61 protein-coding genes, 1 tRNA gene and 1 pseudogene are annotated in these 84,151 nt (G+C 75.4%); 34 read left to right on the top strand and 29 right to left on the bottom strand.

Going from position 1 to position 84,151, the window contains the following annotated elements; all coding sequences use genetic code 11:
• Positions 1-51: 51 nt before the first annotated feature.
• Positions 52-1,019, top strand: a pseudogene (gene narI / locus ACZ7LB_RS30050) (respiratory nitrate reductase subunit gamma).
• Here narI and ACZ7LB_RS30045 read toward each other — a convergent pair.
• Positions 913-2,118, bottom strand: coding sequence for a globin domain-containing protein (locus ACZ7LB_RS30045; protein ID WP_471472558.1), 1,206 nt, complete (start codon positions 2,116-2,118; stop codon positions 913-915). The pseudogene narI and the gene ACZ7LB_RS30045 sit on opposite strands and share 107 nt — an antisense overlap.
• 602 nt (positions 2,119-2,720) lie before the next feature.
• Positions 2,721-4,412, bottom strand: coding sequence for a sensor histidine kinase (locus ACZ7LB_RS30040; RefSeq protein WP_471472572.1), 1,692 nt, complete (start codon positions 4,410-4,412; stop codon positions 2,721-2,723).
• 313 nt (positions 4,413-4,725) lie between these two features.
• Between ACZ7LB_RS30040 and ACZ7LB_RS30035 the strand changes: the two genes are divergently transcribed.
• Positions 4,726-5,181 carry a Crp/Fnr family transcriptional regulator gene (locus tag ACZ7LB_RS30035; protein ID WP_161225454.1) on the top strand — a complete coding sequence of 152 codons (456 nt, stop codon included), beginning with the start codon at positions 4,726-4,728 and terminating at the stop codon, positions 5,179-5,181.
• A gap of 179 nt (positions 5,182-5,360) precedes the next feature.
• Here ACZ7LB_RS30035 and ACZ7LB_RS30030 read toward each other — a convergent pair whose 3' ends face one another.
• Positions 5,361-6,044, bottom strand: coding sequence for a response regulator (locus tag ACZ7LB_RS30030; protein ID WP_471472555.1), 684 nt, complete (start codon positions 6,042-6,044; stop codon positions 5,361-5,363).
• Positions 6,045-6,256: 212 nt separating this feature from the next.
• On the opposite strand from ACZ7LB_RS30030, the gene ACZ7LB_RS30025 reads away from it, so the two are divergent.
• On the top strand, positions 6,257-8,035 hold the full coding sequence (locus ACZ7LB_RS30025; protein WP_471472552.1) for an ATP-binding SpoIIE family protein phosphatase: 1,779 nt from the start codon (positions 6,257-6,259) through the stop codon (positions 8,033-8,035).
• Positions 8,036-8,386: 351 nt separating this feature from the next.
• On the opposite strand, the gene ACZ7LB_RS30020 is transcribed toward ACZ7LB_RS30025, so the two are convergent.
• A complete protein-coding gene (locus ACZ7LB_RS30020; protein WP_471472569.1) occupies positions 8,387-10,261 on the bottom strand; it encodes an ABC transporter ATP-binding protein in 1,875 nt (624 codons plus the stop codon).
• Between the two features lie 279 nt (positions 10,262-10,540).
• Between ACZ7LB_RS30020 and ACZ7LB_RS30015 the strand changes: the two genes are divergently transcribed.
• Both ACZ7LB_RS30015 and ACZ7LB_RS30010 read left to right on the top strand, forming a co-directional pair.
• Complete coding sequence (locus tag ACZ7LB_RS30015; protein ID WP_471472550.1) at positions 10,541-12,760, top strand: NADP-dependent isocitrate dehydrogenase; 2,220 nt, start codon at positions 10,541-10,543, stop codon at positions 12,758-12,760.
• 148 nt (positions 12,761-12,908) lie between these two features.
• Positions 12,909-13,739 (top strand): N-formylglutamate amidohydrolase, encoded by an 831-nt coding sequence (locus ACZ7LB_RS30010; RefSeq protein WP_471472547.1) that lies wholly within the window; start codon positions 12,909-12,911, stop codon positions 13,737-13,739.
• A 168-nt stretch (positions 13,740-13,907) separates the two neighbouring features.
• On the opposite strand, the gene ACZ7LB_RS30005 is transcribed toward ACZ7LB_RS30010, so the two are convergent.
• The 3 genes from ACZ7LB_RS30005 to ACZ7LB_RS29995 form a co-directional block, all read right to left on the bottom strand.
• Positions 13,908-14,552: a hypothetical protein gene (locus tag ACZ7LB_RS30005; RefSeq protein WP_471472545.1), complete on the bottom strand. Its 645-nt coding sequence runs from the start codon at positions 14,550-14,552 to the stop codon at positions 13,908-13,910.
• Positions 14,549-15,124 (bottom strand): RNA polymerase sigma factor, encoded by a 576-nt coding sequence (locus ACZ7LB_RS30000; protein ID WP_471472543.1) that lies wholly within the window; start codon positions 15,122-15,124, stop codon positions 14,549-14,551. Before ACZ7LB_RS30000 ends, ACZ7LB_RS30005 begins: the two co-directional genes overlap by 4 nt.
• Positions 15,125-15,195: 71 nt before the next feature.
• Positions 15,196-16,626, bottom strand: coding sequence for a S8/S53 family peptidase (locus tag ACZ7LB_RS29995; RefSeq protein WP_471472540.1), 1,431 nt, complete (start codon positions 16,624-16,626; stop codon positions 15,196-15,198).
• A 187-nt stretch (positions 16,627-16,813) separates the two neighbouring features.
• On the opposite strand from ACZ7LB_RS29995, the gene ACZ7LB_RS29990 reads away from it, so the two are divergent.
• The 5 genes from ACZ7LB_RS29990 to ACZ7LB_RS29970 all read left to right on the top strand — a co-directional run bounded on the left by ACZ7LB_RS29990 (position 16,814) and on the right by ACZ7LB_RS29970 (position 29,671).
• Entirely contained in the window at positions 16,814-19,420 is a 2,607-nt protein-coding gene (locus ACZ7LB_RS29990) for a CHAT domain-containing protein (RefSeq protein WP_471472566.1), read from the top strand.
• Positions 19,421-19,561: 141 nt separating this feature from the next.
• Complete coding sequence (locus ACZ7LB_RS29985; RefSeq protein WP_471472536.1) at positions 19,562-20,377, top strand: hypothetical protein; 816 nt, start codon at positions 19,562-19,564, stop codon at positions 20,375-20,377.
• Positions 20,374-22,416 (top strand): CHAT domain-containing protein, encoded by a 2,043-nt coding sequence (locus ACZ7LB_RS29980; RefSeq protein ID WP_471472534.1) that lies wholly within the window; start codon positions 20,374-20,376, stop codon positions 22,414-22,416. The genes ACZ7LB_RS29985 and ACZ7LB_RS29980 overlap by 4 nt, the downstream gene beginning before the upstream one ends.
• The gene (locus tag ACZ7LB_RS29975; RefSeq protein WP_471472531.1) at positions 22,416-28,379 is read left to right on the top strand and encodes a hypothetical protein; all 5,964 of its coding nucleotides are present in this window, start codon (positions 22,416-22,418) and stop codon (positions 28,377-28,379) included. The genes ACZ7LB_RS29980 and ACZ7LB_RS29975 overlap by 1 nt, the downstream gene beginning before the upstream one ends.
• Complete coding sequence (locus ACZ7LB_RS29970; protein WP_471472529.1) at positions 28,376-29,671, top strand: hypothetical protein; 1,296 nt, start codon at positions 28,376-28,378, stop codon at positions 29,669-29,671. The genes ACZ7LB_RS29975 and ACZ7LB_RS29970 overlap by 4 nt, the downstream gene beginning before the upstream one ends.
• 299 nt (positions 29,672-29,970) lie before the next feature.
• Here ACZ7LB_RS29970 and ACZ7LB_RS29965 read toward each other — a convergent pair whose 3' ends face one another.
• Both ACZ7LB_RS29965 and ACZ7LB_RS29960 read right to left on the bottom strand, forming a co-directional pair.
• On the bottom strand, positions 29,971-32,310 hold the full coding sequence (locus ACZ7LB_RS29965) for a glycosyl hydrolase family 18 protein (protein WP_471472525.1): 2,340 nt from the start codon (positions 32,308-32,310) through the stop codon (positions 29,971-29,973).
• Positions 32,311-32,639: 329 nt separating this feature from the next.
• Complete coding sequence (locus ACZ7LB_RS29960) at positions 32,640-33,332, bottom strand: haloacid dehalogenase type II (RefSeq protein WP_471472523.1); 693 nt, start codon at positions 33,330-33,332, stop codon at positions 32,640-32,642.
• Positions 33,333-33,708: 376 nt separating this feature from the next.
• Here ACZ7LB_RS29960 and ACZ7LB_RS29955 point away from each other — a divergent pair, with 376 nt between their 5' ends.
• Positions 33,709-34,446 carry a TetR/AcrR family transcriptional regulator gene (locus ACZ7LB_RS29955; protein ID WP_471472521.1) on the top strand — a complete coding sequence of 246 codons (738 nt, stop codon included), beginning with the start codon at positions 33,709-33,711 and terminating at the stop codon, positions 34,444-34,446.
• Positions 34,447-34,492: 46 nt separating this feature from the next.
• Here the strand turns inward: ACZ7LB_RS29955 and ACZ7LB_RS29950 are convergent, their stop codons facing one another.
• From ACZ7LB_RS29950 to ACZ7LB_RS29940, 3 genes are all read right to left on the bottom strand, one after another.
• On the bottom strand, positions 34,493-35,905 hold the full coding sequence (locus tag ACZ7LB_RS29950; RefSeq protein ID WP_471472519.1) for a helix-turn-helix domain-containing protein: 1,413 nt from the start codon (positions 35,903-35,905) through the stop codon (positions 34,493-34,495).
• Between the two features lie 76 nt (positions 35,906-35,981).
• Positions 35,982-36,545 (bottom strand): cupin, encoded by a 564-nt coding sequence (locus ACZ7LB_RS29945; protein ID WP_471472517.1) that lies wholly within the window; start codon positions 36,543-36,545, stop codon positions 35,982-35,984.
• Complete coding sequence (locus ACZ7LB_RS29940) at positions 36,542-37,102, bottom strand: class II aldolase/adducin family protein (RefSeq protein ID WP_471472515.1); 561 nt, start codon at positions 37,100-37,102, stop codon at positions 36,542-36,544. Before ACZ7LB_RS29940 ends, ACZ7LB_RS29945 begins: the two co-directional genes overlap by 4 nt.
• A gap of 876 nt (positions 37,103-37,978) precedes the next feature.
• On the opposite strand from ACZ7LB_RS29940, the gene ACZ7LB_RS29935 reads away from it, so the two are divergent.
• From ACZ7LB_RS29935 to ACZ7LB_RS29915, 5 genes are all read left to right on the top strand, one after another.
• The gene (locus ACZ7LB_RS29935) at positions 37,979-38,965 is read left to right on the top strand and encodes a class I SAM-dependent methyltransferase (protein ID WP_471472513.1); all 987 of its coding nucleotides are present in this window, start codon (positions 37,979-37,981) and stop codon (positions 38,963-38,965) included.
• 48 nt (positions 38,966-39,013) lie between these two features.
• Entirely contained in the window at positions 39,014-39,283 is a 270-nt protein-coding gene (locus ACZ7LB_RS29930) for a hypothetical protein (RefSeq protein ID WP_471472511.1), read from the top strand.
• Positions 39,283-40,275, top strand: a complete 993-nt coding sequence (locus ACZ7LB_RS29925) for a DMT family transporter (RefSeq protein WP_471472509.1) — start codon at positions 39,283-39,285, stop codon at positions 40,273-40,275. The genes ACZ7LB_RS29930 and ACZ7LB_RS29925 overlap by 1 nt, the downstream gene beginning before the upstream one ends.
• 62 nt (positions 40,276-40,337) lie before the next feature.
• Positions 40,338-40,985, top strand: coding sequence for a class I SAM-dependent DNA methyltransferase (locus tag ACZ7LB_RS29920; RefSeq protein WP_471472507.1), 648 nt, complete (start codon positions 40,338-40,340; stop codon positions 40,983-40,985).
• A gap of 299 nt (positions 40,986-41,284) precedes the next feature.
• Positions 41,285-42,199 (top strand): PfkB family carbohydrate kinase, encoded by a 915-nt coding sequence (locus ACZ7LB_RS29915; protein WP_471472505.1) that lies wholly within the window; start codon positions 41,285-41,287, stop codon positions 42,197-42,199.
• A gap of 213 nt (positions 42,200-42,412) precedes the next feature.
• Here ACZ7LB_RS29915 and ACZ7LB_RS29910 read toward each other — a convergent pair whose 3' ends face one another.
• The 3 genes from ACZ7LB_RS29910 to ACZ7LB_RS29900 all read right to left on the bottom strand — a co-directional run bounded on the left by ACZ7LB_RS29910 (position 42,413) and on the right by ACZ7LB_RS29900 (position 45,476).
• Complete coding sequence (locus tag ACZ7LB_RS29910; RefSeq protein WP_471472503.1) at positions 42,413-43,699, bottom strand: polyprenyl synthetase family protein; 1,287 nt, start codon at positions 43,697-43,699, stop codon at positions 42,413-42,415.
• A gap of 326 nt (positions 43,700-44,025) precedes the next feature.
• Complete coding sequence (locus ACZ7LB_RS29905) at positions 44,026-44,883, bottom strand: hypothetical protein (protein ID WP_471472501.1); 858 nt, start codon at positions 44,881-44,883, stop codon at positions 44,026-44,028.
• Positions 44,880-45,476, bottom strand: a complete 597-nt coding sequence (locus ACZ7LB_RS29900; protein WP_471472499.1) for an ABC transporter ATP-binding protein — start codon at positions 45,474-45,476, stop codon at positions 44,880-44,882. Before ACZ7LB_RS29900 ends, ACZ7LB_RS29905 begins: the two co-directional genes overlap by 4 nt.
• A 547-nt stretch (positions 45,477-46,023) precedes the next feature.
• Here ACZ7LB_RS29900 and ACZ7LB_RS29895 point away from each other — a divergent pair.
• Complete coding sequence (locus ACZ7LB_RS29895; RefSeq protein WP_471472497.1) at positions 46,024-46,794, top strand: lytic polysaccharide monooxygenase; 771 nt, start codon at positions 46,024-46,026, stop codon at positions 46,792-46,794.
• 325 nt (positions 46,795-47,119) lie between these two features.
• Positions 47,120-48,739: a carbohydrate binding domain-containing protein gene (locus tag ACZ7LB_RS29890; RefSeq protein WP_471472495.1), complete on the top strand. Its 1,620-nt coding sequence runs from the start codon at positions 47,120-47,122 to the stop codon at positions 48,737-48,739.
• Positions 48,740-48,822: 83 nt separating this feature from the next.
• On the opposite strand, the gene ACZ7LB_RS29885 is transcribed toward ACZ7LB_RS29890, so the two are convergent.
• Positions 48,823-49,299: a hypothetical protein gene (locus ACZ7LB_RS29885; RefSeq protein WP_471472493.1), complete on the bottom strand. Its 477-nt coding sequence runs from the start codon at positions 49,297-49,299 to the stop codon at positions 48,823-48,825.
• Positions 49,300-49,398: 99 nt separating this feature from the next.
• On the opposite strand from ACZ7LB_RS29885, the gene ACZ7LB_RS29880 reads away from it, so the two are divergent.
• On the top strand, positions 49,399-50,022 hold the full coding sequence (locus ACZ7LB_RS29880; protein WP_471472491.1) for a DNA-binding protein: 624 nt from the start codon (positions 49,399-49,401) through the stop codon (positions 50,020-50,022).
• Positions 50,023-50,247: 225 nt separating this feature from the next.
• Here ACZ7LB_RS29880 and ACZ7LB_RS29875 read toward each other — a convergent pair.
• The 3 genes from ACZ7LB_RS29875 to ACZ7LB_RS29865 all read right to left on the bottom strand — a co-directional run bounded on the left by ACZ7LB_RS29875 (position 50,248) and on the right by ACZ7LB_RS29865 (position 51,981).
• Positions 50,248-50,321: transfer RNA gene (locus tag ACZ7LB_RS29875), tRNA-Pro, on the bottom strand.
• Positions 50,322-50,378: 57 nt separating this feature from the next.
• Positions 50,379-50,858 (bottom strand): VOC family protein, encoded by a 480-nt coding sequence (locus tag ACZ7LB_RS29870; protein ID WP_471472489.1) that lies wholly within the window; start codon positions 50,856-50,858, stop codon positions 50,379-50,381.
• 220 nt (positions 50,859-51,078) lie between these two features.
• Entirely contained in the window at positions 51,079-51,981 is a 903-nt protein-coding gene (locus ACZ7LB_RS29865; protein WP_471472487.1) for a sugar phosphate isomerase/epimerase family protein, read from the bottom strand.
• 140 nt (positions 51,982-52,121) lie between these two features.
• On the opposite strand from ACZ7LB_RS29865, the gene iolC reads away from it, so the two are divergent.
• From iolC to iolD, 3 genes are all read left to right on the top strand, one after another.
• On the top strand, positions 52,122-53,084 hold the full coding sequence (gene iolC, locus ACZ7LB_RS29860; protein ID WP_471472485.1) for a 5-dehydro-2-deoxygluconokinase: 963 nt from the start codon (positions 52,122-52,124) through the stop codon (positions 53,082-53,084).
• Between the two features lie 335 nt (positions 53,085-53,419).
• Positions 53,420-54,463 (top strand): 5-deoxy-glucuronate isomerase, encoded by a 1,044-nt coding sequence (gene iolB, locus ACZ7LB_RS29855; RefSeq protein ID WP_471472483.1) that lies wholly within the window; start codon positions 53,420-53,422, stop codon positions 54,461-54,463.
• Positions 54,460-56,331 carry a 3D-(3,5/4)-trihydroxycyclohexane-1,2-dione acylhydrolase (decyclizing) gene (gene iolD / locus ACZ7LB_RS29850; protein ID WP_471472481.1) on the top strand — a complete coding sequence of 624 codons (1,872 nt, stop codon included), beginning with the start codon at positions 54,460-54,462 and terminating at the stop codon, positions 56,329-56,331. The genes iolB and iolD overlap by 4 nt, the downstream gene beginning before the upstream one ends.
• Positions 56,332-56,502: 171 nt before the next feature.
• On the opposite strand, the gene ACZ7LB_RS29845 is transcribed toward iolD, so the two are convergent.
• The gene (locus tag ACZ7LB_RS29845) at positions 56,503-57,489 is read right to left on the bottom strand and encodes an aldo/keto reductase (RefSeq protein ID WP_471472479.1); all 987 of its coding nucleotides are present in this window, start codon (positions 57,487-57,489) and stop codon (positions 56,503-56,505) included.
• Positions 57,490-57,663: 174 nt separating this feature from the next.
• Here ACZ7LB_RS29845 and ACZ7LB_RS29840 point away from each other — a divergent pair, with 174 nt between their 5' ends.
• The 10 genes from ACZ7LB_RS29840 (at position 57,664) to ACZ7LB_RS29795 (ending at position 68,107) form a co-directional block, all read left to right on the top strand.
• Entirely contained in the window at positions 57,664-58,269 is a 606-nt protein-coding gene (locus tag ACZ7LB_RS29840; protein ID WP_471472477.1) for a histidine phosphatase family protein, read from the top strand.
• 984 nt (positions 58,270-59,253) lie between these two features.
• On the top strand, positions 59,254-59,925 hold the full coding sequence (locus ACZ7LB_RS29835) for a GntR family transcriptional regulator (protein ID WP_471472475.1): 672 nt from the start codon (positions 59,254-59,256) through the stop codon (positions 59,923-59,925).
• Positions 59,922-60,629, top strand: coding sequence for an SDR family NAD(P)-dependent oxidoreductase (locus ACZ7LB_RS29830; RefSeq protein ID WP_471472473.1), 708 nt, complete (start codon positions 59,922-59,924; stop codon positions 60,627-60,629). The genes ACZ7LB_RS29835 and ACZ7LB_RS29830 overlap by 4 nt, the downstream gene beginning before the upstream one ends.
• Before the next feature lie 64 nt (positions 60,630-60,693).
• Positions 60,694-61,761 carry an ABC transporter substrate-binding protein gene (locus tag ACZ7LB_RS29825; RefSeq protein WP_471472471.1) on the top strand — a complete coding sequence of 356 codons (1,068 nt, stop codon included), beginning with the start codon at positions 60,694-60,696 and terminating at the stop codon, positions 61,759-61,761.
• 11 nt (positions 61,762-61,772) lie between these two features.
• Positions 61,773-62,675, top strand: coding sequence for an ABC transporter permease (locus ACZ7LB_RS29820; RefSeq protein ID WP_471472469.1), 903 nt, complete (start codon positions 61,773-61,775; stop codon positions 62,673-62,675).
• Positions 62,672-63,499 (top strand): ABC transporter permease, encoded by an 828-nt coding sequence (locus ACZ7LB_RS29815; RefSeq protein ID WP_471472467.1) that lies wholly within the window; start codon positions 62,672-62,674, stop codon positions 63,497-63,499. Before ACZ7LB_RS29820 ends, ACZ7LB_RS29815 begins: the two co-directional genes overlap by 4 nt.
• Positions 63,500-63,589: 90 nt before the next feature.
• Positions 63,590-64,618: an ABC transporter ATP-binding protein gene (locus ACZ7LB_RS29810; RefSeq protein ID WP_471472465.1), complete on the top strand. Its 1,029-nt coding sequence runs from the start codon at positions 63,590-63,592 to the stop codon at positions 64,616-64,618.
• A 77-nt stretch (positions 64,619-64,695) separates the two neighbouring features.
• Entirely contained in the window at positions 64,696-66,021 is a 1,326-nt protein-coding gene (locus tag ACZ7LB_RS29805; protein ID WP_471472463.1) for an aminotransferase family protein, read from the top strand.
• Positions 66,022-66,034: 13 nt separating this feature from the next.
• On the top strand, positions 66,035-67,321 hold the full coding sequence (locus tag ACZ7LB_RS29800) for a flavin-containing monooxygenase (protein WP_471472461.1): 1,287 nt from the start codon (positions 66,035-66,037) through the stop codon (positions 67,319-67,321).
• A 48-nt stretch (positions 67,322-67,369) separates the two neighbouring features.
• Positions 67,370-68,107 carry an SDR family NAD(P)-dependent oxidoreductase gene (locus ACZ7LB_RS29795; protein ID WP_471472459.1) on the top strand — a complete coding sequence of 246 codons (738 nt, stop codon included), beginning with the start codon at positions 67,370-67,372 and terminating at the stop codon, positions 68,105-68,107.
• Between the two features lie 60 nt (positions 68,108-68,167).
• Here ACZ7LB_RS29795 and ACZ7LB_RS29790 read toward each other — a convergent pair whose 3' ends face one another.
• Entirely contained in the window at positions 68,168-68,926 is a 759-nt protein-coding gene (locus tag ACZ7LB_RS29790; RefSeq protein ID WP_471472457.1) for a CbtA family protein, read from the bottom strand.
• Between the two features lie 23 nt (positions 68,927-68,949).
• A complete protein-coding gene (locus tag ACZ7LB_RS29785) occupies positions 68,950-69,171 on the bottom strand; it encodes a CbtB domain-containing protein (protein WP_471472455.1) in 222 nt (73 codons plus the stop codon).
• A 581-nt stretch (positions 69,172-69,752) separates the two neighbouring features.
• Between ACZ7LB_RS29785 and ACZ7LB_RS29780 the strand changes: the two genes are divergently transcribed.
• Positions 69,753-71,228: a TolB family protein gene (locus tag ACZ7LB_RS29780; RefSeq protein WP_471472453.1), complete on the top strand. Its 1,476-nt coding sequence runs from the start codon at positions 69,753-69,755 to the stop codon at positions 71,226-71,228.
• Between the two features lie 56 nt (positions 71,229-71,284).
• On the opposite strand, the gene wrbA is transcribed toward ACZ7LB_RS29780, so the two are convergent.
• On the bottom strand, positions 71,285-71,887 hold the full coding sequence (wrbA, locus tag ACZ7LB_RS29775) for an NAD(P)H:quinone oxidoreductase (RefSeq protein WP_471472451.1): 603 nt from the start codon (positions 71,885-71,887) through the stop codon (positions 71,285-71,287).
• 290 nt (positions 71,888-72,177) lie between these two features.
• Here wrbA and ACZ7LB_RS29770 point away from each other — a divergent pair, with 290 nt between their 5' ends.
• Complete coding sequence (locus tag ACZ7LB_RS29770) at positions 72,178-72,636, top strand: GreA/GreB family elongation factor (protein WP_471472449.1); 459 nt, start codon at positions 72,178-72,180, stop codon at positions 72,634-72,636.
• A 386-nt stretch (positions 72,637-73,022) separates the two neighbouring features.
• Here the strand turns inward: ACZ7LB_RS29770 and ACZ7LB_RS29765 are convergent, their stop codons facing one another.
• The 6 genes from ACZ7LB_RS29765 to ACZ7LB_RS29740 all read right to left on the bottom strand — a co-directional run bounded on the left by ACZ7LB_RS29765 (position 73,023) and on the right by ACZ7LB_RS29740 (position 84,138).
• Positions 73,023-74,264 carry a pyroglutamyl-peptidase I gene (locus ACZ7LB_RS29765; protein WP_471472447.1) on the bottom strand — a complete coding sequence of 414 codons (1,242 nt, stop codon included), beginning with the start codon at positions 74,262-74,264 and terminating at the stop codon, positions 73,023-73,025.
• 416 nt (positions 74,265-74,680) lie between these two features.
• Positions 74,681-75,160: a diadenosine tetraphosphate hydrolase gene (locus ACZ7LB_RS29760; RefSeq protein WP_471472562.1), complete on the bottom strand. Its 480-nt coding sequence runs from the start codon at positions 75,158-75,160 to the stop codon at positions 74,681-74,683.
• Between the two features lie 427 nt (positions 75,161-75,587).
• Entirely contained in the window at positions 75,588-76,988 is a 1,401-nt protein-coding gene (locus ACZ7LB_RS29755; protein WP_471472445.1) for an MFS transporter, read from the bottom strand.
• Between the two features lie 19 nt (positions 76,989-77,007).
• A complete protein-coding gene (locus ACZ7LB_RS29750; protein ID WP_471472443.1) occupies positions 77,008-77,730 on the bottom strand; it encodes an SGNH/GDSL hydrolase family protein in 723 nt (240 codons plus the stop codon).
• Entirely contained in the window at positions 77,727-79,151 is a 1,425-nt protein-coding gene (locus tag ACZ7LB_RS29745) for a cytochrome P450 (protein WP_471472441.1), read from the bottom strand. Before ACZ7LB_RS29745 ends, ACZ7LB_RS29750 begins: the two co-directional genes overlap by 4 nt.
• A gap of 136 nt (positions 79,152-79,287) precedes the next feature.
• A complete protein-coding gene (locus ACZ7LB_RS29740) occupies positions 79,288-84,138 on the bottom strand; it encodes an SDR family NAD(P)-dependent oxidoreductase (RefSeq protein WP_471472439.1) in 4,851 nt (1,616 codons plus the stop codon).
• Positions 84,139-84,151 lie beyond the last annotated feature (13 nt).

Here is an 84,151-nt window from a genome sequence, read left to right as displayed (position 1 = left end):
TGGAACAACTCCCACAACTCGTCCGGCACCAGCCGCTCAACGATCCCCACCATGACTCACAGGCTACCGAGTCACCCAAATGAGATGTGCTCTAACTGTCCGGCCGTGTTCGCCGTCGGCCACGTCCGGCGCTGGCGGCAGGACCAGCTCGGCCGGACCTCGCGCACCGGCCGGCTGCTGGAGCACCGCCGGCTGCGCCGGGGCAGCCCGCTGTTCCGCCTCGGTGCCCTCATGGTGATCGGCGGCCGTGCGGTCGGGCTCACCGTGCCCGCCTCCTGGACGGCGGCGGCCGGGATCACCGAGCACGCCCACCACACCACCGCGGAGTCGGTGGGCACGGCGGGCGCCGCCATGGTCGCCGGGCTGGGCATGCCGTGCGCGCGGCGGTTGCTGAGCCGCCCCATCCGGCGGGTGAGCGACCGGAGCGACAAGGTCCTCTTCCCGCTGCTCGCGGCCACGGTGCTGCTCGGCATCACCGCGATCCCCGCGCAGATCCTCGGCGGCGGCTACGACTACCGGGGGACGTGTCTGTGTGGTTCCGGAACCTGTTCGTGCTCCGGCCGCGGCCGGAGGCGGTCGCCGGGGCGCCGCTCCTGTTCCGGCCGCACGCCCTCACCGCCCGCCTGCTCTTCGCGGCCTGGCCGTTCACCCGGCTGGTGCGTGTGTGGAGCGCCCCGGTGGGCCATCCGGTCCGCCCGTACCCGGCCATGCGGCGCCGCTCGCACACCCGGTCGCCGTCCGGGTGCGGCAGGCGCCCCGCGGAGCACCGGGGCGCAGGGCGCGCCCTCGGACGGCCCGCCCCGGCCCCGTACGGGCGGGACCGGGACCACGGGGAGGGCCCCCGGCGGCCGCGCGGTGCGGTCGCCGGGGGCCCTCCCGTACGGCCACGTCCCGTCCGCGGTCGTACGGTGCTCAGTCCTCGGTGTGGGCGAGCCAGAGGTCGGGGCCGAAGACCTCGTAGCGGACCCGGCGGGCGGGCACCCCGGCCCGCAGCACCTGGGCGCGGACGTTGCGCATGAAGGGCAGTGAGCCGCACAGGTACACGTCGGCGTCGGCGGGCAGTTCGAGCGCGCCGACGTCCATCAGGCCGGTGCGGGCGCCCGGTTCGGCGGCGGCGTCGCGCTCGTACCAGAACTGGGCCCTGGCGTCGACGAGTTCGTCCACGAGGCGGAGGGTCTCGGTGCGCAGGGCGTGGTCGGCGGGGCTGGTGTCGGCGTGCAGCACCCAGACCTCGCGGCCGGAGCCGGCGGCGGCGAGCTGTTCGAGCATGCCGGTCATCGGCGTGCAGCCGATCCCGGCGGAGACCAGCACCAGGGGCGCCTCGGAGTCGTCGAGGACGACGTCGCCGAAGGGGGCGGACAGGGTCAGCTCGTCCCCGGCGCACACGGTGCGGTGCAGCAGGTTGGAGACCTCGCCCTCGGGCGCCTCGCCGTCACCGGGGACCCGCTTGACGGTGATGCGGCGCAGCTCGCCCCCGGGGGAGCCGGACAGGCTGTACTGGCGCAGCTGGTGCACGCCGTCGGGCATGCGCACCCGGACGGTGACGTACTGCCCGGCCCGGGCGGGCGGCACGGCGCCGCCGTCGGCCGGGCGGAGCAGGAAGGACACCGCGTCCGGCGTCTCCTCGCGGCGCTCGGTCACGGTCCACTGCCGCCAGGGGTGGTGCGGGTCGACGTCGGCCTCGGTGTAGAGGCGGGCCTCGCGGGCGATGAGGGCCCCGGCCATCAGCCAGTAGACCTCGTCCCAGGCGGCGGCGACCTCGGGGGTGACCGCGTCCCCGAGCACGTCCGCGATGGCGCCGAAGAGGTACTTGTGGACGATCGTGTACTGGTCCTCGGTGACGCCGAGCGCGGCGTGCTTGTGGGCGATGCGGGACAGCAGGGCGTCCGGGCGGGCCCCGGGATCGGCGAGCAGGGCCTGCGCGAAGGCCGCGATGGAGCCCGCCAGGGCCCGCCGCTGCTCACCGCTGGCCTGGTTGCCGCGGTTGAAGAGTCCGTCCAGCAGCTCGGGCCGGTCGGCGAACATCGTGCCGTAGAACCGCGTCGTGATCTCGTCCAGCGCCCCGCCGACGGCGGGCAGGGTGGCGCGTACGACGGCGGCGGACTCGGGGGAAAGCATGGGACTCCCTCTGGAGTACGGAAGTGGGGGGCGGGCGCCCGGCTCGGCGCCGCTGCATTCCGTCTATCACCCGTTCGGCCCAACCGGAGGAGCCGGAGGAGCGATCGAGGCCGAACGGCTGTTCACATCGGGCCGGTTGGGACGGGCGGCGGCGGCGAACGGGGGCCGTACGGCCCTGGCGCGGTGCCCGATGGTCCCGGCCGCACCGGGCCCGGCGGCGGGGAGGACGGCGCCCGAAACGACCGGCCGGCCCCGACTCCCCGGGGGCCGGGGCGGGTTCGGGCGGCGTCCCCGGGAGGTCGGGGAGGAGCCGGGGAGGGGGCCGGGGTCCACCGCGCGACGGGAGGCGGGTGGGCCGGCAACGGAACGCCGGTCCGGGCGGGCCCCCCGGGGCGCCGGACGGGCGTCCGGGACAGGGGCCGCGGGGCGCGGGGCGGGTGGCCGCCGCGGTACCGGCGGGCGGTCCCGCGGTACCGGCGGACGGCCACCGATGGAGAGCGCCCGCGCGACCGGGGCCGACCGGGCCGCACGGGCCCCGGGGTACGGGCGGTCGCGCACGGCGTCCCGGCGCCCGGGCCCGCCGGGCGCCCCGCCGCGCGGGACTACGCCCCCGGCACCGGGACCTCCCAGACGAGGGTGGTGCCGCCGTTCTCCGGCGTGCTCCACTCCAGGTCCCCGCCGTGCGCGCGGGCCCGCTCGCCCATGTTGAGGAGCCCGCTGCGCCGACCCCGGACGGGGATGCCCACCCCGTCGTCGCCGACGGTGAGCCGCAGGGTGCGGCCGTCGGTCTCCAGGACCACCTCGGCGCGGTGGGCGTCGGCGTGCCGGGCGATGTTGGTCAGCGATTCGGACAGCACCGCCACCACGTCGTCCGCGACGTCCCGGGGCACCTCGGTGTCCAGCAGCCCCTCCATGCGCAGCCCGGGGGTGAAGCCCAGCACCGGCGCCGCCTCCCCCACGACCCGCACGACCCGGGCCCGCAGACCGGGCATCTCGTCGTCGTCGCGGGTGCGCAGGCCGAAGATGGTGGACCGGATGATCTTTATGGTCTCGTCGAGGTCGTCCACCGCCCGCAGGACGCGCTCCTTGGCGCCCGGGTGGTCGATGAACCGCCCGGCGCTCTGGAGGGTCATGCCGGTGGCGAACAGCCGCTGGATGGCCAGGTCGTGCAGGTCCCGGGCGATTCGGTCGCGGTCCTCCAGCACGGCGATCTGCTCGGCGTCCCGGCGCCGCTCGGCCAGCTCCATGGCGACGGCGGCCTGCGCGGCGAAGCCCAGCAGCGGGCTGGTCTCCTGCTCGTCGAAGGCGCTCCGGCCGGCCGCGCGGACCAGCAGGACCACCCCGCGCACGCCCTCGCTGGTGCCGATGGGCACGGCCACGGCGGGGCCGAGCCCGTCGAAGCGCGGCGGCCCGGCCGAGACGCGCCCGTCGCGGCCGACGTCGGCGCTGGTGACCGGGGCGCCGGTGGAGAAGGCGTGGCCGATCAGGCTGTCGTCGACGGGCAGCACCATGCCGCGGTGCGCCTCCGCCCGGCGTCCGATGGCCAGCTCCACGGTGAGCGCGTCGGTGTCCGGCATCGGCACCGCCACCACGGCCAGGGCCGCGCCGGAGATGTCCAGGGCGCGTTCCGCGATGAGCTGGAGCACGTCGGCCCGGTCGCCGCCGGACATCAGGGTGTGGGTGATCTCCGCGCTGGCCCGCAGCCAGCGCTCCCGGCGCCGGGACTCCTCGTAGAGGCGGGCGTTGTCGATGGCCACGCCCGCCGCCACGGCCAGCGTGGACAGGACGGACTCGTCCTCCTCGTCGAACTGGCCGCCGCCGCGCTTCTCGGTCAGGTAGAGGTTGCCGAACACCTGGTCGCGCACCCGGATCGGCACCCCGAGGAAGGTGTTCATCGGCGGGTGGTCCGCGGGGAAGCCGTACGAGGCGGGGTGGTCCGAGAGCTTGGCCAGCCGCAGCGGTTCGGGGTGCCGGATCAGCTCGCCGAGGATGCCGTGCCCCTGCGGGTAGGGGCCGATGCGGGCGATCTCCTCCTCGCTGAGGCCCACCGTGAGGAAGTCGGACAGCAGCCTGCCGTCCGGGCCGATCACGCCGAGCGCCGCGTAGTCGGCGTCCACCAGGACCGCCGCGGCCTCCACGATGCGCCGCAGCGCCTGTTCGAGGTCCAGCTCGCGGCCGACCGAGAGCACCGCCTCCAGCAGGCTGTGCACCCGGTCCCGGGTGCCGCGCGCCGCGTCCAGGCGGGCCTGCAGTTCCTCCAGCAGTTCGTCCAGGCGCAACTGCGGGAGCCGCATCCGGGCCTCCCCGGCCTCCCCCGCCTCTTCGAGGCTTCCCACCCGGTGATCCTCCCGGCCTTCGGCGCGGCGCCGGTCGAACGCCGCTGTCGGGTGCCACCGTAACGGCCCGGCGGGGCCGTACGGCACCCGGCCCCGCGGCCGCCCGTAGGGCCGAACGGCCCCCATCAGGGTCCGGGCGGCCCGTGGCGCCGCGTCGCGGACGGGCGGACCCTGGAGGGGAGAGGTTGTCCGCGGGACCGGAGCGAGCGGGGACGCGCGGACCGGTGTCCGCCGACCGGTCGCGGCGGCAGCAACGAGAGGAGTCGGCGCCATGAACTCCACCACCACCCTGGCCTCGGCCCTGCCCGCCGTGCACCGGGAACGGCTGATGGCCCTGGCCCGCGAGGTCTCCTTCGACCTGGGCAGCCGCCTGTTCGAGGAGGAACGGCCCGCCGACCGGTTCTGGATCATCCGGACCGGCACGGTGGACCTGGACGCGCGGGTGCCCGGACGGCCCCCGGCGGTCATCGAGTCCCTGGGCCACGGCGAGCTGGTCGGCTGCTCCTGGCACTTCCCTCCGTACACCTGGCAGCTGGGCGCGGAGGCGGTGAGCCCGGTGCGGGCCTGGGAGTTCGACGCGGACGCCGTGCGGACCCTGTGCGAGCGGGACGCCGAGTTCGGGCGGGCGGTCGCCGTCTGGCTCGGGCGGGTGATCGCCCACCGGCTCCAGTCGGCCCGCGTCCGGCTCCTGGACCTCTACGCCCCGCACGGCAGCGGCAGCCTCTGACGGACCCGGCCCCCGGGTCCTCCGGCCATGCGGGACCGGAGGACCCGGGGGCCGCTCGCGTACGCCCGGGCACGGACACCGGGCACCGCCGGGGACGGCGCGACACCGCCCGGGGGCCGCGGGGGCGGTCCGGGCGCGCCCCGGCGACGGTGCCGCCCGGCGGGTCCGGGCCCCGGGGGTCAGCCCCGCAGGCGGTCCTGGGCCTGGGTGGCGATGACGGCGGCCTGGATGCGGCGCTCCACGCCGAGCTTGGCGAGGAGCCGGGAGATGTGGTTCTTCACCGTCTTCTCGGCCAGGTAGAGCCGCTGGCCGATCTGCCGGTTGGTGAGCCCCTCCCCGATGAGCGCGAGGATCTCCCGCTCCCGGTCGGTCAGACCGGGCAGGGCGTCCGGCTTCTCCTCGGGCCGCCGGCCACCGCGCAGCCGGGCCATCAGTTTGGTGGTGGCGCTCGGGTCCAGCAGCGACTGGCCGCGGGCGACGGTCCGCACCGCCGAGACCAGGTCGGAACCCTGGATCTGCTTGAGCACGTAGCCGGACGCGCCCGCCATGATCGAGTCGAGCAGGGCCTCCTCGTCGTCGAAGGAGGTCAGCATCAGACACGCCAGCTCCGGCAGCCGGGAGCGCAGCTCGCGGCAGACGGTCACCCCGTCGCCGTCGGGCAGCCGCACGTCCAGGACCGCCACGTCGGGCCGCAGGGCCGGGACCCGTACGAGGGCCTGCTCCACGGTGGCGGCCTCGCCGACCACCTCTATGTCCGGTTCGTCGTCCAGCAGGTCGTGCACTCCGCGCCGTACCACCTCGTGGTCGTCGAGGAGGAAAACCCGGATCGGTGCATCCGGTCCGGCCTGCTCGGGGTCCGCCATCGGTGACTCCTTGTACTGTGATCGGTTTCCACGGAAATGGTCCCCGATGGCGGGCAGGGGGGCCAGGGCCGGTCGGCCCACGCTGCCCCCGACCCGGGTTCCGGCCCGGGTCAGGACGCCCGCCCGGTTCCGCTCTTCTTTCCCCCGGACAGGCGCGGGGGGCGTCAGGAGGGGCAGAATCGGAGCGAGGAGGCCCTGAGAGGAGACGGCGCGTGCGGGAGCGAGACTGGCTGCGCGGGGAGCGACGGCCTCCGAACCCCCTCGTAGGCGGGCGGCGGGCCGTACGGGCGGCCCTGCGGCCGATGACCGACGCGATCGCCTCGCGCCGCCGTCTCACCTGGCTGAACGAGGCGGGGCTGAGCATCGGGACCACGCTGGACCTGCGGCGCACCGCCGAGGAGCTGGCCGGGTTCACCGTGCCGGAGCTGGCCGACGGGTCCGCGGTGGACCTGCTGGACTCGGTGCTGCGCTTCCAGGAGGGCGACCGCGGCATGAGCCGGGGCGCGCCGGCGCTGCGGGCCATGGCGGTCGCGGAGATCGACGGGCTGAACCTCGCGCCCGACCCGGTGGGCGAGCTGGCCGTGCACAGCGCCGTCCGGGTCGGCCAGCGCTGTCTGACCAGCCGGGAGCCGGTGCTGATCGCCCGGATGGAGCGGTCGGACTTCGCCGCCGTGGCCCCCACCGCGGAGTCCGGGGAGATCATGCGCCGCGCCGGGGTGCACTCCTACATGGCGGTGCCGCTGATCGCCCGGGGGGTGCTGCTGGGCCTGGCCGACTTCATCCGGGCGGGCAGCCGCGCCCCGTTCACCCCCGCCGACGTGGCGCTGGCCGTGGAGCTGGCCTCCAAGGCCGCCCTGGCCATCGACAACGCCCGGCTCTACGGCCGCGAGCGCGACCACGTGGTCACCCTCCAGCGCGCCCTGCTGCCCCGCTCCAGCCCGGCCACCCCGGGGCTGGACGTCTCCTCCTGCTACACCCCCGCCGACGACCCGGCCGCCGTCGGCGGCGACTGGTTCGACGTGGTGGCCCTGCCCAGCGGGCGCACCGCCCTGATGGTGGGCGACGTGATGGGGCGCGGGCTGGCCGCCGCGGCGACGATGGGGCGGCTGCGCACGGTGGCCCGGACCCTGATGGCCCTGGACATCGCTCCCGAGCGGCTGCTGGCCCGGCTGGACCTGGCCGCCCGCGATCTGGAGGAGGACCAGGTCGCGACCTGTCTGTGCGCGGTCCACGATCCGCTCGACGGCACGTTCCGGATCGCGAGCGCCGGTCATCCGCCGCCCCTGCTGACCGCTCCGGACGGCCGGGCGGAGTTCCTGCCGGTGCCCGTGGGGGCGCCGCTGGGCACCGGGGTGATCCCGTACGACCCCCTGGAGTGGCCGGTGGCCGAGGGGGCGCGGCTGACGCTGTACACGGACGGGCTGATCAGGTCGCGGGCGCACAGCATGGACACGCAGCTGGAGCGGCTGCGGGAGGTGATCGGCCAGGGGGTGCCCTGCGACGGGACGGTCTGCCGGGCGATCACCGACCGCATCGGCGCCGACCGGTCCGACGACGCGATCGTCCTGGTGGCCACGGCCCGGCCGCCGGCCCCGGAGTGCGACGTGTACGTGCGCACGCTCCCGCCGGACGGCAAGGCGGCCGGGCAGGCCCGTACCGCGGTGCGCGAGCAGTTGCTCAAGTGGGGGCTGGAGGAGCTGGTGGACACCACGGAGCTGGTCGTCAGCGAGCTGGTCGGCAACGCCCTGCGGTACGGCAACGCGCCGGGCGAGCTGCGGCTGGTGCGCCACGAGCGGCTGTCGGTGGAGGTGTCGGACTCCGGTCCGGACCTGCCGCAGATCCAGCACGCGGACGTGAGCGACGAGAGCGGGCGCGGCCTGCAGTTGATCAACATGCTGTGCCGCCGCTGGGGGTCGTGCCGGACCTCGACCGGGAAGGTGGTGTGGGTGGAGCAGGACCTGCCGATGTTCCTGGGGGCCGACGTGACCTGACCGTCCCCGCCCGGCCGCCCCGGCCCTGCCGGGCCCCGCCCCGTGACCGCCGTCCCGTGACCGCCGTCCCGTCTCCCCCGGCATCCCCGCCCCCATCGCTCGGGTCCCGGTCTCCCCCGTCCGCCCCGGCCCCGCACCCCGGTCTCCCGGTCCCGGTCTCCCCCGTCCGCCCCGGTCCGGTCCCCCCGGCCTGCCTCGGTCCGCCCCGGGCCTGGCCTCCCCGGGCCTCCGGCGGCGTCCCGCCATCGGCCCGCGCCTCCTCCTCCGTCGGGCCCCGTCCTCTGGCCCCCGCTCCCGGCGCGGGCCCCGGGGCCGTCCCCGCGGCCCGCCCTGTCCCGCCGCCCGGGGCGGCTACGCCGCCTCCTCGACCCGGCGGTGCCCGAACTGGGTGCGGTGCAGTTCGGCGTAGCGGCCGTCGGCGGCGAGGAGCTCGTCGTGGGTGCCCTGCTCGACGATCCGGCCGGCCTCGACGACCAGGATGCGGTCGGCCGCGCGGACCGTGGACAGCCGGTGGGCGATGACCACGGCGGTCCGGCCCGCGAGGGCCTCGCCGAGCGCCTCCTGCACGGCCGCCTCGGAGGTGTTGTCGAGGTGGGCGGTGGCCTCGTCGAGGATGACGACGCGCTGGCGGGCCAGCAGCAGCCGGGCGATGGTCATGCGCTGGCGCTCGCCGCCGGAGAGCCGGTAGCCGCGCTCGCCGACCACGGTCTCCAGCCCGTCGGGCAGGGACCGCACGACTCCGGTGAGGCGGGCCCGGTCCAGCGCCTCCCACAGCGCGGCGTCGTCCGCGCCGGGGCGGGCCATGAGCAGGTTGGCGCGGATGGTGTCGTGGAAGAGGTGGCCGTCCTGGGTGACCATGCCGACGGTGTCGCGCAGTGAGCCGGCGGTCAGGTCGCGGACGTCGACGCCGCCGATCCGGACGGCGCCGCCGTCGACGTCGTACAGGCGCGGCAGGAGCTGGGCGACGGTGGACTTGCCGGCGCCGGAGGAGCCGACGAGGGCGATGGTCTCGCCGGGCCGGGCGTGGAAGGAGACGCCGTGCAGGACCTCCTCGCCGCCCCGGGCGTCGAGGGTCGCCACCTCCTCCAGGGAGGCCAGGGAGACGCGGTCGGCGGAGGGGTAGCCGAAGCGGACCCCGTCGAACTCGACGGAGACCGGGCCGTCGGGGACGGGGCGGGCGTCCGGCTTCTCCTCGATGAGCGGTCGCAGGTCCAGCACCTCGAAGACCCGCTCGAAGCTGACCAGGGCGCTCATCACCTCCACCCGGGCCCCGGCCAGGGCGGTGAGCGGCGCGTACAGCCGGGTAAGCAGCAGGGCCAGGGCGACGACGGCGCCGGCGTCCAGGGTGCCGCGCAGGGCGAACCAGCCGCCGAGCCCGTAGACGAGGGCCAGGGCGAGGGCGGAGACCAGGGTGAGGGCGGTGATGAAGGCGGCCTGGGCGGTGGCGGTGCGCACGCCGATCTCCGCGACGCGCCGGGCGCGGGCGGCGAACTGGGCGGACTCCTCCTCCGGGCGGCCGAACAGCTTGACCAGGGTGGCGCCGGGGGCGGAGAACCGCTCGGTCATCCGGGTGCCCATGGCGGCGTTGAGGGTGGCGGCCTCGTGCTGCATGCGGGCCATGCGGTGGCCCATCCGCCGGGCCGGGAGCACGAACACCGGCAGCAGGGCGAGGGCGAGCAGGGTGATCTGCCAGGAGAGGGTGAGCATGACGGCGAGGGTGAGCAGCAGGGTGACGATGTTGCTGACCACGCCGGAGAGGGTGTTGCTGAAGGCCCGCTGGGCGCCGATGACGTCGTTGTTGAGGCGGGAGACCAGCGCTCCCGTGCGGGTGCGGGTGAAGAAGGCGACCGGCATCCGCTGCACATGGTCGAAGACGGCCGTGCGCAGGTCGAGGATGAGCCCCTCGCCCAGGACGGCGGAGAGCCTGCGGGAGACGATGCCCAGCGCGGCCTCGGCGACCGCGATGAGCGCGATCAGCAGGGCCAGGCGGACGACGGTGCCCTCGTCGCCGCCGCTGACGATGACGTCCACCACCCGGCCCGCGAGGACCGGGGTGGCGACGGCGAGCAGGGCGGTCACCATGCCGAGCAGCACGAAGCGGACGATGCGGGTGCGGTGGGGGCGGGCGAAGCCGGCGATGCGGCGCAGCGTCGCGCGGGTGAAGGGGCGGCGTTCCGGCTCGGCGGTCATGACCGTGCGCAGCTGGCTCCAGGCCGTGGTTTCCATGCTCATGCCGGGGACCCTAGAACCTGAACTTTGATCGAGGTCAAGGCGATGCGCCCGCCGCGACAGGCGGAGGGTCCGCCTCCGCCGGAACGGGGGTACGGAGGAGCCCCTACCGCGCCGGGGACCCGGGGCCATACCGGGGCAAGGTCCTCTTCCCCGCCGGGAACGGGCGGCGCGCGGCTCCTTGGCCGGAATCTCGGCCCGGCCCCTGTCGAGCCCGGGGCGCTCACGAGATATCTTGATGTCGAGCAATGTTGCAGACGTGGAGCGGAGCACCCGGTGACTGACTCGACCATCATCTACACACACACTGACGAGGCCCCGGCCCTGGCGACGTATTCCCTCCTGCCGGTGATCCGGGCGTACGCCTCGCAGGCGGGTGTCGCCGTCGAGACCCGCGACATCTCGCTGGCGGGCCGGATCATCGCCGTGTTCCCGGAGTACCTCACCGAGGACCAGCGCGTCCCGGACGCCCTGACCGAGCTGGGCGAGCTGGCCAGGACGCCGGCCGCCAACATCGTCAAGCTGCCGAACATCTCGGCGTCCATCCCGCAGCTCAAGGCGGCCGTCGCCGAGCTCCAGGGCCAGGGCTACGCGCTGCCGGACTACCCGGACGACCCGAAGACCGACGAGGAGCGCGAGATCCGCGCCCGCTACGACAAGGTCAAGGGCTCCGCGGTCAACCCGGTGCTGCGCGAGGGCAACTCCGACCGCCGCGCCCCGGCCTCGGTGAAGAACTACGCCAAGACCCACCCGCACCGCATGGGCGCCTGGTCGGCCGACTCGAAGACCAACGTCGCCACCATGGGCGAGAACGACTTCCGTTCGACGGAGAAGTCCGCGGTGATCGCCGAGGACGGCTCCCTGCGCATCGAGCTGGTCGGCGACGACGGCACCACCACCGTGCTGCGCGAGTCCGTGCCGGTGAAGAAGGACGAGGTCGTCGACGCCTCCGTGCTGCGCGTCGCCGCGCTGCGCGAGTTCCTCACCGAGCAGGTCGCCCGCGCCAAGGCCGAGGGCGTGCTGTTCTCGGTCCACCTGAAGGCCACCATGATGAAGGTCTCCGACCCGATCATCTTCGGCCACGTGCTGCGCGCCTTCTTCCCGAAGACGTTCGCCCAGTACGGCCAGGCGCTCGCCGCGGCCGGTCTGAGCCCCAACGACGGCCTGGGCGGCATTTACAAGGGCCTGGAGGCGCTGCCCGAGGGCGCCGCGATCAAGGCGTCCTTCGACGCCGAGCTGGCCGAGGGCCCCGAGCTGGCCATGGTCGACTCCGACAAGGGCATCACCAACCTGCACGTCCCCTCGGACGTCATCGTCGACGCCTCCATGCCGGCCATGATCCGCACCTCCGGCCACATGTGGGGCCCGGACGGCCAGGAGCACGACACCCTCGCCGTCCTCCCGGACTCCTCCTACGCCGGTGTGTACCAGGCCGTCGTCGAGGACTGCCGCGCCCACGGCGCCTACGACCCCTCGACCATGGGCTCGGTGCCCAACGTCGGTCTGATGGCGCAGAAGGCCGAGGAGTACGGCAGCCACGACAAGACCTTCGAGATCCCCACCACCGGCACCGTCCGCCTGGTCGACGCCAACGGGGTCGCCGTCCTGGAGCAGACCGTCTCCGCCGGTGACATCTTCCGCGCCTGCCAGACCAAGGACGCCCCGATCCGCGACTGGGTCAAGCTGGCCGTCACCCGCGCCCGCGCCACCGGCGACCCGGCGGTGTTCTGGCTGGACGAGGGCCGCGCCCACGACGCCAACCTGATCGCCAAGGTCCGGGAGTACCTGGCGGAGCACGACACCGAGGGCCTGGACATCCGTGTCCTCGACCCGGTCGCGGCGACCCGGTTCTCGGTGGAGCGCATCCGCCGGGGCGAGAACACCATCTCGGTCACCGGCAACGTGCTGCGCGACTACCTGACCGACCTGTTCCCGATCCTGGAGCTGGGCACCAGCGCCAAGATGCTGTCGGTCGTCCCGCTGATGGCGGGCGGCGGCCTGTTCGAGACGGGCGCCGGCGGCTCCGCCCCGAAGCACGTCCAGCAGCTCGTCAAGGAGAACTACCTGCGCTGGGACTCCCTGGGCGAGTTCTTCGCCCTGGTGCCCTCGCTGGAGCAGTACGCCGGGACCACCGGCAACACCCGTGCCAAGGTCCTGGCCGACGCCCTGGACCGCGCCACGGCGACCTTCCTCAACGAGGACAAGTCCCCGACCCGCCGCGTCGGCGGCATCGACAACCGCGGCAGCCACTTCTACCTGTCCCTGTACTGGGCGCAGGAGCTGGCCGCCCAGACCGAGGACGCGGAGCTGGCCAAGACCTTCGCGCCGTTCGCCGAGACGCTCGCCGCCAACGAGGCGAAGATCGTCGAGGAGCTGAACGCGGTGCAGGGCGAGCCCGCCGACATCGGCGGCTACTACCAGCCCGACCCGGCCAGGGCCGCCGCGGTGATGCGCCCGTCGGCCACCTGGAACGAGGCGCTGGCGAACCTCGCCTGATCCCGCCCGCTCACCCGCCCCGCGCCCGGCCCCGGCCGGACCGGCGCGGGCCCCGGCACCCCGTTCCCGCTGCGGCGGGGGCGGGGTGCCGCCCGTTCACCCCGCCCCGGCGCCCGCCGCCGACACCCCTGGAGCCACCGTGGCCGCTGTGCCCACCACGTCCGGACCGCCGTCCGGCGGCGAGGACTTCGCCCTGCTCGCCGGCGCCCCCGACTCCCCGGTGATCCTGCACGTGCCGCACTCCTCACGGCGGATTCCGGCCAATGTCCGCCCCGGCATCGTGCTGGACGACGCGGCGCTGGAACGGGAGCTGGACCACATCACCGACGCGCACACCGACGCCGTCGCGGAGGCCGCCGCCGCGCTGGCCGCCACCACGCCCTGGCGGTTCGTGAACCGGACCTCCCGGCTGGTGACCGATCCCGAGCGGTTCCCGGACGAGCGGGAGGAGATGGCCGCCGTCGGCATGGGCGCCGTCTACACCCGGACCACGCACCGTGAACCGCTGCGGGCCGGCGGCGCCGATCCGGAGCCGCTGCTCGCCCGGTACTTCCGGCCGTACGCGCGGGCGATGGCCGACGCGGTCGCCGGGCGGCTGGCCGCCACCGGGCGCGCCGTCGTCCTCGACGTGCACTCCTACCCGGCCGAGCCGCTGCCGTACGAACTGCACGGGACGGGACCGCGCCCGCCGGTCTGTCTGGGCACCGACCCCTTCCACACGCCGCCCGGGCTGCTGGCCGCCGCGCGGGAGGCATTCGCGCCGTGCGGGGAGACCGGGCTCGACAGCCCGTTCGGCGGGACGTACGTGCCGCTGGAGTTCCACGGGCGGCATCCCGGGGTGAGCGCGCTGATGGTGGAGATCCGCCGGGACACCTACATGACGGAGCCCGGCGGTCCGGTGCGCGGCGGTCCGGACGGTCCGGGGCTGCGCCGCCTCGCCGCGGCCCTGGCCGCGCTGGCCGACGCGGCGTCCGCCTGACCGCGCGCCCACACCTCCCGGCCACGTGTCCGGTGCGGCCCCGGTGCGGCCGGCGCTGCCCGACCGGCCCGGCGGGGGCCCACCGGGGGCTCTTCCGCGCGACGGCGCGCCGGGGCGCGGCGGGGGTGGGGCATGGCGCGGGAGACCCGGCGCCGACCGGGCGGCCGGTCAGGCCCGCAGCCACTCCGTCACGACCACCTCTCCCCCGGTGCGCAGCCGCAGCGCGAACGGCCCGCTGGGCGGCGCCCCGCCGGTGAACCGGCCCAGTTCGTCGGCGGTGAGCGGGACGGGGGCCCGGGGCCCGCTCAGCACCTCGATCCGGGCCGGGCCGGGCGGCAGCAGCTGGCCGATGAGGCCGTCGGAGGTCACCTCGACGTCGACGGTCACGGCGTCCGTGCGGAAGGTCAGCATCCGCGGCGGGTCCGCCTGGCCCCGTACGGGGAGGGCGTCGACGAGCGAGTCGAAGGTCAGCTCCGCGATCCGGGCGTCCAGGTCCCGCAGGGCGTACGCCTCGACGGCGACGCGGCGCAGCGCGGCCGGGACCGGGTCGAGGACCGCGGCGGCCCGCCGCAGCTCCTCCTCCAGCAGCCCGTCGTCCGCGTCGTCCGCGGTCCCGGGGTACGACGGCGCCCCGTCCGCGCGCTCCCCGGCCGGCGGCTCCCGGTGCGGGAGCGGCCCGCGCCGGTGGCTCCCGTCCGGGCGCTCCCCGTCCGGGGCCCCGCCGCCCGGCTCCTTCCCCCCGGTGCGCGGGCGCGGCTCCGGGTCCCCGGGGCGTCCGCCCCGGCCGGGCCGGTCGTCGTGCGTGCCGTTCATGCGGTCCCCCGTGATTCCAGTCGGGCCCGCAGCCTGCGCAGACAGCGCTGGCGCATCGGCCCGATGCTGCCCACCGCGATCCCCAGGGCGGCGGACACCTCCTGATAGCTGGGCGGCGGCGAGGCGATCAGCACCCGCAGCAACTGGCGGCAGCGCTCGCCCAGCTCCTCGAACTCCTGCCAGAGCCGCCGGACCCGCTCGGAGCGGTCGGCGGCGTCCTCGGAGTCGAGGACCGACTCCTCCGGCGTGGGGTCCTCGCTCGGCCGGTCGAGCAGGTGCGGGTCGTCGGTCGGCGTCCACCGCCGCGCCGCCTTCAGCAGTTTCAGCGACTCGTTGCGGGCCGTGCTCGCCAGCCAGGCGCCGGTCTTCTCCGGCTCGCGGATGCGCTCCAGGTTCTGGGCGAAGCGGAACCAGGCGGTCTGGTAGACCTCGTGCGCGTCGGCGTCGGACAGCCCGTACGAGCGGGCCACCGACCAGACCAGCGGGCCCAGCCCGTCCACCAGAGACTTCCAGGCCGCGGCGTCCCCGCCGGCGGCCGACCGGACGAGCGCCCCGACATCTGCACGGTCCACGGCCCCACCCCTCGTGTACGACACGTCATCGTACGACGGCCGCCGGGCGGTCCCGGCCGGGGCGCAGCCGCTCACGAGGACCCCCCGGCGGCGCCGACGGGGACCGCGCGCCAGGTGGGCGGGAACAGGGCCGGCACATGGGCGCCGCGGACCTCGGCGTACCCGCTGGCCGCCAGCACCCTTCTGCGGGCGGTCCGCGGGTCGCGCATGCCGTGGGCGGTCATGTGGGAGGCGATCAGTCCGGCGGCGACGGGGGTGGCGAAGGAGGTTCCGCTCCACTGGGCGGGCCCCTCGAACATCACCTGATCGGGTTTGGCCGGAGCCTCGCCCGGCTCGCTCAGCAGCCCGTGGTGGCGCGGGTGGCGGCAGGTGCAGGCGTAGCCGAAGCCGTAGCGGCAGTCGTCGTAGGTGGAGTGCCGGTAGACGTACGGCACGGGCGCCGAGAAGCCGGTGAGCGCGCTGGTCAGCCGCTCGCCGGGGGCGTAGGCGCGCACCCAGCGGCCGTGGTTGGTGAAGCAGGCGCCGTACTCGCCGTCGGAGCGCAGCGCGCCGACCGACAGGACGCAGTCGCGCCAGCCGGGCAGGTCGGCGTAGGCGGCGGGCCAGAACGGGGTGGCGCCGCCGTTGTTGCCGGCGGCGGCGACCAGCAGGGTGCGCCGGGTGCGCAGCTCCTCCATGAAGGCGTGCAGGCCGAGCAGGCCGTCGGCGCGGCCGTTGGAGGTGCCGGCGGAGAGGCTCAGCACGTCGGGCCAGCCGTCGCGGTCGACGGCCTCGAACAGCCGCTCGCCGAACTCGGACTCCAGGACCGCCCCCGCGTCGTTGAGGCAGCCCCGGACGGTGACGTCGGTGTTGGGGGCGACGGCCGCGATCAGCCCGGCGATGAAGGTGCCGTGGCCCGCGTACTGGGCGAGGACGCCGTCCTCGCCCACCTCGCGCTCCTGGACGTCGCCGGTGGTGCGGGCGAGCGGCGGGTAGGACCGGTAGTCGTGGGTCAGCCCGTTGTCGACGACGAGGACGCGGACGGCGGTGGCCGGGTCGTACGGCGTGGCGGCGGGCGCCGGGTTGGCCGGCTCGCCCGGCGGCACCGGGACGGGTTCGTCGCCGGGACAGGCGTTGACGGCGATGGAGACGACGTGGTTGCGGCTGACCAGGCGGCGCCCGGCGCGGCCCTCGGCGGTGCGCAGGGAGCGCAGGGCCTGGGCGACGGCCGGGTCGCCGTCCCGCACGCCGCGGCCCGGATCGGCGACCCGGATGCGGGTGACGCCGGTGCGGCCGGGGCCGGGACCGGCCCGGCGGACCTGGTCCTCGGCCAGCTCGGGCGCGGCGGTGAAGTGCGCGCGGACGGTGTCCTCGACGAGCCGGGCCTCCTCGCCGTCACGGGCGAGGACGACGCCCTTCTCGTAGAAGAACTCGGCGGCGTCGTCGGGGCCCATGACCAGCGGGACGTCCGGCATCGAGCGCTGGATCTGGTCGAACTGCTCGCGGAATCGCTGCGGTGCCATGGCGTGTCCTCACTGGGCTGGGTCGTGACAGCGCGGTCGGGGCCGCGGCGGCGGCCGTGGGACGGTTCGTCAATCAGAGTGCGCCGGTGGTCGATTGATACAGACACCGCTCTGTGGGGCGCGGTTGCGGAGCACTACCATCCGTGGGGTGACAGCGGGAGACGAGCCGGTTCTCGAACTGCTGCCCATGGTCTTCGCCGCCCCCGGCGAGGCGCTGGCGCGGGCGGAGGAGGTGCTCGACTCCGCTCCGCCGCCGCTGCACGCGTCCGTGGCGCACCAGGTGATCGGCATCTGGCAGCGGGACTTCGGGGACCTGCGGCGCGCCCTGGACCATCTGCGGCGCGCCCGTGAGCTGGCGGCGCGGGCCGGGTCGGCCGGGCGCGAGGCGGACGTCCTGGCCACGCTCGGGGTGGCGCTGGTGCACAGCGGGCGGACCCGGGAGGGACTGGCGGCCTTCGAACGGGGCGTGGCCCGGGTCACCGGGCACACCAGGGCGCGGGTGCTGTTCCGGCGGGCGTACGTGTGGTGGGTGCTGGGGCGGCACGGGGAGGCGCTGGAGGACGTGCGGCGGGCGATCCCGGTGCTGCGCCAGGCGGACGACGTGATCTGGACGGCGCGGGCGCTGACCCTGCGGGCGACGGTGCACCTGTCGCTGGGGGCGGTGGAGCGGGCGGACGCGGACTTCACGGCGGCGGAGGCGCTGTGGGACACGACCGGCCAGGAGCACGACAAGGCGGACGCGGTGGAGAGCCGGGGGCTGGCGGCGTTCCGGTCGGGGGACGTGCCGGCGGCCCTGCGGCTGCTGGACGAGGCCGAGGAGCGGTACGCGAAGCTGGGCACGCCCACGTTCATGCTGACCATCCGGCGCTGCGAGGTGCTGCTGGCGGCCGGGCTGGCCCCGGAGGCGCTGGCGGAGGCGGACGCGGCGACCGCGGCGCTGGACGGCATCGGCGGGCAGTCCACGCGCCGGGCGGAGCTGCTGCTGGTGGCGGCGCGGGCGGCCCGGATCGCGGGCTTCCACCAGACGGCGACGGACCGGGCCGCCTCGGCGGTGCGCCGGTTCGCCCGGCAGCGGCGCTCCTGGCACGAGGCGCACGCCCGGCTGGTGCTGATCGAGGCCCGGGTGGCGGCGGGGCAGGGCTCCGCGCGGCTGGTGGCGGACGCGGCGGCGGTCGCGGAGCGGCTGGCCTCCTTCGGGGCACCGGCCGCGCCGGAGGCCTCGCTGCTGGCGGGGCGGATCGCGCTGGGGCTGGGCCGGACGGCGGCGGCCGAGCGGCATCTGGCGCGGGCGGCGCGCAGCCGGCGCAGCGGGCCGCCCCCGGCGCGGATGACGGGCTGGGCGGCGCAGGCGCTGCGGGCCCGCGCGGCCGGGTCGACGCGGGGGGTGCTGGAGGCCTGCCGCCGGGGGCTGGACGTGCTGGACGACCACCGGATGACGCTGGGCGCCCCGGAGCTGCGGGCGCGGGCCACCGCGCAGGGGGCGGAGCTGGCGGCGATGGCGCAGCGGGCGAGCCTGGTGACGGGCGGGGCGCGGCGGCTGCTGGTGTGGAGCGAGCGGTGGCGGGCGACGGTGCTGTCGGCGCCCCCGGCCCGGCCGCCGGCCGATCCGGTGCTGCTGAGCGCGCTGACGGCGTACCGGGAGATCGCCGCCCGCGCCCTGGAGGCCCGGACCGGCGGCGGCCGTCCGGCACCGGCGCTGGAGCGGGAGCAGCGGCGGCTGGAGCGGGAGATCCGCTCCCGCACCCTGCACATGCGCGGCGAGGCGCCCGGCGGCGGGGCCCGGTTCGACGTGGACCGGCTGCTGCGGCGGCTGGGCGAGGACGTGCTGCTGGTGGAGCTGGTGGTGCTGGACGGGAGGGTGCACGTCCTGCTGTGCGGGCGGGGGCGGGTGCGGCGGTTCACGGCCGGGACGCCCGCGGAGGCGGAGCGGGAGGCCGAGCACGTGCAGGCGGGGCTGCGGCGGCTGGCCCATCCCGGGGCGGAGGCCCGGCTGCCGCTGATCGAGGCGGCGGGGGCGCGGCTCCAGGAGCTGCTGCTCGGCCCGGCGGCGGCGCACCTGGGGTCCGGCCCGGTGGTGGTCGTGCCGCCGGGGCGGCTGCACCGGGTGCCGTGGGCGCTGCTCCCGGCGCTGCGGGAGCGGGTGCTGAGCGTGTCGCCGTCGGCGACGAGCTGGCTGCGCGCCCGGGGGACCGCCCCGCCGTCGGGTGGCCGCCGGGTGCTGGTGCGCGGCCCGGGGCTGGCGGGGGACGGGGCCGAGGTGCCGGAGCTGGCGGCGCGCCGCGGGGCGCCGGGCGGGGCCGGCGGGCGGGCGGCGGAGCGGGACGGCGTCGTGCTGGAGGGGGCCGCGGCGCGGGTGCCGGAGGTGCTGCGGGAGCTGGACGGCGCGGCCCTGGCGCACATCGCGGCGCACGGCACCTTCCGGGCGGACAGTCCGCTGTTCTCCTCGCTGCGGATGGCCGACGGGCCGCTGATCGTGCACGACCTGGAGCGGCTGGACCGCTCGCCGTACCGGATCGTCCTGTCGTGCTGCGACACCGGGCGGTTCGCCTCGGTGGGCGCGGACGAGCTGCTCGGGCTGGTGACGGCGCTGCTGCCGCTGGGCACCGCCGGGGTGGTGGCGTGCGGGGCGCCGGTCAACGACGCGGCGGTGGTGCCGCTGATGCTGGCGCTGCACAAGGGGCTGGACGCCGGACTCTGTCTGGCGGAGGCGTTGCGGGACGCGCGGGCGGCGCTCCCGGGCGACGCGACGCATCAGGCGACCGGATGGGCGTTCTCCGCCTTCGGCGCAGCCTGACGGGCCAGTTGACATACCGTCAGGGATGATCGATGGTCGGAACCGCCGCCCGGGCGCGCGGCGCACGGGTGGCCCGAACCCGTCGTCGGCGGGGGTACCGGGCAGTACTCTGCGACCACGGCACGAGGCACGGGGGACGTGATGAGCAACGAGTACGGTGTGTACCGCGACGCGATCCGGGGGACGTGGCAGGACTGGTGGGTGGCCTGGCCGCTCAGCCGCCGGATCGCCCTCGGCGACGTGCTGCACGGTGTGCGGGGGCGGATCCGCCCGGCCGGCACCCTGACCGACCGGGGCGTGCCCTTCACCGCGCGCCCCGGGACACCGCACAACGACTACACCTATGACACCCAGGGGTCGGCGACCGTCCGCTTCAAGGCCGTCGGCACCGCCGCGGCCGGATTCAGCGCCCTCGCGGACGCCGACGCGGGCGCCCTGGTCACCTTCAGCAGTACGCACGGCGTCCTCGTCGTCTTCCAGGGGCTCGCCGAGACGGGCGTCAGTGACGAGCCGGCGCTCGCCGCGGAGCTGGTCCGGCTCGGCTGGGAGAAGTGGGACGACTCCTACTACGCCGTCAGTCAGGTGGTCACCGCCGACACCGGAGCCGTGCTCAGCGCCGCGGGCACCGACGCCTCCGCCGAGCTGCGGCTGCGCGCCGCCGCGGGCCCGGCGCCGGTGGGCCTGGCCGATCTGCGGGGCGGGGTGACGCTCGCCCGCTCCTCCGCGCTGGGCCTGAAGTGGACGGGCCTCGAACCCACCCCGTTCTTCCGGGTGATCCGGCTCCGCCGGGACTGGCTGCGCCGGATCGGTTCCGACTACGGCCCGCCCCAGCCCGGCCGGGGCGCCGCGCCGGTGCCCGTGCCGCCGCTGCTGCTGGAGGAGGCGTGGGACGACCCGGCGGCGGTCGTGGAGCACGCCCCGGCCGCCGAGCAGCCACCGTCCGAGCAGGAGACGTGACGGTCGCGGCCCCGCGCACGGCCACGCACACCTCCGTCGGCATCCGCATCTCCCCCGGCACCGACGGGTCCGAGCCCTACCGGGCGCTGCTGAGCGTGGACGGGGGCTCGGCCGTGGACGTGCCGTTCCGCACCCCGGCGGACATGGAGCGGTTCGCCGGGGTCTTCGAGCGGGACGCCACTTCGGCCGAGCGGCAGGCGGCCGGGGAGGCGCTGTTCGAGGCGCTGCTCGGCGGGTCGCTGAACACGACCTGGCAGGAGGTGCTGGCGGCGGCCGATCCGGACCGTCCGGCCCGGCTCTGCCTCGATGTGCGCCCGGCGGAACTGCGGCACCTCCCCTGGGAGTTACTCCGTTCCGACGGGCGATGGCTGTTCCGCCGGCCGGATCTGCTGTGCCGCCGGGGCACGGTGGCGGACGGGCCGGTGGAACCCGGCCCGCAGGAGGAACTGGGGCCGCTGCGGGTCCTGGTGGTGCTCTGCAACCCGAGGGAGCACCGGCTGCTCGCGGAGAAGGAGCTGGCCTGGATCAGCGGCACCTTCGACGGACTGCCCGGCGCCACCCACGTGGAGGTGCTGGACGGGCCCAGCCGGGCCGAGCTGGCCGACGGCATCGACCAACTGCGGCCCCACATCCTGCACTTCATCGGCCACGGGATGCCCCTGCCGGGACGCGGGACGGCGCTGAACTTCAACTGGCGGGCGGCCCCGGACGGCCCCCGCGACTGGAGCCTGGACGCCGGCCAGATCGCCGACCTGACCCGCTGGCAGCCCCATCTGGTCGTCCTCAACGCCTGCCGCACCACCGACTCCGGACCCGCCGCCGGCACCGGTGAACGGGTGCGCGGCCTCGCGGACGCCTTCCTCGACGCCGGGGCGCGGGCGGCGGTCTCCGTCCAGGCGGACGTCGACTCGCCGGACGCGGTGGTCTTCTCGTCCCGCCTGTACCGGGCCATCGGCGGGGGCACCCCGCTGGACGAGGCCGTCGCCCTGGCCCGCACCGACCTCGCCCGGCACGAGGAACGGCCCGGCGACGCCTGGGCGCTGCCGGTCCTGATGACCCGGACGGCGCCGGAGGAGGTGCTGCACATCGTGCACACCCCGCCGCCGCCCTCCACGGTGGACGCGATCCGGCGGCACGGGACCTACGAACGGCTGCGCCGCTTCGTGGGCCGCTCGGCGGAGCGCCGGGCCGCCTGGTGGGCGCTGGACCCGCCGGTCCGGGGCGGCGAACCGGGCACCGGGCACCCCGTCCTGGTGATCAGCGGTCACTCGGAGACGGGCGCCCGCCAGACCGGCAAGAGCCTGCTGGCGGACTGGTGCCTGGCGGTCTGCTTCCTGCGCGGCCACCGCGCGGTCTCCGTCAACCTGTCCGGGGGCGCCAGGGACTGGCTGACCGTCCTGCGGGAGATCCGGCTGCAGGTGGTGTCCGAAACCCAGTTGACGCCGCTGCCCGCCGAGGCGTTCGCGGACTTCGACGCCGCCCTGGAGCGGCTGCTGCCCGCCGCCCCCGGGAGCGGCGGCACGGACGACGGCGACCTGCTGTCGGTGGGCGGACCCCGGTTCGACGACGAGGCCGGACGCGCCGACGAACGGCGGCACGAGATCGTGGACCGGCTGCTGGGCGGGCTCAGCAAGGGCGCGGGCGGCGCCCCCATGGTGATCACGCTGGACCAGGCCGACCGCATCCAGGCCCAGTTGTTCACCGGCTGGCTGTACGAGCGGCTGGTGCTGCCCATCGCCCGGGGCGACGCGGCACCGCTGCGGCTGGTCCTGGTCGCGTCCCGGGAGTGGGTCGCCGACGCCCTCCCCCGCGCCGACCGGCACCTGATCGGCGAGGTCTCCCTCGGGGACTTCGAGAGCGCCCAGCTGATGCGCCTGGTGCGGGCCTTCGGCAACCGGCTGGGGTACCCGGTGGACGAGCGCGTCCAGAACGTCGTCATGCAACTGCAGGAGATGAATCCGTACACCCGGGTCGATATCTTCGGCCTGCTGATGAGCGTCTTCTCGGATTGGTACTCCGCCGCGGAGCGGGGCGCGTGATGGCCGACGCGGAGGAGGGGGGCACGATGGCCGGAGCGGCCGACGACATCGTCCGGCGCCTGGCGGGCGGGGAGAGCCTGGAGCAGATCGGCCGGTCGCTGCGCCCTCACGCCTGGCGGCCCCTGCTGCGTGCCTGCGCCGTGGCCCACACCTTCAACGGCACTCTTTTCGAGGGCGTGCTGCGGCCCTTCGCCGCCCGGTCCGGCGACGCCGGTCCGCCGACACTGGCGGAGCTGGTGGCGGCGCGCGCCGTGATCCCCGCCGAGGACGGCACCGGGGCCTACTGCCTGCCCGACTCCGACCGCGCCGCCTACTTCCTGGAGTGGTTCGAGCCGCCCGCCGACGGCGTGTTCGACCCTCCGGAGGAGAGCCCGGGCCGACTGGACGTGCCGGCCGAACTGGAGCGGCTGGAGGAGCTGATCGCCGGGTACCGGGCCGCCGCCGGGGACGAGGTGCGGGAGCTCCGGCATCTGCTGCTCTCCGATCCCGAGGGCGCCGAGGCGCTGTTCCGGGACCGGTTCGCCGCCGCCGACGAGCGGCGGGACTTCGCGCTCTGCCAGGACCTCGTCGACGTGCTCGGCGACCCGGACCGGCTGCCGCTGGCCGCGCCGGGACTGGAGCGGCTGCGGCTGGACCGGGCCGGGCACGTCCGGGTGCGCGCCTACTGGGCCGCCGACTACGCCCGTTCGGCGCAGTTCCTCAGCCCGCCGGGGCTGGAGCGGGACGCCGGGCGGCTGCTGAGCGGGCGCGACCGGGTCTGGCAGGTGCACGCGCCGGGCGGCACCGGCAAGACCATGCAGTTGCGCTGGCTGGTGGCCCGGCACTGCGTGACCGCCGAGCGGGACGTGCCGTGCGCCCGCATCGACTTCGACGTGGTCAATCCGCACACCGCCGGGAACCACCCCTGGCTGCTGCTGCTGGAGATGGCCGAGCAGTTCGGCCGGCGGCTGCCGGGCAGCCCCTTCGCCCGGCTGGACCAGTTCGGCGCCTTCCGGGTGCTGCTCGGGCGCAGTCCCGGGGACGCCGCCCGGACGGCGGCGCGCAACATCGCCACGCTGAACCGCGAGGGGGTCCAGGAGGAGGTCCTCGACGTCTTCGCCACCCGCCTCAACCTGGCCCTCGCGGAGGCGGGGGAAGTCGGCGGGACACCGGGGGCGGGGCCCTGGCCGGAGGCGGCGTCCGGCGCGGGGACGGACAGCGGGGCGGAACGGACCGGGGACGGGGACACCGGCGGGGACGGGGACGCCGGCGGGGGCACGGGACCGTTGGGGGGCGCGGCCACGGGGTCCGACGCCCGGGCGGTGCCCGACGACTGGGACGACGAGGCCGAGACGCAGCCGGGGACGGCGGCGGGCGGGAGCACGGAGCCGGACCGGAGAGGACCGGCCGGTGCCGGGACGGGGTCCGGGCCCGCCGGCGGGCCCGGACCGGACAGCGGAGCCGGACCGGACGGCGGGGCGCGGGACGGGGGCGAACCGTCCTCCCCGGACGGCGTGACGGCGGGGGCCGGGAGACCCACCGGGGCCGCGGCCGGGACGGAGACCGCGGCGGGGGCGCAGAGCGGGTCCGGGACCCGGGCCGCCGGTGGTGCCGGAGGCGAGGCGGAGGCCGGGACCGGGACGCGCGCCACGGACGGGACGGCGGCCGGGGCCGGGACGGACGCGGGGCCCGGAGCGCCCGCCGGAACCGGGACGGACGCCGGGGGCGGAAGGCCCGCCGTCCTGGTGCTCGACACCCTGGAGGAGGTCCTGCTGCGCGGGCAGGACGGGCTGGCCGCCCTGCTGGACCTCCTGGGGCGGCTGCTCGACCGCTGCCCCGGGCTGCGCGTCGTCCTGTCCGGACGGTACGACCTGCGGGAGCGCGCGCCCGAAGCGCTGGCCCGGCTGGGCTCCCACCCGTCGTGCCACCGCGAGGTGCGGCCGTTCGACTCCGGCCAGTCGCTCGCCTACCTGACCGGCATCCGCCGCGTCCACGACAGGGACATCGCCGTGGCCGCCGCGCGCAGGTCCCGGGGCCTGCCCTTCGTCCTCGCCCTCTTCGCGGATCTCATCGAGCAGGACCCCGAGCTGACCGCCGGGGACCTGGCCCGGTGCGACGAACCGCTGGTCCGCTACCTCATCGACCGGGTGGTGCGGCGCATCGACGACCCGGCGGTGCGCTGGCTGCTGCGCTACGGGGTGGTGCCCCGGCGGCTGCGGCTGGAGGACGTGCGGACGGTGATGCGCCCCTGGCTGGTCCGGGGCATCACCGGCGACCGCCCCGCCGACGACGACCCCCGCCGGGACCGCCACCATCTGCGCGGCCGGTCCGACGTGTTCCCGCAGGACCCGGCCGGGCTGACCGACGCCGAACTGGACCGGGCCTGGCGGCGGTTGCTGGACTACACGGCCGGATCGTCCTGGGTCTCCCGGCCCGCCGGGGACGACTCCATGGTCGTCTTCCACCCCAACGTCATCGTTCCGATGCGGCAGTTGATCTCCGACAAGCCGGTCTTCCTCTCCCTGCACCGCGACTTCGCCGCGCGCTTCGCCGAGCTGGCCGGCGGCGACCCGGCCCAGTGGGTGGCGTACACCCGCGAGGCCCTCTACCACCGGTTCCAGGGCGGGGACGCCGAGGCGGAGGAGGACTGGGTCACCGCGCTGACCGGTCTGACCGGCGAGGACAACGCCGCCGCGCGGGCGCTGGGCGAGGAGGTCCTCGGCGAGGAGTACGTCGAGGAGGGGCTGCCGCGCCGGGGGCGCGACGGGCGGCCGCTGATCAGCCACCAGGCCGTGGCGCTGGCGCATCTCACCATCGCCTTCTGCCTCCTGGAGGTGGCCGACCGGGAGTCCCCGCCCAGCCCCGACGACCCGCTGTGGGGGGAGATCGAGAGCCGGCTGCGCGGGGTCGACCTGCTGCGCGAGCACGGTGACGTCTCGGACCGCACCAAGGGCATGGAGTCGCTGCTGCGCGCCAACGTCCTGCTCGCCCGGGGCCGCCGCCCCGAGGCCCTGGAGCTGATCGACGGCGCCCTGCGGACGGAGGACGACGGGAGCAGGCTCAAGCGGATGCTGCTGCTGATGCGCGCCCGCGCCCAGCTGGCCGCGGGCAGCGTGGACGCCGCCGAGGACACCTTCCACGAGGTCCTGCTCAGCGCCCAGGGCGGCGGTGACGCCCAGTACGCGGCCCGGCTGGCGCTGGAACTGGCGGACGAGAGCACCACCCGGGGGCGTCACGACCGGGCGGCCGAGCTGCAGGGCGCCGCGCTGGCCCAGGACACGCCCGTGCCGCTGCGCATCGAGACGGTGTTCCGCGAGGCCCGGACCCGGCTGTCGGTCTTCGCCCCGACGGCCGCCCTGCGGCTCCTCGACGGGCTCGGCCACACCCTGGCCGAGCAGCCGGACCGGGCCGCCGAGGCGGACTCGCTGCGCGCCGAGGCGCTGCGGATGCTGGGCCGGAGCCGCCGCGCCCTGGCCGCCCTGGAACGGGCCGACGCCCACGGCGCGGCCGCCGGCGGGCCCGAGGCGGAGCCGCGCGCCGCCGGGATCGTGACGGCCCGGGCCCGGCTGCACGGCGAGTGCCTGGAGGTCGAGCAGGCCGAGTCGTGTCTGGAGCGGGCCGCCGCCATCGAGGCCGGGATGGGCTTCACCTTCGGCCGCCCCCCGCTGCTGCTGACCCTCACCCGGTTCCTGGCCCGCGACGTCGGCGACCTGCGCCGCGCCTCGGGGGTGCTGGACCAGGCGGACGAGGCCGACACCACCGGCGAATGGGCGGTGTACCGGGGGCTGCTGCGGCAGGAGATCGCGGCCAGGAGCGGCGCCCCCGCCGACGACGGCGCGCCGGCGGTGCCGGGCGGCTCGGACCGGGACCTGGTGCTCGGCGGGGTGGCCGCCGCCCTCGGCGACCCCGGCCGCATCCCCGGCCTGGCCGCCGCGCTGGCCGCCGTCGAACCGCCCGCGGCCCGTCTGGCCGCCCTCTACGACCTCGTCGAGATGCCGCTGCCCGCGCCGTCCGTCCGGGCCGGACTGGCCCGGCTGGTCCCCCTGTTCGACGACGCCGTGGAGCAGCCCCCGCCCACGCCGGAGGACCGCGCGCTGCGCCTGACCCTGCGCGCCCGCCTGCACGCGGTCACCGGGGACGCCGAACGGGCCGGGCGCGACCTGAACGAGGGGTTCACGATCCTGGCCCCGGGCCACGAGGACGACCCGCTGGTCCTCTGGCGGCACGTCAAGTCCCTCCTCTGGCTGGGCGGTCGTCCGGACGCCGCGCTGCTGGCCCGCCTGGAGGGCGCGCCGACCCGCCCGTCCGGGCTGCTGCCCGGCGTGGCACGGGTGCTGCGGGCCGTCGACCGGCCGGGGACCGAGGGGATCGTCCCGCTGCTGCTGGACTCGGTCACCACGGCCAACACGGTGCTCACCGACACCGTCTGGGAGACGGCCCTGCTGTGGTGCACGGCCCGGCTCAACGACGACGCGTCGACGATGGCCGCCGCCGGGCAGATGGCCTGGAGCCTCGGCTCGCCGCTGCCGCCCGCCCCGGACGGCGCCGAAACCGCCGGGCGGCGCTTCGGACTGCCGGTCCCCCACCCGCTCGACGGCCCCGCGCGGCCGTACGGCGACGCCGGGGAGGGTGTCGGCGGCCACGAGGACCGGGCCGGGACGGCGGACCGGGACGGGCGCTCCACCGGGTCAAGGAAGCGGTTCCCCCGGGTGGTCCGGACCCTGGAGGCGGTGGGCCGGCTCCCGGCCCTGCGGGGGCAGGACGACGGGGAGGACCGGGAGGACGGGGCGGCGCCGGAGCACATCGGTTCCGTCGCGGCCGCCACCCCCTCGCTGGAGTCGCTGCTGACCGCGCCCGGCGGCGACCGGATCGTCGCACTGGGCCGGCCGCCGCTGCTCGACCGGTCGTTCGCCCCCCGGCGGATCGCCGACGCCCTGCTGTCCGACCGGGCCGGCGCCCAGCACGACCTGCGCCACGCCACAGCACCGCTCCTGGACCGCGGCGCGCCCCCCGGGCGGCTGCGGCTGGAGGCCGAGGACCCCCGGGTGCACGCCCTGCCCTGGGAGCTGCTGGCCGGGCCGGACGACGTGCCGTACCGGACGATCCCGTCGGCGGCCGTCACCGCGGACGTCCGGACGCTGCAGAGCGCCCTCAACCAGTCGTCCCGGGACCGGCTGGTGACCGACGGCGTCTGGGGCAGGCTCACCCAGGACGCGCTCGCCGCCGCCGTGCTGGGGCCGCTGTTCCTGCCGGTCACGGGCGGCCACCTGGCCCTGCGCGCCGTGGAGGCCATCCGGCAGTACCGGGACCGCTCCTCCCGCGCCGACGGCCGCACGGCGTGGCTGGTCCGGCCGCCGTACGGGAACGAGGAGTCGGCCCGGCGGGGCGGCGGCCTCCCGCGGGCCCAGCACGCCTACTCCCGGGCCGGGTTCGTGTCGATGGTGACGGCGTCCCTGGGCCGCACCCGCCAGTCCGGCACCCCCCGGGTCCTGCACATCGCCGTCCCGCTGGCCCAGATCGGCCAGGCGCCGTGCCTCGACTTCGACTCCGAGCACACCCCGTACCCGGGCGGCACCCGGGTCGGTCCGGGGGAACTGGCGGAGGTGCTCTCCCGGTTCGCCGGGCGCCCGCCCCTGGTCGTCCTCGACCCGCCCTGCCCGGGCTCCCCCGCCGACATCCCGCACCAGTTGGTGCTGCGCAACCTCTTCGCCGCCCAGTTGTTCGCCTCGGGCACCGCCCCGGTCGTGCTGGGCACCGGGCTGTACCGCAGGACGCACGCCTATCAGGTGCTGCTGGCCCGCGCGCTGGCCGCCGGGGAACCGGTGCTGGAGATAGCGCGGCTGCTGCGGCACGGCGTCCCGCGCGACGAACCGGCCGGTCCCGCGCCCTCTCTCGCCTGGGACGACGACGGCATGGCGGCGGCGATGACGGCGCTGTTCATCGCGCCGTCCCTGGTCAACGGCGATGCCGGGGAGGACGGGTGACGGCGGCGGAGCCCGGGGCGGGGCGGGCCCTGCGCCGGGCGGTGGAGCTGGGTCACCGGACGGCGAGCCTCCGGGAGGAGCTGGCGGAGTGGCGGGGCGAGGCGGCCGACGACGGCGACCTGATCCGGCACCGCTCCCAGGTGGAGAGCGTCGTACGGATCCTGTCGGCCGGGCTGGACCGGCTGGAAGCGCTGCCCGACGGGCCCCGCCGGGACCTGCTGGTGCCCGAGGTGGTTCTCGACCTGCACCACGTGGCCGACTTCCTGCGCGGCAAGCTGCTGCTGCGCCGCGTCCCGCGCTACCGGGACTTCCTGACCGTGGCGGACGAACTGGCCTGGTCGGTCTACGATCCGGCGCGGCGCGCCGCCGGGGGCGCCCGGGCACTGCGGGAGCCGCCGCTGACCTTCCTGAGCCGCGAGCCGGTGCCCTTCGCCGCCCCGCGCGGCAGCGGCTTCGCGCATCTGCTGCCCCCGGGCGGGCTGCGGACGCGGGGCGGGCTGGAGGCCGGGGCGCGGCTGCCGTTCCCGGTCATCGGCGTGCCCTGGTCCACGAGCCGCCATCTGCCCGCCGTGCTGGCGGTCGCGCACGAGGCGGGCCACCACGTGGAGGACGACTTCGGGCTCGCCCCGGCCCTGGCCGGGCGGCTGCGGACGGGGGCCGGACTGGACGGGGAGCGCGCGGCGGTGTGGGAGCCGTGGCTCGGGGAGGTGTTCGCGGACGTGTGCGCGACGCTGGCCTGCGGGGCGGCGTACGTGTGGACGCTGGCCGACGTGCTGGCCGCGGCGGGGGACGGGGGCGGCGCGGGTGCCGACCGCTATCCCCCGGCCGGGGCGCGGCTGGCGGCCTGCCGGGCGGCGCTGCCCCCGGACCCGGAGGCGCGGCTCCCCGGGGGTCCGCCCGGCGACGGGGCGGAGGACGGTGCCGGGGAGGAGGCGGCCGCGGTGGTGCGGGCGCTGCTGGCGGACGGTTTCGAGGAGCTGGGCGGGGCGCGGCTCGGGCAGGTGCTGCGGCCGGCCGGTCCGGCGGAGCTGGCGGACGCGGCCGACTCCCTGCTGGCCGGGCTGTCGACGGGGCGCGGCGATGTCCCCGGCGTCCTGGCCGCGGCGGCGCTGGCCTTCGTCCGCGATCCGCGCGGCTACGACGCCGCCGACGTGGACGGCCGGGCGCGGCGGGAGGTGCTGCGGCTGGTGCCCCGGGAGCCGAGGTCGGCGCCGGGCGGGGCGGCGGAGGTGGCCGAGCGGGACGCGGCGGCGGCGACGGACCTGCTGGTCCTGCTGGGCATCGGGTCCTGACGGCCGGCCGGGTCGGGGCCCGCGAACCGAGCGGGGGCGCGGGCGGACCGGCGGGACGGCGGGGCCGGGGATCCGGCGGTCCGGGGGTCCAGGGGTCCGGGGTCGCAGGTCCGGCGCGCGACCGTGAGCCGTGCGCCGTGGACGTGGGTCGTCGGCCACGGCCGGGGCGCGTCTCACGACTCACGGCTCACGGCTCACGGCTCACGGCTCACGGGATGGAACGACCCGGGTGGGCGGTCCGCCGACCGTCCACCCGGGCCCGGTGCACGGCCCGGCGGGACCCGGGCCGTGTGCGCGCCCTACTTCAGTCCACTGTCCAGCGCGGTCATGAGCGTGCCGTTCGGGGTGTCACCGGACATCTCCCAGACGAAGCCGCCCAGCAGCCCCTTGGACTTGACCCAGGCCGTCTTCTTGGAGATCGCCCAGGCGTCGTCGAAGGACCACCACTGGCCGTTGGGACCGGTGTAGCCGTAGGTGGAGATCGACTGCTCGTCGTGGCGGACGGTCATGGTCGGGTAGCTGGTGATCAGGTTGTTGTAGCCCCTGACTCCCGCCTCCGTGTCGAACTGGCCGGGCGCCACGCCGGTCGCGCTCTGCCACTCGCCGTTGACGCCGCCGTCGGCGACGCCCTGCCAGCCGCGCCCGTAGAACGGGAAGCCCACGGTCAGCTTGCGGGGGTGGACTCCGGCGTCGAGGTAGGTGTTGATGGCGTTCTCGACGCTGAAGTGGAAGGAGTACGGGTCCTGTTGGTCCGTGTAGAGGTTGGACGCGTGTCCGACCCGGTTGGGCTCCCAGGAGTTGTCGCTGCCCGCGCCGTGGAAGTCGTACCCCTGCACGTTGGCGTAGTCGAGGGAGTCGAAGATGCGCCGGATGTCCCAGCCGGCCTCGATCTTCGCCGGGTCGGCCGGGGTGAACGCGGTGAGCAGCCGGTGCTCGCCGCCGAGCGCGTCGAGCTGCTTGCGGAACTCGGCGAGCAGGGCGGTCAGGTTGTCCTTGTCCTGCGGACCGTAGTGGTTGCCCGGGTGGCCCTCGGCGCCCGGCCACTCCCAGTCGATGTCGATGCCGTCGAAGATCCCGGCGCCGGTGCCCGGTCCGCCCGCGCCGTTGTAGACGGGCAGGTTGCCCTTGATCCACACGTCGATGCAGGACTCGACGAACTTCTTCCGGGACTGCTCCGTCGCGGCCGCGTCCGAGAAGAACTTCGAGTACGTCCAGCCGCCGAGCGAGACCACGACCTTGAGCTTCGGGTACTTGGCCTTCAGCTTCTTCAACTGGTTGAAGTTGCCGCGCAGTTTGCCCCAGCCGTCGTCGGCCACGCCGTCCACCGACTGGGCGGAGGACATCGGACGGGCGTAGTCGGCGTCCGCGTCACCGGCGCCGGTGCCCTCGTCCGGGTCCTGCGGGTTGCTGGAGACGCCCTTGGTCACACCCGCCTGGCAGGTGAGGTTCTTCGGGTCGATGTTCTCGAACGAGTAGTTGATGACGTCGAGCTTCGCGGCGGCCCCGGAGGTGTCCAGGTTCTTCACGAAGTACTGGCGTCCGTAGATGCCCCACTGCGCGTAGTAGCCGACCTTGAGCTGCTTGCCCGCTCCGGCCACGTCGTCCGTGGTCACGGTGAGGGCGTTGGAGGCGGCCGACGGGTTGTCGGCGGTGTCCCGGGCCTTGACGGTGAAGGTGTACTTGGCGGCCGGGGCCAGCCCCTCCACGGTCGCTGCCAGGGTGTCCGCGCCGACGGACTTGACCAGGGTGTCACCGCGGTAGACGTCGTAGGCGGCGACGGCGACGTTGTCGGTGGCCTTGTCCCAGGCCAGGGACACCGTGGAGGCGGTCTTGCCGGTGGAGCGCAGGTTGCCCGGCGCGGTCGGCGGGGTCGGGTCGGTCGCCGGGTCCACCGTCTTGACGGCCAGCGGGTCGCCGGCCGGTCCGAGGTTGCCGCGGACGTCCTTGGCCCGGACGGTGAAGCTGTAGTCCGTGGCCGGGGTCAGTCCGGTGACGGTCGTCGCGGTGCCGGTCGCGGTGGCGACGGTCCTGCCGCCGCTGAGCACCTCGTAGCCGGCCACGGGGTGGTCGCCGCCCTTGGCGGCGGCCCAGCTCAGCGCGACGGTGCGGGAGGTCACCGCGGTGGCCTTGGGCGCGCCCGGCGCGGTCGGCGGCACGTCGGGGCTGCCGTCGCACTTGTCGCCGTTGATCGTGCAGCCGGTCGGGGCGCCGGGGGTGCCGGTCGCGGTGAACCAGTAGCTGTACGGCTCGGTGGAGCCGCCCGCCGGGACGTTGGCGTTGTAGAAGGCGTTCTTGACGGTCACGTGGCGTCCGTTGACCGTCGCCTCGCCGTTGTAGTTGCCGGACAGGGTGACCCCGGTCGGCAGGTCGAACTCCAGGGTCCAGCCGCTGACCGCGGCCGTGCCGGTGTTGCGGACGATGTAGGTGCCCTTCCACCAGGAGCCGCTGTCCTGGGTGGTGAAGGTCGCCGTCAGGGTGCCGGCCGCGTGGGCGGGTGCCGCGAGGGCGGTGAGGCCCGCGAGCGGCAGCAGCAGGGCGGTGCCGAGGACGGCGACGCGACGCCGCAGCCGTCGTGCGTCAGCGGGGGCGGAGGGACGTGCTGCGCCTCCGGAGAGGGGTGGTCTGCGCCTGTGGAACATGGTTCTCCCTGTGATGGTGGGGTGGTACAGGGGTGAGGTGAACCGTGCGCTTGGTGCCTGCGTGACCGGACGAAGGCAGGCCGGAATGCGGGTGGGGCCGGGGTGCAGGCCGGACACCGCCGTCCGTCAGGACGCCCCACAACGTAGAAGGTCTGGACCAATGCGTCAACAGGTCCGCACCGCTGACGCCCGCTCGGGCACACCCCCGTCCGGCCCCGGGGACCCACCGCCCGGGTCCGCCGGACCGGCGCTCCGCGGGGCGCCCGGGGCCGGTCCAGGAGCGGTCCGGGGCCGGTCCCGCGCCGGGCGCTCCCCGGGGAGCGCCGCCGTCACGCCCCCGTCAGCGCCGCCGCCAGGTCCTCCAGGCCGTCCGCCTCCCAGTCGAAGGAGTCCCCCGGCCCCGGCGGGTCCCCGGCCGGGCGCCGCACATGGGCGGTGCGCATGCCGACCGCCCGTGCCCCGCGCAGGTCCCAGGCGTGCGCGGCCACCATCAGCACCCGGTCGGCGGGGCAGTCCGCCGCGTCGAGCGCCAGCCGGTACACCTCCGGCGCGGGCTTGTAGGTCCGGGCGTCCTCGGCGGACAGCGCCTGGTGCCAGCGCAGTCCGGCGTGCGCGCTGAGGCGGAGCAGGGTGGCGCGGGCGGCGTGGGAGAGCGCGACGACGGGGAAGTGCCGTGCCAGCCGGGCCAGTCCGGCGGCCGAGTCCTCCCAGGGCGGCAGCCTGCGACCGGCGGACGCCAGCCGGGCGAGGGCCCCGGGATCGGTGACCCCGGCCCGTGCGGCCACGTGCCGGGCCGCCTCGGCGTCGATGGCCCCGGGCCCGGCGTAGGGGCGGTCGCCCGACAGCACCCGTTCCTGCTGTCGCCGGACGTACTCCTGCCAGAGGCCGGCCAGCCCGTCCACGGCCGCCCCCTCGGCGGAGGGCACCGCCTCGCGCACGGCCGCGCGCAGTCCGGCGGGCTCGTTCACCATCGTCCCGAGGACGTCGAGGACGACGACCTCGACGCGGCCCGCCCCTGCCATACGCACTCCCTCGTCCGGAGCCGCGCGCCGACGGGCCCGCCGCCGCCGGCACCGGTCGGCGGTCGCGACGGATCTGCTCGACGCCGCCCACCGTGCCCCGGCCGGGCGGGACCGGCCCCGCATTGCGCCGTTCGCGGCATGTCACGCCCCGCGCGGCCCCGCCCGCACCCCCGCGGAGCCCCGCCCGCACTCCCTCCGGGACACCGCCCGCACTCCCTCCGGGACACCCCGGCGCGGACCGGACGCCTTGGCGGCGCGCGACCGGGAACACCCGCTCCCGGGGGCGCGCCCCGGCAGTCTCCCGGCAGGCGTCACGGGCCCGAACGGCCCCTGGGGCAAAGGACATAACCATACCGCTGGGTGTACCTTCGGGGGCATGACGACGACGAAGGCCGGGGCGCCCAGACGGAGTGGTCGGCAGCGCGGCGCGCAGCACCTGACACCGGCCAGCGTGAAGATCCTCGACACCGCCTCCCGGCTCTTCTACGACCAGGGCATCCGCGCCGTCGGCGTCGAGGCGATCTCCGAGGAGGCGGGCGTCACCAAGAAGACCCTCTACGACCGGTTCGGGTCGAAGGACGGCCTCATCGTGGCGTATCTCCGGGCCCGTGACGGCCTGTGGCGGTCCACGCTGGTCAAGCACGTCAACGGGCACGAGGGCACGGCGGAGGAGAAGCTGGTCGCCACGCTGGAGGCGCTGCGGGAGTGGATCCGCGAGCGGAACCCCCGGGGCTGCGCCTTCGTCAACGCCTCGGTGGAGCTGCCCGAGGGGCATCCCGGCCGGGAGGTCGCCCGCGAGCAGAAGGCGTGGCTGCTGGCGTACATGACGGACCTCGCGGTCCAGGCCCGCGCGGAGGACCCGGGGGGCCTGGCCGCCCAGTTGATGATCCTGCACGAGGGGGCCTGCGTCGCCGACTCGATGGGCTCGGTGGACCGGGCCCTGGACCGCGCCGTGCAGATGGCCGTCGCCCTGGTCGGCGGCGCGGTCGCGGGGCGCGGGAGCGCGGCGCCGGCGACCGGTGGGCCCCTGGTTGCCGCGGCCGGCGCGGCGGACGACGGTGCCGGGGCGGCCGGCGAGGCTCCCGGGACCACGGCCACCGCTCCCGGCCGCTGACGAAGGGGTGGCCGGTCCGCCCGGGACCGGTCCCGGCCCCTCGTCCTCACCGCTCCGCCTCCCGCGCCGGAGGGACCCCCTCCGCCCGCAGGGCGTCGGCCGCCCCGCGCACGGCCCGGACGCGTTCCGGCCTCGCGTCCGCGCGCCGCGCCAGCCGGGTCGCGTACGCGCCGAGCAGTGGGTCCAGCCGGTAGCTCTCGCCCTCCTGGTGCCGGATCAGCCGGGCCCCGGCGAGGTCCCGCAGCGTCCGCGCCGCCTCGTCCCGGCAGACCCCCGCGGCGGCGGCGGCCGAGGCCGTGGTGACGGCGCCGTCCGGGAGCAGCCCCAGCAGGCGGAACATGCGGGCGGCGGGTGCGTCGAGGGTCCGGTAGGAGGTCTCGAAGGCGTCGCGCAGGACGAGGTCGCCCGCGGCGAGGCCGAGCCGGACGTGGTCGGACCGCAGCTCGGCGGCGAGGGTTCGGGCGCTGTGGTGGGCGTGGCCGACGATGTGCTCCCCGGCCAGGACCAGGGCCAGCGGGAGCCCTCCGCAGCGCGCGGCCAGCAGGTCCAGGGCGCCCGGGTCGGCGTCGGCGCGGCGGTCGCCGATGACGGAGCGGACCAGCAGGGCCGCCTCCGCCCCGGGCAGTTCCGGCAGGGTCAGGGTCACCGCGCCCGCCAGGGCCATGAGGCCGGGCAGTGCCGCGCGGCCGGTGACCAGCACGGCGCAGCCGGGCGAGCCGGGCAGCAGGGGCAGGATCTGCCGGGCGTGCGCGGCGTTGTCGAGGACGAGCAGGATCTCCCGGCCGTGCAGCGCCGAGCGGAGGGTGGCGGACCGCTGCGCCGGGTCGGCCGGTATGTGCTGCGGGGGGACGCCCAGGGCGCGCAGCATGTCGGCCAGGACCTCGAACGGGTCGGCGGCGGTGTCGGCGCCGGGGCCCCGGAGCCCGACGAAGAGCTGTCCGTCGGCGAAGCGCCCCCGGGCGACGGCGCGGTGGGCCCAGCGCACGGCGAGGGCGGTCTTGCCGACGCCGGGCGGTCCGTCGACGACGGCGACGGGGACCCCCAGGCACCGTTCGTCGCCGCACAGCACCCGGTCGAGAGCGTCGAGTTCGGCCGGCCTCCCGACGAAGCCGGGCTTGGCTGCGGGTAACTGGGCGGGGCGGATCCAGCCCTGCCGCTGGGCCGCCGCCTCGAGGGCGGTGGCGATGGCGGTGAAGGTGTCGCCGACGTCCAGCGCGCGGTCGCAGGCCTCCGCGAAGTTGACGGAGGGCGACCTCTTGCCGGTCTCGACCTTGCTGACGTGGCCCCGGTCGAAGTGGACGCGCGAGGCGAGCTGCGCGAGCGACAGCCCCTCCTGCTGGCGGTGGGCCCGCAGGAGCTGGCCGAACGTCGCGGGCGGGGCGTCGACGACCGACGCCCGCTCGGCGGTCCCCCGGGGGGACCGGGCCGCCTGTGCGTGCCGCGCTGATTCCAACGACATGGGGTTCCCCTCGGAACGGGCCGCGTCAGCGGCCGGCTGATTCGGGCCGGATGGGCCGGGCGCGGTCACCGCCCGGTCAGGTCATCGCCAGCAGATCGTCGAAGCCCGGGAAGCGGGCGGCGATGCCGTCCGGCGGGAAGCCGCTGGTCCAGCGGCCCTCCCTGGGGAAGAAGCGGACCGCCGTGTACGACGGCCGCGCTCCGGTGTCGAACCAGTGCCGGGTCCGGCCGGGGACGGAGAGCAGGTCCCCGGCGGTGCACAGGAGCGCGTACACCCGCCCCGCGGCGTGCAGGGAGAAGGAGTCGGCGCCCGCGACCAGGAAGCGCACCACGTCCTCGTCGTGGTGGTGCTCCTCCCGCCAGTGGCGGTGGGGCGGGGGCGCGGCGCCGGGCGCCCCGGGGGCGGCGCGGACGATGTCGACGAATCCGTAGCGGCCCTCGGCGCAGGTGTGGTCGATGTGGCTGCGGTACGCCTTGAGGATGGCGGTGTCCGGTGCTCCGGCCGGGAGCCGGCGGGCGGCGTGCCAACGCTCCAGGCGCACCCCGATGTTGAGCAGTTCCCCGCGGATGGTGTCCGGGTCCCCGGTGCGCAGCAGCACGGAGCGCGGGGCGTCCTCCGGCATGATCTGCAGGAGCGTCACCCGGTGAACTCCAGGGCGCCCCCGGCGGGGATGCCGTCCGGCGGCAGCAGCCGGCCGAGTCCCTCCAGACACTCCATCCGGGCGCGGGCCTCGTCGAGGTCGCGGCCCCAGGCGGTGACGCCGTACCGGTCGATGAGCACGGCGGGCGCGGTCCCCGCGGCGCGGTCGGCTCCGCGCGGGTCCGGGCAGAGCCGTACGGCGACCGGCGCGGAGGCGGCGAGGGCGCCCAGCGCCCCGCCGGGCGCGGGCCGCGCGTGGAGGACGGCACCGCAGCCGGGCACCCGGCGGTGGACCGCGAGGTGCGCGGGGGTGTCGGGCGAGGGCCACTCGGTCTCGCCGGCCAGGGGCAGCCCCTCGACCGGGTCGACCAGGACCGTGTCCCGACGGGACGTCACCCCTCCCCCGGTGGCGGCGGTGACCAGCAGGGCCTCCCCGGCCCGCACCGAGGCGCTGCCGTCCGCCCCGAACACCCCGCCGCTCCGGTACAGGGCGCGGCAGACGGTCACGAGGAGGTCGCGCAGCGACTCGGTGTCCTCGGGGACGTGCAGGGGCTTCACAACGGGCTCCTTCGGCGTCGGCCCGCGCGTCCGGACGGCGCGCGCGGGCGCCGGAGGGGTACCACCGCGACCGGCCGGGGGACATGGGCCAGCAGGTATACCCACCGGTATAGCTACATCCTAGGGAGGCGCTCTTCCGAGCGTCAACCGGCCCCCGGAGAGGGTGGCTTGAACGGGAGCGCTTGCGCTCCACCGGGGTGTTCGCTATCCCCGGACCATGAAACGGACGCATATCATCCGCTTCATGACGGTCTGCCGGAACGTCCCCGGCGGGGCCGATCTGACAGGAATCCGGGGGACGCACGGGCCCGGTCCCGGTCCCCTCCGGCCCGTCCACCCCGTCCGCCCGGTACCACCCGTCCCACGCGCCCGCCGCGTCCCGCCCTCGCGATCCGCCCCGTGTCCCGGCCCCGGGTCCCGCCGCGTCCCCCGGGCCCCGCCCGGCCCCGCCCGTCTCCGACGCCGTGCGGCGACCGCCTCCCGCCCCGCTCCGGACACCCTGCACGGGACGGTGTGACCGTGGCCGGTGTGAGCGCGGACAGCCCGTGCCGGACAGGGTGTGCCGGGCGGGCGCCCGGGACAGGGTGTGCCGGGCGGGCGCCCCGGCCCCGGCGGCCCGGAGCGGGCGGGGCCGGGGCGCTCGTCCGCTGTTGCCTGGCAACAGACAACAGGGCGTCCCTGTACAGCGCCTCGCCGGGCCCTCGATAGTGAAACCGCTTCCCCTCACGGGGACGGCGTCCGCACCGGACCGCCGCCGCCCCGGCCGCCGCCGGGCACCGGCCTGCGCCCCGGACCGGCCCGGCCGCCCCCGCCGCGCGACCCCCCGCGCGGGGCGCCCCGCACCAGCCGCACCCACGCACGTCGTAGGAGGCATGGATGGACCCTCAGCCCGGCCGGGCCGACATGACGGTGTCATCGACCGCGTTCTTCGGACTCGACGCGACGGCCCGCATCCGCCCGTCCCTCGCGCTCACCCTCTCCGACCACTCCTATCGGCCCAAGCCCGACGACCCGCGCGCCGACTGGGTCGCCAGCGTGGCGGCCCCGGCCTTCCGGACGCTCGCCCGGATGGGCGTCCTCGCCCCGCGCTTCTGCACGGTGGGAACGGGCGCCGGGCTCGACGCCCTGGCCGCCGTGGAGATCCTCGGCGCGCGCATCGTCGGCTTCACCGACCTCCACGAGGACGTGCTCGCCCACGCGCGGGAGAACATCCGGAGCAACGTCGTCGCGCCGGACGTCGAACTCGTCGGCGGCGCCGGGGACCTGCTCGCCCCGCTGGCCGGCCGGGTCTCGCAGGTCGACGTGGTCTACGAGAACCTGCCCAACATCCCCGTGGCGGGCTCCGGCGACCTCGCCGACGGGCAGACCAGTTCGACGTTCATCGGGGAACGCGGCGAGGAGATCCCCGGGTTCGCCGAGAAGAACCTCCTCAGCCTCCACTACCTCGCCCTCCAGCAGGCGCATCCGCTGCTGCGGACCGGCGGGCGCGTCCTGTCGTCGATCGGGGCCCGGGTGCCGCTCCCGGAGATCCTGAGCCTCTCCGGCGCCGCCGGGTACAACGGCAGCGTCCTGACCTACACCTGGAAGGTCCAGTCCGAGCCGCACGAGGTGGTCGGCGGCTACGCCCGCTGGGAGCGCGAGGGGCTCGGCCCGTTCCACTTCTACCCGGTGGAGGTGCTGCGCGAGGCGTTCGACGGCGTCTCCCCGGCGGCTGCGGGCGCGCGGGCCCTGCGCACGGAGGCCGAGCTCGCCCCGTACGGGATCAGCGCGGCGGACGCCCTGGCCCTGGTCGAGAAGGGCGAGCGGGTGGGCCACACGGTCGCGATGCTCGACTCGGTCCGGATCCCCGACTCCGCGCTCTGACGGCGGCGGCCCGCACTCTCCCACCGTGACACTCACCAAGGGGTCGCATTGAACCTCCAGCCGTTCACCGGCAACACCCCCCTCGTGGAACCCGGGACCCCCGACGCCCGGGCCCGGGTCCGTGTCCTCCCCGAGGCCGGGTTCCTGAATCCGGGGGGCGGCGGGGACCGCGCCGTCGGCCACGTCCTCGGCGACGCCGAGCGCCGCGGTCCGCTCCGGCCGGGCGCGGCGATCGCCGGGAACACCTCCGGCGCCACGGGTGCGGCCCGCACCGGCACCGGCACCGGCCCGGCCCGCGCCCCGGAGCCCGCCGGCTGATGGGCAGCACGCACAGGAACGTCGCCGCCGCGCTGGCCGCCGCCCTCCTCTGGGCCTTCGCCTTCGTGGCACCGGCCGCCGTGAAGCCCGCGAGCGAGCTGCTCCTGGTCACCGGCCGGTACTCCCTGTTCGGCCTCTGCGGCCTGTACGTGCTCTGGCGCGGGCGCGACCGGCTCCGGGCCATGCCCCGGCGCCGGGTCCTCTTCGGCCTGTACATCGGCTTCGTCGGGTACTTCGTCTTCTACGTCTGCGTCTCGTACTCCGCGACCATGGACAGCGGCTTCATCACCGCCGTCGTGGTGGGATCGTCACCGATCACCATCGCCGTGGCGGGCAACTTCGCCGAGAAGCGGATGCGCTGGCACGAGCTGATCGGCCCGGTCGTCCTGATCCTCACCGGTCTGGCGCTGCTCAGCACGGCGGACTACCTCCAGGGCGAGCGCACCGAGGTGGCCAACGACTCGCTGCTGGCCATCGCCCTGGCCCTGATGGCGATGCTGACCTGGTCCTACTTCGTGGTCCGCAACGCGCAGTCGCAGCGCACCTGGGAGACCAGGCCCGATCCGACCATCTGGGCCGGGCTGGTAGCGATGGGGGCGGGCGGCGCCTCCATGGTGCTGCTCCCCTACGCCGTCGCCACCACCCCGGACGCGACCTTCGACCCCTACCCCCTGTTCAAGATCATCGCCTGGTGCGTGTTCCTCGGCGTCCTCGGATCGTGGTGGGGCACCTACATCTGGGTGAAGGCGGCGCAGGGCATCCCGGTGCCCCTGGTCGGCCCCCTGCTCGCCACGGAGACCATCTTCGGGGCGCTCCTCAGCCTGCCGGTGGAACGGCGCACCCCCACCTGGACCGAGGCCGGCGGCGCCCTCCTCATCCTCTGCGGCATCGGCCTCTACTTGCTCCTCGACGTGAGAAACGCGCGGTCCCGCGACCGCGGCGGCGGTGCCCGGAGCGCGGACGACGCGTCCGACGTACCAGCGGTGACCTGAGCGGGACGGGAGCGAACCGCCCCGGCGGTCCAGTCCGGCATGTTCCGAAACGGAGGACAACCATGAGCAACTCCTTCTCGAACATCCAGCAGTCGCACGTCTTCTTCGACGACGCCCCCGGGCTCAAGAACTACTACGAGGGCTGGGCGTCCCGGTACGACGTCGACCTGGCCGACCAGAAGTGGGTGGCGCCGCGCGTCGCCGCCGACTTCGTCCACCTCCTCGCCTCCGCCTACCTCTCGCGGGACGCGACCGTCCTCGACGCCGGCTGCGGCACGGGACTGGTCGGCACCGTGCTGCGGACCCTCGGCGACTACGTCATCGACGGGGTCGACCTGTCGGAGAACATGGCCGCCGAGGCCATCAGGACCAACGCGTACCGCACGGTGCACGGTGGCTTCGACCTCGCGGTGCCCGCCCGGGACCCGCGGCTGGACACGTACGACATCGTCGTCAGCAGCGGGGTGTTCACCCTCGGCCACGTCCGCCCGACGGCGCTGTTCACCCTCATCGAGTACGCCCGTCCCGGCGGCCTGGTCCTGGTCTCCACCCGCGGCAGCTACGCGGCCGAGACCGGCTTCGAGGACTTCGCCCTGTCGCCCGAGGTGAGGGTGCGGGCGGCGCTGGAGTCCAGGCTGCGCAACGCCCACTACATCGCCGAGGAGCGGGCGGACTACTGGGTCTTCCGCAAGGCGGGCGGGGTGGACTGACGGGCCGCACACCCCCGCCGCGCCGCCCGGCCGGGCCGCCGCCCCGCCCCCACCGGGCGGCCCGGCCGGTACCGGGGCACCGGACGGCGGACGGTCGACGCCGGGCGTCCGCGCGGGCGGGGTCGGTGCGCGGCACACCCCCGGGCCGCGCACCGTCCCCGCCCGCGCGGGCGCCCGTCCCGGCCGCCGGGCCCCGGGACGCCGGGACGCCGAGCCGCCGAGCCGCCGAGCCGCCGAGCCGCCGAGCCGCCGAGCCGCCGAGGGGGTGGTCCCCCTGCCCCCACACCACCATCCGAGGCGTGCCGTCCGTGCGTGTCGTCGTGACCGGTTCGATGGTGACCGAGCATCTGACGGTGTTCCCCGGACGCTTCGCCGGCCGGTTCCTCGACAACCGGCTGGAGCGGGTCTCCCCGCCGTTCCTCACCGACCGGCTGGAGGTGCGCCGGGGCGGGGTGGCCGCCGACATCGGTTTCGGGCCGGTCCCGCTCGGTCTCCACCCGCTCCCGGTCGGCACGGCGGGCGCGGACTTCGCCGAGGACGCCGCCCGGCTCCGCGCCCACGGCGTCGACACCTCCGCCGTACGGATCAGCGACCGTCCGCGCACCGCGCGGTCCGGCCGCACCACCGACGAGGACCGGAACCGGATCACCGCCTGCTACGCGGGCGCCATGGCCGAGGCGCCCCGGATCGACCTCGCCGACGTCACCGCGCGCCCCACCGGACCCGCCCTCGTCCTGATCGGAGCCGGCGATGCCGCCGCGACACCCCGGCACACCGGGACCGCCCGACTCCTCCGCCTCCCCCTCACCGCAGCCCCGTCCCGGCGAGTCGCCGGTCCGGTCCGGCCGCGGGCCCGTGAACCCGTCGACGGGGCCCACTGGTTGTTCACCAGCGAGTACGAGGCGGCGCTGCTGCTGGAACGCACCGGCTGGACGGAACGGCACCTCCTCGGCAGGGTCGGCACCTGGATCACGACGCTCGGCGCCGACGGGGTCTCCCTGGCCCCGCTCGGGCGCGCCCCGGCCGCGCGTATGGGCCGTCCCCGCCGCCGGGATCGCGGACTCCGCGGGCGACGCCTTCCGGCCGGGTTCCTGGCCGGTGCGGCCTGGCACTGGCCCGGCGAACGGGCCGCCCGCCTCGGCCGCGCCCCGGCCACCACCGCGCTGGAGTCGGCCTGGCGCCAAGGGGTACGCCGCTGCTCCCCTCCGGTCTGATCGCCCGCGTGGCGCGGGCCTAGGGAATCGAAGCGGCCCGTGCCGTCGAGCCCCGCCCCTCGGCCGTGCCCTGAGCCCCGGGGCGGCGGGGATCTGCGGCGCCCGGCCCATGGCCGCCGGACCCTCGGCGGAACGGGAACCGCCGCCGGCCTCCCGACCGACGGGGCGACAGGGCGGTGCCTTGCCCGGGTTACGGCGAACGGCCGCCCCGCGTCAGGCGATCCGGGAGCGCAGCGCCTCGGCGCAGAGCCGGCCCAGCGAGAGCGAGGACGGTGAGACGGGCAGCAGCGCCGCGGCCACCTCCCAGGCGTCGCGGACCATCCGGCGTGCCTCGGCCGCGCAGAGGTCGAGGGCTCCGCTGTCCGCGACGCGGCGGGCCGCCCGGGCGGCGCCGTCCGGATCCGGGCCGGAGCGCACCTCCTCCCAGAGGCGCCGGGCCTCCTCCCGGGGCAGCAGGGCGACGGCGCGCACGAGGGGGTGGGTGACCTTGCCGTTGAGGAGGTCCTCGCCCGGCCGCTTGGCCTCGGTCCCCCCGGGCCCGGCGCCCCGCAGGTCGGCGACGTCGTCGGTGATCTGGTAGGCGGTGCCGACGGCCCGGCCCAGGGCGGCGAGCGCGTCGCACTCCGCCGGACCCGCCCCCGCGACCAGGGCGGCGATCCGGAAGGACGCGGCCACCGGCTCGCCGGACTTCAACCGGTGGGTGAGGATGACGAGTTGCTCAAGTACGGCGGTGTCCCCCGTGTCCAGCGCGGCGGCCATCTCCTCGTGGTGGCCCTGGATGTCGAGCGCCTGGCCGGTGTGCGCAGCCTGGAGGGCGTCGAGGTAGGTCTCGTACACGGCGGTCCGCAGCGGCCCGTCGGCGGGCAGGGTCAGGCGGACGGCCCGGTACATGCTGAAGTACGCCATGGTGCCCGCGTTGATCGCGGTGGCGGTGCCGTGGACGAGGTGGGCGCTGGGACGGCCGCGGCGCAGCGGGGCGTCGTCCTGGATGTCGTCGACGATCAGCGATCCGGTGTGCAGGAGTTCGCAGGCCGCCCAGAGCGGCCCGTAGCGGCGGCCGTCCACGCCCAGCGCCTCGGCCGCGGTGGCCGCGAGCCTCGGCCGCCACCGCCGCCCGCCCTGGTCCACGGTCCCGCGCACGGGGGCGATGAGGGCCCTGTGCACCCGGTCCTGGAGGCGGCGGGCCGTCTCCTGCAGGAGGGGCCCCGCCGCCTCGGCGGTCAGCAGTTCCTCGGCGGTCCCGGGGTGCGGACGGGCCGGGTAGAGGCGCTCGATGTCGGGTTCCGGCGTCCACGGGGCGCCGGTGCCGGGACCGTGCGGGACCGTGTCCGGCCCGGCCGGGGCGGCCTCGTGGCCCTGGGGGCCGGCGAGCGGCCGGTGCCGACCCTGGTGGGGGTCGGTGCGGGGGCACGGAGTGCCGGGACGGGTGTCCCCGGCGGGCTGCCGCCCCTGGGGCGGAACCGTCTCGTGGGTGAGTTCGCCTTGCTGCCCGGCGGGCATCCGTCTCTCCATCCGTCTGTTCGGGGGAAGCTGTCCGCGGTGGCCGCCCGGTCGGGCGGCACCGGAGAGGGTGCGGGGCCGCGATGGGGGTGGTCCGCCGTTGAGCCGGGCCCCGCCGGGGGGTCGACGCCCCACCAGGTCCGGCCCCGGGGAGATCCGGGTTCCGGGGAGATCCGGGTTCCGGGGAGGTCCGGGCGCCGGGGTGACCACCCCCGCCCCGGTCCCGCCCGGTGAGCACCTCCCTGGCCGGCCCTCGGCATGGACCCTGCGTGCGGGTCCGCCGTGCCCGTAGGGGCCGTAGGGGCCGTAGGGGCCGTAGGGCCATGTCACCCCCCGGTGGTCCTCTCCATCGGTCCCCCGTCCGCCCGCGCCGCGCCCTCCGGGGGCTGTGCCGGGACGGGTGCCGCCGCGCCGTGGCGGTGCGGCCGGTGGTAGGAGCGGGTGCGCAGCCGCAGGACGGCCAGGGCGGCCGTCGCGGTCAGCGCGAACCACAGCAGCCCCCGGGCCGCGTAGGCGCCGGGCCAGGTCCCGGTAAAGGAGGCGGCCCAGGCAGCCTGGGACGGACCGTGCAGCGGCAGGAAGGGCAGGCCGGGCTGGTCGGCCGGGGGGTTCATCCCGGGGTTCTGGAGCCCGTTGTCGATGATGCTGGCCATGATGATCGCGAAGAAGCCCTCCAGCTCCCCCTTCAGCAGCGAGCCGAGCATGATCCCGATGCCGCCGAACGCGGCGTTCGCCGTGAAGAACGCCAGGACCAGCGCCCCGTACTGCCGTTGACCGAAGGACAGGTGCAGCAGCGTGGCCGCGTACAGCGCGAGCGCGGCGGCGATGACGAGCGCCGCCGCCACCTTCGCCGCCGTCAGATGGCGCCGCCGGTAGCCGGCCAGGACCAGGCGCCGGTCCATCGGGCCGGACTTGAACGCCTCCATGAAGGCCATGAACCCGGCGGTGACCGTGACCGCGTTCATCGCGCTGTTGATCTGCATCGTGCGGTTGTTGTCGGCCTCGATGTAGCCGCCGGCCGGGAACACCTGGAAGCGCAGCGTCACGTGGTACCCGCAGGTCCGCGTCATGAAGATCCACACCAGTGGGAAGGCGACGGCGAGCAGCAGCGCGAGGCGGTTGCGCGCGTGGGAGGCCAGGACGAAGCGCAGCGCCGTGGCGAAGGGGCGGCGCGCGGCGTTCATCCGGCCCGCACCCCCTCGGTCAGCCGTCCGTCGCGCAGCGCGTGGACCGAGTCGAAGTGCCCGAGGTCGTGCAGGAGATGGGAGACCACGACGAGGGCCTGGCCGTCGTCCCGCAACTCGCGGGCGAGGCGCCAGAACCGCTGGTGGGTGTCCCAGTCGAAGCCCTGATAGGGCTCGTCGAGGACCAGCAGCGCGGGCCGGTGCATCAGCGCCAGGACGAGGTTCAGCTTCTGCCGGGTGCCGCCCGACAGGGTCCCGGCCCGCCGTCCGAGGGCGTCCCGGCAGCCGAGCGCGGCCAGCAGCGCCGACGCCCGCCCCACGTCGGGCAGCCGGTAGGCCACCTGGAAGATCTCCAGGTGCTGGGCCACGGTCAGCAGGGGGTTGACGACGGTCTCCTGCGGGGAGTAGCCCACCTCGCCGTTCCGGCGCACCGAGCCCCGGTCGGGGGCCAGTTCGCCGACCATGGCCCGCAGCAGGGTGGTCTTCCCGGCGCCGTTCTCACCGACGACGCCGACGAGGCGGCCGGGTTCGACCACGAGGTCCACTCCGCGCAGCACGGCGCGCTTCCCGTAGGACTTCCACACCCCCTCCATGGACAGCGGCGGTCCCGCCCCGGGTACGCCCCGGCCCCTGTGCGCTCCGTTCCTCACGGAACTGCCAACGAGCGGACGGCGCACGGGACACGGGCGTCGCGCCGGACCGCCCGCGCACCACGTCCCCCGTCCCCCGTCCCGCTTGCCGCATCCAACTCCCATGGAAATCAAGGCGCTCCCGGATCGACGGCCTCCGGTCCCACCGGGCCGCCCGGCCCGCACCGGGCGGAGGACCGCCCGCTCCGACGGCGGCCGACACCCTGACCTGCGGTTCCCATCTCCGTTGCCACCGGGGGCCGTTGATCGGAACACCCGGTTCCGGCACCGTCCCGGGGCCGCGGCGCCCGCGGATTCACCCTCTTCCGGCACCCCGCCCCGCCGTCGCGCCGCCGACCCGACCGCGCCCGACCCCTTGACGGGGCCCGCCGCGCGGCTAAGGTCTAGACCTGCGTACGTAGGTCTAGACCTGCGCGGTGGGGCCGCCGGACCGGCGGCCCCGCGTTCCGGGGCGGGGCGGTTCGACGTGTATCGAAGAGAATGGAATGTCATGAACATGAAGAGGAAGGCGGCCATCGCGATCGGAGCGCTGGCCGCTCCGATGATCGCCCTCACCCTTCCGGTGAGCACGGCCAACGCCCACGGCTGGGTGGTCACCCCGAACAGCCGTCAGGACCAGTGCGCGACGGGCACGGTCAAGTGCGGCCAGATCAAGTACGAGCCCGCGAGCGTCGAGGGCCCGAAGGGCCTGCGCACCTGCAGCGGCGGCGACGCCCGCTGGGCCGACCTGGACGACGACAGCAAGGGCTGGAAGGTCCTGCCGGTCGCCACCAACCAGACCTTCACCTGGCGCATCGAGGCCCGGCACGCCACCTCCAACTGGCAGTACTTCATCGGCAACACGAAGCTCGCCGAGTTCTCCGGGCGGGGCGCCCAGCCCCCGGCCGAGGTCAGCCACCAGGTGAACTTCGGCAACTTCACCGGCAAGCAGAAGGTGCTCGCCGTCTGGAACATCGCCGACACCACCAACGCCTTCTACGCCTGCGTCGACGTCAACATCGGCGGCACCGGCGGGGGCGGCGGCGACAACGGCGGCGGTGACAACGGCGGCGGCGGCACCGGTGGCGGCGGCGACAACGGCGGCGGCGGCGAGCAGCCCGGCGACTGCACCGTGACGCCCTGGAACCGCGGCTCGGTCTACACCGGCGGCCAGACCATCTCGCACAAGGGCCACAACTGGCGCGCCAAGTGGTGGGTCCAGGGCGAGGAGCCCGGCACCACCGGCGAGTGGGGCGTCTGGGAGGACCTCGGCCCCTGCTAGGACCGGCCCTCGGACCGCCGCCCGCCGTGCGGCGTCCGGCACGCCCGCCCGGCGCGCGGCCGGAGCCGTCCCCGTCCGTCCGGTACGAGGACCCCGCTCCGCCGCGCGACGGCACGCGCCGCCGGACGCCGCACGGCCCGGCCACCGGCCGGACGACGGCACCGTGACGACAGGAACGGGCCCGCCGTGACCCCGTGTCACGGCGGGGGCCGGCGCGCCCCTCCGGGTGCGCGCCGGCCCCGCGCGCCCCCGGCGCCCCCACCGCACCGCCGCTTCTCGCACCGCCACCCCACCGGCCGACTCCTCCACCCCACAAGGAGCCCTCATGAGAACCCGACACCGCGTACTCGCCTGCGCCGTCGCCGCCCTGTTGGGCGGAGCGGGTGCGATGGCCACCCCCTCCTCCGCCGCGCAGGCGGCCAACCTGCTGGCCAACCCCGGCTTCGAGTCCGGAACCCTGTCGGACTGGTCCTGCTCGGGCGGGACCGGATCGGTCGTCAGCAGCCCGGTCCACGGCGGCACCAAGGCGCTGGCCGGCGCCGTGAGCGCCGGTGACAACGCCAAGTGCGCCCAGACCGTCGCCGTCGAGCCGAGCACGCAGTACACCCTGTCGGCCTGGGTGCGCGGCAACTACGCGTACCTCGGCGTCACCGGGGGCACCTCCACGTGGGCCGCCTCCGCCCCCGACTGGAAGCAGCTCAAGGTCACCTTCACCACCGGTGCCTCCCAGCGCACCGCCGAGGTCTTCCTGCACGGCTGGTACGGCCAGGGCACCTACTACGCCGACGACATCAGCCTGGACGGGCCGGGCGGCGGCGACGACCGCGAGGCCCCCTCCGTCCCCGGCTCCCCACGCGTCACCAGGACGTCCGCGACCAGCGTCTCGCTCGCCTGGAACGCCTCCACCGACAACATCGGTGTGACCGGCTACGACGTCTACCGCGACGGGGTCCTGGCGACCTCGGCGACGGGCACCAGCGCGACCGTCCAGGGCCTGACGCCCAGCACCGAGTACCGCTTCACCGTGCGGGCCAAGGACCGGGCGGGCAACGTGTCCGGGGACTCCGTGGTCGTCACCGCGAAGACCGGTGAGAAGGGCGACGACGGCGGCCGCTTCATCCAGGCCGCGCCGTACCTCTACCTCGGCTGGGGCAACCCGCCGAGCGCGACCGAGGTCATGAAGTCCACCGGCATCAAGTGGTACACGATGGCCTTCATCCTCGCGCAGAACGGGTGCAACCCGTCCTGGGACAGCCAGCGTCCGCTGACCGGCGGCGTGGACGAGACCACCATCCGGGCCATCCGGGCGGCCGGCGGCGACGTCGTCCCCTCGATCGGCGGCTGGAGCGGCAACAAGCTCGGCCCGAACTGCACCACCACCGAGGCCCTGGCCGGCGCCTACCAGAAGGTGATCGACGCCTACAAGCTCAAGGCGATCGACGTCGACATCGAGAACACCGACGAGTTCGAGAACGCGGCGGTGCAGGACCGCATCCTGGGCGCCCTGAAGATCGTCAAGCAGAACAACCCCGGCCTGCGGACGATCCTCACCTTCCCGACGCTCAACACCGGTCCCAACTCCTGGGGCAACCGCCTCATCGAGCGCTCCCAGGCCCTGGGCGCGGACATCGACAACTTCACCATCATGCCGTTCAACTTCGGCGGCCAGTCCGACATGTACGGCCACACGGTGCGGGCCACCGAGGGGCTCAAGACCAAGCTGATGTCGACCTTCGGCTGGACGGAGGCGGAGGCCTACGCCCACGTGGGCATCTCCGGCATGAACGACAACAGCGACGCCGGTGAGGTCACCACCGCGCAGATCTGGACGCAGATCCGCGACTGGTCCAACTCCCACCACATCGGCCGGCTGGCCTTCTGGGCGGTCAACCGCGACCGTCCGGAGTGGAAGTTCACCTCCATCACCGCCGGCTTCACCGGCTGATCCGAGGCGCGGGCCCGCGGGGCCGCCGGACCGTCCCCAGGTCCGGCGGCCCCGCTCCGCCGTGACCGCGGGACGGCCCGGCGTCAGGCGGCGGCGAGCGTGAGGATCACGCTGTCGCCGGTCGTGGTGATCTGCACGGCGGTCTCGCCACCGGTCGCGGTGAAGGTGCCGCCGATGTCGATCACGGTGTACTGGGCGCCCTTGAGGGCGGACCGGTAGGCGTCGAGCGTGGCCTCCGGGTCGTCCGTGCGGTACATGAGGACGTACGCGCCCTTGCCGCCCGTCACGGAGGTCAGCTCGCCCTCGGGCAGCGGCAGTCCGGCGGGCAGGTCGTCCGGGGCCTTCACCGCGGCGGGGGCGGCGTCGGAGGAACCGCCCGTACCTCCGGAGGCGTCGGTCCCACCGGTGGCGCCGGTGTCCGCGGCGCCGGCCTCCGAAGCGGTGGCGGCGGGCTTGTCGTCGCCGCTCCCGGTCGCCGAACCGTCACCGCCGCAGGCGGTCAGGCCGAGGACGACGGCGGCGGCGAGGGCGGCGAGCGGGGTGGTGCGCTTCCAGGACACGATGACTTCCCGTCAGATGGCGGATGGGTCGGTTCCGGGGAAGGCTGACACAGCGAATTGCTTTTTGACAAGTGTAAACTCCGCTCCTAGCGTGGGCCCATGGACCGGACTTCCACGACGCGCAACCAGGATCTCCAGCGCCAGTGGTACGGCACTCCGCTCGGCGAGCTCTGCCGGGACCTGTGCTCCCTGTTCGGGGTGACCCAGTCCGGTCTCGCGGAGATCCTCGGGGTCTCACCGGCCATGCTCAGCCTCGTCATGAGCGCCCAGCGCGCCCGGATCGCCAACCCCGACGCCGCGGCCCGCCTCTCGGCGGTGCTCCATCTCGCCCACGGCGTCCGCAGCGGCACGGTGCCGGCCGACGGCGTGCGGGAGCGGCTGGCGGCCATCCGCGTCAGCCGCACCCCGGGCCGGGACTCGCTGCGCACCGCCCCTCCCCCGCCGGTACCCACGCGGCCGGGTCCGTCCGCCGCGCGCGGTCCGGCCCGGGACGCCGACACGGGCTTCGTCCTGCGGCTGCGCTCCCTGCTCGGCTCGCGTTCCGGCCCGGCGGGGATCGAGGCGGCGGCGGCCCTCCTCGACACCGACCACCCCGGTCTGGCCGACCTCCTCCGCACCTGCGGCGCGGGAACGACCGACGAGGCCGTGGCCCTCGTCCGGTCCCCCGGCACCGGCGCGCCCGACAGGGACCGCGACGGGAACGGCCACGGACCGCACGACTGAGCCCCGGCGACCGGCGGGAGCGGCGGGAGCGCCCGCCGGAGACGCCGGGGCACGACGGTCACCGTCGTTGCGGCGGGAAACGGACGCCCCGCGCACGGCGCGTGGGCGCGGTCCCCGTGTGCCCCTCGCCCCGGTCGGGGCCCCGGCCCCCCGTACGGGTCCGGAAACGGCCGAGGGCCGGTTCGGATGTCCTCCGAACCGGCCCTGACCGACGACTCCCACGAGTCGGGACGACAGGATTTGAACCTGCGACCCCTTGACCCCCAGTCAAGTGCGCTACCAAGCTGCGCCACGTCCCGATGCGTGTACGGCGGCGGGGCGGGCCCCGGATTCCGTGTGATCACGCAGGTTGAACCCTACCCCATGGGGAGGCGCCGCCGGGCCTCCGGCCGGGCACGGTGCCGCGCGGGTCCGGCGGGGTCGCCCCGGCTCTGCCCGCTGATGTCGACCACCCGGGTCACGCCGAAGCGGTCGGCGCACATCCCGACGGTGTCGCCCCGCATCCGCTTCCCCGGCGGCGCCCCGGCGCCGCCGTCCGCCGAGAGCCCCTCCCCGTGGCCGCGCGGCTCGGCCTCGTCGTCCCCGCCGACGCCCATCGGGAAGGTGGTGCCGGGGCGGCGCTCCGGCCCGGGCGGGACGTCACCGGCCATCAGGGCGCAGCCGCTCGGCGTCTCCGGCACGGCGCGCACGACCCGCGCCGCCTCCGGGGCGCCGGCCCGCCCGAAGTCGCCATGGGTCCTGAGCGCGAGGGTGGCGCCGAGGACCTCCCGGTGGAACTCCCCGGCCGGGCGGGCGTCACCGTCGAACGGGACGTACGGGTAACGGCGCGAGATCATCGGACCGTCCGCGATCGGAATGAACGGTCCGTGCCCCGCACGCCGACGCGCGGCACCGGCGACGGCTCGGCGGAAGGGGCCGCGGGGCGCCCGGAAGAGGCGGCATGGCGTCGGCGGAGGCCGCCGTGGCCTCCCCCGCGCCGTGCCTGCCCGCGTCACCCCGCCCGTCCCGCCGCGCTCCGTCCTCCTTCCGTCGCGCCCCCTCCGTCACCCCCTTCCGTCACGCTCCGCAGGAGCGCAGGAAGCGGCGGGTGCGGACCGCGATCGGCAGGGGTGCCTCCGGGGCGCAGGGGTACATGTCCTGCTCGACGATGGCGAACAGGTCGGTCCCGAGTCCCTGGGCCGCCGTGAGCACCGGCCCCAGGTCGGGCACGCCGGACGGCGGCTCGCACATCACCCCGCGCGCCACGGCCGGGCCGAAGGGCACGCCCTCCGCCCGGACCCCGGCGAGGATCTCCGGGTCGACCTGTTTGAGGTGGAGGTAGCCGAGGCGCTCGCCGTAGGTCTCGATCAACTCGACGCTGTCGCCGCCGCAGTAGGCGTAGTGGCCGGTGTCCAGGCAGAGGCCGACCAGGTCGGGGTCGGTGGCGTCCAGGAAGCGGGTGACGTGCTCCTCGGTGTCGATGTGGGTGTCGGCGTGCGGATGGACGACGACCTCCAGCCCGTAGGCGTCCCGGACCTCGCGGCCCAGGCGTTCCATGCCCCGGGCGAGGTGGGCCCACTGCCCGGCGGTCAGCTCGGGCGGTTCCAGGATCTCGGCGGTCCGGTCGTCGCGCCAGAAGGAGGGGATGACGACGAGGTGCCGGGCGTCCACGGCGCGGGTCAGGGCGGCGACCCGGCGGACCTGCTCCCACGCCTCGTCCCAGGCGTCGGGGCCCCGGTGGAGCCCGCAGAAGACGGTGCCCGCCGAGACCCGCAGGCCGCGCCGGGCGACCTCGTCGGCGAGGCGGGCCGGATCCGTGGGGAGGTACCCGTAGGGGCCCAGTTCGATCCAGGCGTAGCCGGCCTCCGCGACCTCGTCGAGGAAGCGTTCCCAGGGGACCTGGCGGGGGTCGTCGGGGAACCAGACGCCCCAGGAGTCGGGCGCCGAGCCGACGCGGATGCGGTCCAGGGCGGAGGACATGTCGGGTCTTCCCTTCGGCGTGCGACGGACGGGGGCGGGACCCGGACGGATCCGGTCGCCGCCACCCGGCGTCGACCGGGCCCTTCCGGGGGACCTACTGGAGGGACGGCAGCCACCGCCCGGTCCGAGGAGCCCCGTACATGACCGAGTCAGCGCAGGTCTTCGATCTGATCACGATGGGACGGGTGGGAGTCGATCTCTACCCCCTGCAAACGGGTGTACCCCTGGCCGAGGTGGAGACGTTCGGCCGGTTCCTCGGCGGCTCGGCCGCCAACGTGGCGGTCGCCGCCGCCCGGCTGGGCCGCTCCGTCGCACTGATCACCCGCACCGGTGACGACCCGTTCGGCGGCTATCTGCGCCGCGCGCTGGCGGAGTTCGGCGTGGACGGCCGCTGGGTGCGGGCGGTCGCCGCCTACCCGACCCCGGTGACCTTCTGCGAGATCTTCCCGCCCGACGACTTCCCCCTCTACTTCTACCGCCGCCCCAAGGCCCCCGACCTGGAGATCAACCCCGGGGAGCTGGACCTCGCGGCGATCCGGGCGGCCCGGGTGTTCTGGGTGACCGGCACCGGTCTCAGCGAGGAGCCGAGCCGTACGGCGACGCTGGAGGCGCTCGCCCACCGCGCGAAGTCCGGCACCACCGTCCTGGACCTGGACTGGCGGCCGATGTTCTGGAGCAGCCCCGACGACGCCCGGCCGTACTACGCGCGGGCCCTGCGGCACGCGACGGTCGCCGTCGGCAACGTCGCCGAGTGCGAGGTCGCCACGGGGCTGCGCGAGCCGCGCGCCTGCGCCGAGGCGCTGCTGGCGGCGGGGGTGGAGCTGGCCGTCGTCAAGCGGGGGCCGGCCGGGGTCCTGGCCGCGCACCGGGACGGACGGACCGTCGAGGTGCCGCCGGTGCCGGTGGAGGTCGTCAACGGGCTGGGCGCGGGCGACGCCTTCGGCGGCTCGCTGTGCCACGGGCTGCTCTCCGGCTGGGACCTGGAGCGGACCGTGCGCCGGGCCAACGCCGCGGGCGCGCTGGTCGCCTCGCGGCTCGCCTGCTCGTCCGCGATGCCCACGGAGCCGGAGATCGACGGCCTCCTCACGGGCGCGGCGCCGTGAGGCGCACCGGCGGACGGGCCACCGCGCGCGAAGACGCGCGCCGGAGCGCGGGCCATGACGCGCCGTGACGCGCACCCGCGAGTGGGCCCCGCACCGTGCCGTCCGGGACCCGCCGTGGCGGCGCCCCAGCGGTGCCCGTCCCCCGAACCGCACTGCCGGACTCGCCGGGAGCCCGGGCAGGACCCGTCCGGGACCCGCCCGGGAGGGCCCCGCCACGCCGCCGCGGCGGCGGCACAGGGCATGGTGGGGGCGGGGCACCGCGCCGCCCGGACCGGGCCGGCGCGGAAGGGGCCGCGGCCGCGGCCCCCGTCCCGCCGTGACCGAGGAGAGGACCGATGACGCACCACCTCCCCGCGGGCAGCGCCGCGAGCGGCCCGTATCTCGTGGACGTGACGCCCCGTACGGCCGACTGGGGCCACGCGTCCCTGCGGGTGATCGGCCTTCCGCCGGGCGGCAGCCACCGCTTCGACAGCGGCGGCAGCGAATGGATCGTCCTCCCGCTCAGCGGCGGCTGCACGGTCACCACCGGGCCCGCCACCACCGGGCCGGCCACCGACGCGGCGGACACCGCCCCCGGCAGCCTCATCCCGGCGGACACCACCGGGACCGCCCCCGCGGTGGCCTCCCCCGGGCCCGGCGCTCCCCCGGACGCCGCCCGCCCGGGGCCCGCCGCCGGGGCCGGGCCGGACGCGCGGCGGACCATCCGGCTCACCGGCCGCGACAGCGTCTTCGACGGGGTGAGCGACTTCGCCTACGTGCCGCGCGACACCCGCGCCACCGTGGCCTCCGAGGGCGGCGGACGGTTCGCGCTCGCCGGGGCCCGCTGCGACCGGCGGCTGCCCGCCCGCCACGGCCCCGCGCACCGGGTGCCCGTCGAGCTGCGGGGCTCCGGGAGCTGCTCGCGGCAGGTCAACAACTTCGCCGCGGCCGACGCCTTCCCCTGCGACCGGCTGATCGCGGTCGAGGTGCTGACCCCCGGCGGCAACTGGTCCTCCTTCCCGCCCCACAAGCACGACCGGCACCGCCCCGGCGAGGAGTCGGAGCTGGAGGAGGTCTACTACTTCGAGTTCGCCGCCCACGACGGCGTCCCCGGCCTCGGCTACCAGCGGGTCAGCCCGTCCGGGGCGGGCAGGGGGACGGACGTGCTGGCCGAGGTCCGCGACGGGGACGTGGTGCTGGTCCCGGACGGCTGGCACGGGCCCTCGATGGCCGTGCCCGGCCACCACATGTACTACCTCAACGTGATGGCCGGGCCCGTCGACGAGCGCGCCTGGCTGATCCGCGACCACCCGGACCACGCCTGGGTCCGCGACACCTGGCCCGGAACGCCGGCCGACCCCCGGCTCCCCCTCTACAGCGCACCGGAGCGTCCCGCATGAGCACCGCCACCCACCGGCTCACCACCGCCCAGGCCCTCGTGCGCTTCCTGGCCGCCCAGTACACCGAACGCGACGGCGTGCGGCACCGGTCGATCACCGGTATCCGGGGCATCCTCGGCCACGGCAACGTGGCCGGGCTCGGCCAGGCCCTGGTCGAGTACGCCGGGCTGCTGCCGTTCCACCAGGGCCGCAACGAACAGGCCATGGTGCACGCGGCCGTCGGGCACGCGCGGCGGCTCGGCCGGCTGTCGGCGCAGGCGGTGACGACCTCCATCGGTCCGGGCGCCACCAACCTCGTCACCGGGGCCGCGCTCGCCACCGTCAACCGGCTGCCCGTCCTGCTGCTGCCCGGCGACTACTTCGCCGCGCACCCCGCCGACCCGCTGCTCCAGCAGCTCGAACACCCGGTCGGTGCCGACGTCTCCGTCAACGACACGCTGCGGCCGGTGTCCCGCTACTTCGACCGCCTCACCCGCCCCGAGGCGCTGCTCGCCTCCGCCCCGGCCGCGATGCGGGTGCTGACCGACCCCGCCGAGACGGGCGCGGTGACCCTCGCGCTCCCCCAGGACGTCCAGGTCCAGGCGTACGACTGGCCCGCGGAGTTCTTCGCCGACCGGGTCTGGCGGGTGCGCCGCCCCGCGCCCGATCCCGTCGAACTCGCCGACGCCGTACGGGCGGTGCGGTCCGCGGCGCGCCCGCTGATCGTCGCGGGCGGCGGGGTGCGGCACAGCGGGGCCGAGGCGGCGCTGCGGGCCCTGGCGGACGCCACCGGCATCCCCGTCGCCTCCACCCAGTCCGGGAAGGGCTCGCTGCGCCACGACCACCCGGCCGACATGGGCGGCATCGGCCACACCGGCACCGCCGTCGCCGACGAACTGGCCCGCACCGCCGACCTGGTGATCGGTGTCGGCACCCGGTACACCGACTTCACCACCGCCTCCGGGACGCTGTTCCGGCGCCCGGACGTCCGCTTCCTCAACCTCAACATCACCGCCTTCGACGCCCACAAGCTCGCCGCGCGCACCCTGGTGTGCGACGCCCGGACGGGGCTCATCGCGCTGGCCGAGGGGCTGTCCGGGCACCGGGTGGCACCGGTCTACGAGGCGGAGTACCGGGCGGGCAGGGCCCGTTGGGAGGAGACGGTGGTCTCCGCGTTCGCCGCCGGCGACGGGAGCGGGGTGCCGACCCAGACTCAGGTGCTCGGCGCGCTCGACGCGGTGGTGGGCGACGAGGACGTGGTGGTCAACGCGGCCGGCTCGCTCCCCGGGGACCTGCACCGGCTCTGGCGGGCCCGCTCCCCGCACCAGTACCACGTGGAGTACGGCTACTCCTGCATGGGCTATGAAATCCCGGCCGCCCTCGGGGTGCTCCAGGCGGCGCCGGGAACGCCGGTGTGGGCGCTGGTCGGGGACGGCACCTATCTGATGAACCCGACCGAGATCGTGACCGCCGTCCAGGAGAACCTGCCGCTCAGGCTGGTCCTGGTGCAGAACCACGGCTACGCCTCCATCGGCGGGCTGTCGGAGGCGGTGGGCGCCGGGGGCTTCGGCACCGCCTTCCGCCACCGCGCCGCCGACGGCTCGTTCACCGGGGCGCCGCTGCCGGTCGACCTCGCCGCGAACGCGGCCAGTCTGGGCATGGCGGTGCTGCGCGCCCGCACGGTAGGGGAGTTGCGCGAGGCGCTGGCGGTGGCACGCGACGCCGACCGGCCGACCTGCGTGTACGTCGAGACGGCGCCGGACCCGGCGGCCCCCGGCGCCCACGCCTGGTGGGACGTGCCGGTCGCGGAGGTGTCGGCGCTGCCGTCCACCACCGCCGCGCGCGCCCGCTACGAGCGGGAGGCCGCGGCCCGGCGGCACCGTCTCTGACCCGGCGGGCGAAGGGCGCCGCCCGGTCCGCGCGGACCCTCCCCGTGCCGTGACCCGGCGCTCACGCGCCCGCACCGCCCCCGCCCGGCGTTCGCGGCCCCGAGGCCCGGCGCCCGCGTCCACCCCCGTGGGCCGCGGGTGCCCGGTCCGGGACCGGCGCCGGGGCGCGGGTCAGTGGGCCGCGTCCAGCCGGGCCCGCTGGTCGGCGGTCAGCTCCAGGTCCACGGCCGCGAGGTTCTCCTCCAGCTGGGCCGTCGTCGAGGCCCCGGCGAGCGGCACGATGGGCAGTTCCGCGCCGATCTGCCAGGCCAGGACGACCTGGTTGGCGGTGGCGCCGGTCTCCCGGGCGATGTCGCGGAGCACCGCGAGCCGGGCCGGGGTGCCCGGGTGGTCGTAGTCGGGCGCCGGGGGCTTGTCCTCGCGGACGTAGGCCCCGGCCAGCAGGGGCGAGTACGCGACGAGCGTGAGACCGGGCTCGGCCCGCAGATAGCCGATGAGGTCCGGGCCCGCGTGGCCGAGGCTGCCGTCCGGGAACAGTCCGCTGGGCACGTCGAAGCGCGGGCGCAGCAGGCTGTGCTGGTACTGGAGCACCTCGTAGCCCGGCAGTCCGGCCGCGGCGGCCAGGGCGCGGGCCCGTTCGACGCGCCAGGCGGCCTGGTTGCTGACGCCGAGCAGCCCGACGGTGCCCTCCTCGACGAGGGCCCCGAAGGCCGTCACGGTCTCCTCCTGGGGGACGGAGGGGTCGTCGATGTGGGCGTACAGCAGGTCCAGCCGCTCCACGCCGAGCCGTTCGCGGCTGCGGTCGGCGGCCTCGCGGATGATCCCGGCCGACAGGCCCTCCGGGTTGTCGAGGAAGCCGGTGCCGGGGGCGAGGGGGCGGGCGCCGAGCTTGGTGGCGACGAGGACCTCGTCGCCGACGCCCCGGCTGCGCCGCCAGCGGCCGAGCAGTTCCTCGCTCTGCCCGCCCTGGCCGCCGTCGTGCCAGTAGGCGTAGTTGTCGGAGGTGTCGATGAGGGTGCCGCCGGCCTCGACGTAGCGGTCCAGCAGCGCGAACGAGGTCCGCTCGTCCGTGAACGACCCGAACAGCATCGCGCCGAGGGCCAGCACGCTCACCTCGCGCCGGCGTGCCGGATCGGTGCCGATGACGCGGTACTTCATAGCGGTTCCTCCGTGGTTCTCCGGCCCGGTCCTCCGGGCACGGGAGGAGTCTTCAGGCTGGAGCGCACTCGAAGTCAAGCCCCGTCCGGGGATGCTATGTTCGCGGCGGTTCACGCCCTTCCGGCGCCGCACCGGCGCGCCGTCCCGGAACGGGTCCGACAGGGAGGGACCCTCTTGACCAGCCGTGTGTTCCTGGTGGCGCCCGCGCTCAACTCCTCGGCGCGGCAGGCCCGGTTCGACGACGATGCGCCGCTCGACGAGGCCGGCCGCGCCCAGGCGGCACGCGCCGCGCGGTCGCTGCCGTCCGCCCCCGTGGTGGTGGTCTCACCGACGGCGCGGGCGCGGGAGACGGCGGCGGCGCTCGGGCTCGCGGGCGAGGAGGTGGCGGCGCTCGGTCCGCTGGACGTCGGCGCCTGGCGGGGCCGCACCCTCGACGAGGTCACCGGGGCGGACCCCGGGGCGGTGGCCCGCTGGCTGGGCGATCCGGAGTCGGCGCCGCACGGGGGCGAGTCGTTGGCGGAGCTGTGCGCGCGGGTCGGGGACTGGCTGGCCGGGGTGGGGGCGACGGACGGCCGGGTCCTCGCGGTGGTGGAGCCCGATGTCGTGCGGGCCGCGGTGACCCGGGCGCTGGGCGCGCCGCCGCCGGTGTTCTGGCGGCTGGACGTGCTCCCCCTGACGGTGACGGTGCTGACCGGCCGGTCGGGCCGCTGGAACCTGCGCCCGGGCACGGCCCTGTGCCCACCGGGAACACGGAGGGAGGAGCCCGGAGGGTCCTCCTGACCGTCCTCTCGGTCCTCTCGGTCCTCTCGGTCCTCTCCGTCCTCTCCGCCGTGTCCGTACTCTCCACCGTGTCCGCCATGTCCGCCGTGGGCACGGAGCGCCGGGCGGGTGGTGCGACGGGGCGCGGACCGGACCGGGCGGGATGTCGGCCCTCGGGTCGCGCGGGTGGCACTTCCCGAGGGTGACGCGCCTCCGGCCCGCTCCGGCGGCGCCTCGGCCGGCAGCGGGTTGAGCCGCGGGGTCCTCTCCCGGTTCCCACCGAAGCGCTTCTCCGGCGCGATGCCGCTGCCCGCCGGGAGGCCCACCTCGTACAGCGCCGTGCCCGCCCGCGGACAGAGGGCCGGAGGCGGGGCGGCGTGGACTCCGACAGGACTGCCCCCGGCGACGGCGGCGGCGGCGGCTCGACCGGGTGGGGCGGCCCTGATCCGGTCCGCGGGCCGGAAGGCCGGGCCGGAGGCCGGCAGTCGGGCCGGGGACCGGTCCCCGCCGGTGGCCGACCGGGGCGGTGGGCCGCAGCGGCCGGGCCGCCGCCACCGCCGCGGGACCACGGTCCCCCGGGCCGCCCCCGCACCCGCGCTTCCAGGAGCCCGCCCGGCCACGATCCGGCGACTGTCCCACCGCCCCACCGCTCCGCCACGGCCGCCGCCCGCCAGGGCCGGCTTCCGGCTCCCGGCTCCCGGCTCCCGGCTCCCGGCTCCCGGCTCCCGGCTCCCGGCTCCCGGCTCCCGGCTCCCGGCTCCCGGCAACGGTGTCGTCCTGCGGCGCCGAAGGTGGCGGCCCGGTCCGGCGGTCACGGCGGGCGCCGTCGGGGACGGACACCGGCGGATGGGGCGTTCTCCGACCGCCGCACGGCGCTGACCTGCGCGGCCCCCCGGCCGCCGGGCCGGGCCGGGGAAGCCGGGCACCGAGCGGGGCAAGGTCAAGAGTTGATTACGGGCGTCCGATCCCTTGCCAGGAGATATTTGATCAAAGATCATCGCTCCCATGACCCACACTTCTCCCCTCCGCCAGGAGGTGCGATCGATCGAGAGCCAGGTCTACGAACTGATCCGGGACCGGATCGTCCGTGCCGAGTACGCCCCCGGTTCGAAGCTGCTCCTCATTCCCCTCTCCGAGGAGCTCCAGGTCAGCACCATGCCGGTGCGTTCGGCGCTGAAACGTCTCAGCGGTGAGGGGCTGGTGGCCTACCGGCCCAACAAGGGCGCGACGGTCGAGCCCCTCGAACTCGACGCGTTCCTCGAACTGCAGGAGATCCGCGTGGCGATCGAGGTGCTCGCGGCCCGGACGTGCGCGCGGCGGGCGGCCCCGTCCGTGATCACGGAGATGCGCGCCGTACTGGAGAAGCTGCGGACCGGCGCTTTAAGCCTGGAGGAGCTGATCGCCCTCGAGTGGCAGGGCTACCTCGTCTGCTACCGGGGATCGGACATGCCCCGACTGGTCGAACTGATCCTCGAACACGGCCGGCTCGTCGAACGCTATTCGCGGGCCGCGATCGGCGAGGTGTTCGACCGGGCCACGAGTGCCGCCGAGTACAGCGGTCTGATCGCCGCCTGCGAGGCCCGCGACGAGGACGCCGCGCAGCGGGCCGTCGAGGCCGGTCTCCGACGCCACATCAGGACCCTCTCCGCCCGACTCCAGAAGAAGGAAGACGAATGAGCGTCGCAGTCATCACCGGAGCCGCGAGCGGTCTCGGCCGCGTGCTGGCCTCCGCGTTCGCCGAGGCCGGCCACCGGGTCGCCGGCATCGACGTCCGCGCCCAGGAGCCGCCCGACGGGGTCACGGCGTGGAAGGCGGACCTGACGGACCCGGCGGCGGTCTCCACCGCGTTCAGCGAGATCCGCGCGGCGCTGGGGGCACCGACGGTCTGTGTGACCGCTGCCGGGATCTATCCCCGCTCGACCCTCGGCGACGCCACCGTCGAGACCTACCGCGCGATCTTCGACGTGAACGTCCTCGGCACGCTCCTCGCCGCCCAGTCGTTCGCCGCCGTGGCGGACCCGTCGGCCCGCAACACGCTCGTCACCGTCTCGTCGGTCGACGGGATCGCGCCCCTCGCCAAGTCCGTCCTCTACAGCGCCTCCAAGGCCGCCGTCATCAACCTGACCGCGGGCATCGCCGGTGAACTCGCCGGCCGCGGCATCCGCGTCGTGGGCATCGCGCCCGGCTACATCGCGACGGACCGGGTGATCGAGCTCAACGGCGGCCGGGACAACCTGCCCGCCGACGCCTCCGACCCCGCCGAGATCGCCCGGGCCTGCGTCGGCCTGACGCGGGACGGCGGCATCCCGTTGCTCACCGGGCAGACCGTGACGCTGCGCCGCAGCGCCCTGGAAGCCCCCTCCCTCGCCGAATCCGAGTGAACCCGCACGCGCACAGCCGTATCCGCCGTACCAAGCACAGACGAACCTGAACGAAGGACTTCCCATGGCTCTCCTCAGAAGTAGAAGGCCCCGCTGGATCCGCGCACTCGCCCTGGGCGCGTGCATGACGGTCGGCGCGCCGCTGCTGGCGGCGTGCGGCAGCGGCTCGGACGGCGGTTCCGGCGGCGGACAGGTGGTCTTCGCCGACTACGGCGGTGTCACCGACGAGGGCTTCAAGGCGGCCTACTTCAAGGACTTCACCAAGGAGACGGGCATCAAGGTCGTGACGGCCAACGCCGACATGGCCCGGTACATCGCGATGGCCAAGGCCGGCAAGTCGCAGTGGGACACGATCGACGCCGACGGCTTCGCCGTGGTGAGCCTGGCCGACCGCGGCCTCGTCCAGAAGCTGCCGCCCAGCGTGCCGCGCAGCGACGCCGTGACCGGGAAGTACCGCGACTACTCGGCCGGCGGGTACACCCAGAGCTTCGTGCTGACGTACCGGAAGTCGGCGTTCAAGACCGCCCCCACCTCCTGGGCCGACGTCTGGGACACGAAGAGGTTCCCCGGCAAGCGCGGCTGGCCGAACTACTACATCGCCACCGCGGAGGCCGCCCTCCTCGCCGACGGCGCCCGGGAGACGGACCTCTACCCGCTCGACCTCGACCGCGCCTTCGGCAAGCTCGACAAGCTCAAGCCGGCGATGACGATCTACGACTCCTACGCCGCCGTCACCCAGGGGCTCCAGGCCGGAAGCGTCGACATGGCGCTGCTGCCCAACGGCCGCGCCGCGGTGCTGGCGAAGGAGGACCCCGACATCGCCCTCATGTGGGAGCAGAACATCTTCTACCCCTGGAGCGGTCTGACGATACCCAAGGGCGCGCCCAACACCGAGGAGACGGCCAAGCTGCTGGCCCTCATGCAGGACCCGAAGCGCCAGGCCGCGTTCGCCGAGAAGACCTACTACGGCCCGACCATGAAGGCGGCCTACGACCTGATCGACCCGGAGGTCGCCGCCGAACTGCCCGGCACGCCGGAGCACGAGGCGCTCGCCGTCACCGTGGACACCGTGGCGCTCGCGGCGCAGACCGACGAGTACATCAAACGCTACTCGGCCTGGGTCGCGAAGTGACCCGTACCGGCATGGACGCCGTGACGACGGCGGCCGGGCCCTCCGCCCGGCCGCCGGCCCCCGCCCCGGTTCCCACCCGCGCCCGGCGCCTCGGCCTCGGCCGGGGAGCCCCGCCGCTGCTCGCCGTCCCCCTCCTGTTCCTGACGGGCTGCCTGGTCGTCCCGCTGTTCTTCGTGCTGAGGACCGCGTTCTCCGACGAGAGCGACGTGACCTTCCTGAGCACCGTCCAGGACCCCCTGTTCCGCGCGGCGCTCCTCAGGACGATCGTCATGGCCGCCGTCGTGACCGTGATCTGCGTCGTCCTCGGCCTGGTCTTCGCCCTGGCCCTGTCGATGACGCGCGGGGCGGTGCGGGCCGTGCTCGGCGCCGGGCTCGCCGCGACCTTCGTCATCTCGCTGATGGTGCGCACCTACGGCTGGATCATCCTGATGCAGCCGAAGGGCCTGCTCGCCGACCTCCTCAACACGCTCCACGTCCTCGACGGGCCGCTGGACCTCCTCCAGACCGCCCCGGCGATGTACCTCGGCATGGTCCATGTGATGCTGCCGTACTCGGTCCTCCTCACCTACTCGGTGATCCAGGGCCTCGACCCCAACCAGCTCAAGGCCGCGCGCGGCATGGGCGCTTCCGGGCTGCTGACCTTCCGCCGCGTGGTCCTGCCCCAGATCATGTCCGGTGTCGCCGCGGGCGCGATCCTCGTCTTCATGATCTCGCTGAGCTTCTACGTGACGCCGGCGTTCCTGGGCGGGCCGACCCAGCTCACCATGGGAACGCTCATCGGCCGCGAGATGGGCGAGATCTTCGACTTCAAGTCCGCGGCGATCATGGGCACCATCCTGCTCGCGGTCGTCGGAGCCCTCTATCTGCTGGCGGAGCGCCTGTTCCGGATCAGCGAGATGTGGGAGAACACATGAGCGCCACCGATCTCGAGAGCAACCTCCGGCGGGGGATGCGCCGTCAGCGGCCGTGGCTGGTCGGTGCCGGTCTGCTGATCACGGTCTACCTGGTCGTCCCGATGGTCATCGTCGTCCCGGCGTCCTTCACCTCCGGCTCGTTCCTCCAGGTACCGCCCGACGGATTCTCCTGGCGCTGGTACCGGGCGGTCTTCGAGGGCGACGACTGGACGCGCGCGTTCGCCTCGTCCGTGCGGGTGTCCGCGACGGCGGCGACCGCGGCCATCGCCGTCGGAACGCTCGCCGCACTCGGCCTGTCGCGGGTCCGGCGCTTCGGCCGCGTCCTGCGGCCGGTGTTCTTCCTGCCGATGGTGCTGCCGTACGTCGTCTTCGCCCTCGGCCTCGGCCAGGTGGCGATCCCGCTCGGCGTGGACGACACCCTCTGGCCGCTGCTGGCCGGCCAGGCGGTCCTGTGCCTGCCCATCGCCTTTCTCACCGTGGCCGGCGGCATGTCGAAGATCGACCCGGCGTACGCACGCGCCGCGTCCAGCATGGGGGCGAGCTGGTGGCGCACCGTGTGGAAGGTCGAACTCCCGCTGCTGCGCCGGAACATCCTCACCGGCTGGCTGCTCGCGTTCGCCTTCGGCTTCGACGAGGTCGTCCTCGCCCTCTTCCTGTCACCGCCCGGCCGGGAGACCCTGCCGGCGAAGTTGTACACGGAGGCGTCCCAGAACGTGTCGCCGCTGCTCGCGTCGGTCAGCGGACTGGTCGTCGCGCTGACCGTCCTCGTCGCCCTCGCGGTGCTGGTCACCCGCAGGGTGAGCGCCGGCAGACCCCGTTCCTGACACAGCACACGCTTCGTCGCGGCGGGCGTTCGGCCGGCGGCGGAGCCCGCGGCCGGCCTGCCCGAGCCGACGGCGCAGAAGGAGAACCACATGAGCCTCGACGTGGAAATCAAGGACCTGTCCCTGTCCATCGGCGGCACCCGCATCCTCACGGACGTGAACCTGCGCGTCCCCCAGGGCAGCTTCGTGACGCTGCTGGGCCCGAGCGGATCGGGCAAGAGCACCACCCTCAACGTCCTGGCCGGCTTCCTGACCCCGGACCGGGGCCAGGTCCTCTTCGGCGGGCAGGACGTCAAGGACCTGCCGCCCGGTGCCCGGCAGCTCGGCATCGTGTTCCAGAACTACGCGATCTTCCCCCACATGACGGTGGGTGAGAACGTGCGGTTCCCGCTCGTCGCACAGCGAATCGCCACCGACCACGACAAGCGCGTGGCGGACATGCTGGAACTGGTGAAGTTGGGCGGATTCGAGAAGCGCAGGGCCTCCACCCTCAGCGGTGGCCAGTTGCAGCGGGTGGCGCTCGCCCGCGCGCTGGCGGCACGGCCGCAGGTCCTGCTGCTGGACGAGCCCCTCTCCGCCCTCGACAAGCAACTGCGCGAGGCCATGCAGAGCGAGCTGAAGGCCATCCAGCGCGAGGTGGGCGTGACCACCATCAGCGTCACGCACGACCAGGCCGAGGCCCTCTCGATGTCGGACCTCGTCGTCGTCATGAACGGCGGCCGGGTCGAACAGGCCGGTACCGCGGAGGAGATGTACTGCCGGCCCGGTACCGAGTTCCTCGCCCGCTTCCTCGGCGAGGTGAACCTCCTGCCGGTGGCGGAGGACGGCTCGTGCCGCCCCCTGGACGTCCGGGCGACGGACGCGACCGGCCGTCTCCTGGTGATCCGCCCCGAGGACTTCAGGATCGGGCGGACCGACGGGCCGGGCTTCGACGCCACCGTCACCGACGTCCAGTTCCAGGGGGGCACACTGCGGCTGGAGGTCTCCGTCCCGGAGTCCCCGCTGCCCCTGGTCGTCCGGTCCTCCTACGCGGGCTACGGCTCGGTCCCGCGGACGGGCGAGAAGGTCCGCCTGTCGCACGACTTCTCCTTCCTCCACTTCGTCGACCCGGCGGCGTGAGCCGGGAATCGTCCGGCGAACCACCGCAGCAGACCCACCACTCGACTTCCGGTCCACCCGCCGGAGAAAGGTCCGCCATGCCCGCGGCACTCATACCGTCCTCGGCCCGTGCCCTTCCCCTGGCCGTCCGGGGGCAGGGGGCACGCATCCACACGGCCGACGGCCGCGACTACATCGACGGGTCCTCCGGACCACTCGCGGCGAACCTGGGCCACGGCCACCCCGCGATGCTCGACGCGCTGCACCGCCAGTCGCACGAGCTGGTGTTCGCGCACCGCGGCCAGTTCCGCAACGCTCCGGCCGAGCGCCTGGCGGTCGAGGTCGCCGCCCGGCTCGGCCCGGGCTTCGGACGGTCCTCGTTCGTCTGCGGCGGCTCCGAGGCCGTCGAACTCGCCATGAAACTGGCCCATATGACCTGGGCGGCCGAAGGGCGGCCGGGCAAGCACCGGTTCGTCTCGGGCGCGGTCAGCTACCACGGCAACACGCTCGGCGCGATGAACCTGAGCGGACAGCCCCGGTATTCGTCGGCGTTCAGGCCCCTGGTGCGCGGTGAGCAGACCATCACCGTGCCCCAGACCTTCCGGCTCGACGTTCCGGACGGGAGCACCGCGGCGCGGCGGGCCGTCGCCCGGCTGCGCGACGAGTTCGCCGCGCTCGACGTCGAGCACACGGCGGCCGTGGTGCTCGAGGGCGTCGGCGGCTCGTCGTCCGGGGTGGTCGTTCCACCGCCCGGGTTCTTCGAGGAGCTGCGGGCGCTGTGCGACGAGCACGACGTGCTGTGGATCTGCGACGAGGTGATGTCCGGCTTCGGCCGCACCGGCAGGTGGTTCGCGTTCCAGCACTCGACCGCCGTCCCCGACATCGTGTGCTTCGCCAAGGGCGTCGCGGGCGGATACGCGCCCCTGGGCGGCGTCACCGTCTCCGACAGGGTCTGGGAACGCGTCAGCGTCGCCTTCCCCTCCGTCGCGGCGGGCCACACCTTCACGAACTTCCCGCTCAACTGCGCCGTGGGTCTCGCCGCGCTGGCCGTCATCGAGGAGGAGGACCTGCTCCGGCGCGTCACCGAACGGGGGGAGCGGCTCGGCCGGCAGCTCACGGCCGTCGCGGAGGGGTCCGGGATCATCGGCGACGTCCGCGGCACCGGCTACATGTGGGGGCTGGAGTTCACCCTCCCCGGCACCACGGAGCCCTTCGACCCCGCCCTGGACGTCACGGCGCGCGCGGTCGCCACGGCGGCGGAGCACGGTCTCCTCGTCTATCCCGCGCGGCTGTGCGCGGGCGACGGGCTCGGTGACGCGCTCATCGTCGCCCCGCCCCTCAACGCGACCGACGACGAACTCGACGACCTGCTGAGCCGCCTCGACGACAGCCTCCGCTCCATTCGCGCATCTCTCGACATCTGACTGGGACCCACTGATGAAGAACACCTCCCCTCGCACCGTCGCGGTCATCGGAGCGGGAGCGGCCGGCCTGGCCGCCACGCGCGAACTGGTCGAGCGCGGGTACGCGGTGACCTGCTTCGACCGGGACGACCGCGTCGGCGGCCACTGGAACCACGACTACGAGGCGCTGCACCTCATCACGCCGAAGTCGACGTCGATGTTCCGCGGCTTCCCCCAGCCGGCCGACTACCCGGCCTACCCCAGCCGCGACCAGATCATCGCCTACATGGAGTCGTTCGCGCGACGGTTCGACCTGCTGCGGCACATCCGGCTCGGGACGGCCGTCGCGGACGTCCGGCCCGTCGGCACCGGCGACGGCCTGAACGGATGGGAGGTCGAGCTGGGCACGGGCGAGACCCTGCCGTTCGACGCCGTCGTCGTGGCCAACGGCCACCTCCACCACCCGTACGTGCCCGAACTGCCGGGCGAGTTCGCGGGAAAGGTCCTGCACTCGGTGGACTACCGCAACACCGGTGACCTGGACGGCGGACGGGTCCTCGTCATCGGCTCCGGAAACTCCGGCTGCGACCTGGCGGTGGACGCCGCGCAGGCCCGCCACGAGGTCAGCATCTCCATCCGGCACGGGTTCGTCTTCATGCCGAAGTCGATCCTGGGCCGCCCGCGCGCCGAACTGCCCACCCAGAAGCTCCCGCCGAAGCTCGCGGCGCTCGTCCTGCGCTATCTGGTCCGGGTCAGCGTCGGCCGCCCCGAGCAGTACGCCGGGCTGCCGAAGCCCCCGTCGCGCGACCTCACCAAGCAGCGCTCGATCGTCAACGACCTCCTCCCCTACTGGATCCAGCACGGCCGGGTGCGGGTCCGCCCGGCCGTGGCCGAGGTGCGGGGCACCACGGTGACCTTCGACGACGGGACGAGCGACGACTTCGACACGATCCTCCTCGCGACCGGGTTCCGCTACGAGGCGTCCTTCCTCTCCGAGAGCGTGATGAGGCGGGAGAAGGACATGCCGCGCCGCTGGGCCTCCGGCACCCTCGTCGACGGGCTCTCCAACCTGTTCCTCGTGGGGCTCATCGCGCCCATGGGCGCGCAATGGCCGGTCTACGACCAGCAGGCCGCGCTGATCGGCGATCTGATCGAACTGCAACGGGCCGCCCCCACCACGCCGATCGTCCGCGAGTTCCAGAAGGGCGACGAGGGCTTCGGCGACCTCGAACTCCAGCGTCCGGCGTGGGACGCCATGCACCGGTCCACGCTCGGCACGGTCGCCCGCGTCCGCCGGGGTCTCCTCGGCGCCACCGCCTGACGCCACCGCACCCGAGCGAACCGACCACCCCCGAGAGAGGACCAGATCATGACCACCGACTTCACCGGCAGGACCGTCGTCGTCACCGGCGGCGCCCGCGGCCAGGGTGCCGCGCACACCACCCTGTTCGCCGAGCGGGGCGCCACCGTCTACGCCCTCGACCTGCTCGACGACCTCGGCGCGGCCCTCCAGGAGGAGCTCACCGGCCGGGGCCTGAAGGTCGTGTACCGCCACCACGACGTGACGTCCGAGGCCGACTGGGACGCGCTCACCGCCCACCTCGACGAGGCGCACGGCGCCCTCGACGTCCTGGTCAACAACGCGGGCATCGTCCACACGGCGGAGATCCCGGAGGAGAACCTCGCACGGTTCGAGCGGGTGCTCTCCGTGAACACCACGGGGGTGTTCCTCGGGATGAACAAGTGCTGGGCCCTGCTGGCCGACGCCCGCGGCGCCATCGTGAACGTCGCCTCCGTCTACGGCCTGCACAGCAATCCCGGCTACGTCGCGTACACGGCGAGCAAGGCGGCCGTCGTCGGGATGACCCGCACCGCCGCGGTCGAGGGCGCGGCGGTCGGCGTCCGCGCGAACTGCGTGTCCCCGGGAACCGTGCAGACGCAGCAACTCGCGGACGAGGGACGGTCCTACGTCCGTGAGGCGACCCCCATGGACCGCGGCGCCGACCCCTCCGAGATCTCCAGCGTGGTCGCGTTCCTCGCGTCACCGGCGGCCTCGTTCGTCACCGGGGTCGAGGTCCCGGTCGACGGGGGCTTCTCGGCGCACTGACCGCCGGGCCCGGGCGTCGCGAACCGCGCGCCCGGGCCCGGACCGGCTGCCTCCGGTGGTTCAGCCAGCGGTGGTGGCCGCCGCGGCCGGGGCCCGGGGCGGGGCGGTGGCCGGATGGAGCAGGCGCTGGGCCAGTTCGCCGAAGGCGAGGCCGAATCCGGTCCAGAAGGTGATCTGGAGGGCGAGCGCCGAGACGCGGAACCGCCAGAGCAGGGCGCCCGGGAACCCCGCCGGCACCTCGTTGACCGAGGGCAGGAAGGCGTACGCCAGCCCGGTCACGACGACGAAGGCGGCGACCCCCGCGACCGTGGCCCACCAGGTGCCCAGGACGGGGGCGAGCCGCCGGCCGAACAGGGTCGCGGCGACGGCGAGGAGCACCGCCAGGACCATCATCAGGAGGTACAGGCCGGTCCGCCGGGCGATGGTGTCGCCGTCGCCGACGGCGGGCGGGTTGGCCGGGTACTTCAGGAACGGGACGACGTAGAGGACGAGCAGGGCGCAGCCGGAGAGCAGCAGCGCCGTGGCCCGGGGCGAGAAGCGGCCGAGCCGGCCCAGCGCGAAGCAGTACACGAGCGCGGCGATGCCGCCGAAGGCGACGCCGTAGAGCAGGATGCCGGTGGCGAGGCCCGCGGTGGACTGCACCGAGCGGGAGACGAGTTCCTCCTCGCCGTGCTCGTGCGCGTGGGCCTCCTCGAAGCCGATCGCGCTGTCGATGTGCGGCTCGCCGAGGAAGTAGGCGACGACGAGGGCGAGCACGCCGGCGGCGAGGCCGGCGAGCATGCCCCGCACCAGGAGGTTTCTGACCGTTGCGGAGTTCATGATGTCTGCTGGTTCCGCCCCGGTCAGTGGCAGGGGAAGCCGAGCAGGTGGCGTGCGTCGTGCACCCACTCGTGGACACCGGTACCGCTGAACACGGAGGTGGCGCCCTGCTCGGCGCCGACGAAGTAGAGCACGATCAGCATGAGGACGCCGAAGAAGACCGCCCAGGGGGCGATGGACTTCACCGGAATCGTGGCGGGAACGACGGGAGTCGTGACGGTCGGCTGAGCGATGTGCTGCGCCATGGCGGGTTCCTCCTCGGGGAGTTCGCGTCCCATCTCAGGGTGTGCATGACGACGGCCACGGGTCTGACTCACGCCTCCCCCGAGGGGGTGGCGCACACAGTGGCGCGACCGTGCCGGTTTCCCACCGGCTTCCGTTGCGCCGTCGTCGGTAACGGGGCGACGATACCCCTTGGCGGGGACATGGCCAATGGGCCCGGCGGCCGGGAGACCGTTCTCACAGCGGAACCCGGCCCGCGCCTCCCCCATCGCGCCCTCGGGTCGGGGAAGTTGACGAACCGGGGCGACTGGCCCTTTCCGGTCGCGTTTCGTACCGGCCGCCGCCGGGCCGCGCCGCCCGCCGGGAGCGCGCGACCGCAGGCCGGGGCGGCGACGGGCGGTGGCGCGGGCCCTGCGGCCGGGCGGCGGAGCGGCGGGTTGTGGCCGTGCCCGGGCCAAAGGGGCGTTGACCGCGCGGAGCCTGCGGGAGTTGGCTTCCGCTGTCCGACTGCCAAAACCGCCCGGCGCCCGGGAGGTGCGCGCCGAGCGAACGGCGCCCCGCGGGACGCCGGCCGGAGCACCGGCGCTTCACGGGAGGGGCGGCCATGAGCCGGAGAACGGATGGACGAACGCACGGGGGAGCGGCACCGCGCGGCCGGAGGGCCCTGTGGCGGTGCTCGGTCCTGTCGGCGGCGCTGCTGACGGGGGCCGCGGCGGCACTGCCCGCGACGGCGGCGCCCGGCGCGGGCCCGGTGCGGGTGAGCACGGGCGCCGGGGGCGCGCCCTCCGACGGCGACTCGTACGCCTACGGGCTGAGCGGGAACGGGCGGTACGCGCTGTTCTCCTCCGATGCCGCCAACCTGGTGCCCGGGGACACCAACGGCGCCACGGACCTCTTCGTCCGCGACCTGCGCACCGGGCGGATCGAACGGGTCGACGTGGGGACGGGCGGGAGGCAGAGCGCCGCCGGGGCGGCCGAGGGGGCGATCAGCGGCAACGGCCGCTACGTCGCCTTCGTCGCGGCCAACGACGGGCTGGTCACCGGTGAGGCGGACGGCGGCACGGACGTCTACGTCCGCGACCTCGCCACCCACCGGACCCGGCGGGTGACCCGTCCGGCCCCGGGTGCGCCGGCCGACCACGAGGGCTCGATGGGCCCGCTGGTGATCAGCCGCGACGGGCGGTACATCGCCTTCCAGTCCAAGCGGCAGGACCTCGATCCGGGACGGACCAGGACCTACCCGGTGCTGAACATCTTCGTCGCCGACCGCACCACCGGGGTGTCACGGGTGGTCAGCATCGGGGCCGACGGCTCGCCGTCCAACGGGCCCTCGGTGGAACCGGGCATCAGCGCGGACGGCCGGAAGGTCACCTTCACCTCCAGGGCCACCAACCTGCTCCCCGACGACGGCTCCGGGACCTCCGGGGAGGACCCCGGCGGGACGGGCGGGTCCGGCACCACCGGGCCCGGCGCCATCGGGACGGCCAGGCACTCCGGCGCGGGAGCGGACGCCCCGGGCGTCCTCAAGCCGCGCGCCTACCCGCTCTACCTGTACGACCTGGACTCGGGCCGGACCAGCGGGGCGAGCGTGAACCCCGACGGCAAGCTGACCGGGGTGGCCCCGGCGAGCAGCTCGGTGGCCCCCGACGGACGGCACGTGGTCTTCATCGGCTGGGAGATCGACCGGAGGGCCGTCACCACCCACCGCTACGTCGCCTACCTGCGCGATCTGCGCACCGGGACGACGACCCAGGTCGGGCGGGGCCTCGGCGGCGCCGACGGCACCGGCGAGGACACCTCCGCCGTGATGAGCGCGGACGGCCGCTGGGTGTACTTCACCTCCGACTCGGACAACCTGGTGCCGGGTGACACCGACGGCCGGCTCGGCGTCTTCCGCCACGCTCCGCGCGGCGGCCGTACGGAGGCGGTCCGCACCCCGTCGGACACGGCGGACGAGTTCCTGCCGCCGCTGGTCGACGCGCACGGCCGGACGCTGCTGTTCACGGAGTACCAGGACACCGCCCCGGACGACGCCAACGGCTTCTCCGACGTGTTCGCCCTGCGCACGCGCCGCCGCTGACGACGGACCGCGCGGCGCGGCCGGGCGCTCCCCGGCGGCGCCGCGCGGAACCGGGTTCAGCCCGCGAGCTGGGTGGTGATGTCGGCGAGGTGGCGTCCCTGGTAGTGGGCCGCGTCGAGGGTGGCCCCGTCGGGGCGCTCGTTGCCGCCGCTGGGCCAGCTCGTGCCGTAGGGGTTGCCGCCGGCCGCGAACAGCAGCGGGTCGGTGTAACCGGGCGGGACGATGATGTTGCCCCAGTGGTAGAAGACGTTGTTCAACGAGAGGATCGTGGACTCCTGCCCGCCGTGCCGGTTGAGCGAGGACGTGAAGCTGGTGGCCGGCTTGTTGTGGAACACTCCCGCCTGCCACAGTCCGCCGGTCTGGTCCATGAACTGCTTGAGCTGGGAGGACACGTTCCCGAAGCGGGTCGGGGTGCCGAAGGCGTAGGCGGAGGCCCACTCCAGGTCCTCCAGGGTCGCCACCGGCACGGCGTTCCTGGTGGCGTCCACATGGGCCCGCCACGCCGGGTTGGCGTCGATCGCCGAGTCGGGGGCGAGTTCCTCCACCCGGCGCAGCCGCACCTCGGCGTTGCGGCTCTCCGCCCCCTTCGCCAGGGCCTCGGCCAGGGCGTGGACGTTCCCGGTGGCGCTGTAGTAGATGACGGCGACGCGGATGCTCATGCGGGGTGCCCTTCCGGACGGAGACGGGACGACAGCCCCACTGTGCGGCCGGGCCCGGCGCCCCGCCCCCGCAGGCGCCGCTGCCTGGTGCGCCCGGGTGACGGGCGCGCCGGGGGCGTCCCTCGGGTCCGCGCGGGGCGGGGCGGTGTGCCGCTGCCCCACCGGGAGGGCCGCGGGGGATTCCTCCCGGTTCGTGCGCCGCCCTCCCGGCGCCTACGCTGGTAAGGGCGGCCGCGCTGCCGTATGCCGTCCGACCGTGCCGTTCCGTACGACCACCTCCGGGAGCGACCATGAGCGGTGAGCCGGAACCGATCAGTGCCGAGGCCCGCCGGGCGGTGCAGCGGGAGCGCGACGAGCTGCGGACGGAGCGCGACGCGGTGGCCGCGACGCTCGGTGACGCGGACGCCCCGGGCGACGAGGCCGACCGGGCCGACGAACTGGAGCGCGCGGACCGGCTGCGGCGGATCGACGACCGGCTCGACGAACTGACCGAGCGGCTGCGCCGGGCCGACACGGCGGGACCGCCGCGCGAGGACGTGATCGCCGTCGGCACGACCGTCCGGGTGCGTTTCGGCGACGGCACCGAGCGGACCCTGTCCATCGGGGAGACCGCGACACCGGAGGACCTGGACGTGGTCACCGCGGACAGCCCGCTGGGCCTGGCGCTGCTCGGGCACCGGGCCGGTGCGCGCGTGGACTACCGGACCCCCGGCGGACCGGACACGGCGACGGTGCTCTCGCTGGGCTGAGCGCGGGGGCTTCCGGGGCCGTCGTCAAGGGGCGGCTGCCGTGGGGCGGATGCCCCGGGCCGTCTACGGGACCTCACCCGGGGCCGTCCTTGGCCCCTCTTCCCCTCCCCCTCGCCCCCTCCCCTCGCCCCAAGGGGGAATTACTGCCGGATTCGTCGCGGTCCCCGCGGGGCGGCGCGGTACGCCGGGCGGCGGCCGAGGGACCCGGCGACGGGCGTCGCGCGTGCCGGGGCCGGTCGGATGCGCGGGCCGGTGCACGGATGGCCGGTACACGGGCAGCCGGTGGCCCGGTGCCCGGGTGGTGGCACCGGACCGGTGGCTCCCCGCGCCGTTCCACGGGGATCCGACCGGCCCGACGGGGGCGACCACCGCGCCCGGCCCCCTGGTCAGCGCCGGGCAGCCGCCACGCCGAGGATCGCCCGCACCTGGGCGATGATGTCCACCCGGTTCCGCACGAACCCGGCGTCGGTGACCGTGCCCGTCGCCGGGTCGGTGTTGCCCGCGCCGAACTCCAGTACCGGGGTGTGCAGATGGCCGCCGCGCAGCCGGGTGAGGCCCAGGCGGTCCCGCAGCAGGGTCGCCCGGTAGGCGATCTCGTTCGACAGGTAGTCCCCGCCGGCGCCCGCCCTGGCCCGCGAGCCGGGCGTCGGCCCGTCCGGGCGCACCGTCGGGGTGTCCGAGCCGGCCGGGATCTCGGTCACCGCGGTGTTGTCGAGGACCGGGAAGCGGCCGGTCCGCGCCGCCGCGATCGCCGCGTACGGGAGCGTCGTGGTCGTCCACTGCGGCTGGGAGGCGGGGTCGCCCACCGGCACGGTCCCGGTGGACGAGAGGTTGTCGTTGTCCGGGAAGCCGCCGCGCCAGGCGCCGTTGGTGCGCTCCACGTCGAAGCGTCCCGGGCGGCCCTGGCTCACCGTGGTGAACAGGTCCACCTCCGGCAGGTGCGGGCGCAGGGCCCGTTCCACCGTGCCGTCGGCGAAGTCCGCCCAGCGGACGGGGAAGACGGCCGTCTCCACCCGGGCCAGGGAGCCGTCGGCGGTGCGCAGCAGGGCGCCGTCCAGGGCGAGGGCGGTGGCGCCGGAGGGGTTGCTGATCCGGATGTCCCGGTCGAGCGTGAACGGGTCGAAGCCGGTCAGCAGGATCCGCTTGACTCCCTTGCCCCGGGGGAAGCGGATCGAGTCCTGGCCCCGGGAGGAGCGCTCCAGCCGGTCCAGCAGCCGCGCGCGTCCCTCGTCGGAGAGGCGGAACCGGGCCTGCCAGGACCGCAGTTCACGGGTGAGGGAGAGCCGCGCCCAGTACAGCGGGCGGTCGTCGTCGCGCGAGAGGTCACCGCGGGCGGGCCCACGGCCCTGGGCGCGGTCGACGGCCCGCTGCCACAGCCGCGCGCCGTGCCGGGCGACGGTCCGCTCGGCCTGCGCGAAGGAGTGCGCCCGGGCGAGTTCGGCGCGCAACTCCTCGTCCACGGAGGCGAATCCGCCGCGCCGCAGGATCTCCTGGGGCTCGGCCCGGTCCAGCCGCGCCTCCTCGACGGTGTCGCGCGGAGCGGGTCCGGGGCTGGCCGCGGCCTGCGGGACGACACCCGCCAGGGCGGCGGCGAGGGCGACGACGAGGGCGCTGCGTATCGATGACACGGAGAGGTCCTTCCCGGTGGGGGGTGTGACGGGCCGTCGGCAGTATTCCGCCCCACGCACCCCTCCCGCTACGGCTTCTCCCGGTCCCGGGGAGGACCGTGCGCTTCCGGGGCGAGGGAGGCGGCACGGCGGGCGGCCGGGAGCCGTACGGGGTGCCCGTCCGGCCCCGGACCGCCCCTTCGGGACGCGTCCCCGACCGGCCTGCCACCGGACGCCGGGCCTGGGCCGCCGACCGCGAACACCACGGGAGCGCCCACGCCGCCGGCGGCGGCGGGACCGGCCGCTTCCGGCCCCCGCTCCGCGCACGAGGGCGCCCGCCGTCCCGGCGTACCGTCCTCACCGACGGCACACCGCCACCGCGGCCGGACGCGGGACGGCGGGGAGACCGGCGCCGGGCCGTGCCGCTCCGCCCGCCGTCAGCGCGCCGGGCGGAGGCGGTCCAGTTCCTCGCCGACGGCCCTGCGCAGCGGGGCGTGCCGGGGGCCGAGGGCGTACCGCTCGTCCGTCCACCGGTCTCGGGGGTAGCACCACACCGGCCCGCTCACCAGGCCGGGCGGCTCCCATCCGAACCGGGGCCACACGTGCGCGTGCAGGAACCCGTCCCTGTTGCCCAGGATCTCCAGGTTGACCCGCAGGAAGGCCGCGTCCAGGCGGCGGGACGCCCGCTCGACGGCCTCCCCGAGGCGGTCCATGTCGGAGAGGAAGGCCAGCCGTCCCGCCCGGGGCAGGTCGGAGAGCCGCTCCACCCCGGGGTCGTCCGTCAGGAGGACCGAGTAGCCCGGGAGGAACTGCACGTCGCCGATCACCGCGAACCCCGCGCCCAAGCGCCGGAGCACCGTGGGGTTCTCGCCTCGCAGGGCGCTTCCGATCCGGTCCGTCCGCCAGTCGTCGACCATGGCGGTCATCCAACCGGACGCGACCAGCGTCCAGTTGGGGGGACATGGGAGCGCGACCGAGTGGCGCTCCCGGTCCGGGAGCGCGCGGCGCCCTGCGCGGAGCGGTCGCCGTCGTGGCGGTGCCGTACCGCACGGTCCCGTGCGGCCGGGTGCCGCCCCGCCCGGGCCCGTCACCGCGGTCCGGCCCGGGACCGTGCCGGTGCGCGTACGGTGCCGGTGCCGCGGCGCCCGGACCCGGCGGCGTAAGGGCACCGGTGCCCGGGACGTCGTACGGCGCGGACGGGGAGCGGGACGGCGGGAGAACCGGATCTCGCCGGCCCCTCCGGACTCGCCGGCCCGTCCGGCCCCTCCGACCGCTCCGGTCCCGTCGCCCTCGTCGATCCCCTCGTCCTCCCCCGCCGTTCCCGGTCCGGCGAGGGAGACCGGGTCACCGCGCGACGGCTCCGGCCGCCGGGACCAGCCGCGGGCCGGTGTCGCGGACCCCCAGCATCGCCACTCCGCCCGCCAGTCCGCAGGCCGCCATGAAGTACCAACTGGCGTGGAAGGCGGCCAGATCGGGGCGGGTGCCGATGAGGGCGGCCACGACGGCCGCACCGAGCGCGAGGCCGATCTGCCGGCACATGGAGACCATGGCCGTGCCGGTGGCGAAGCGTTCGGGCGGCAGCGGCAGCGTCGCCGCTCCGGACAGACAGGGCAGGGCCAGGCCCGAGCCGATGCCGGCGATGATCCCGGCGGGCAGGAAGTCGGCCGCGTAGGCGGGGTCGACCCCGGTGGCCGTCGCCCACAGGAGGCCGCCGCCCGCGAAGAGGAGACTGCCCACGCAGCCGACCAGATGGTTGCCGTACCTGGTGGCCAGCAGCCCGCCCGGGATGGCGCACACCGCCGCCATGAGCGGGCCGGGGGCCATCTCCAGCCCGGCGCGCAGCACCGAGTGCTGCCAGATCCGGGTCAGGAACAGGACCGCCCCGAGGGCCATGGCGCCGAACCCGGCGAAGAACAGCATGGTCGCGACGTTGGCCAGGGCCACGGCGCGGATGCGCAGGATCGCGGGTTCGATCACGGGGGCCGGGTGGCGGACGGCCCGGACGGCGCTGAGCGCGATGCCGGCCAGCCCGGCCGCGCCCAGCCCGAGGACCCGCCCGTCGGTCCAGCCCCAGGTCTCGCCCTGGACGATGGCCGCGACCAGGGCGCCCACGGTGACGGCGAGGACCAGCGCGCCCAGCACGTCGGGCGAGGTGCGGGACTCCTCACGCACCTCGCGCAGGGCCCACGCCCCGACCAGGACCCCGGCGACGCCGACCGGCAGGTTCACCAGGAACACCCACTGCCAGCCCGCGTCGACGAGGAGCCCGCCGACGGGCGGGCCGAGGGCGGCCGCGGCGCCGCCCATCGCCGACCACAGCCCGACCGCGGCGCCCCGCCGCTCCAGCGGGAACAGCGGCAGCAGCAGCCCCAGGGAGCTGGGCAGCATCAGTCCGCCGCCGACGGCCTGAAGGGCCCGCGCGGCGACGAGCCACCCCAGCGAGGGGGCCGCGGCGCACAGCGCCGAGGCCAGGGTGAACAGGGCCAGTCCGGCCAGGAAGGCGCGCTTGCGGCCGGACTGGTCCGCCCAGCGGCCCGCCGGGGCGAGGAGCGCCGCGAAGGTGATCGCGTAGACGCTCAGCACCCAGGACAGGTCGCTGAGGGTCGCCGTGGGGAAGGACCGGGCCAGGTCCGGGAAGGCGATGTTGACGATGAACAGGTCGAGCGAGGAGACGAAGACGCCGGTGAGGACGACCGCGATGCTCCAGCCCCGCCGCGGGACCGTCCCGCTGTCGGGTGGGGTCATGCCCCGGGCCTCCTGTCGGTCATGCGGTCCCTCCCGGCCGGGACCCGCCCGGGCTCAGATGGTCGCAGACGGCCCGCGCCCAGCGGCCGTAGCCGAAGGCGGAGGGGTGGAATCCGTCGCGGGCGAAGAACTCCGGGGTGATCTCCATGATGTCGGTGGAGCCCATGAAGGTGGTCCGGGGCCGTTCCGCGCACACCGTCCGGGAGACCCGGTCGGCGGCCGCCGCCCGCTCGGCGCAGTAGCGCGCCAGGGCGGACGGCAGCGAGGGGAAGTCCGCGAACGGCGGGATGCCCACGACGACCACGGAGGCGGAGCGGTCGGCGAGTTCGTCGAGGATCGCGGCGAGGTCCTCGCCCCACTCCTCGGGGGCCCGCCGGCCCAGCACGTCGTTGGAGCCGGCGAGCAGCACCGCGAGGTCGTAGTCCCGGCCGAGCCGCGGGAGCAGCCGGTGGCGGACCCGGCGGCCGGTCGCCCCGTGCTGGCCGACGACCTCCCAGGTGACGGGGGCGCCGTGCCGTTCGGACAGGGCGCGGGCGAGGCTGCCGGGGAAGCCCTCGTCGTGGGAGTCCACGCCGCAGCCGGCGGCGGTGGACTCCCCGAGGACGGCGATCCGCAGCGGGGTGCCGGGGGTGCCCTCGCCGACGGTGCCGGTCGTGGGCCCCCCGGCCTCGGGCAGCACCTCGGTCCTGGCCCGCACCCAGAGTCCCTGGGCGGCGATCAGGGGCAGCAGCAGGGCGTTCATGCGCCTGCCGTCTGTGCCGCCGGAACGCGGGGGCGCAGTTCCATCCGGGCGAAGTCGGCGGGCACGTTGACGACGATCCGGCTGCGGGCCCGCTCGGGCTCGGGGTCGGCGACGTGCAGGTCGCACTGGCGGAGGACCTCGCTGATGACGGCCTTCATCTCCAGCAGGGCGATCCGGTCGCCGAGGCAGCGGATGCGTCCGCCGCCGAAGGGGATCCAGGAGTACGTGCCGGGCTTGACGCCGATGAACCGCTCGGGCCGGAAGGCGTCCGGGTCCTCGTACAGGTCGGGGTCGCGGTTGAGGAGGAAGGCGCTGGCCCAGAGGTGCTGGCCGGGCTCGTAGCGGACGCCGCCGATCTCGATGGGCTTCTTGACCTCGCGGACGATGATGTTGGGGATGGAGGGCCGCAGCCGCAGCACCTCGTGGACCACGGCGGTGAGGTAGGTGTCCTCGCCCGTGGCCATCTCCTCGCGGATGCGGGCGACGGCCGCCCGGTCCCGGGCCAGGTAGACGAAGGCCCAGGCGATGGCGGCGGCGGTGGTCTCGGTCCCCGCGAGGAAGATGGTGGACAGCTCGTCGCGGATCTCGCTGTCGCTGAGCGGCCTGCCGTCGGGGTGGGTCATCTCCAGCAGCCGGGAGAGCAGGTCGTCGCCGCGGCGGCCGGCGTCGCGGTGCTCGTCGATCGTCTCGTAGACGAGGCGGTCGACCCGCTCGCGCAGCTTGAGGAAGCGCTCCAGGCCCAGCGGCCGGATCGCCCGCAGGACCCGCACCATCCGGGGCGGCATCTTGTGGAGCAGCATCGGGGACGCCGGACCGTTGTTGAACTCCATCATCTCCAGCAGCAGCCGGTGGAGTTCCTTCCAGCGGGACGGGCCCTCGGGTCCGTACACCACCTCGCGGATGACGTTCATCGTGAAGCTGTGGATGTGCGAGTGGAGCTGGACGGAGGTGCCGCGCGGCCAGTCGGCCACGTCGGTCCGGACCGTCTCGGTGATGGCCTCGGCGATCCGCTCCAGGGCACCGCCGTGGTAGCTGGGCATCATGGCCTTGCGGCGGACCTTGTGCTCGTCCTCGTCGAGCCAGGCCAGTCCGGACTGGCCGGTGTACTTCTCGATGGTGGCCGAGCCGTTGCCGGTGTGGAGGACGTCGGCGGGCGCGGTGAACATGGCCTTGACGTCGTCCGGGGTGGTGAGGACGTACACCGGGCGCGGAGGGAGCCGGATGCTGACCTGGAAGCGGGGGCCGTACTCCTTGCGGCAGTTCTCGACGAACGCCTGCGGGTTGGTCCAGTAGTTGTAGAGCTGGGCCACCGCGTGCTTCTTCGACCCCGGGAGCGCGGTCGCGGGGATGGTGGCGGCCGGGGCGGCCGCGCCGTGGTCGACGGGGCAACGGGCCGCCGGGCCCGCCTCGGGGGTGTTCATCGGTGAGTTCTCTCCGCTCGTGTGGTTCGTGTTCACGTGTGCTGCTCCGGGTTGGCGTGGTGCGGCCGGGTCTGGCTCCGGCCGGGTCGGATACGGGTACGGGATCCGGGCGGGGGCCGCTTCCGGGGGTCGGGGATCACGTCCGCAGCCACCTCCGGGTGGCCGCGGCGGTCTCGGCCGCCTCCGCCTCGATGAGGCCGAAGTGGTCGGCGGCGAGCTTGACCTCGGTGTCCGCGACGTCCCAGGACGGCCAGGTGTCCGCGGTCAGCGGCACATCGGCGCGGATCAGCAGGCTCGGGGCGGCGACCGGTGCGGGGGTGTGGCCGGCGAGCAGACCCATGTAGGCGCCCATCGTGAGCCATTCGGCGTCGGTGACGGCCCCGGCCCCGGTGTCCCGGGCGAGGATCTGGGCCATCACCGCGCTGAAGACCCCGTTGGTCTCCTGCTCGGACTCCGGCATCGGCGTGTCGATCAGGACCAGTCCGGCCGGGGTGGTCCCGGCGGCCTCGAACCGGGCGGCCACGGAATGCGCCAGGACGCCGCCGGTGGAGTAGCCGACCAGGACGAAGGGCGCGTCGCCGACCGTCCGGGCGATCGACTCCGTGAGCACCTCGACGGCCGCGTCCCAGGAGCCGGGGGCCGGTTCGGCGTCCCGGTAGCCGGGCAGCGAGCAGGCGAACACGTCCCGCTCCCCGTCGAACCCGTCGGCGAACCGCATGAACTGGTGCGGGCTCGACCCGACCACGAAGGACGGCACGCAGACGATCTTCGTCCGGGCGTCGCCCGAGGCCAGCCGCGCCACGTGTCCGGCCCCGCCCAGTTCGGCGGCCGAGCCGAACACGGGCCGGAACCGGGCCGCGCCGGTCAGCAGCGGCACCGCCTCCGCGATGGCGCCGGAGGTGTGCGCGTGCCGCAGCAGCGCCCCGAGTGTTCCGCTGTCGGGGCCGCTCTCCACCGGGGCCGGGGCCGCCGCGGCCAGGTCACCGGCCTGGTCGAGGAGGAGACGGGCGATGGCGCGCGGCGTCGGGTGGTCGAAGACCAGCGTGGTGGCCAGCCGCAGGCCGGTGGCCTGGGTGAGCCGGTTGCGGAGTTCGACGGCGCCGAGCGAGTCGATGCCCAGCTCGCGGAAGTCCCGCTCCGGGTCGACGGCGGAGCCCGAGGCGTGCCCGAGGACGGCGGCGACCTGGGTCAGGACGACGTCCAGGACCACCTGCTCCCGCTCCTCCTCGGGCACCCCCGCGAGCCGCCGCACCAGGGAGCCCGCGCCGGCGGGGTCGGTCCCCCGGCTCCGGGCGCGCACCAGGCCGCGGAACAGCGCCGGGAGCATCCCCGTCCGCGCCTGCGCCCTCAGCACGCCCAGGTCCAGGAGGACCGGCGCCAGCAGGGCCTCCTCCGACCGCCGCGCCCGGTCGAACAGGTCCAGGCCCAGTCCGGTCGGCAGCGGGCCGACGCCCATCCGGGCGAGGCGGGCGATCTCGGCCTCGCCGAGTTCACCGGCCATGCCGCCCGCCGTCGCCCACAGGCCCCACGCCAGCGAGGTCGCCGGAAGCCCGGCCGCCCGCCGCCGCGCGGCCAGCGCGTCCAGGAACGCGTTCGCCGCGGCGTAGTTGCCCTGGCCCGCGCTGCCGAACAGCGAGGCGACGGAGGAGAAGAGGACGAAGGCGGAGAGCTCGCTGTCGGCGGTCAGCTCGTGCAGATGCAGGGCCGCGTCCAGCTTGGGCCGCATCACCCGGTCCAGCTGCTCCGGGGTCAACGACTCGATGACACCGTCGTCCAGCACACCGGCCGCGTGCACGACCGCCGTCAACGGAGCCTCCACCGAGGCGATCACGGCGGCGAGCTGCGCACGGTCGGCGACGTCGCACGCCTCCACCCGCACCCGCGCACCCAGTTCCTCCAGCCCCGCCACCAGCCCGGCCGCACCGTCGGCGGCGGCACCGCGACGGCTGAGCAGCAGCAGGTTCCGGGCACCGTACTCCCGCACGAAGTGCTCCGCGAACGCGGCGCCCAGACCACCCGTGCCACCGGTGATCAGGACGGTGCCGTCCGGGTCCGGCTGGGCCGGGACCGTGAGGACGACCTTGCCGACGTTGCGGCCCTCCCGCAGGAACCGGAACGCGTCCGCACCCCGGCGCACGTCCCAGGTACGGACGGGCGAGTGGGTCAGCGCGCCCCGGGCGAAGAGGGCGACGAGGTCCCGCAGCATCTCCTGGATCCGGTCGGGACCGGCCTCCAGGAGGTCGAAGGAGACGTACCGGACGCCCGCGCGGGCCCCGGCGACGGCTTCCGCGTCGCGGATGTCGGCCTTGCCCATCTCCAGGAACCGGCCGCCGCGCGGCAGCAGGTCCAGCGAGGTGTCGATGAACTCGCCCGCGAGCGCGTTCAGGACGACGTCCACACCCTCACCGCCGGTGACCTCCAGGAACCGCTCCCGGAAGCCCAGGTCGCGGGAGGAGGCGATCCGGTCCTCCGCGACCCCGAGGTCACGGACGGTCCCCCACTTCGGCTCGCTGGCCGTCGCGAGGACCTCGGCACCGAGGTGCCGGGCGATCTGCACGGCGGCCATGCCGACACCGCCGGCGGCGGCGTGCACCAGCAGCCGCTCCCCCGAACGGAGTCCGCCCAGGTCCGTCAGCGCGTAGTACGCGGTCAGGAACACCAGCGGCATCGCCGCGCCCCGGGTGAACGACCAGCCCTCCGGCATGGGGACGATCATCCGGTGGTCGGTGATGCCGACCGGGCCGAACGGGTCCATCAGCAGACCCATCACACGGTCCCCGGGCACCAGCCCGGTCACCTCGGAACCGACCTCCAGCACCACACCGGCGGCCTCGCTGCCCAGCGGCGCCTCGCCCGGATACGTCCCCAACGCGATCAGCACGTCACGGAAGTTCAGGCCCGCGGCCCGGATACCCACCCGGACCTCGGTGGCCCCGAGGGGCCGTTCGCTGTCGGAGGGCAGCAGGGCGAGACCGTCGAGCGAACCGCGCTCCCGGATGCCGAGCCGCCAGGCCCGGCCCTCCGGCAACTCCTCCGCCCGCGCCAGCCTCGGCACCAGCACCTCACCCGAACGCACCGCGAACTGCGGCTCGTCCGAGACCAGCAACCCCGCCCAGTCCGGACCGACCGCACCCGCCACCCCATCGGCGCCCGAGCCGGGCTCCGAGCGCACAGCGGCATCCACGGCCCGCTCCGTGCCGAGATCGACCAGAGTGAACCGACCCGGATTCTCCGACTGCGCGGTACGCACCAGACCCCACACCGGAGCCTGCACCAGATCCGGCGCCTCGTCACCGACGGCAACACCGTTCCGCGTCACCACCACCAGCCGCGAACCCGACAACGACCCACTCGCCAGCCAGCGCCGCAGCAGCTCCAGCGTCTCCGCCGTCACCGCACGCGCGGTCACGGCCTCGCCGGCGGAAGTGTCCGGCGTCCCGACCGAGACGGCCACGGTCCCGGGCGCGGTCGCACCCTCCGCCACCGCCCGCTCCAGCGCCGCCAGATCCGCGAAACGCTCACCCGGCACCGGACAGTCCCCCAGGACCGCCACGGCCGCCGGCACACCCGCGTCGTCGGCCCCGGCCTCCTCGGTCACCGGGGTCCAGTCCAGCCGGAACAGGGCGTCCCGGCCGGTGGCTCCGGCCCCCGCGAGCTGGGCGGGGTCCACCGGGCGCACCGAGAGCGCGTCGACGGCGACCACGGTCAGCCCGTGCTCGTCCACCACGTGGACGCCCAGCGCGGAGCCCTCGCCCCGGCTGATCCGTGCCCGCACCCGGGTGCCCGTGCCGTGGCCGAGGCGCACTCCGGACCAGGAGAAGGGCAGATCCACGCCGGAGGCGAGGTCCTTCTCCACCAGGCCGCCGTGCAGCACCGCGTCGAAGAGCGCCGGGTGGACACCGAAGCCCTCGCCCCCGGTGCCCTCGGGCAGCGCCACCTCCGCGTACACGTCCTCACCCGAGCGCCAGGCGGCGCGCAGGCCCTGGAACACGGGACCGTACTCGTACCCGCCGTCGGCGAGCCTCGGGTACAGCCCGTCCAGCCCGACGGGCACCGCCCGCGCGGGCGGCCAGACCGCGGGGAACTCCCCGGCGGGGGCCACCGCGGCCGTCAGCCGGCCCCGGGCGTGACGCACCGCGGCCTCCTCCTCGGCCTCGCGGCGCGAGTACACCACGACCTCGCGGCAGCCGTCCTCGGCGGGGGCACCGACGGTCACCTGTATCTGGCGGGCCTCCCCCTCCGCGAGGATCAACGGCGCTTCGAGCACCAGCTCCTCCACGGCCGGGGTGTCGGCCGTCCTGCCCGCGGCCAGGGCCAGTTCGACCAGCGCGGTGCCCGGTACGACCACGGTGCCGAACACGGCGTGGTCCTTGACCCAGGGCGCGGTGTCCCGGGACAGCCGCCCGGTGAACACCCACTCGTCCCGGTCGCCGACCGCGACGGCCGCGCCGAGCACCGGGTGCTCGATCCGCCCCAGCCCGGCGGCCGCCGGGTCACCCGAACCCGAACCAGGTGCGATCCAGTAGCGCTCACGCTGGAAGGCATAGGTCGGCAGGTCGACGCGCCGCACACCGGTACCGGCGTAGAACGCAGCCCAGTCGACCGGAACACCGGCCGTGTGCGCCTGCCCCAGGAAGGCCGCGAAGGCCTCGGGCTCGGGAGTACGGGCCCGCAGCGTCGGGACGAAGACCGCCCGGTCCTCGTCGAGGATCTGCCGGGCCATCGCCGTCAGCACGGCATCCGGGCCCACCTCGACGAACCGGGTCACGCCTTCGGCGGCGAGAGTCGTGATGCCGTCCGCGAAACGCACCGCCTCACGGACATGGTTCACCCAGTAGGAAGGATCGGTCAGCTCGTCGGAGACCAGGCCGCCGGTCAGGTTGGACACCACCGCGATCCGAGGCCGCTCGAAGGCCAGCCCCTCGGCCACGGCCCGGAACTCGTCGAGCATCGGCTCCATCAACGGCGAATGGAACGCATGACTCACCCGCAGACGCGTC

Source organism: Streptomyces sp. NPDC107521 (assembly GCF_055598485.1).
This window is presented reverse-complemented; position numbering and strand designations above follow the sequence as displayed.

What these genes read in the sequence shown, in the direction of transcription:
- ACZ7LB_RS30045 (WP_471472558.1), bottom strand. Translation starts at nt 2,118, where the DNA reads ATGCTTTCCCCCGAGTCCGCCGCCGTCGTACGCGCCACCCTGCCCGCC.
- ACZ7LB_RS30040 (WP_471472572.1), bottom strand. Translation starts at nt 4,412, where the DNA reads ATGCGGCTCCCGCAGTTGCGCCTGGACGAACTGCTGGAGGAACTGCAG.
- ACZ7LB_RS30035 (WP_161225454.1), top strand. Translation starts at nt 4,726, where the DNA reads ATGAACTCCACCACCACCCTGGCCTCGGCCCTGCCCGCCGTGCACCGG.
- ACZ7LB_RS30030 (WP_471472555.1), bottom strand. Translation starts at nt 6,044, where the DNA reads ATGGCGGACCCCGAGCAGGCCGGACCGGATGCACCGATCCGGGTTTTC.
- ACZ7LB_RS30020 (WP_471472569.1), bottom strand. Translation starts at nt 10,261, where the DNA reads ATGGAAACCACGGCCTGGAGCCAGCTGCGCACGGTCATGACCGCCGAG.
- ACZ7LB_RS30005 (WP_471472545.1), bottom strand. Translation starts at nt 14,552, where the DNA reads ATGAACGGCACGCACGACGACCGGCCCGGCCGGGGCGGACGCCCCGGG.
- ACZ7LB_RS29995 (WP_471472540.1), bottom strand. Translation starts at nt 16,626, where the DNA reads ATGGCACCGCAGCGATTCCGCGAGCAGTTCGACCAGATCCAGCGCTCG.
- ACZ7LB_RS29990 (WP_471472566.1), top strand. Translation starts at nt 16,814, where the DNA reads ATGGTCTTCGCCGCCCCCGGCGAGGCGCTGGCGCGGGCGGAGGAGGTG.
- ACZ7LB_RS29985 (WP_471472536.1), top strand. Translation starts at nt 19,562, where the DNA reads ATGAGCAACGAGTACGGTGTGTACCGCGACGCGATCCGGGGGACGTGG.
- ACZ7LB_RS29975 (WP_471472531.1), top strand. Translation starts at nt 22,416, where the DNA reads ATGGCCGACGCGGAGGAGGGGGGCACGATGGCCGGAGCGGCCGACGAC.
- ACZ7LB_RS29965 (WP_471472525.1), bottom strand. Translation starts at nt 32,310, where the DNA reads ATGTTCCACAGGCGCAGACCACCCCTCTCCGGAGGCGCAGCACGTCCC.
- ACZ7LB_RS29960 (WP_471472523.1), bottom strand. Translation starts at nt 33,332, where the DNA reads ATGGCAGGGGCGGGCCGCGTCGAGGTCGTCGTCCTCGACGTCCTCGGG.
- ACZ7LB_RS29955 (WP_471472521.1), top strand. Translation starts at nt 33,709, where the DNA reads ATGACGACGACGAAGGCCGGGGCGCCCAGACGGAGTGGTCGGCAGCGC.
- ACZ7LB_RS29950 (WP_471472519.1), bottom strand. Translation starts at nt 35,905, where the DNA reads ATGTCGTTGGAATCAGCGCGGCACGCACAGGCGGCCCGGTCCCCCCGG.
- ACZ7LB_RS29935 (WP_471472513.1), top strand. Translation starts at nt 37,979, where the DNA reads ATGGACCCTCAGCCCGGCCGGGCCGACATGACGGTGTCATCGACCGCG.
- ACZ7LB_RS29925 (WP_471472509.1), top strand. Translation starts at nt 39,283, where the DNA reads ATGGGCAGCACGCACAGGAACGTCGCCGCCGCGCTGGCCGCCGCCCTC.
- ACZ7LB_RS29920 (WP_471472507.1), top strand. Translation starts at nt 40,338, where the DNA reads ATGAGCAACTCCTTCTCGAACATCCAGCAGTCGCACGTCTTCTTCGAC.
- ACZ7LB_RS29910 (WP_471472503.1), bottom strand. Translation starts at nt 43,699, where the DNA reads ATGCCCGCCGGGCAGCAAGGCGAACTCACCCACGAGACGGTTCCGCCC.
- ACZ7LB_RS29905 (WP_471472501.1), bottom strand. Translation starts at nt 44,883, where the DNA reads ATGAACGCCGCGCGCCGCCCCTTCGCCACGGCGCTGCGCTTCGTCCTG.
- ACZ7LB_RS29900 (WP_471472499.1), bottom strand. Translation starts at nt 45,476, where the DNA reads ATGGAGGGGGTGTGGAAGTCCTACGGGAAGCGCGCCGTGCTGCGCGGA.
- ACZ7LB_RS29895 (WP_471472497.1), top strand. Translation starts at nt 46,024, where the DNA reads ATGAACATGAAGAGGAAGGCGGCCATCGCGATCGGAGCGCTGGCCGCT.
- ACZ7LB_RS29890 (WP_471472495.1), top strand. Translation starts at nt 47,120, where the DNA reads ATGAGAACCCGACACCGCGTACTCGCCTGCGCCGTCGCCGCCCTGTTG.
- ACZ7LB_RS29880 (WP_471472491.1), top strand. Translation starts at nt 49,399, where the DNA reads ATGGACCGGACTTCCACGACGCGCAACCAGGATCTCCAGCGCCAGTGG.
- ACZ7LB_RS29870 (WP_471472489.1), bottom strand. Translation starts at nt 50,858, where the DNA reads ATGATCTCGCGCCGTTACCCGTACGTCCCGTTCGACGGTGACGCCCGC.
- ACZ7LB_RS29865 (WP_471472487.1), bottom strand. Translation starts at nt 51,981, where the DNA reads ATGTCCTCCGCCCTGGACCGCATCCGCGTCGGCTCGGCGCCCGACTCC.
- iolC (WP_471472485.1), top strand. Translation starts at nt 52,122, where the DNA reads ATGACCGAGTCAGCGCAGGTCTTCGATCTGATCACGATGGGACGGGTG.
- iolB (WP_471472483.1), top strand. Translation starts at nt 53,420, where the DNA reads ATGACGCACCACCTCCCCGCGGGCAGCGCCGCGAGCGGCCCGTATCTC.
- iolD (WP_471472481.1), top strand. Translation starts at nt 54,460, where the DNA reads ATGAGCACCGCCACCCACCGGCTCACCACCGCCCAGGCCCTCGTGCGC.
- ACZ7LB_RS29845 (WP_471472479.1), bottom strand. Translation starts at nt 57,489, where the DNA reads ATGAAGTACCGCGTCATCGGCACCGATCCGGCACGCCGGCGCGAGGTG.
- ACZ7LB_RS29835 (WP_471472475.1), top strand. Translation starts at nt 59,254, where the DNA reads ATGACCCACACTTCTCCCCTCCGCCAGGAGGTGCGATCGATCGAGAGC.
- ACZ7LB_RS29830 (WP_471472473.1), top strand. Translation starts at nt 59,922, where the DNA reads ATGAGCGTCGCAGTCATCACCGGAGCCGCGAGCGGTCTCGGCCGCGTG.
- ACZ7LB_RS29825 (WP_471472471.1), top strand. Translation starts at nt 60,694, where the DNA reads ATGGCTCTCCTCAGAAGTAGAAGGCCCCGCTGGATCCGCGCACTCGCC.
- ACZ7LB_RS29820 (WP_471472469.1), top strand. Translation starts at nt 61,773, where the DNA reads ATGGACGCCGTGACGACGGCGGCCGGGCCCTCCGCCCGGCCGCCGGCC.
- ACZ7LB_RS29815 (WP_471472467.1), top strand. Translation starts at nt 62,672, where the DNA reads ATGAGCGCCACCGATCTCGAGAGCAACCTCCGGCGGGGGATGCGCCGT.
- ACZ7LB_RS29810 (WP_471472465.1), top strand. Translation starts at nt 63,590, where the DNA reads ATGAGCCTCGACGTGGAAATCAAGGACCTGTCCCTGTCCATCGGCGGC.
- ACZ7LB_RS29805 (WP_471472463.1), top strand. Translation starts at nt 64,696, where the DNA reads ATGCCCGCGGCACTCATACCGTCCTCGGCCCGTGCCCTTCCCCTGGCC.
- ACZ7LB_RS29800 (WP_471472461.1), top strand. Translation starts at nt 66,035, where the DNA reads ATGAAGAACACCTCCCCTCGCACCGTCGCGGTCATCGGAGCGGGAGCG.
- ACZ7LB_RS29795 (WP_471472459.1), top strand. Translation starts at nt 67,370, where the DNA reads ATGACCACCGACTTCACCGGCAGGACCGTCGTCGTCACCGGCGGCGCC.
- ACZ7LB_RS29790 (WP_471472457.1), bottom strand. Translation starts at nt 68,926, where the DNA reads ATGAACTCCGCAACGGTCAGAAACCTCCTGGTGCGGGGCATGCTCGCC.
- ACZ7LB_RS29785 (WP_471472455.1), bottom strand. Translation starts at nt 69,171, where the DNA reads ATGGCGCAGCACATCGCTCAGCCGACCGTCACGACTCCCGTCGTTCCC.
- ACZ7LB_RS29780 (WP_471472453.1), top strand. Translation starts at nt 69,753, where the DNA reads ATGAGCCGGAGAACGGATGGACGAACGCACGGGGGAGCGGCACCGCGC.
- wrbA (WP_471472451.1), bottom strand. Translation starts at nt 71,887, where the DNA reads ATGAGCATCCGCGTCGCCGTCATCTACTACAGCGCCACCGGGAACGTC.
- ACZ7LB_RS29770 (WP_471472449.1), top strand. Translation starts at nt 72,178, where the DNA reads ATGAGCGGTGAGCCGGAACCGATCAGTGCCGAGGCCCGCCGGGCGGTG.
- ACZ7LB_RS29760 (WP_471472562.1), bottom strand. Translation starts at nt 75,160, where the DNA reads ATGGTCGACGACTGGCGGACGGACCGGATCGGAAGCGCCCTGCGAGGC.
- ACZ7LB_RS29755 (WP_471472445.1), bottom strand. Translation starts at nt 76,988, where the DNA reads ATGACCCCACCCGACAGCGGGACGGTCCCGCGGCGGGGCTGGAGCATC.
- ACZ7LB_RS29750 (WP_471472443.1), bottom strand. Translation starts at nt 77,730, where the DNA reads ATGAACGCCCTGCTGCTGCCCCTGATCGCCGCCCAGGGACTCTGGGTG.
- ACZ7LB_RS29745 (WP_471472441.1), bottom strand. Translation starts at nt 79,151, where the DNA reads ATGAACACCCCCGAGGCGGGCCCGGCGGCCCGTTGCCCCGTCGACCAC.